Raw genomic sequence first — 111,685 nt, 5'->3', positions numbered from 1 at the left:
GCGCCATCTCGGCGATCGTCAACGACCTCGCCGAGCGGTACCCCAAGGTGCAGGTTGCTGCAGCTCTCGACAACATCAAGGACGCCGGCTTCCGCTGGGCGACTCGTTCCGGTGTCACCGTCGCACTCAGCGACATCCTGACCCCGCCGAACAAGCCGCAGATCGTCGCCGGTTACGAGAAGCAGGCCGCCAAGGTCACGGCGCAGTTCGAGAAGGGTCTCATCACCGACCTCGAGCGTCGCCAGGAGCTCATCCAGATCTGGACCAAGGCCACCGACGAGGTCGCTGTCGCCATGCGCGCCAACTTCCCCGAGGACAACACCATCAACCGCATGGTCACGTCCGGTGCTCGTGGTAACTGGCTGCAGGTGCGCAACATCGCCGGTATGCGAGGCCTCGTGAACAACCCGAAGGGTGAGATCATCCCTCGCCCGATCATCTCGAGCTATCGCGAAGGACTCTCGGTCGCCGAGTACTTCATCGCGACGCACGGTGCCCGCAAGGGTCTGGCCGACACGGCCCTCCGTACGGCCGACTCGGGATACCTCACGCGTCGACTCGTCGACGTCTCGCAGGATGTCATCATCCGCGAAGAGGACTGCGGCACGGGCAAGGGCCTCGATCTCGCGATCGTCACCCACGACGCCGACGGCAACGTCGTTCTCGTCGACGGCAAGCCGACTCGCGACGACAACGTCGAGAACTCGGTCTACTCGCGCAACCTCGCAGCCGACGCGGTCAACGCCGCCGGTGAGGTCGTCGCGGCTGCCGGCTCCGACGTCGGAGACGTGCTCATCAACGAGCTCGTCGCCGCTGGGGTCGAGTCGATCAAGGTGCGCTCCGTGCTCACCTGCGAGTCCGCCGTCGGTGTCTGCGCGAAGTGCTACGGCCGTTCGCTCGCGACCGGCAAGCTCGTCGACATCGGTGAGGCCGCAGGCATCATCGCGGCCCAGTCGATCGGTGAGCCCGGAACGCAGCTCACGATGCGTACCTTCCACACCGGTGGATCCGCATCCGCAGCCGACATCACGCAGGGTCTTCCCCGCGTGCAGGAGCTCTTCGAGGCTCGTACCCCCAAGGGTGCGTCGCCCATCGTCGAGGCCGCCGGTCGCATCACGATCGAGGACACCGACCGTGCCCGCAAGGTGATCCTCACGCCCGACAACGGCGACGAGGCCATCGCGTACCCCGTGCTGAAGCGTTCCACGCTTCTTGTGGAGGACGGCCAGCACGTCGAGCTCGGACAGCAGCTCATCGTCGGAACGCTCGACCCGAAGGAAGTTCTTCGCGTCAAGGGTGTCCGTGAGGTGCAGAAGCAGCTCGTCAACGGTGTGCAGGACGTCTACCGTTCGCAGGGTGTCCCGATCCACGACAAGCACATCGAGGTCATCGTTCGTCAGATGCTCCGCAAGGTGACTGTCGTCGATCACGGTGACACCGACCTGCTCCCCGGTGAGCTGGTCGACCGTTCGAAGTACAACGAGATCAACCGCGCGGCTCTGGCCGAGGGCAAGAAGACGGCTTCGGCTCGTCAGGAGGTCATGGGTATCACCAAGGCTTCGCTCGCGACCGAGTCGTGGCTCTCGGCCGCTTCGTTCCAGGAGACCACGCGTGTTCTCACGCAGGCCGCCATGGAAGGCAAGCGCGACCCGCTGGTCGGCCTCAAGGAGAACGTGATCATCGGAAAGCTGATCCCCGCCGGAACCGGACTTGCGAAGTACCGCAACGTCACGGTCGAGGCGACGGAAGAGGCCAAGGCCGAGCGTTACCCGAACCGGATCTTCGCGGATGACGCGTCGTTCACCGAGGGTGACCTGAGCTTCGTCGACTTCGACAGCTTCTCGTCCGACGACTTCACGCCTGGCAACTACAGCTAGGCACGAGTCACACCAGGAAGGGCCCCGCATCCACTCGGATGCGGGGCCCTTCCTCGTTTATCACCGCTCGGTCGATCGTCCGCGCGGTAGTTTTGCCGTCGCGCGCCTGAAATAACGATAGCGATCGCGAGGAACGGGCGCGTACCGACTACACCCGTTGCCGGGGACGTGGACAGTTCGCGAAGTCAGCGCTCCCGCCGTGGCAGCCACTCCAGCACGCGCTGGATCTGCTCGTCCCAGCGCGCCCAATCGTGCCCGCCGGGGCCCTCGCTGTAGGTGAGCGGCAGGCCGGCGCCATCCGCGGCATCGCGGAACCGGCGGTTCTCCTCGATGAGGTGGTCCTCGGTCCCGCACCACGCGAAGAGCGATGGCAGGGATGCCGGGTCGAGCGATGCCACCAGAGCGAACAGGTCGTCACCCTTGGCCTGCGCCTGTTCGAGGCTGCCGTGGTTCGCCAGCCATTCGCCTTCCCGCTCCCGGACGACGATGTCGAGGGCGCCCGACAGGCTCGCCGCCGCTGCTATGGAGTCCGGCTTGTTCAGCGCCCATTTGAGCGCACCGTAGCCGCCCATCGAGAGCCCGGCCACGAAGGTGTCCGCCGGCTCGCTCGAGAGGGGGAAGAAGCCCTGCATCACGCGGGGCAGTTCTTCCGAGATGAAGCTGAAGTAGTCGTAACCCACGACCTGGTCGGTGTAGAAGCTGCGCCCCGCATTCGGCATCACGACGGCGATGCCGTGCTCGGTGGCGTGGCGCTCGATGGCGCTCCAGCGCAGCCAGGCAGTCTCGTCGTCGGACCGCCCATGCAACAGGTAGAGCACGGGCAACCGCCCGCCTGCCAAGGTCGCCTCCTGCGGGAGGATCACGTTCGCGTGGGTCGTCACGCCGAGCACGTCCGAGAAGAAGCTGCACTGCATCAGGGCCATGGGCCCACTCTACGAGCGCGGGATCGCTCGGCGCGAGAAGCTGCTCAGCGATCGCCCGCCACCGCGATGTGCGGGCCGAACGGGCCGTCGAGGGAGACCGACGGCAGGAGCGCGACGCCGTCGAGCGGATGCGCGGAGCCGGTCCGGATGTCGGCATCCGGCAGAACCTCGCGAACGGATGCCCCGAAGGCGTCGGCCAGCTCGGGGGAGCGGAACACTCCGCCGATGCCGCGCACGCTCGCGGTGGGGTTGGCGTCTTCGCCGACGCGGCGGAGCGCCGTGAGGGCCGAGAGCGCCAGGTCGCGACCGGCGGACGTCATGATGCCTGCCGCCACGGCATCCGACGCCGCCAGCTCGCCGACCACGGCGGCGTAGGCGGCGATTCGTCGCACCCGGCCGTCGTCGGACTGCAGGTCGATGTAGGCCTCTTCGAGCTCGGGGAACTCGCGCTGCACCACCGCGGTGAGGGCGGTCTCCGCGCCGCGACCGTCGTAGGCGCGCATCACGGCGTCGAGGGCGGCCCGGCCGATGGAGTAGCCGCTGCCGGCGTCGCCGATGAGGTACCCCCACCCGTCGACGCGTGCCACGGTCGTCGCTCCCACTCCGAGCGTGACGACGCCGGTTCCGGATGCCACGACGGCACCGCGCGACGCTCCGAGGGCCCCGAGGTAGGCGCCGATGGAGTCGTGCGTCAGGCGCACCTCGCGCACGCGGAACGGCTTCAGCGCCGAGAGCAGCTCTTCGGGTCGGGTCTGGTCGGGAGTGAGTCCCGAGACGCCGAAGCTCACGACATCGACATCGCTGCCGGTCTCCTCGGCCACGGCGACCACGATGCCGGCGAGCTGGGGGATGAGCGGACGGTCGGTGCGGATGCCGGTGAACTCGAAGTCCTGCTGCGTGCGGTCAGCTCCGTCCAGGCGCACCTTGATGCCGGTCTGACCGGCGTCGATGGCGAGAGCGGAATGCGAGGCTGGCGCGGGAGAAGTCACCCGTCGATCGTAGTCGGCAGGCACCGGGCCGCTGCCCTCCGACCCTCAGGCTGACGTCGCCCCGATCGTGGAGAGCCGATCGGCCAGCCACGCCGCCTGCCTCACCCACTGGTGGCCCTGGCCGCCCTCGTGCTCGTTGAACGGGTACACCTCGATGGCGGCATCCGTCGCCCAATGATTGCGGGTGGCGTAGACCGTCGACGGCGGGCAGGTCTGATCGTGCAGGGCGGTCGAGAACAGTGCCGGCGCCGACGCCCGCCGGGCGAAGTTGACCCCGTCGAAGTACGACAGCGTGCGGTAGGTCTGCTCGACCACGTCGCGGTGCACCGAGAGGTAGGTCACGATCTCCTGGTACGGGAAGGCATCCGTCAGTCCCACCGCGCGTTCGAAGTGCTGCAGGAACGGCACGTCGGGCAGCACGCCGAGGAGGCCGTCGACCAGTCCGGCGACGGCGACGGCGATGCCGCCGCCCTGGCTGACGCCGGTGACGATGATTCGAGCGGGGTCGATCTGCGGCAGCGTGCGTGCGGCATCGACGAGCCGTACGGCGTCGGTGTAGACGCGACGGTAGTAGTAGTCGTCGGGGCTCTGGATGCCTCGGGTCATGAAACCGGGGGAGGACGGACCGGTTCCGGCAGGGTCGGGGGTGTCTCCGCCGGTTCCCCAGCCGCTGCCCTGGCCGCGGGTGTCCATGATGAGATGCGCGTAGCCGGATGCCGCCCACTCGAGCTTCTCGTGCGGCAGGCCGCGCCCGCCGCCGTACCCGAGGTACTCGATGACGGCGGGCAGGGGCGACGTGCTGCCGCTCGGCAGCAGCAGCCACGCCCGGACGGGTTGGCCGGCGAATCCGGTGAAGGTCACGTCGTGCACCTCGACCTGCGTCAGCGGCGAGGACACCCGCTCGACCACCGGTTCGGCCGGAAACGCCCGCGCCTCGTCGAGGGTGCGCTCCCAGAAGGCGTCGAAGTCCTCGGGCTCGGCCACCTCGGGCCGGTAGAGCTCGAGCTCGGGCAGGGTGAGGTCGAACCGGGTCATGCGTCATCCGTTCGCGTCGGTGGAGGTGAGACCTGACGAGCGTATCGGCGTCGGGGTGGGCATCCGTTGTGCGCGGATTCGCGGGGTCGACGGGGTACGTGCCGGGTGGGCGCAACGGTGGACACGCAGCGTGCCCCGATTGCGGGACTGGTGTGACTCGTGGGAACCCCGTTAGCTTGCCCTGTTACCTGAACAATTCACCCGAGCTCCCCTTCTTGCCCCTACACAAACTGCGGCCGCTCGGGCCATAGCCGCAGCTTTGGTGTCCCCATGGGAGGTCGATGTGGCTGCGCTCGCTGAGATCCTCATTCTGCACGGGCACCTTCCCATCGAGCATCTCGACGAGATCATGGCGATGGACGAAACGGATGAGTCCGCCGTTCGGGGCCTCGTCGTGCGCGGTGTGATCAGCGATCTCCAACTCGCCAAGGCGAGGGCTGCGCAAGCGGGAGTTCCGTTCATTGAACTCGCGGACTACCCGGTCGATCGGGCAGCGGTGGCGATGGTGAGCTCCGCGACCTGCCGTCGGTACGAGGCCATGCCCATCGCACTGGCCCCGGGGAGAATCGTCGTGGCGATGACGAACCCCGGCGATGTCTTCGCCATCGACGACATTCGAGAGGCATCCGGCCTGCAGGTCATCGCCGTCGTGGCAGAGCGCGGCGATCTCATGAACGCCATTACGCGCTATCACCGAGCGGATGGTGAACTCTCCGATCTGACGACCACGCTCGAGGAAGAGAATGTCGCACAGGTCGCCGAGGCCTTCAGTGTCGGCGATGCTCAGGATGACGACGCACCAATCGTTCGCTTCGTCAACCTGTTGGTCAGCCAGGCGATCGAAGACCACGCATCCGACATCCACATCGAGCCCGCCGAGAAGAACGTGCGCGTGCGGTACCGCATCGACGGCGTGCTGCACGAGATGCAGAGTGCCCCGAAGAGCATCCAGAACGGCGTGATCTCGCGGCTCAAAATCATGAGCGACATCGACATCGCGGAGCGCCGCAAGCCGCAGGATGGCCGCATGTCGGTCAATTCCGCCGGCCGCAAGATCGATCTGCGCGTGGCGACGCTGCCCACGGTGTGGGGCGAGAAGGTCGTCATGCGAATCCTCGACAACACCAACACCAGCCTCGACCTCCGGGACCTCGGCCTGAGCGAGGCGAACGGCGCCATCTACAAGGCCTCGTACTCCAAGCCCTATGGCATGATCCTCGTGACGGGGCCGACGGGTTCCGGCAAGTCCACGACCCTGTACTCCACCCTCAACCAGGTGGCCAGAACCGAGGTCAACGTCATCACGGTCGAGGACCCGGTCGAGTACCGCATGGCCGGCATCAACCAGGTTCAGGTGAACCCGAAGGCGGGTCTCACCTTCGCCAGCGCGCTCCGCAGCATCCTGCGATCCGACCCCGACGTCGTGCTGCTCGGTGAGATCCGCGACCATGAGACTGCGCAGATCGCCATCGAGGCGTCGCTCACTGGACACCTGGTGCTCTCGACCCTCCACACGAATGATGCGCCGAGCGCCGTCACCCGACTGATCGAGATGGGAATCGAACCATTCCTCGTCGGGTCGGCCCTCGACAGCGTCGTTGCCCAGCGGCTGGCCCGTCGGCTGTGCGAGCGGTGCAAGCATCCGATCTATACGGAGGCCAAGCAACTCGCAGCGCTGCGCTTCCCCGTCGACCCGGCCGGGGAGGCTGTCCCGACCTTCGCCCCCACCGGGTGCTCGAGCTGCTCGAACACCGGATATCGCGGGCGTCTCGCGCTGCACGAGATCATGGCGGTCAACGAGGAGATCGAGCGCCTCGCCGTCGCCCATGCATCCAGCTCCGACATCGCCGCAGCCGCGCGCGCCAATGGAATGACATCGCTCCGCGATGACGGCTGGCTCAAGGTCCAGGCCGGTCTCACGAGTGTCGAAGAGATCATGCGAGTCGTCGTCTGATGTTCACAAGAGGAGAAAGAATGAGCAACCCCCACAACGACGACCTGCCGGTCACCCCGGCCGGAATCTCGTTCGAGGATTGGACCGCGTTGCTCACGAACGGCACCTTGCCGAACGGAAGCGGTCTGCCCGCTCCCCGCCCAGCGCCCAGCATCCCCGAAACATCCCTCGCGGCCGCAACGCCCCCTCCCGCGCAGCCGTCCGAGACGAAGGACCTCGCATCCTCCGCTCTGGCCGCGCGTGCGGCAGAGCCTGATACTGACGTCTCGCCGGGGCGAGATTCGGAATCGGCATTCTCCGCACTCGGCCTCTCGGTCGACCCTGATCCCTGGACTCCGGTGCAGTCGGAGCCAGAACTCCCCGTGCCCGTCTTCAGCGTCACGACGCCCGAGGTGGCGCCGGCGGAATCCACTCCCGTCGACGCCATGACGCCAGAAGCGATGGCCGAGGCGCTCGAGGCGAGCTGGAGGGCCAGCCTGAAGGCTGACGCGACGCCGATCCCCGCCTACGTCTCCGATTTCGGGCAGGACTCGTGGAGTCCCGAAACAGACCTCCACACCCCTGCCGCGACAGAAGCCCGAACAGGCGACGCACTCGACGCCGAGCCCGACCTGCACCAGCCGATCACAGAGAGTCCCGACACGACCGCGAGGTCACGAGAGGAACGCGACATGAACGCACCGCAGAGCTCCTCCGACGGTATCGACGTCGGGGCGCCGAACTGGGCCGCCGACGAGAACCCCCCGGCTTTTCCGCTGCCCGCCCCGACGCCGAGCCTGGTACCGGAGCTCGCCGAAACGGCTCCAGCCACGACTTTGATCCCGATCCAGCACACCGCGACTTCAGTGCCAGACGAGGCCGCCCCGTTGCCTCGACGAAGCGTTGTCTCGCGCGCGGCAGCCCCCGAATCCGACGGCCCCAGCGGGAACGCCGCGCGCGACACAGCGGATCCCGAACTCGTCGCCGCTCTTACGGAGGTCGTGCTCCAAGGCGCTTCCGACCTCCACGTCACCGCGAACTCGGCCCCCACCATCCGCATCCACGGCGGGCTCGTCCAGCTACCCGGCGAGGCGTGGTCGAGCGACAAGGTGCGGGCAGCGCTCAACACATTGCTCTCGCCCGCGCAGAAGCAGAAGTTCGAGCGCGAACTCGAGTTGGACTTCGCCTACTCGATCTCTGCGAATGCCCGCTTCCGCGTGAACATCTACCAGCAGCGAGCGTCGATCGGAGCGGCGTTCAGACTCATCCCTACCGAGATCAAGCAGCTCGGCGATCTCGGGGTACCTGAGTCGGTCGGGCGATTCGCAACGCTTCCCCGCGGCCTCGTGCTCGTCACAGGCCCAACTGGTTCCGGAAAGTCGACGACGCTTGCAGCGCTCATCGACCTGGTCAACTCGACGCGCGCCGACCACATCGTCACGGTCGAGGACCCCATCGAGTTCATGCACAACCACAAGAAATCGCTGATCAACCAGCGCGAGGTGGGCCACGACACGCACAGCTTCGCCGCGGCACTCAAGCACGTGCTGCGCCAAGACCCCGACGTCATCCTGGTGGGCGAGCTCCGCGATCTCGAGACCATCTCGGTTGCCCTCACCGCGGCCGAGACCGGTCACCTCGTGTTCGCGACCCTCCACACGCAGAGCGCGTCGCAGACCATCGACCGCATCATCGACGTCTACCCGCCGCACCAGCAGAACCAGGTGCGAGCGCAGCTCGCCGCTACCCTGCAGGGTGTCGTCTGTCAGACACTCGTGAAGCGTGCAACCGGCAAGGGTCGCGTGGTGGCGACCGAGGTGCTCATCACCACGCCCGCCGTGTCGAACCTCATCCGCGAGGGGCAGACGCACCAGGTGCCCACGGCCATGCAGGCCGGGGCCTCGTTCGGCATGCACACGCTCGACCAGCACTTGGCCGAGCTGGTGAACCGCGGCCTCGTCACTCAGCAGGCCGCGCTCGACAAGGCGCACGACCCGGAGGGCATGCTCAGCCTGGTGAACCGGGTCGAGACCCGCTCGAGCTCGATGTCGCAGTCCGGCGTCGACTTCGGAGACGCCTACTCCGCGAGAGGTCGTCACTGATGAGCATGACCTCGACGGCCGCGACCAACGGCACCAAGACCTTCGACTACAAGGGGCGCAACCCCGAGGGCAAGGTCGTCAAGGGTCAGGTGGATGCCGGAAGCTCGAGCGGCGCCATCGCGCGTATGCGCTCGATGGGCCTCTCGCCGATCTCTGTGGAGGAGTCGAAGGGAGGATCGGGGCTTCAGACCGAGATCAAGATTCCCGGCCTGTCCAAGGGCGTCTCCATGAAGGACCTCTCGGTGATGAGTCGGCAGATGGCCACCATGATCTCCGCTGGTCTCTCCCTGCTGAAGACGCTGACCATCCTGAGCGAGCAGACCGAGAACAAGACACTGGCGAAGGCATTGGCGGAGGTGCGCACCGATATCGAGAGCGGCGGATCGCTCTCAGCGTCGTTCGCGAAGCATTCCCGCATCTTCCCGCCGCTCATGATCCACCTCATCCGTGCGGGTGAGACCGGCGGCTTCCTCGAGAACTCGCTCGAGTCCGTTGCGACGAACTACGAGAAGGAGGTCAAGCTGCGGGCGACCATCAAGTCCGCTATGACCTATCCCGTCGTCGTCGTGATCATTGCTATCGTCGCCGTCATCGCGATGCTCGTGTTCATCGTGCCGATCTTCGAGGCGATGTTCAAGAGTATGGGAAGCGAGTTGCCTGTCCCGACGCAGGTGCTCGTTGTGCTCTCCCACAACATGGTGTGGGCTGGCCCGGTCATCGCCGTTACGGCCATCGTTTTCGCCATCTGGTGGGGACGCAACAAGAACACCGAACGTGTGCGCCAGTTCGTCGACCCGCTGAAGCTCAAGATCCCCGTCTTCGGCCCGCTGCTCAAGAAGGTGGCGATCGCCCGATTCACCCGCAACTTCTCCACCATGCTGGGTGCCGGCGTGCCCATCCTGCAGGCGCTCAGCATCGTCGGCGAGACCTCGGGCAACTACGTCATCGAGGAGGCCCTGCACAAGGTGGCGGATTCGGTCAAGATCGGGCGCTCCATCGCCGAGCCCCTGGCGGAGGAGGACGTCTTCCCGTCGATGGTGGTGCAGATGGTCGCCGTCGGTGAGGACTCCGGATCGCTGGAGCCGATGCTGGCCAAGATCTCCGACTTCTACGACGACGAAGTAGAAGCCACCACCGAGCAGCTCACGGCCCTCATCGAGCCCCTGATGATCACCTTCATGGGTGCCCTCATCGGTGGCATGATCGTGGCTCTCTACATGCCGATCTTCTCGATTTTCGACGAGATAAAGTAGCCCCCCTTCAAATGTCGCAGGCCTGGGCGGGCATGGTCTGTCGCCATGCAATCGAACGCGTGCGCGGAACCCCCTTCACTGGGGTCGCTTTTGTCGCGAATTGCCCCCGACCGGGGGATTCTAACTGCGATTCGCCGGCATCTAACATCAGAACTGGCCGAGGCACACGCGGTCGAAATGTCACCCTACGGACACAGAATGGAACACATATGAACAGCATGCTGAAGGCCATGGGCGACCGCCGCCTGGCCCTCCAGGACGGCGAGCAGAAGCAGAAGGGCTTCACGCTCATCGAGCTTCTCGTCGTCGTCATCATCATCGGCATCCTCGCCGCGATCGCCATCCCGGTCTTCCTCAGCCAGCGTGAGGGTGCTTGGCGTTCATCGGTCGAGTCCGATGTCAAGAACGCTGTACTTGCCGTTGAGACGTATGCGACGACCAACAACGGATCTCCCGCGAGCGCGACCGGTGCTACCCCGAAGGGTGGCAAGTTCGTTCAGACGACGGTTCCTGCCGGCACGACTGCAATCAACTTCACCGCGAGCGACAACAACGTCATCACCGTGACGGCCACTGGAACTAGCTACGTCATCGAGGGTACGAACTCTGATCTCGGCGCCGACGCGGCACACACGCTGAAGTACGACAGCGCCACGGGTAAGCAGGTCTGGCCCTAATCTCAGGTCTGATGCGGGGCGCTGGTACCTTCGGCGCCCCGCATTCCACACCCCGCCGGCCAACGACCCGGCTTCTTGCAGTGCTGCGTCGCCCCACTCACCGGGAGAGGAGGGGATCATGCTCATCGGCGCTCTCCGCCGTCGCCTTCGCCTTGGCGAAGACGATGGCTTCACGCTCATCGAGGTCATCACGGCCATCTTCGTGATCTCTATCCTCGCCACCAGTGGGTTGTATTTCTACATGAACGGCATGCAGATCTCGAGCGCCCAAGAGCGTCGCCAGCTCGCCGTGACCGTGGCCAACGAAGCCATGGAGCAGATACGCGGGGCGTCGCTGTCTCTCACGCCGACGTCGGGTATGGCCCCGGTGGTCGCTGGCCGCACGTCGGCATCCGTCAATGCTGCATGGTCGGCGAATCCGACAATCCCGGGCGTCGCCCAGACCTACCCGCAGTCGGATGCCGCAGCCACATTGACTTCGGTACCGGTTTTTCCGGTGACCCGGACCGTCTCCCGCAGCGGCACCGACTTCGCCGTCACCACCCTGGTCGGCGACTGCTATCAGCCCGCTCTCGGAGGGGATTGCTCCAAGGTTGCCGGCTATGCGGTCACCGCCCCTGCAACCACGCCGGCCAACACCACCAAGTCGATCCGCATCATCGTCATCGTTCGCTGGACTGCGGGCAATCAGTGCACGTCGGGCTGCAACTACACCGTGAGCGCACTGCTCGACAACAACCTCGACTTGACCTGGGTGAGCCCGTGATGCGCGGAAGATTCATCCCTGGTTCTCGGGAACGTGGATTCACGCTCATCGAGATGATCATCTCGATCGGCATCTTCTCGGTTTTCGCGGTGATCTTCATCACCTCGGTCGTGAGTCTGGCACGAGGTACGACCCAGGCACGAGTCACGTCGGACTCATCATCGGGGGTGCTGAACGTCTTCCAGAACATCGACCGTCAGGTTCGCTGGAGCGACTCGATCAACTTCGCCGGCAACGGTGCGAGCGGCAAGCGCTACATCGAGTTCCGCTTGCCCGCAGCGAGCAGCTCCGACAACGTCACACGCTGCGTGCAGTGGCGCTTTGACCCGGTTGGGGGCACCCTTGCCACCCGCACGTGGAAGACGAGTGTGGCAACCCTGCCGGGCTGGACGGTCAAGCTCTCCGGCGTCATTCCGAAATCCGGTACGAGCTACCCCTTCCAATTGGTGCCAGCAACCGCGACGGTCGGCGGCTCCCCGCGGCAGGCGTTGGCCCTCGACCTGACCGCAGGTGCGGTCGGCCTGGCTGAGGTGCACATGACCAGCACGTATGTGGCACGCAACAGCAGCATCAGTTCGCCGAGCAACATCGCGAACGTGAGCACCGGTCAAAGCACCACTCCGGTCTGCAACCCGACGGGATACCGGCCATGAGAGGCACAGTGATGTCACATCTACGGTGGCGAGTGCAGGCTGACCCCGAACGAGGTTCGGCACTCATCTCCGCGCTCATCTTCATGCTCCTGCTGGCCTCGCTCTCGCTCGTGCTGGCCTCGGTCCTGCTCGCCCAGGCAGTTCCCGAGAAGCTCGCCTTCAAGGGCACCCGCACCGTCTATGCGGCTGAGTCCGGAATGCAGAGCACGCTCGGTGTGCTGCGCTCGATTCCCGCCTTGCCCGACGCCTCGGGCAAGATCTACGGCAATAAGGCCAAGCTGCCGTGCGCGGTGTCGGGCACGGTCGATGGCGTGGCGACAGGCGCTCGCTATGCCGCGACCATTCGCTACTACGCGACTGATCCGGGCGCTCAGACCGATGCCTGGCGCAACAGCACCACTAACCAGATCCTGTGCACCGTGGGTGCCGGCACTGCGATCCAGCCCAAGTACGCTCTCATCGTCTCGGTCGGCCAAGACGCTGCTGTGGCAGGACAGTCCGCCACCTTCGGCAACCGTTCACTCGCCGCCGTATACGAATTCCCGCTAACGAACGTCAATATCCCGGGTGGATACATCTATGCCTTCGGCACAACGGTCTGCCTGCAGGCGGAAGGGCTGACTGCGGGATCGCTGGTCCGCTACCAGACAGCCGCAAACTGCAACAACCCCACCACGCAGTACTGGGTCTACGACACCAACTACACCCTGCGATTGGCCAGCAGCACGCTGACGGCAACCCCGCTCTGCATCACCGGACCCACGACCACGGGTTCGACGGCCACCGAGAAGGTCAAGCTGCAGGCGTGCAAGTCCAGTTCAGACACCACACGCTCGACGCAGTTGTGGTCGTACGAGGGTGGGGACCGCTGGCGCGGGCAGAACACCACAATCTCGACCGGGTACAACACCCTCTGCCTGTCGTCCGGACAGAACACCACAACGCCGACCGGGGGAGTCACCGGTACCCCGCCCGTGCCGCTGCTCTACCTGTCAGTCGGCACTCTCTGCGCCGACAAGGTCGCGTGGGGCTCCTTCACTCCTCAGGCTGCAGTCGGCCCCGGAAACGCGAGCTACGCCACCAAGGAGGTCACGAACTACAAGGAGTTCGGCCGCTGCCTCGATGTGACGGCGGGCAGCATCACCTCGACGTACATGATCACCTACCCCTGCAAGCAGGACCCGTCCGGCACGGGAACCCCGCCGGGAACCGGCTTCTTGTACTGGAACCACAAGTGGTTCTACAACGAGCCTGCCGCGGGCGCCTCCTCAGCGCCCGATCAGGACTTTTACGTGTACGACGGTTCCGGCACGAAGAAATGCCTACAGACGCCGCTCGACACCGCGTCGAGCAAGTACGTGATCTTCACGGGGTGCAGTAGTTCCGAGGTCAGGCAGGACTGGACCAGAGTCGGATCGACAGGCGACTACGCCACGAGCTATCTCTTCCTCGACACCTACGGCCGGTGCCTGGCGATCAACCCCGCGGACCTTCATGACTCGGCCTACTCCAAGGTCGTCGTGGCGACCTGCAACGGCAGCACCCTGCAGAAGTGGAACGCTCCGCCCAACTCGACAAGCTCGAGTTTCGGCAGCTACCGGGAGCTCGGCGGATGATCCTCATCTCCGCTCTCCAGCGCAGCCAGGAACTCGTTCCCCCAGCATCCGGGCTCGATGTGCTCACCGTGCCCTTCATCGTCATCGCGGGCGTTCTCGGCCTCGTCATCGGCTCCTTCCTCAACGTCGTCATCTGGCGGGTTCCTCGGGGCGAGAGCATCGTGCATCCGCCCAGCGCATGTCCCCGATGCGGAACACCCATCTCGGCTCGGGACAACATTCCGGTCGTCTCCTGGCTCATCCTTCGAGGGCGCTGCCGGCACTGCAGCGAGCCCATCTCGCCGCGCTACCCTCTTGTCGAGGCGGGGACGGCACTGGCATTCGTGGCCGTGGCCGTGGGCGCAGCGTTCGGGTTGTACTCCTGGGTGGTGGTTCCCGCGTCCCTCTACCTCGCGGCCATCAGCATCGCCCTCGGGCTGATCGACATCGACACACACCTGCTGCCGAATCGCATCGTCCTGCCTAGCTACCTCGTCGTGGCGGCGCTGCTCGTGGTCGCCGCGGTGATCACGGGAGAATGGGATGCTCTGCTGAGGGTCGCAATAGGCTGCGCCGCCCTGTTCCTGTTCTACTTCGTCCTCTTGTTGATCTATCCAGCAGGGATGGGTTTCGGCGACGTCAAGCTCGCCGGCGTACTCGGGCTGGCACTCGGATGGATGGGCTGGCCCGCCCTCATCGTCGGCGGTTTCGCCGCCTTCCTGCTCGGCGGGATCTTCTCGATCGCACTTCTCGCGACGCGCAAGGCCGGGCGCAAGTCCGGCATCCCCTTCGGCCCCTGGATGCTCCTCGGAGCCTGGGTCGGCATCTTCTTCGGTGACGCGATCGCCACCGGCTACCTGTCCCTCGTCGGACTCATCTAGGAGGAACCATGGCCAAGAACGTGATCGGCCTCGACATCGGTACGGCAGGACTGCGTGCAGTCGAGCTGTCCGATGTCGGGCGTGCGAAGCCGACCCTCGTGCGGTATCACGAGCTCGAGCTGCCGCCGGGCGTCATCAGCAAGGGCGAGGTGGTCGAGCCGAACACCGTGGCCCATGCCATCAAGCGGTTGTGGTCGGCTGGCGGCTTCTCAAGCAAGAACGTCGTACTCGGCGTCGGCAATCACCGTGTACTCGCCCGCGACCTGAGCGTTCCGCGCGCCTCGCAGCGCGGCATCCGCGAGTCGCTGCCATTCCAGGTGCAGGACATGATCCCGGTGCCTGTCTCCGAGGCACTGCTCGACTTCTATCCGCACTCGGAGAGTATCGGCGAGGGCGGTATTCCCCAGGTGAACGGCCTGCTGATCGCGGCCGTCAAGGACGCCGTGATGACGAACGTCAAGGCGGCGCAACTGGGAGGTCTCAACCCCGTGGGTGTCGAGCTGATCCCATTCGCCCTCAGTCGTCTGCACCTGCGCGGCGAGTCAGGAGCTGGCACCTCAGCAGTGCTCGACCTCGGCGCTCACACCACGACTGTCGTGATCTCCACGAACGGCATCCCGCAGTTCGTGCGCATCATCCCGACCGGCAGCGACGACCTCACGCAGACGCTCAAGGCTCAGCTGGAGATCGATGCGGTCACCGCGGAGTCGATGAAACGACGCGTGGGACTGGCGCCAGGTGGATACCAGCCTGACGACGAGCAGGCTGTCACCGTCATCTACGAGGTCACGAACGAGTTGTTGACCAGCATCCGAAACACGATCATGTACTTCAGCAATACGAGGCCGAACCAACCTGTGCATCAGGTGATCTTGTCGGGTGGTGGCGGCGGCCTTCCCGGATTCGCCAATGCGCTGTCGGAGACACTCCGCCTTCCGGTGGTCGAGGGCGATCCTTTTGGCAGCTTCACCGTCGCGCGCAAGGGGCGCGCCGGCACCGCGGCGGCCGGGTCGGCCGCGGTTGCCGCTGGACTCGCCATGGGAAGTGCTGCATGAGTGCGGTGACGGTCGGCACCGGTGGCAAGGGCGGTCTGACAATCGGCGGCATGCCGACGGTCGATCTCCTGCCCCTGGAGGTGCGTGCCGGGCGCAAGAGCAGAACTCTGAGGCGGTGGCTCATCATCGGCGTGATCGTAATTTTCGCCGTCGTCGCACTAGCGATCGCGGCGGCCTTCGCGCGCAACCTCACCGCCCAGCTGAGTTATGCGGTCGCCCAGGAACGCACGATCGAGCTCACCAAAGACGAGGCAGAGTTCGCGGATGTCTTCGCGGTGAAGCAGTTGATCAGCACCGGACAGGAAGCGCAGCACGTCGTGGGAGCTTCCGAGATCGATTGGCAGGCACAGCTTGCCAGCATCGTGGCGAACCTGCCGGCGAACTCGGCGATCTCGACCGTGGCCATCGAGCAGGGGACGCCGATGGCACAGTACGCGCAGGCACCGATACCCATGCAGAATCCGCGCATCGCCACAATCAGTTTCACCGTGGACAATCCCGGATACGTGCCGTCAGCCGACATGCTCGACGGCATGACCCGGGTCGTCGGCTACGCGGATGCGCAGGCCGTGTCGGTGTCCCGGGCTGACGAGACGAGTGGCTACAAGACGCAGATCGTTCTGCACCTCGATACGCCCGCCCTCACCAACCGCTTCACCCCGAAGGAGGGTTAGAGATGAACTCGAGAGACCGTCTCTGGATCATCGGTGCGGTGCTCATGGCAGTTGTCATCCTCGCTGGTGGCTATTTCCTCGGAGTATCGCCGCAGCTGGCTGCAGCATCCGTAGCCGACTCATCGCTACAGGACGTCGAACTGCAGAACGCCAAGCTGCAGGCGGAGCTGACGTCCCTCGCCGCCGACAAGGCGCAGATCGATCAGCTCAATGCGCAGGCCGCAACGGTCTCGCAGGGGCTTCCAGCCTCAGCCGATTACCCGACCTTCATTCGCCAGATCGACGCTATCGCTGCTGCCGCTGGAGTGACTGTCGAATCGTATGACGCCCTGGATGCCGTCGCCTACGCTCCCGCCGCTGCCCCCGCCGCTGCGACGCCAGACGCCGACGGAGGCGATGCAGCCGCCGCGGCGCCCGCCGAGGATCCGGCCGCTGCTCCCGTAGTGGCAGCTCCTGCGACATACGCGAGTGGAGCGGTGACATCGAGCAACCTGATGACCCTGCCGATCACGATCACGGTCTCGGCCGACAACAGCGACAAGCTGTTCTCCTTCCTGCATGGAGTGCAGTTCGGTGCGAGGCAGTTCTCAGTAACCACCGTGGATCGGACAGAAGACAACACCCTCACCGTCGACGGCTTCATCTACGTGCTACTCCCAGCCGGAGCTGGCGGCGCACCAGCGGCTGCGAGTGCTCCTGCGGGTTGAGCGCCGTCCGGCACGCCCTAACGCTCCACCAGGCGCCCCGTTGCTAGTCTGAGCAACGAATGGGCGCCCGCTGGGCGCGGGAGGAGTACGACAGATGAGCACGACGGAGCCGAACGGGGCCGCAGAGCCCACGAACGAGCCCACGCCGACCACGGGCCCGACGCAGGTCGCGGGTGCTCCCGTCGACGCGTCCACGGGCGCGACCACGGTCATCGACACCCCCGCAGAGCCCGTAGCCGAGCCTGCCGCGCCGGTTGCGGAACCCGAGCCGCTCATCGAGCCGCCGGCACCGGAGCCTGCTGGACCGTATGTCGCACCGGCCGTCGACACGACTCCGGATGCCGCTCCCGTCGCCGAGCCCATCGACTACGACTACGCGGCCGAGCCAGAACCCTACGTCTCGCCCTCCACGATCGCGGCTCCGGCCGCGGCGGCGGCCACGACCGCACCCGCCCAGCCCGTCGTCGACGAGGCTCCCACGGTGAGCTACCCCAACGACGCCTACCCGGCCCAAGCCACTCCCATCTACGTGCAGGCTCCGACGCCGCCCGTCGACAAGGGCAACCGCGGCTTCGGAATCCTGGTCGGCCTCATCGCGACAGCGGTGTTCGCCATCCTGTACTCGATCGTCGCGCTCATCACCGCGGGCGTCTTCACCGGCGACGGTGCGGCAGACGCGTTCATGGACTTCGCGATCCGCCCGGTCTTCTACGTTCCGATCATCGCCTTCTTCGGCGCCTTCGCCCTGCTCGCCGCCATCATCAACCGGGCCGGGTGGTGGTCGTGGGTCGTCGGTGCCTTCTTCGGCGCCGTACTCGTCTACTTCTCCTACATCGGGGCTTCGCTGCTGACGGTCGGCGCCTGGAACCTCACCTACGACGAGTCCGTCGCCTTCCTCGCCAACCGCTGGTTCGACCCGCTCGCGATCGGTGCAGCCGTCATCGCCCGCGAGGTGCCGATCTGGTTCGGCGCCTGGATCGCCTCCCGCGGACGCAAGGTCACCGAGCGCAACGCCGCAGCACGCGTCGAGTACGAGCGCGTGCTCGCCGAGGGGCCGACGCTCAGTCGCTGACAGCCGGGCAGCAGCCCGCCGAAACCGCAGAGACCGCGGGTGCCGATCCACGGGCACCCGCGGTCTCTGCGTTCTCGGCGGCATCCGCAGCGCGCCGTGACTCGCGGATGCCGCTCCCATCCCGCGTAGCCTGAGAGCATGTCCGTCCCCGCATCCGAGCAGGCTCCGCGCCGGGTCGTGCTCACGCTCGCGGTGTTCGCGCTCGTCGCCTTCGTCGCCGCCGTCGTCTGCGCGTTCGGATTCGCCAGCCTCATCACCGACGTGAGTGTCATCGACGAGGCGGATGCCGGTCCCCTCGTCGGCCCGCTCATGGTCGCCGCTGCCGCCTTCGTGCTGTTCAGCGCCCTCATCGTCGTCGGCATCCGCGTCGATGCCACCTCGCGCTTCATCTCCCTCTGGGCCATCGCCGCCACGGGGGTCGCGACGACGGCCGCCTACCTCCTGGCCGGGGCCGTCGTCTACTCGGCGACGACGGGCGACCTGCTCGACGCCGTGCTGTTCCTCGGGCATCACGTCCTGCGCCTGTTCACTCTCGTCGTCTTCCTGCTCGCCGTCATCACGGCGGTGCTCTACCTGCTCGTGCTGCTGCGCCAGCTGCACGGGGGTCTCAGGCCTCTCTGGCCGTGGGAGAAGTCGGGCAGGGACTGACAGCGCTCCCGCCAGCGAGTTCCGCCCGATTCGCCCCGGAATCACGCGGCGGACTGTACGGTGAGAATCGTGGAAGGCTCGATCGAAGCCCGTGTGAGCCACGAAGTCGACAACTGGCTGCGGTGGCTGCCTAAATGGCGCCCCGGCACCCATCGTTCGCGAACGAGGCTGTGCCGTCGGTGCTTCGGTTCGCCGATCATCGCCGCAGCCGGCCTCTCCACCGATGTCCCGCACGCCGTGCAGCACGCGCTCTCGATGCGCATGAAGCTCATCATCGACTCGGCGGTCGACGATTACACCGACCGTAATCTCCCGTTGCTGCGCCGCGAGATCCGACTCAGCGAGGAGCGCAAGGCGCACCGGCCGTACCGACCGGGGGAGGGGCTGCCTCCCGAGGTGACGGGCCTCGAACTCGATCCGGAGCCGGAACCCGGCCAGCCGTACCTCTTCACCCTGGGTGAGCTCGCCAGCGAGACGGCTGCCGAGCTGGCACCGCCGCCGCCCGAACCTCTGTCGGAGCCCGAGAAGGAGGCCATCCGCGCCGAGGTCAAGCTCGCCGACCAGTACGCCAAGCAGATCGGGCGCCGGGTGTGCGTCGAACTGGTGCAGCACCGCGACCGCATCGAGAAGGCCGTGGGCGACATCGTCGAGCCGCAGATCGCCCAGCTCCTCGCCGACCTCGACCGAGAACTCGACTCCCCGCTCTGGCCCGGCTTCTGAGGGAATGCGGATGCCGACATCCGCGTTGCAGTGCACCTGAACCCTGCCTGTGCACGGGCCGTGAGACACGCGCCCGCGTTTGACCGCCTGTGTGGCGGGCGGTAGAGTAGGGCGGGTGTGCGCTCCTGTGCGCGCTTGCTTCATGCCCCGGCTCCGGCCGGGAGATGAGCTGGCGACCGAGGGCCACAAGGAAGGGAGCCCTGAACGGGCTGCCCCCACGGCATACCCACCATACAAAAGGCTTCGCTCGTCTGCGATGCCGGTGGGTCGTGATGTGAAACAAATCATCAAGCTGTCACCGTGCAGCACAACAAGGAGAAATAGTGCCAACCATTCAGCAGTTGGTCCGTAAGGGGCGCACGCCGAAGGTCTCGAAGACCAAGGCTCCCGCTCTGAAGGCCAACCCCCAGCAGCGCGGCGTCTGCACGCGCGTCTACACGACGACGCCGAAGAAGCCGAACTCGGCTCTCCGCAAGGTCGCCCGTGTGAAGCTCTCCAACGGAACCGAGGTCACGGCCTACATTCCCGGTGAGGGCCACAACCTGCAGGAGCACTCGATGGTGCTCGTGCGCGGCGGTCGTGTGAAGGACCTCCCCGGTGTGCGCTACAAGATCGTTCGCGGCGCACTCGACACCCAGGCGGTCAAGAACCGTAAGCAAGCGCGTAGCCGCTACGGAGCGAAGATGGACAAGAAGTAATGCCTCGTAAAGGACCCGCGCCCAAGCGCCCCGTCGTCGCAGACCCCGTCTACGGCGCACCGATCGTCAGCCAGCTCGTCAACAAGATCCTCAAGGATGGCAAGAAGGCCATCGCCGAGCGCATCGTGTACGACGCACTCGAGGGTGTCTCGGCTAAGAATGGCCAGGACGCCGTCGTCACCCTGAAGAAGGCACTCGACAACGTGCGCCCGACCCTCGAGGTCCGGTCGCGTCGCGTCGGTGGCTCCACCTACCAGGTTCCGGTCGAGGTCAAGCCTCACCGCGCGAACACCCTGGCGCTGCGCTGGCTCACCAGCTACGCCAAGGCTCGTCGCGAGAAGACCATGACCGAGCGCCTCACCAACGAGATCCTCGACGCGTCCAACGGCCTCGGTGCCGCTGTGAAGCGTCGTGAGGACACTCACAAGATGGCCGAGTCGAACAAGGCATTCGCCCACTACCGCTGGTAGTCGGCAGGCGGATGCCGCGACTCGCGTCGCGGCATCCGCCCCATCTTCACCCCAACAACTTTTCGGAGGACACCCCGTGGCACAAGACGTGCTCACCGACCTGAGCAAGGTCCGCAACATCGGCATCATGGCCCACATCGATGCTGGCAAGACGACGACAACTGAGCGCATCCTGTTCTACACGGGCGTCAACCACAAGATCGGCGAGACCCACGACGGCGCCTCGACGACCGACTGGATGGAGCAGGAGAAGGAGCGCGGCATCACGATCACGTCTGCCGCCGTGACCTGCTACTGGAACAAGAACCAGATCAACATCATCGACACCCCCGGTCACGTCGACTTCACTGTCGAGGTGGAGCGTTCGCTCCGCGTGCTCGATGGCGCCGTCGCCGTCTTCGACGGCAAGGAGGGCGTCGAGCCCCAGTCCGAGACCGTCTGGCGTCAGGCCGACAAGTACAACGTCCCGCGCATCTGCTTCGTCAACAAGATGGACAAGCTCGGCGCCGACTTCTACTTCACCGTCGAGACCATCGTGAAGCGCCTCGGCGCCAAGCCGCTGGTCCTGCAGCTCCCGATCGGCTCCGAGTCGAACTTCGAGGGCGTCGTCGACCTCATCGAGATGCGTGCACTCACCTGGCGTGGAGACGCCAAGGGTGACGTCCAGATGGGCGCCAAGTACGCCATCGAGGAGATCCCCGCCGACCTCGTCGAGAAGGCTGCGGAGTACCGCACCCTCCTCCTCGAGACCGTCGCCGAGACCAGCGACGACCTCATGGAGAAGTACTTCGGTGGCGACGAGCTGACCGTGGCCGAGATCAAGGCCGCGATCCGCAAGCTCACCGTCAACTCGGAGATCTACCCCGTTCTCTGCGGTTCCGCGTTCAAGAACCGCGGCGTGCAGCCGATGCTCGACGCCGTCATCGACTTCCTCCCCTCCCCGCTCGACGTCCCCGCCATCGAGGCGCACGACGCTCGCGACGAGGAGAAGGTCGTCATGCGTCACGCCGACTCCACCGAGCCCTTCACGGCTCTGGCGTTCAAGGTCGCCGTGCACCCGTTCTTCGGTCGCCTCACCTACGTGCGCGTCTACTCGGGTCGTCTCGACTCGGGTGCCCAGGTCATCAACTCGACCAAGGGCAAGAAGGAGCGCATCGGCAAGATCTTCCAGATGCACGCCAACAAGGAGATCCCCGTCGACTCGGTGACCGCCGGCAACATCTACGCCGTCATCGGCCTCAAGGACACGACCACGGGTGACACCCTGTGCGACCCCGACAACCAGGTCGTGCTCGAGTCGATGACCTTCCCGGAGCCCGTCATCGAGGTCGCCATCGAGCCGAAGACCAAGGCCGACCAGGAGAAGCTCGGTACCGCGATCCAGAAGCTCGCCGAGGAGGACCCGACCTTCCGCACCGAGCAGAACCAGGAGACCGGTCAGACGGTCATCAAGGGAATGGGCGAGCTGCACCTCGACATCCTGGTCGACCGCATGAAGCGCGAGTTCAACGTCGAGGCCAACGTGGGCAAGCCCCAGGTCGCCTACCGCGAGACGATCAAGAAGGCCGTCGAGCGTCACGACTTCACCCACAAGAAGCAGACGGGTGGATCGGGCCAGTTCGCCAAGATCCAGTTCGCGCTGGAGCCCCTCGAGGTCACGGCCGATCAGACCTACCTCTTCGAGAACAAGACCACCGGTGGTCGCGTTCCCCGTGAGTACATTCCTTCGGTCGATGCCGGATTCCAGGACGCCATGCAGTACGGCATCCTGGCCGGATACCCGATGGTCGGCGTCAAGGCAAGTCTTCTTGACGGCGCCGCACACGACGTCGACTCCTCGGAGATGGCGTTCAAGATCGCCGGATCGATGGGCTTCAAGGAAGCCGCTCGCAAGGCGAACCCGGTTCTGCTCGAGCCGCTGATGGCCGTCGAGGTGCGCACCCCTGAGGAATACATGGGTGACGTCATCGGCGACCTGAACTCGCGCCGCGGGCAGATCCAGTCCATGGAGGACGCCAGTGGTGTGAAGGTCATTCGCGCCAACGTCCCCCTGTCGGAGATGTTCGGATACATCGGCGACCTGCGCTCGAAGACCTCGGGCCGCGCCGTGTACTCGATGACGTTCGACAGCTACTCGGAGGTCCCGAAGGCAGTCGCCGACGAGATCGTCCAGAAGAACAAGGGCGAGTAACACCACCTGCGTTCACCGCGCTGGAGCACTGACAGCAATGTCGGCGCCGGGGGAGCCCAGCTCCCCCGGTTCACGCCCCGGTTGATGAAGTAACATGACAACACAAACCCCCGTAGAAACCGAGTGCAATCCAGCGCCCGGCGCTTCTACACGAGTCCTGAGGAGGACCCACAGTGGCTAAGGCCAAGTTCGAGCGGACCAAGCCGCACGTCAACATCGGAACGATCGGTCACGTCGACCACGGCAAGACCACGCTCACCGCCGCTATCTCGAAGGTGCTCGCGGACAAGTTCCCGTCTGCCACCAACGTGCAGCGCGACTTCGCGTCGATCGACTCCGCTCCCGAGGAGCGCCAGCGCGGCATCACGATCAACATCTCGCACGTCGAGTACGAGACGCCGAAGCGCCACTACGCGCACGTCGACGCTCCTGGTCACGCTGACTACATCAAGAACATGATCACCGGTGCTGCCCAGATGGACGGCGCGATCCTCGTGGTCGCCGCCACCGACGGCCCGATGGCTCAGACGCGTGAGCACGTGCTGCTCGCCAAGCAGGTCGGCGTTCCCTACCTGCTCGTCGCGCTGAACAAGTCCGACATGGTCGACGACGAGGAGATCCTGGAGCTCGTCGAGCTCGAGGTTCGCGAGCTGCTCTCCAGCCAGGGCTTCGATGGCGACAACGCCCCCGTCGTTCAGGTCTCGGGCCTCAAGGCTCTCGAGGGTGACGAGAAGTGGGTCCAGTCGATCCTCACGCTCATGGACGCCGTCGACGAGTCCGTTCCGGACCCGATCCGCGACAAGGACAAGCCGTTCCTCATGCCCGTCGAGGACGTCTTCACGATCACCGGTCGTGGAACCGTCGTCACCGGCCGCGCCGAGCGTGGAACCCTCAAGATCAACTCCGAGGTCGAGATCGTCGGCATCCGCCCGACGCAGAAGACCACGGTCACTGGTATCGAGATGTTCCACAAGCAGCTCGACGAGGCATGGGCCGGCGAGAACTGTGGTCTGCTCCTCCGCGGCACCAAGCGCGAGGATGTCGAGCGCGGCCAGGTCGTCGTCAAGCCGGGTTCGGTCACGCCGCACACCGACTTCGAGGGCACCGCGTACATCCTGTCCAAGGATGAGGGTGGGCGTCACAACCCGTTCTACGCGAACTACCGTCCGCAGTTCTACTTCCGCACCACCGACGTCACCGGCGTCATCACGCTGCCCGAGGGCACCGAGATGGTCATGCCCGGCGACACCACCGACATGACCGTCGCGCTGATCCAGCCGATCGCCATGGAAGAGGGCCTCGGCTTCGCCATCCGTGAGGGTGGACGCACCGTGGGTGCCGGTACGGTCACCAGCATCATCAAGTAACACCGCTCATCGAGTAGCGACGCGCGAAGCGCGACGCGTATCGAGATGCACGGAACAGGGTCGGGCCTTCGGGTCCGGCCCTTTTTCGTGTTTTTCGGGCAGATTCCGTTTGCGTGAGAGTCCCCTGCAACCCCTTGCGTTCGCATGGAGGCCGTGTTTGCGTGGGATCGTGCACAGCGAGAACGCGGTCAGGCCCGACCAGGTTCCGGCGCGCCCCGAGATCCAGGCTCTGCGTGCCCTCGCCGTCGGCGTCGTGGTCCTGTACCACTTCTGGCCCGCCCTCTCCCCGGCGGGTTACGTGGGCGTCGACGTCTTCTTCGTCGTCTCGGGGTTCCTGATCACGGGCATCCTGCTGCGGGATGCCGCCCAGACCGGCCGCATCCGGTTCGGCCGCTTCTACGGACGCCGCGTACGCCGCATCCTGCCGTCGGCGTTGCTGGTGCTCGCCGTCACATCGGTCGTGACGGCCATCGTCGTTCCCCCGGCCGAGGCCGCGCGCTGGTTCCGCGAGATCCTGGCGAGCACGCTCTTCATCGAGAACTGGACGCAGTCGATCGAGTCCCAGCAGGGGGCGCCAGGCCTCGAGTCCACTCCGGTGCAGCACTACTGGTCGCTCTCGGTCGAGGAGCAGTTCTACCTCGTCTGGCCGCTGGTCATCCTCACCGGCGTCTGGATCGCCTCGCGCTTCATCCGGCCCAGGATGCGGGTCGTCGTCGCGCTCCTCGCAGTGGTCACGGCGCTCTCCTTCATCTCCTCGCTCGTGCTCGTCGGCATCGACAACAACCTGGCGTACTTCTCCACCCTCAGCCGTGCGTGGGAGTTCGGCATCGGCGGGCTGCTCGCCTGCGTTCCGGTCGCCCTGGGCCACGAGCGGTTGCGCGCGGCCACGTCGTGGGTCGGGCTCGCCCTGATCGTCGCATCCGTCTACATCGCCACCGACGTCGATGCCTTCCCCGGCCTGCTCGTGCTGATGCCGGTGCTCGGCGCGGCCGCCGTCATCTGGGCGGGAACGCCCGCAGTCGCGTGGTCGACCGGCCGTCTGATCGCCTTCGGGCCGGTGCTCTGGATCGGTGGGATCTCCTACGCGCTCTACCTGTGGCATTGGCCCGTCGTCATGCTGACGCCGTACATCACGGGGCGGCCGAGCGAGACCCCGGTGATGCTCCTCCTCCTCGCGATCTCGCTGCTGCTGGCGTGGGGGACCACCCGCCTCATCGAGGACCCGATCCGTTTCGGCGTCGCCAGCCACCGCCTGCGCACGCGCACCATCATCGTGGGAGCGGCGGCGATGGGAGTCGCCATCATCGGGACGTCCGCCGTGGCGGCGAACGCGCTCAGCGAAGAGGCCGAGAACCTCGCCTGCCGCAGCAGTTCCCCATGATGGGCATCGCCTGATCAGTGGCAGTCGCCGAGGTCAGACCTCGGTGCCGTTGATCGTGGTCGACAGGTCGATGGCGCTCCCGACACTCCTGGCGACGGTGCACGACTTCTCGATCGACCGCTCGATGAGGTTGATCAGCTTCGCCCGATCCTCGACGCTCATCTCGTCGAGGCCGTCGATCACGATCTCCTCGTCGATCGCCTTGTAGCGGTTCTCGGCCTCGTCCGAGGTGCCGTGAGCCCAGTACGTCGCTGTGAAGTCGTCGCCGAGTCTGCGTGCGATCACCGAGTCGGCGCTCATGCCGGCGCATCCGGCCAGCGCGGCCTTCAGCAGTTCACCCGGCGTGAACGCACCGTCGACCGACGTCGGACCTATCAGCACCGTCGAACCGCGATCGTTCCTCCCCTCGAACGTCCGCTCGCCCACCCTGGTGGCCGAGACACTGCCCGGTGCCACGCGCACACCCGTCGGAATCCTGTCGTTCGTCATGCAACCGTCCCCACGTCGTTCTGTCTGTACCGTTGAGCGTATGACGGATGCCGTGACCGAGCGACGCTTCGACGTCGCGTTCCTGCCGGCACTCCAGCTCCTCACCTTCTCGACGGGGGTCGTCGACGCCGTCAGCTACCTAGCCCTCGACAGGGTCTTCACCGGCAACATGACCGGCAACGTGCTGTTCATCGGCTTCGCCCTCGCCGGCACCGGAACGACCCCCCTGCTCAACAACGTGGTCGCGCTGGTCGGCTTCCTGATCGGTGCGCTGGTGTGCGCGCGCATCGTGCGCGGCCGGGTGCATGCCAGTCGCCTCCCGACAGCCAACCTCGCCGTGCTGCTCGGTTCCGCCGCGCTGGCGCTGGCGCTCGGCATCATCTGGCTCGCCGTGAGCACCCTCGAGGGGGTGCTCCTGCTCGCCGTGACCGGGCTTCTGGCCATCGTCATGGGGGCACAGGCGGCGAGCGTGCGCGCCACCGGCATCACCGACGTGACGACGATCGTGGTCACCTCGACTCTCGCCAACCTCGCGATCGACAGCCGACTGGCCGGGGGCACGGGAGACAAGTGGCGGCGGCGCCTCGGTGCCGTGCTGGCCATGGGGCTCGGCGGCGCCGGGGGAGCGCTGCTCGTGCGCTTCACGGGAGGAGCCTCGGCACTCGTCGTCGCGGCGCTGCTGATGCTCGTCGCCGTGGCCCTGCTGCACGTCGCCCGCAGGCGGGAAGAAGCCGCACTCGGGTGACGGGCGTGCCCCGGAATGACGCTGAAGCTGGGAGTCGCCGGGGCGCGACACGCCCGGGCTTGCAGCATGGCTCCCAGTGTGGCAAACTCGACTAGTTCAGCATTTCGGATGACTGTGTGTTCGCGCGTCTTCGAATCACTGCCAGGCAGTGCATAACCTCCCTCCGGGATCAGGTTAGGCCGCGGGCAGCAGGACGGACTTAATCGACAATCACAGCGCAGGGTCTATCTCTGTGCCTCTTCCGGTCCAGGCCGGAGGCGTGAGGGTCGGTGACAGGCTCGCAGGGCGGGTCTGTCGACATCATCGGATGCACGTGTCCGGTTGTGTGGACAGGCCCGGCCGGCGGCCAATTGACAGATAAACAGTGGTGCGACATACGTAGTGCTACGACGGCGTCCAATGCAGCCGGCTCGAGAGAGTCGGGATGTAAGACGCCTTGACAGAGAGAGAGTTCGACATGGCGGGACAGAAGATCCGCATTCGACTGAAGTCATACGACCACGAGGTCATCGACACCTCGGCGCGCAAGATCGTCGACACGGTCACCCGTGCTGGTGCAACCGTCGTCGGCCCCGTGCCGCTTCCGACGGAGAAGAACGTGATCTGCGTGATCCGTTCCCCCCACAAGTACAAGGACAGCCGCGAGCACTTCGAGATGCGCACCCACAAGCGCCTCATCGACATCATCGACCCGACGCCCAAGGCTGTCGACTCGCTGATGCGCCTCGACCTTCCGGCCGATGTCAACATCGAGATCAAGCTCTAAGGGAACGACCATGTCTACTGCTAACAAGACCAGCAAGGGTCTGCTCGGCACGAAGCTTGGCATGACCCAGGTGTGGGACGAGAACAACAAGCTCATCCCCGTCACCGTCATCGAGATCACGCCCAACGTGGTCACCCAGATTCGTACCGCAGAGGTCGACGGCTACAGCGCCGTGCAGATCGCCGCAGGCCAGATCGACCCGCGCAAGGTGACCAAGCCTGCCGCCGGTCACTTCGACAAGGCCGGAGTCACCCCGCGTCGTCACCTCACCGAGGTGCGCACGGCTGACGCCGCCGACTACACCCTCGGCCAGGAGCTCACCGCTGAAGGTGTGTTCGAGGCCGGACAGCTCGTCGACGTCGTCGGCACGAGCAAGGGTAAGGGCACCGCCGGTGTCATGAAGCGCCACAACTTCAAGGGTGTCTCCGCTTCGCACGGTTCGCACCGCAACCACCGCAAGCCGGGCTCCATCGGCGCCTCCTCGACCCCCAGCCGTGTCTTCAAGGGCATGCGCATGGCCGGTCGCATGGGTGCTGAGCGCGTCACCGTCATGAACCTCAAGGTTCAGGCGATCGACGCCGAGAAGGGCCTCATCCTGGTCAAGGGTGCCGTTCCCGGCGCTCGTGGCCGCCTCGTTTTCGTCCGCACCGCAGTGAAGGGGGCGTAACCACATGGCTACCGCTACCAACACCGTCGACGTCGTCGACGTGACTGGAAAGAAGTCCGGCACCGTCGAGCTCCCCGCTGAGCTCTTCGACGTGCAGACCAACGTCCCGCTCATCCACCAGGTCGTCGTGGCACAGCTTGCAGCTGCTCGCCAGGGCACGCACAAGGTGAAGAGCCGTGGCGAGGTCTCCGGCGCCGGCCGCAAGCCGTTCAAGCAGAAGGGAACCGGTCGCGCTCGTCAGGGCTCGATCCGCGCCCCTCAGATGACCGGTGGTGGAATCGTCCACGGACCCACCCCCCGCGACTACTCGCAGCGCACCCCCAAGAAGATGATCGCCGCAGCCCTGCTCGGTGCTCTCTCGGACCGCGCTCGTGGTGCCCGCGTGCACGTCGTCGAGTCGCTCACCCTCGGTGAGACCCCGAAGACCAAGGCCGTCATCGCCCTGCTCGACCAGATCGCCACGTCGAAGCACGTTCTCATCGTGCTCTCGCGCGGTGACGAGCAGGCTCTCAAGGCCGTGCGCAACATCCCGACCGTGCACACCCTCACGGCCGACCAGCTGAACGCCTACGACGTCCTCGTCTCCGACGACATCGTCTTCACCAAGGCTGCTCTGGACACGTTCATCGCAGCCAAGACCAAGAAGGTTGAGGTCTCCGCATGAGCGCCGCCCACAACAAGGACCCGCGCGATGTCATCATCTCGCCGGTCGTCTCGGAGAAGAGCTACGGCCTGATCGACGAGGGCAAGTACACGTTCATCGTGGACCCGCGTTCGAACAAGACCGAGATCAAGCTCGCCATCGAGAAGATCTTCAACGTCCAGGTCGCTTCGATCAACACGCTCAACCGTGTTGGCAAGACCCGCCGCACCAAGTTCGGTATGGGCAAGCGCAAGGACACCAAGCGTGCCATCGTCACGCTCAAGTCCGGTTCCATCGACATCTTCACGGCTGTCGGCTAGGGAGCAGAGGAATAACTATGGCTATTCGTAAGTACAAGCCCACGACGCCGGGTCGCCGCGGTTCGTCTGTTGCGGACTTCGCAGAGATCACCCGCTCGACCCCCGAGAAGTCGCTGCTTCGTCCGCTGCCCAAGACCGGTGGACGTAACAACCAGGGTCGCATCACGACCCGTCACATCGGTGGTGGCCACAAGCGCCAGTACCGCGTGATCGACTTCAAGCGCAACGACAAGGACGGCGTGCCGGCCAAGGTCGCTCACATCGAGTACGACCCCAACCGCACCGCCCGTATCGCGCTGCTGCACTTCGCAGACGGCACCAAGCGCTACATCCTGGCTCCGAACAAGCTCGCCCAGGGCGACATGATCGAGTCGGGCGCCAGCGCTGACATCAAGCCGGGCAACAACCTCCCGCTGAAGAACATCCCCACGGGTACCGTCATCCACGCCATCGAGCTCCGTCCCGGTGGCGGCGCGAAGATGGCCCGTTCGGCCGGCGCATCCGTGCGTCTCGTCGCCAAGGATGGCCCCTACGCCCAGCTGCGTCTCCCCTCGGGCGAGATCCGCAATGTTGATGCGCGCTGCCGCGCCACGATCGGCGAGGTCGGCAACGCCGAGCAGTCGAACATCAACTGGGGCAAGGCCGGCCGCATGCGCTGGAAGGGCGTCCGCCCGACCGTGCGTGGTGTCGCCATGAACCCGGTCGACCACCCCCACGGTGGTGGTGAGGGTAAGACCTCCGGTGGACGTCACCCGGTCAGCCCCTGGGGACAGAAGGAAGGCCGCACACGCAAGCGCAACCTTCCCAGCGACCAGCTCATTGTCCGTCGACGCAACGTCGGCAAGAAGCGTAAGTAGGAGTTGTAGAAGATGCCACGCAGTCTCAAGAAGGGCCCCTTCGTCGATGACCACCTGCTTCGCAAGGTGATCTCGGCCAACGAGGCCAACAGCAAGAACGTGATCAAGACCTGGTCGCGCCGCTCGATGATCATCCCGGCCATGCTGGGTCACACGATCGCGGTGCACGACGGTCGCAAGCACATCCCGGTGTTCGTCACCGAGACCATGGTCGGGCACAAGCTCGGCGAGTTCGCGCCCACCCGCACCTTCCGTGGACACGTGAAGGACGACAAGAAGGGCCGTCGCCGCTAACGCGGTGACGTGAAGGAGGAGAAGAAATGGTGGAGTCGATCGCACGCGTGCGACACATCCGCGTCACCCCCCAGAAGGCTCGTCGCGTCGTCAACCTCATCCGCGGAAAGCAGGCTCAGGAGGCACTCGCCATCCTGAAGTTCGCCCCGCAGGGTGCAAGTGAGCCCGTGTACAAGCTGGTTGCCTCGGCAATCGCGAATGCGCGAGTCAAGGCCGACGCCTCGAACACCTACCTGGACGAGCAGGACCTGTACATCGCCAAGGCATTCGTCGACGAGGGTGCAACCCTCAAGCGTTTCCAGCCGCGTGCCCAGGGCCGTGCATTCCAGATTTTGAAGCGCACCAGCCACATCACTGTTGTGCTCGCCACTCCTGAGGAGGGTACGAAGTAATGGGTCAGAAGGTAAACCCCTACGGTTTCCGTCTGGGAATCACGACCGACCACGTGTCGCGTTGGTTCTCCGACTCGACCAAGCCGGGTCAGCGCTACAGCGACTACATCGCTGAGGACATCAAGATCCGTCGTCTGCTGCAGACCTCGCTCGACCGCGCGGGAGTCTCGCGCATCGAGATCGAGCGCACCCGCGACCGAGTGCGTGTGGACATCCACACCGCTCGCCCGGGCATCGTCATCGGCCGGCGTGGAGCAGAGGCCGAGCGCATCCGCGCCGACCTCGAGAAGCTCACCGCCAAGCAGATCCAGCTGAACATCCTCGAGGTCAAGAACCCCGAGTCCGATGCTCAGCTGGTCGCGCAGGGCATCGCCGAGCAGCTCTCCGCACGTGTGGCCTTCCGCCGCGCGATGCGCAAGGGTCTGCAGGGCGCCCAGCGCACCCCGTCCGTCAAGGGTGTCCGCATCCAGGTCTCCGGCCGCCTCGGCGGCGCCGAGATGAGCCGTTCGGAGTTCTACCGCGAAGGCCGTGTGCCGCTGCACACGCTCCGCGCGAACATCGACTACGGCTTCTACGAGGCGAAGACCACCTTCGGCCGCATCGGCGTGAAGGTCTGGATCTACAAGGGCGACATCACCAACAAGGAACTCGCTCGCGAGCAGGCGAACCAGAAGTCGTCGCGCCCCGAGCGTCGTGACGACCGCCCCCGCCGCGCACCGCGCGCTGAGGCTCCGGTCGCGGAAGGAGCGTCGGCATAATGTTGATTCCCCGTCGAGTCAAGCACCGTAAGCAGCACCACCCCGGCCGTTCAGGCCAGGCCACCGGTGGTACCAAGGTCACCTTCGGTGAGTTCGGTATCCAGGCCATGACCTCCGCCTACGTGACCAACCGTCAGATCGAGTCCGCTCGTATCGCGATGACGCGTCACATCAAGCGCGGTGGAAAGGTGTGGATCAACATCTACCCCGACCGCCCGCTCACCAAGAAGCCTGCCGAGACCCGCATGGGTTCCGGTAAGGGTTCGCCCGAGTGGTGGGTCGCGAACGTCAAGCCGGGTCGAGTCCTCTTCGAGGTCTCCGGCGTCTCCGAGGAACTCGCTCGTGAGGCCATGACCCGTGCAATCCACAAGCTGCCTCTCAAGGCACGCATCATCAAGCGCGAGGAGGGCGACGCATAATGGCGATCGGATCCAAGGAGCTCGCCTCAGTCGAGCTCGACACCTACGACGACGAGCGTCTCGTAGAAGAGCTGAAGAAGAGCAAGGAAGAGCTGTTCAACCTGCGCTTCCAGTCGGCCACCGGCCAGCTCGAGAGCCACGGCCGCCTGCGTGCGGTCAAGCGCGACATTGCTCGCATCTACACGGTCATCCGTGAGCGGGAGCTCGGCATTCGTGCCACTCCCGCACCGGTCGAGGTTCCCGCCAAGGCTGAGAAGAAGAGCGCCAAGAAGGCCAAGGCGACCGACGAGGTCACCGAGGCTGCAGAGACGAAGGAGGCCTAGTCATGGCTGAGACCAAGAAGGCCGCAGCTGCGGTCGAGGTCGCCGAGACGGCTGAGCTCGTTCGCGGCTACCGCAAGACCCGTCGTGGCTACGTCACGAGCGACAAGATGGAGAAGACCATCGTCGTCGAGGTCGAGGACCGCGTGAAGCACCCGCTGTACGGCAAGGTCATCCGCCGCACCTCCAAGGTGAAGGCGCACGACGAGCTCAACACGGCCGGCATCGGCGACCTCGTCCTCATCAGCGAGACCCGTCCCCTCAGCGCCTCCAAGCGCTGGCGCCTGGTCGAGATCCTCGAGAAGGCCAAGTAAGCCTCCGGCTTGCTTGATAGAAGGAGTTAGAAGTGCTTCAGCAGGAATCACGCCTCAAGGTCGCCGACAACACCGGCGCCAAGGAGCTGCTCACCATCCGCGTTCTCGGTGGATCCAAGCGGCGCTACGCCGGCCTGGGTGACACCATCGTTGCGACGGTGAAGGATGCAATCCCCGGCGGAAACGTCAAGAAGGGCGATGTGGTCAAGGCCGTCATCGTCCGCACCAAGAAGAACACCCGTCGTGCCGACGGGTCGTACATCAAGTTCGATGAGAACGCTGCAGTGATCTTGAAGAACGACGGTGACCCCCGCGGCACCCGTATCTTCGGACCGGTCGGTCGCGAGCTTCGCGACAAGAAGTTCATGAAGATCATCTCGCTGGCGCCGGAGGTCATCTAAATCATGGCGAACATCAAGAAGGGTGACCTCGTCCAGGTCATCTCGGGACGCAGCCAGGCTCGCGGCGGAGATCGCGGCAAGCAGGGCAAGGTCATCGAGGTGCAGGTCGAGAAGAACCGCGTCATCGTCGAGGGCGTCAACTTCGTGACCAAGCACGTGCGCGTCGGACAGACGCAGCGTGGCACGAAGACCGGCGGCATCGAGACGCACGAGGCTCCGATCCACGTGTCGAACGTCGCGATCGTCGACCCCGAGACCAAGAAGCCGACCCGCGTCGGCTTCCGTACGGAAGAAGTAACGAAGGACGGCGTCACCAAGACGGTCCGCATCCGTTACGCCAAGAAGTCAGGTAAGGACCTGTAATGACTGAAACTGCCGTGGGAACTGGCAAAATCCAGCCCCGCCTCAAGCAGCGCTACCGCACCGAGATCGCGGCCGAGCTCACCAAGGAGAACGGGTACACGAACGTGCACCAGGTTCCCGGACTGGTGAAGATCGTCGTGAACATGGGTGTCGGAGAGGCCGCTCGTGATGGCAAGGTCATCGACGGTGCGGTTGCAGACCTCACCAAGATCACCGGCCAGAAGCCGCAGGTCACGAAGGCCCGCAAGTCGATCGCCCAGTTCAAGCTTCGCGAGGGTCAGCCCATCGGCGCCCACGTCACGCTTCGCGGCGACCGCATGTGGGAGTTCCTCGACCGCCTGCTCTCGCTCGCACTGCCCCGTATCCGCGACTTCCGCGGCCTCTCGGACAAGCAGTTCGACGGAACCGGCAACTACACCTTCGGTCTCCAGGAGCAGAGCGTCTTCCACGAGATCGACCAGGACAAGATCGACCGCGTTCGCGGCATGGACATCACGATCGTGACGACTGCCAAGAACGACGACGAGGGCCGCGCGCTGCTCAAGCAGCTCGGCTTCCCGTTCAAGACGGCCGACAACCAGCAGTAGACTGTTCGGTTGGTTCGCCTTCCGCCTTCGGGCGGGAGGCGGGCCGATCGGAATACCGGGGTCAGGCAGTCGCCGGGCCCCCAACACCACAGGTCGACTTCCGTGTAACGGATGCTCGAAACCTGGTGAATAGAAGGAAAAACATCACATGACGATGACAGATCCGGTCGCAGACATGCTGACCAGACTGCGCAACGCGAACTCGGCACACCACGACACCGTGTCGATGCCGCACTCCAAGCTCAAGTCGCACATTGCCGAGATCCTCCAGCGCGAGGGTTACATCGCCGGCTTCGACGTCGCCGACGCACGCGTCGGTCAGACGCTCACCCTGAACCTCAAGTTCGGCCCCAACCGCGAGCGGTCCATCGCAGGCATCAAGCGCGTCTCGAAGCCCGGCCTCCGCGTGTACGCGAAGTCCACCGAGATCCCCAAGGTGCTCGGCGGCCTCGGCGTTGCCATCCTGTCCACCTCCAGCGGTCTGCTCACCGACCGCCAGGCCGAGAAGAAGGGCGTAGGCGGAGAAGTCCTCGCCTACGTGTGGTAATCCGACATGTCACGTATCGGTCGACTTCCCATTGACATCCCCGCCGGCGTCACCGTGACGATCGACGGCCAGGACGTCTCGGTCAAGGGCCCGAAGGGCGAGCTCGCGCTCACCATCGCCGCCCCGATCGAGGCCACGGTCGAGGAGAACCAGGTTCTCGTCACCCGTCCCGACGACGAGCGCGCATCGCGTTCGCTCCACGGACTCACTCGTACCCTCATCAACAACCAGATCATCGGCGTCACCACGGGCTACTCCAAGGGACTCGAGATCGTCGGTACCGGTTACCGCGTCGCCCAGAAGGGTGCCTCTCTCGAGCTGGCGCTCGGCTTCTCGCACCCCGTCACCGTCGAGGCCCCTGCCGGCATCACGTTGACCGTCGAGGGCAACAACAAGATCACCGTCGCGGGTATCGACAAGCAGGCCGTCGGTGAGACCGCCGCGAACATCCGCAAGATCAAGAAGCCGGAGCCCTACAAGGGCAAGGGCATCCGCTATGCCGGTGAGGTCGTTCGCCGTAAGGCCGGAAAGGCTGGTAAGTAATCATGGCTCTTGGAACAAGAGGCAAGAGCAAGTCGGCTGCGCGTTCGCGCCGCCACACCCGTCTGCGCAAGAAGGTCGTCGGCTCCGAGCTGCGTCCGCGTCTCGTCGTGACCCGCTCCGCGCGTCACGTCTTCGTCCAGGTCGTCGACGACAGCAAGGGCTTCACCCTCGCGTCGGCATCGACCATGGAGGCGGACCTCCGTACGTTCGACGGTGACAAGACCGCCAAGGCCCGCAAGGTCGGCGAGCTCGTCGCCGAGCGTGCCAAGGCTGCCGGTGTCGAGGCCGTCGTATTCGACCGTGGTGGAAGCAAGTACGCGGGTCGCGTCGCTGCTATCGCCGATGGAGCGCGAGAGGCAGGGCTCAACCTGTGAGCGAGAACACCCCCAACAAGGAGCAAGAAGTGACCGCAGAGGCACCGGTGGAAACCGCTGCATCGACGGAGACCGCACAGGCAGAGCCTCGTGAGGCTCGCCGTGGTGGCCGTGAGCGCAACCCGAACCGTGACCGCGGAAGCCGCGACGCCGAGAAGAGCCAGTTCCTCGAGCGCGTCGTGACCATCAACCGTGTGTCCAAGGTCGTCAAGGGTGGACGTCGCTTCAGCTTCACCGCCCTCGTCGTCGTCGGTGACGGCAACGGACTCGTCGGCGTCGGCTACGGCAAGGCCCGCGAGGTCCCGACCGCCATCTCGAAGGGCGTCGAGGAGGCGAAGAAGAACTTCTTCCGCGTCCCCCGCGTCGGCAGCACCATCCCGCACCCCGTGCAGGGTGAGGCAGCCGCCGGTGTCGTCCTCCTGCGTCCGGCCGGTGCCGGTACCGGTGTTATCGCCGGTGGCCCCGTCCGCGCCGTTCTCGAGTGCGCCGGTATCCACGACGTGCTGAGCAAGTCGCTCGGTTCGTCGAACACGATCAACATCGTGCACGCCACCGTCGAGGCCCTCAAGCAGCTCGAAGAGCCGCGTGCGGTCGCCGCTCGTCGTGGCCTCGACTACGACCAGGTCGCTCCGGCCCGTCTGCTCCGTGCAGAGGCGCAGGCTGCCGAGGCTGCCGCAGCAGTGAAGGCAGGTGCCTGATGGCCCAGCTCAAGGTCACGCAGATCAAGTCCAAAGTTAGTGAAAAGCAGTACCAGCGCGACACGCTTCGCAGCCTGGGACTCAAGCGCATCGGTCAGTCCGTCGTTCGTGAGGACACTCCTCAGAACCGTGGCTACGTCAAGACCGTCGCTCACCTGGTGAAGGTTGAGGAGATCGACTAATGGCTGAGGCCAAGGAAACCGAGAAGGACGCCGTCAAGGCTCCTGCCAAGAAGGCTGCAGCCCCCAAGGCTGCTGCTGAGAAGGCACCCGCCAAGAAGGCTGCTGCTCCCAAGGCTGCTGCTGCCGACAAGGCTCCGGCCAAGAAGGCTGCTGCACCGAAGGCTGCTGCTGCCGACAAGGCTCCGGCCAAGAAGGCGGCCCCCAAGGCCGCCGCCGCCGACAAGGCTGCTGCAGACAAGGCTCCGGCCACTGCTGCCAAGCCCAAGGCCAAGGCCGAGCCGACCGAGGCTCGCGAGCAGGTCCTCAAGGTGCACCACCTGCGCCCTGCTCCCGGTGCCAAGAAGGCCAAGACCCGCGTGGGTCGCGGTGAGGGCTCCAAGGGTAAGACCGCTGGTCGCGGTACCAAGGGTACGAAGGCGCGCTACACCGTGCGCATCGGATTCGAGGGTGGCCAGATGCCCCTCCACATGCGCACTCCCAAGCTGCGCGGCTTCAAGAACCCCTTCCGCGTCGAGTACCAGGTCGTCAACCTGGAGAAGCTCGCCGAGCTCTACCCGAAGGGCGGCGACGTCACCGTCACCGACCTCGTGGCCAAGGGCGCCGTTCGCAAGAACGAGAAGGTCAAGGTTCTCGGCAGCGGTGACATCGCTGTCAAGCTGAACGTCACGGTCGACAAGGTCTCCGGCTCCGCTGAGCAGAAGATCGTCGCCGCCGGCGGGTCGGTCAAGTAGTACCTGCATCTGTCTGAATCGAGCCTGTCGAGATCAGCCCTCATCACGAGGCGGTCTCGGCAGGCTCGATTCGCAGGTAGGCTGACTTCACACCACACCAGGAGGCTTTGTGTTTAGCGCCATCGCGCGGATCTTCCGCACGCCCGACCTTCGTCGCAAGATCGGGTTCACTCTGGGCATCGTCGCCCTCTTCCGCCTGGGATCGTTCATTCCGGCTCCGTTCGTCGACTTCGGGAACGTCCAGGCCTGCCTCGCGGCCAACCAGGGCACCAGCGGCCTCTACGAGCTGGTGAACCTGTTCAGCGGTGGCGCGCTCCTGCAGCTCTCCGTCTTCGCGCTGGGCATCATGCCTTACATCACGGCCTCGATCATCGTGCAGCTGCTGCGCGTGGTCATCCCTCACTTCGAGACCCTCTACAAGGAGGGCCAGTCCGGCCAGGCGAAGCTGACGCAGTACACGCGTTACCTCACCATCGCCCTCGGCGTGCTGCAGTCCACGACGCTCATCACCGTGGCCCGCTCCGGCGCGCTGTTCGGCACCTCGGCCAGCCCCGAGTGCACGCAGCTCATCACCAACGACGCCTGGTACGCGATCATGCTCATGGTCATCACCATGACGGCCGGTACCGGCCTCATCATGTGGATGGGTGAGCTCATCACCGAGCGCGGCATCGGCAACGGCATGTCGCTGCTCATCTTCACCTCGATCGCAGCCCGCTTCCCGGGCTCGCTCGGCTCGATCCTCCAGGCCAAGGGCTTCAACGTGTTCGCCCTGGTGCTGGCGGTCAGTCTGCTCGTCGTGCTGGCGGTGGTGTTCGTCGAACAGTCGCAGCGACGCGTCCCGGTGCAATACGCCAAGCGGATGGTCGGCAGGCGCACGTACGGCGGAAACAACACGTACATCCCGATCAAGGTCAACATGGCCGGCGTCGTGCCCGTGATCTTCGCCTCGTCGCTGCTGTACCTGCCCGCGTTGATCGCGCAGTTCAACCAGCCTGCCGCCGGAGAGACGGCCCAGCCGTGGGTGCTCTGGATCACGAACTACCTCACCAAGGGCGATCACCCGCTCTACATGCTGCTGTACTTCCTCCTCATCGTCGGGTTCACGTACTTCTACGTCGCGATCACCTTCAACCCTGAAGAGGTCGCCGACAACATGAAGAAGTACGGCGGGTTCATCCCCGGCATCCGTGCCGGTCGCCCGACGGCCGAGTACCTCGACTTCGTGCTGACCCGCATCACTCTCCCCGGTGCGTTCTACCTCGGTGCGATCGCCCTGCTGCCACTGATCGCATTCAGCGCGTTCGGTGCCGATCAGAACTTCCCGTTCGGTGGCGCATCCGTGCTCATCATCGTCGGTGTCGGTCTCGAGACGGTCAAGCAGATCGACTCGCAGCTGCAGCAGCGTCACTACGAGGGTCTGCTCCGATGACCGGGGCCACGGCCAACCAGGTCCGCGGCGCTCGACTTCTGATCGTCGGTCCCCCCGGGGCCGGCAAGGGCACCCAGGCCAAGCGCATCGGTGAGACCTTCGGCATCCCCGATGTGTCGACGGGAGACATCTTCCGCTACCACATCAAGAACCAGACGCCCCTGGGTGTTCGGGTCAAGGAGATCGTGGACGCGGGCGACTACGTTCCCGACGAGCTCACCAACGAGATCGTCACGGCACGGCTCGCCGAGGACGACGCCCGCAACGGCTTCCTGCTCGACGGCTACCCGCGGACGGTCGATCAGGTCGGCTACCTCGACAACCTGCTCGCCGAGCAGGGTCGTCCGCTCGAGGCCGTCATCCGTCTCGTGGCCGACCAGGACGAGATCGTGGCCCGCCTCACCAAGCGCGCCGCCGAGCAGGGCCGGGTCGACGACTCCGAGGCTGCCATCAGGCACCGCCAGGAGGTCTACACCCGCGAGACTGCTCCGCTCGTCGACATCTACCGCGACCGCGGCCTGCTGATCGACGTCGACGGACTCGGGTCTCCTGACGAGGTCGGCGACCGAGTCGCCCTCGCCCTCGCGGCCTTCGGCATCGGCGAGCTCGACTCAGCGGTGGCGAACTGACCCGCATGGCCTTCCGCCGTTCGATCTACAAGTCGCCGGCCGAGTTGCGGTCGATGCAGGCCCCAGGCCTGCTCACCGCCTCGGCTCTGGAGGCTGTCCGTCGGGCGATCCGTCCGGGCATCACTCCGCTCGAGCTCGATGCCATCGCCGAGAAGACGATCCGCGACGGCGGCGGCATCCCGAACTTCCAGCTCGTGCCCGGGTACTCCCACACGCTCTGCGTCTCGGTGAACGCCGACGTCGTCCACGGCATCCCGAGCACCGTCCCCCTCGCGCCGGGAGACATCGTCTCGGTCGACGCGGGCGCCGAGATCTCGGGGTGGAACGGCGATTCCGCCTTCACCGTCGTGGTTCCGGATGCCGCCAACGCCGAGCTCGTCGCCTCCAGGACCCGACTCTCCGACGTGACGGAGCAGTCGCTCTGGCATGGCATCGCGGCCCTGGCTCGCGCGAAGCACCTCAACGAGGTCGGCGACGCCGTGCAGCGCTACGTCGAATCGCAGGGCGACTACGGCATCCTGACCGACTACGTCGGGCACGGCATCGGACGCACCATGCACGAGGACCCGCCGGTGTTCAACTACAGGGTGCGCCAGAAGGGTCCCGACGTGAAGCCGGGGCTCGTCGTCGCCATCGAGCCGATGATCGTCGAGGGCTCCATCGACACCATCGTGCAGGATGACGACTGGACCGTCACGACGGAGGACGGCCTCGACGCCGCGCACTGGGAGCACAGCGTCGCCGTTCACGCCGGCGGCATCTGGGTGCTCACGGCCGAGGACGGCGGGGCAGCAGGTCTCGCTCCGCTCGGCGTGGTGCCGGTTCCCATCCCGTAGGGCGAGGCTGCTCACGCCAGCGCGTGCACCAGTTCCTCGATGAACGACGGATAGTCGCGCGCGTTGCGCAGCAGCCTGTGCACGGAATCGTGCTCGGAGAACACCTCGACGAACTGGTCGAACACGTCCTGGAAGCTCGACCTGTCGCTCTCGCTGAACGCGATGAAGGCGACCACGTTCACGCGGGCGCCGTTCCAGTCGATGGGGGAGTCGCTGAGTACGATCGCGATCGACGTGCGCCGGGCGGTCATCGCCAGCGCGTGCGGCACGGCGAGAGTGTCGGTGAAGGCCGTCGATGAGAGGCGCTCGCGCTCGATCGCCCCGGTGATGTACGCGTCGTCGATGATGCCGAGGTCGCGCATCCGCTCGCCCAGAAGTCGGATCATCGCCTCCTCGTCCGCCACCACGACGTCGCGCAGGAACAGCTCGGGCTGGAAATAGCGCTCGAGTTCGACGGCGAGCCGGGCCCGACGACGGTGCCGACGGATGCGGCTCACGGCCGCGCGCACGCGCTCGATGTCGCCGTTGGTCAGGAACGGCGCGATGACGATCACCCGTTCGTCGGGCACCGGCGGCTCGACCGTCGAGATGACGATGTCGCCCGGGAGCGCTCTCCAGTCGACGTCGGTGCGCGTCACGACGCTCTGCACGTCGAGGTCGCTGCCGACGGCCGACTCGATCCGCGCGAGCACGGTGAGATGCAGCTCGTAGTACGAGGGTGAGACGATGGAGCAGGTGACCAGGTCGTCATCCACCCGTCGGCGCTGCTCGACCAGCGCCCCCACGTGCATGGCGATGTAAGCGATCTCGTCCTCGTTGATGCTGATGCCGCGACTCGTCTGCAACTCGTTCGCGATGTAGACCGCCAGTTCGTAGGTGAGCGGATAGCCCGCCTTGATCGACCGGGTCAGGGGGTTACGCGAATAGGACAGGTCGTTCGCGCGCGCCACCAGGTTGCGCACGTGCAACGCGAGCCTCGTGAGGAACTCGTCGTCGTCGAGGTCGATGAGGAACTCGCGGCCGGCCTGCACGGCGATCCGGCGCAGCTCGGCGAGGTCGTCGGCGTCGAGCAGGTCGTCGCGGCGCGCGTCGGGTCCGGCCTGGGCGGGGGTGGCGACCCTGGTCTCGACGAGATAGCCGAGGTAGGCGACGTCCTCGGCGCCGAGTCGCACGTCGAAATGCCGCGCGACGAGGCCGTCGACCACTGAGGCGAGACCGACGTTCGCGGCATCCGTCGCCGTCTCGCCGTCGGACTGCAGTGTGTGGTGCCGACGCACCCGGTCGACGGTGATCGCTATGTGCAGCAGCACGTTGCTCAGTCCGTACTCGTTCACGGCGGCGCCCCTCCGGGTGAGCTCGGCGATGAGATCGGTCTTGAACTCGGCGAGGCCCTCCGTGGGGAACTCGCGCTGGATGGCCGCGAGTTCGAGCATGCCGCGAGCCGACTCCTCGCGGAAGAGCGTGCCGAGCAGACGCCGTCTGGCCGACTCGGTTCCATCGAGCACGAGCGTCCCGCCACTCCGACGCAGCGACAGTCCGGTGCCGTCGAGACGGGCGCGAACCCGCGTGAGGTCGCCCTCGAGCGTCGACTCGCTCACGTGCAGTTCTGCCGCGGTCGCGAAGGCGTCCAGGCCGGCCGGGGCATCGACGAGGCGTCGCAGCAGACGCGTGGCGCGCGCTGTGGGACCGCCCGATTCCTCCGAGGTCGCTTCCGTGGCTCCGGATGCCGCCCGCCAGCGCGCGTACTCCGCACGGTCGAGCCGGTAACCGGCGGAGCCCGACCGCACGGGTTCGAACGGTGCGGCCTCGGTCTTCACGGCGGTGACGTAGCTGCGCACGCTGCGCGGCGTGACGCCGAGCTGATCGCCCAGCTCCGCGGCCGTGAACCAGCGGTCGGCGCGCGCGAGCAGGTCGAGCAGCTGCTCCCGTCTGTCGCTCACGCCGTGGGTCCCTTCGCGTGCCCTCAACTCCGAGGGCACTGTGCTTCACGACGAGTCAAGCATCTCCCATGATGGGCGCGGGCCGATCCGGACAGATTTCCGCCAGGGCGGAAGAAATCGTGTTGGCCGATGCGCACGAGCGGAGGCCACACTGAGGGGACGTCGAGCGAAGGAGCCGGATCAGTGAAGATCCTCGTGGTGTGTGGAGCAGGGGCATCGAGCACCTTCGTGGCCCACCGCATCCGTCGTCTCGCTCGCGAACGGGGCCTCGAGATCGTCGTCTCTCCCACGAGCGACTCCGCCCTCGAGGATTCGGCCCAGGATGCCGCCGTCGTCCTGCTCGGCGCCCACCTCGCCGCCCAGGCCGATGCCATACGCGCCCGTCTCGCCGAGCTCGGCGACGCGAGCGTCGTCGTCCTTCCCGAGGCCGCCTTCACAGACCAGTCGGGGGCCATCGCCCTCGACAGTGCACTCGACGCGGTCGGAATCCGTCCGTGACCGGCCGCGTCGATCCCCTCTGCGTGGTGCCCGTGCACCCCGGACAGTATGGTGGGGTTGAGAACGGACGCCAGCGACGGAGGCCGGACACATGGAAGACACCGACACCACTGCGACTCGCAGCGTGCGAATCGGATCGGAGCACGGGCTGCACGCGCGGCCCGCGAAACTCTTCACTCAGGCCGTCGGGGGATCCGGGGCGAAGGTCACGATCGCCAAGGGCGACGGAAAGCCCGTCAACGCGGCGAGCATCCTCGCCGTCATCGCCCTGGGAATCGATCACGGCGACGAGGTCACCGTCTCGGTCGACGGAGACGATGCCGCAGCGGTCCTCGACCGCCTCGTCGATCTTCTCCTCACCGATCACGACAGCTGATCGCCCCGCGCGGGCGTCCTCCCGGCACACGACGGAGGGCGACTGATGGAACTGAACGGCACCGGAATCGGCGAGGGGATCGCTCTGGGACCCGTGGCCCGCATGGCGGAGCCACTGCCGGAACCCGTCGACCGCCCGACCCACCTCGACGCCGAGCGCGAGGGTCAGAGGGCGACGGCCTCGCTGTCCGTGGTGGCGGCCGAACTCAACCGCCGCGGCACCCAGGCAGGCGGGGCAGCGCGCGACATCCTCGAGGCCCAGGCGATGATGGCGGAGGACGTCACCCTCGCCGATGACATCACGGCGCGGCTCGCCGAGGGCAAGACCGCGGAGCGTGCGGTGTTCGAGGCTTTCGCCGCCTTCCGCGACCTGCTCGCAGGCATGGGCGGCTACATGGGGGAGCGCGCCGCCGACCTCGACGACGTCTCCCAGCGCGTCATCGCGCACCTGCTCAAGCTTCCGGCCCCCGGCATCCCGAACCCCGGGCATCCCTTCGTGCTCGTCGCCCGTGATCTCGCGCCGGCCGACACGGCCCTGCTCGATCTCGACCAGGTGCTGGCTCTCATCACGACGGACGGCGGCCCCACGTCGCACACGGCCATCCTGGCGCGCGAGAAGTCCATCGTCGCTGTCGTCGGAGCAGCCGGCGCCGCCACTCTCGCCGACGGCGACCAGGTGATCGTCGATGCTGCGGCGGATGCCGTGATCACGAGTCCGACCGACGAGCAACTCAGCGCCGCCAAGACGCGCATCGACGAGCGCGCCCAGCGATCCCAGGAGCCGACCGGCCCCGGCGCCCTGTTCGATGGAACCGCCGTGCCACTGCTGGCGAACCTGGGATCCGCCGCCGGCGCAGCCGACGCGCTCGCCGCCGGTGCCGAGGGCGTCGGACTGTTCCGCACGGAGTTCCTGTTCCTCGACTCCCAGTCGGCGCCCACCGTGCGCGAGCAGCAGGAGCAGTACACGAAATTGCTCACTGCCTTCGCCGGCAAGAAGGTGGTGGCCCGGGTGCTCGACGCCGGAGCCGACAAGCCCCTCGCCTTCCTCAACGACGCTCCGGAGGAGAACCCGGCACTCGGGCTCCGCGGCATCCGCTCGCTCCGCCACAGCGAGACCATCCTGCGCGAGCAGCTCACGGCTCTCGCGGCGGCGGATGCGGCGACGGATGCCGACCTCTGGGTGATGGCTCCCATGGTCGCCACCGTCGAGGAGGCCCGGTACTTCACCTCCCTCGCCAAGGAGCTCGGCATCAGGACGGCCGGGGTCATGGTCGAGGTGCCGGCGACGGCGCTGCTCGCCGATCGCGTGCTCGCGGTGACCGACTTCGCCTCCATCGGCACCAACGACCTGACGCAGTACACGATGGCTGCCGACAGGCTGCTCGGCACCGTCGCGAACTTCCAGGACCCCTGGCACCCGGCGGTCCTCAGACTCGTCGCCGAAGTGGGCGCGGCCGGACTGGCGGCCGGCAAGCCCGTCGGCATCTGCGGCGAGGCCGCGGCCGATCCGCTGCTGGCCGTCGTGCTCGTCGGTCTCGGCGCGACGACGCTCTCCATGTCCCCGTCGGCCCTCGCCGACGTACGCGCGTCCCTCGCGCGGTTCACCCTCGACGACGCACGCGCGTTGGCCGAGGTCGCCCTGGCCGCCGACGGGGCGGCCGAGGCCAAGGCGGCCGCGAAGTCCTGCGCGGCCGAGCGCACAGCAGGGCGCGTCCCCGCGCCCGCCACCTGATCACAGAGAGGCACCATCATGACAACGACGTCGGAGAAGAAGTCCGGAGGCGGCAGGGTCGTCATCCAGAAGTTCGGCACGTTCCTCAGTGGAATGATCATGCCCAACATCGCAGCGTTCATCGCCTGGGGCTTCATCACTGCCTTCTTCATCAAGACGGGCTGGACCCCCGTGCCCGAGCTCGGAGGATTCCCGAGCGCTGACGGAACCGAGCACACCGGTCTCGTCGGTCCGATGATCACCTATCTGCTTCCGCTCCTCATCGCCAACATGGGTGGTCGTCTCGTGTACGACACCCGAGGCGGCGTCGTCGCCTCGATCGCCACCGTCGGCGTGATCGTCGGCACTGACATCCCGATGTTCCTCGGTGCGATGATCATGGGCCCGCTCGCGGCCTGGGTCATGAAGAAGGTCGACAGCATCTGGGACGGCAAGATCAAGGCCGGCTTCGAGATGCTGGTGAACAACTTCTCGGCCGGCATCGTCGGCATGATCCTGGCGATATTCGGATTCTTCGCGTTCGGGCCGGCAGTGCAATGGCTGAGCGGCCTGCTGGAGACCGCCGTCAACTGGCTGACGTCGATGAACCTGCTGCCCCTGCTGTCGCTGCTGGTCGAGCCGGGCAAGATCCTGTTCCTCAACAATGCCATCAACCAGGGCGTGTTCACGCCTCTCGGCACCCAGCAGTCGGTCGAGACCGGCAAGAGCATCCTGTTCCTCATCGAGGCGAACCCCGGCCCCGGCCTCGGCCTGCTGCTGGCCTTCACCTTCTTCGGTGTCGGCATGGCGAAGGCGAGCGCCCCCGGCGCCATCATCATCCAGTTCCTCGGAGGCATCCACGAGATCTACTTCCCGTACGTGCTGATGAAGCCGCTCACGGTGATCGCCGTGATCGCCGGCGGCATGACCGGTGTCGCGACGAACGTCATCTTCCAGACCGGCCTTCGAGCACCGGCATCCCCGGGCAGCATCTTCGCGATCATCCTGCAGACGGCATCGGACAGCTACGTCGGCGTGATCCTCTCGGTCATCCTCTCGGCCGCGGTCTCGTTCCTCATCGCCTCGATCATCCTGAGGGCCAGTCGCAAGCGCGACCTCGCCACAGAGGGTGCCGGGGACCTGGGCATGGCCATCGCCATGACCGAGTCGAACAAGGGCAAGTCGAGCGACGTGCTCAGCGGCCTCGCGGGTGCTGGCGTCGCCGCCGGTGGCGGGCTGATCGGCGAGGGTGAGGCAGCTGCCTTCGAGCACAAGCCGATCCACACGATCATCTTCGCCTGCGACGCAGGCATGGGATCGAGTGCCATGGGAGCGACGGTGCTGCGCAACAAGATCAAGAAGGCGGGAATCGACAGCGTCGACGTGACGAACAAGTCGATCGCCAACCTCACCGACGACGTCGACCTCGTCGTCACCCACAAGGACCTCACCGAGCGCGCGAAGCAGCAGTCGCCGAGTGCCCTGCACATCTCGGTGGAGAACTTCATGAACAGCCCGAAGTACGAGGAGATCGTGAATCTCCTGCAGAGCGAGGGCGTGCGCTGACGACGGGCGGATGCCGCGTGCTGGTGTCGCGGCATCCGCCCCTCGTCCACCGACGACGATGACCGAAGAGAAAGTAGGGGGAGACCGATGACCGAGCAGATCCTGTCCAGTGGAGCAGTGCGCATCGCGGATGCCGCGGTGGGGCGAGACGAGGCGATTCGCGCGGCGGGCGCGATCCTGGTCGAGGTGGGCGCCGTCGACGCGGCCTACGTCGACGCGATGCTCGAGCGGGAGGGTTCGGTGTCGACCTACATGGGCAACTTCCTCGCCATCCCGCACGGCACCAACGAGGCGAAGGACACCATCAGGAAGTCCGGCCTGTCGTTCACCCGCTACGACGAGCCGATCGACTGGAACGGCGACGAGGTGCGCTTCGTCGTCGGCATCGCCGGCATCGACAACGAGCACCTGGAGATCCTGTCCAAGATCGCCATCATCTTCTCCGACGAGGACGAGGTCGAGAAGTTGCTCGCCCTCGGCACCGCAGCGGAGCTCTATGCCGCCCTCTCCGAGGTCAACGAGTCGTGAACATGAAGAAGGCCGTGCACTTCGGTGCAGGCAACATCGGGCGCGGCTTCGTGGGGCTCATCCTGCACGACGCCGGGTACGAGGTGGTGTTCGCCGATGTGAACGCCGAGCTCATCGAAGCCCTCGACGCAGCATCCAGCTACGAGGTGCACGAGGTGGGGGACGACCCGGCGACCCGCACGGTCGACCACTTCCGCGCGTTCAACAGTGCGACCCAGGAGGAGGAGCTCCGCGCCGAGCTCACGACGGCGCACATCGTGACGACGGCCGTCGGCCCCACGATCCTGCGCTTCATCGCCCCGCACATCGCCGCGGCGATGCGGGAGCGCCCGGCCGAGCTGCCACCGCTGCAGGTCATGGCCTGCGAGAACGCGATCAACGCCACCGACCTGCTGCGCGACGAAGTGGCGTCGTTCATGGGACAGGACGAATGGCGCCGCTGCCTCCACCGCGCCGTGTTCGCCAACACCGCCGTCGATCGCATCGTTCCCGGACAGGATCCGGATGCCGGCCTCGACGTGACCGTGGAGAGCTTCTTCGAGTGGGTCATCGAGGAGGGCCCCTTCGAGGGCGACGTTCCCGACATCCCCGACGCCACCTTCGTGGCCGACCTGCTGCCCTTCATCGAGCGGAAGCTCTTCACGGTGAACACCGGGCACGCCACGGTGGCCTATCTGGGCGCGGCCGCGGGATACACGAAGCTGTCCGACGCGCTCAGCGATCCGAGCGTCGCCGAGATCGCCACTCGGGTGCTGCAGGAGACCTCGACACTGCTGGTGGCGAAGCACCAGGCCGATCCCGAGGTGCAGCGGGACTACCGCGAGAAGATCCTGCGCCGATTCGCGAACCCGTATCTCCCCGACACGGTTCAGCGGGTCGGCCGCCAGCCTCTCCGCAAGCTCAGCAGGCACGAGCGGTTCGTCGGACCGGCTGCCGAACTGGCCGAACGCGGCCTGCCCACGAGTGCGCTGGTCGAGGCGATCGGTGCCGTGCTGGCGTTCGACGACCCCGATGACGAGCAGAGCGTGCAGATGCACGAGCTCCTCGCCGCAGCGAAGAGCCCGGGGGAGTTCGTCGAGTCGGTCATGGGAATCGAACCGGAGCATCCGTTGTTCCAAGACCTGAGGGAGATCGTCGCCGCGCGACGCTGAGCCCGACCAGACGTCTGAGGGACGGCATCCGTCATCGTCTGGATCCGAGCTGGGAGGTGTAGCCGCTGATTGGCCAAAAGCCCGTCAATGCCATACGATTGATCTTTGGTGTCCTGCGTCCGTTGACGCATGCCCTCCGGACGTCTGAGTTCGAGGGTGGGCACCGTCCGCACGACCAGCATCCAATACTTTTAGCGACGAAGAGGCTATGGCCAAAAAAGACGGCGTCATCGAGATCGAAGGCTCGGTTGTCGAAGCTCTCCCGAACGCAATGTTCCGGGTTGAGCTCACCAACGGGCACAAGGTTCTGGCTCACATCTCAGGCAAGATGCGTCAGCACTACATCCGCATCCTCCCCGAGGACCGCGTGATCGTGGAGCTGAGCCCCTACGACCTGACGCGTGGCCGGATCGTCTACCGCTACAAGTAAAGGCTGCTGTAAGTAACGGCCCGTCCGATTCGCCTGCGTGAGCAGGTGGACGGGTACGAAGACAGCGAAAAGGAAAACAATGAAGGTCAACCCCAGCGTCAAGCCCATCTGCGACCACTGCAAGGTGATCCGCCGTAACGGCCGCGTCATGGTCATCTGCAAGTCCAACCCGCGCCACAAGCAGCGCCAGGGTTAGTCGGTCGGCGCTCCGGCGCCGCCGATCACTCGCAGAGACAACTCGATAAGAGAACAGCACTCCCAAGAACCTGATCCGTCAGGGGACACCCACGGTTGGAGGCCGCGGCACCGGGATTGCTCCACACCTCCACTCATCAACAGGAGAAGCCACACATGGCACGTCTAGCCGGCGTCGACATCCCGCGCGAGAAGCGCGTGGAGGTCGCACTGACCTACATCTACGGAGTTGGCCGCACCCGCGCCCTCCAGACCCTCGCCGAGACCAAGATCGACGGAAACATCCGCGTCAAGGACCTCAGCGACGAGCAGCTCGTCGCACTGCGCGACTTCATCGAAGGCACGTTCAAGGTGGAGGGTGACCTCCGTCGCGAGGTTGCCGCCGACATCCGCCGCAAGGTCGAGATCGGCTCCTACGAGGGCATCCGCCACCGTCGTGGCCTGCCTGTCCGCGGACAGCGCACCAAGACCAACGCTCGTACCCGCAAGGGCCCGAAGCGCACCGTGGCCGGCAAGAAGAAGGCTCGCTAGGCCTCGGCCAGCGAACTTTCGCGCCTCATAGGATTCAGGAGAAATCATGGCAGCACCCAAGTCGGCCGTTCGCAAGCCGCGCAAGAAGGAAAAGAAGAACATCGCCGTGGGCCAGGCCCACATCAAGTCGACGTTCAACAACACGATCGTCTCGATCACCGACACCACCGGTGCGGTCATCAGCTGGGCCTCGTCCGGTGGAGTCGGCTTCAAGGGTTCGCGCAAGTCGACCCCGTTCGCCGCTCAGCTCGCCGCCGAGTCGGCTGCGCGTCAGGCGCAGGAGCACGGCATGAAGAAGGTCGACGTGTTCGTCAAGGGACCCGGTTCGGGTCGCGAGACGGCCATCCGTTCGCTCCAGGCCGCTGGCCTCGAGGTCGGATCGATCAACGATGTCACCCCGCAGGCGCACAACGGATGCCGCCCGCCGAAGCGTCGCCGCGTCTAATCAACTGACTGGTCGGCCGGGTATCGCTAGCGCGACCCGGCCGGCCGTTCAGCCGTTCCTTCCATAACTCAACACCCGCCGGGCCCGCCCACCCGGTCGCCATCGCAGGTGTCATATAGCGGACACCTCGCCGAAAGGAATAACAGTGCTCATTGCACAGCGCCCCACGCTCACCGAGGAGAACATCTCCGAGTTCCGCTCGCGGTTCGTGATCGAGCCCCTCGAGCCCGGCTTCGGCTACACGCTCGGCAACTCGCTCCGCCGCACCCTCCTCTCGTCGATCCCCGGCGCTGCTGTGACCAGCATCCGCATCGACGGCGTCCTCCACGAGTTCAGCACCGTTCCCGGTGTCAAGGAGGATGTGACCGAGATCATCCTGAACATCAAGGGTCTGGTCGTCTCCAGCGAGCACGACGAGCCGATCACCGCCTACCTGCGCAAGCAGGGCGCGGGCCAGGTCACCGCTGCTGACATCTCGGCTCCCGCCGGTGTCGAGGTGCACAACCCCGACCTCGTGATCGCCACGATCAACGAGTCGGCCAAGTTCGAGCTCGAGCTCACGATCGAGCGCGGCCGCGGCTACGTCTCGGCCACGCAGAACCGCAACGAGTACAGCGAAGCCGGTCAGATCCCGATCGACTCGATCTACTCGCCCGTTCTCAAGGTGACCTACCGCGTCGAGGCGACTCGTGCCGGTGAGCGCACCGACTTCGATCGCCTCGTGGTCGACGTCGAGTCGAAGCCGGCCATCACGCCGCGCGACGCCATCGCATCCGCCGGTCGTACGCTCACCGAGCTGTTCGGTCTGGCCCGCGAGCTCAACACCGCGGCCGAGGGCATCGAGATCGGCCCCGCGCCGGTCGACGCCGTGCTCTCGAGCGAGCTCTCGATCCCGATCGAGGACCTCGACCTGTCGGTGCGTTCGTACAACTGCCTGAAGCGTGAGGGCATCAACAACGTCAGCGAGCTCGTCGCCCTCTCGGAGACGCAGCTCATGAACATCCGCAACTTCGGTCAGAAGTCGGTGGATGAGGTCAAGGACAAGCTCGTGGAGCTCGGCCTGTCGCTCAAGGACTCGGTTCCCGGATTCGACGGCGCCCACTTCTACAGCGGCTACGACGACGAGAACATCTAAAGCTCGTAGCTGAGCTTTTCGACCTTTCACATACTGGAGAAATAAATGCCTAAGCCCACCAAGGGCCCCCGCCTCGGAGGCGGACCCGCACACGAGCGTCTGATGCTGGCCAACCTGGCTTCGCAGCTGTTCGAGCACAAGTCGATCAAGACGACCGAGACCAAGGCCAAGCGCCTGCGTCCGTACGCCGAGCGTCTCATCACGTTCGCGAAGCGTGGAGACCTCCACGCCCGTCGTCGCGTTCTGGCTGTCATCGGTGACAAGTCGATCGTGCACGAGCTCTTCACCGAGATCGCTCCGCTCGTCGCCGAGCGCGACGGTGGCTACACCCGCATCACGAAGATCGGCTACCGCAAGGGCGACAACGCCCCCATGGCGCAGATCGAGCTCGTCCTCGAGCCCGTCGTGAAGAAGGCCAAGCCGGCCAAGGCCGCCGCGAAGACCGCGCCGGTCGTCGAGGCAGAGCCCGAGGCCGAGGTTGCCGACGAGACCGTCACCCCGGCCGAGGCCGAGGTCGACGAGGCCGTCGCCACCGACGCTAAGGTTGAGACCCCGGCCGACGAGGCCGAGGCCAAGTAGTCCCAGCACCACCCTGACAGGGCCCCGGTGATCCGTTCGGATCGCCGGGGCCCTGTCTCGTCCCCCGTGTGCGTCGGTGGATGATGGACGGATGCAGGAGGATCTCCCACCGCTCAATCGACGTGTTCAGGCGCCGAGCATGGTCGACGCACCGACCCATCCGTCCGTGCATGAGTGGCGGCCCGCCCGGGCCGAGGACGTCGAGGCCATCCTGGCGTTCGAACGTGTCGTCGCCGCATCCGATCACCCGAACTGGGTGACCAGTCGTGACGAGGTGATGGAGCTGTTCTCGGTCCCCCACATCGATCCCTCGGCCGATTCGATGCTCGCTCTGGACGATGACGGCTCCGTCCTGGCTTTCGGCACCGTCGTCGTCCCGCCCGGGCAGGAGACGCTGGTGCGGTGCTTCGTCCTCGGGAATGTGCTGCCGACCGCCCGCGAGCGTGGCATCGGGAGCGCTCTCGTGGGGTGGCAGCAAGAGAGGGCCGAGCAGCACCTGGCCTCGTCGGACAAGCGCCTGCCCGGCTGGATCATCAGCTTCGCCGAGGAGCGTGCCTCCGGAGCTGCGGACCTGCTCGAGCAGCACGGGCTCGCACTCACCCGGCATTTCCTCTCGGTGGAGCGGGTCGTCGCCGATCCCATCCGCGAGGTCGAGGTCGACGACGCCATCGAGATCGTGCAGTACACGTCCGAGATGGCCGAGGCCACCCGGCTGGCCCGTAACGACGCCTTCCAGGACCATTGGAGCAGCCAGTCGACGAGCGTCGAGAGCTGGGCGCACTTCGTGGACGGCGAGGCCTTCGATGCCGAGCTCTCCTTCCTCGCGCTGACCCGGTCGGAGGCCGGGCGTGAGGTCGTCGGTTTCCTCCTCACGCTCGTCAACCGCGACGACTGGGAGGGGCAGGGGTTCACGGGCTGCTATGTCGATCTCGTGGGCGTCGTCAGGGGATGGCGGGGCCGGCGGATCGCCCAGGCGCTGCTCGCCCGTCACCTCCATGCCGCCCGGGCAGCAGGTCTGCAGCGCTCGACGCTCGACGTGGACTCCGAGAACCCATCGGGCGCTCTCGGGCTGTACACGGGCATGGGCTTCACCGTCGCCTACAGGCACATGAGTTTCGTCAGGGTCGTCTGACTCCCGCGGGCTGCTCGATGCCCGGCCGATTCTCCGACGTCCCGCGCGACTCGTACACTGATCAGCGTGGATGGCATGGCTGACGAGGAGGACGAGACCTCCTCGACCCTTCATCCGCCGCTCGAGGGCACACGGCGCATCCGTCTCGACATCGCGTACGACGGAACCGATTTCAACGGCTGGGGACGCCAGCCGAACCTGCGCACCGTGCAGGGCGATATCGAACTGGCCCTCTCCTCGATCCTGCGTCGCTACGGCCCGCCTCCCACGCTGGTCGTCGCGGGGCGAACGGATGCCGGAGTGCATGCGACAGGTCAGGTCGCCCATCTCGACCTCACCGATGCGCAGGCCGGCAGCCTGCTGCGCCCCGACCGCGGCCGCAACCGCGGCGGGGAACGCGACGCCGGCACTGCGCTCGCGCGTCGACTGAACGGCATCCTGAGCCAGAAGGGCGACATCGTGATCTCGCGCGGGTCGCTGGCCCCCGTGGGGTTCGACGCTCGATTCGGCGCCCTCTGGCGGCGCTACAGCTACCGCCTGGCCGATCAGACCGCCGTGCGCAATCCGTTGCATCGGGTCAACACCACGTGGCATCACTCCAGGCTCGACGGTGATGCCATGGAGGCCGCAGCCGCCAGTCTCTGCGGGCTCCATGACTTCGCCGCCTACTGCAAACCGCGCGACGGGGCCACGACGATCCGCACGTTGCAGGCCTTCACGTGGGAGCGGGCCGTCGACGGCGTGCTGACCGCGCGCCTGCAGGCCGACGCCTTCTGCCACAGCATGGTGCGCGCCCTCGTGGGGGCCTGCGTCTTGGTGGGCGCCGGCAAGTTGGCGCCGGGTGACCCCGTCGCCCTCCGCGAGGCGGCGGAGCGCACGAACGCCTTCATGGTGATGCCGGCGCGCGGACTCACGCTCACCCAGGTGGGCTATCCGGATGACCTGAGGCTCGCGGCACGCGCCGCCGAGACACGGCAGCGCAGGGGACCAGCGCACCGCGCGTTCGTTCCCCCCGAGGCCTCCGTTCCGCCTCGAATTGCCAACGGCACACAAGTCTCCTAGGATAGACCGTTGGTGCCCGTGCCTTGGCGGCCGGGTACACGAACGTGAGCCCTCCATCGACTGTGTTCTCCTCGAGAACCGCCCGGAGTGGGATTCACGAACACCTCCGTTCGAACAGAAAGCAGCCACTACAGTGACGCGCACCTACACCCCGAAAGCCAGTGAGATCACCCACGACTGGTACGTCATCGACGCAGCCGATGTCGTTCTCGGTCGCCTGGCGACCCACGCAGCAGTCCTGCTGCGCGGCAAGCACAAGCCGACCTTCGCCAACCACATGGACACCGGCGACTTCGTCATCATCATCAACGCCGACAAGGTCGCCCTGACCGGCGCCAAGGCCGAGCAGAAGAAGGCCTACCGCCACTCGGGTTACCCGGGCGGCCTCACGGCAGTCACCTACTCGGAGCTGCTCGAGAAGAACCCCACGCGCGCCGTCGAGAAGGCGATCCGCGGAATGCTCCCGAAGAACTCGCTCGGACGCGCCCAGCTGAAGAAGCTCAAGGTCTACACCGGCCCGGAGCACCCTCACGCTGCACAGCAGCCGAAGCAGTTCGTCTTCAACCAGGTCGCCCAGTAGCGCCCGGCCCCCGACTTCTCGATTCACAGACAAAGGATTCCAATCACCGTGGCGAAGATCGCAGACCAGATCGACGTGGCTCCCGAGAGCTTCTCGACCGAAACCCCCGCTGAAGAAACCCCCCGTGCACCCCGCGCCGTCCTGAACGTCTCGGGTTCGGCTGTCGGCCGTCGCAAGCAGGCCATCGCCCGCGCGCGCCTCGTGCCCGGCTCCGGCAGCCTGATCGTGAACGGCCGCGAGCTCGCGGACTACTTCCCGAACAAGCTCCACCAGCAGCTCATCAACGACCCGTTCAAGGTGCTCGACCTCCTCGGCAGCTACGACGTCGTCGCGAAGGTCACGGGCGGTGGCCCCTCCGGCCAGGCCGGTGCCCTCCGCCTCGCGATCGCTCGTGCTCTCAACGAGATCGACCGCGAGAACAACCGTGCAGCACTCAAGAAGGCCGGCTTCCTCACCCGTGACGCTCGCGTCATCGAGCGCAAGAAGGCCGGTCTCAAGAAGGCCCGTAAGGCATCGCAGTTCTCGAAGCGCTAAAGCGCTTCGACACTGGCAGACATGCCTCGTCTCTTCGGAACCGACGGGGTCCGGGGCCTGGCCAACCGTGAACTCACGGCTGACCTGGCCCTGGGCCTCGCTCAGGCAAGCGCCGTCGTCCTGACTTCAGGACGGCGAGCGGAAGATCGCCGCGCGCAGGGCCGACGGCCCGTCGCGGTGCTGGCGCGCGATGGCCGCGTCTCCGGCGAGTTCCTCGGAGCCGCCGTCGCAGCAGGCCTCGCGAGCTCGGGCGTCGACGTGCTCGACGCCGGAGTCGTGCCGACCCCGGCGACGGCGTTCCTCATCGCCGACAGTGGCGCCGACTTCGGCGTGATGATCTCGGCGTCGCACAATCCAGCCCCCGACAACGGCATCAAGCTGTTCGCCGTCGGCGGCACCAAGCTTCCCGATGAGGTCGAGGACCGCATCGAAGCGCACCTCGGCATCGAGAAGCTGCTCCCCACGGGGGGTGAAGTCGGCCGCATCCGTCGATTCGCGGATGGCGAAGACCGCTACATCCTCCACCTCATGGGCACCCTCCCGCACCGTCTCGACGGTGTGCACGTCGTGCTCGACTGCGCCAACGGCGCTGCCGCCGGCATCTCGCCCGAGGTGTTCGCACTCGCCGGCGCGAAGATCACCGTCATCGGCGCCGACCCTGACGGCACGAACATCAACGAGGGTGTCGGTTCGACCCACCTCGACCACCTCGCGACCAAGGTCCTCGAGGCCGGAGCAGACATCGGGATCGCCCACGACGGCGACGCCGACCGCTGCCTCGCCGTGGACGCCGCCGGAAACGTCATCGACGGCGACCAGATCATGGCGATCCTGGCCGTGGCGATGAAGGAACGCGGCCACCTCACCAACGACACCCTCGTGGTCACGGTGATGAGCAACCTCGGTCTGCACAGGGCGATGGAGGCCAACGGCATCCGCGTCATCCAGACCGCCGTCGGAGACCGTTACGTTCTCGAAGAGCTCAACGCCGACTCCCTCGCCCTGGGTGGCGAGCAGTCCGGCCACGTGATCATGACCGAGTACGCCACAACGGGCGACGGCATCCTCACCGGCCTGCACCTGGTGGCCGAGATGGCCCGCACCGGGAAGTCGATCGCCGAGCTCGCCAGCGTCATGACGGTCTTCCCGCAGATCCTCGTGAACGTGCGAGGCGTAGACCACCACGCGCTCGACTCCGATGAGGTCATCGCGGCCGCAGTGCGCGACGCGGAGGCCGAGCTCGGGGATTCGGGCCGCGTGCTCATGCGCCGCTCGGGCACGGAGCCGATGGTGCGCGTCATGGTGGAGGCGGCCGACCAGGCCACAGCCGATCGCCTTGCCCACGGCCTCGCCGATGTCGTGCGGGAGCGTCTGGCTCTCTAGAGCTTCCGCAGCAGCACCGAGTTCACGGTGTGATTCTCGTCCTTGCGCAGGACGAGGGTCGCACGCGACCGTGTCGGCCGGATGTTCTGGAGCAGGTTCGGCTCGTTGATCGACCGCCAGATCTCGCCTGAGCGCGCCAGAGCCTCGCTCTCGGTGAGAGACGCGTAGCGGTGGAAATACGACAGCGGGTTGCTGAACGCGCCACGCTGCAGCTTGAGGAAGCGCTCGTCGTACCAGCGCGCGATGTCGCGGGTGCGGGCGTCGACGTAGATGGTGAAGTCGAACAGGTCGCTCACGGCGAGGCGATGCCCCGGACCGGGCGGCTGCAGCACGTTGAGTCCCTCGACGATGAGCACATCGGGGCGGCGAACCGTGATCTGGGCGTCGGGAACGATGTCGTAGCTCAGGTGCGAGTAGAACGGAGCGCGCACCTCGGCGGTCCCGGCCTTGACCTCGCTGACGAACCGCAGGAGCGCCCGCCGATCGTACGACTCCGGGAAGCCCTTGCGCGCCATCAGGCCGCGGCGCTCGAGCTCGGCGTTGGGCAGGAGGAAGCCATCCGTCGTCACGAGTTCCACGCGCGGAGTGTCCTCCCAGCGGGCGAGGAGCTCGCGCAGCAGTCGCGCGATCGTCGACTTGCCGACGGCCACCGACCCGGCCACTCCGATGACGAACGGGGTGCTCTCGGCTCGATCGCCGAGGAAGTCGCTCGTGGCGCGGTGGAGGCTGCGTGCGCCGGCCACGTACAGGTTGAGCAGCCGGCTCAGCGGCAGGTAGACGTCGGTGACCTCCGAGAGGTCGAGCGGCTCGCCCAGGCCGCGCAGCTGCACGAGTTCGGTCTCGCTCAGGGGCAGCGGGGTCGACCGAGCGAGGGCGGCCCAGTCGGCGCGATCCAGCTCGACGAACGGGGAGCTGTGGCCGTGGACACCGTTGGTTCTCGCCGGATCGGACATCGCTATGAGCTTAGCGTCAGCCAGTTCAGGCTAAAATCGGGCCCATGTGTGGAATCGTTGGATATGTAGGCGAGAACAAGAGTCTCGAAGTGCTCATCGGAGGGCTTCGTCGCCTGGAATACCGGGGCTACGACTCCGCGGGCGTCGCCGTCATCGATGAAGACGGTGGACTCGGCGTCGCCAAGAAGGCGGGCAAGCTCGTCAAGTTGACCGACGAGCTCGAGGCTCACCCCATCAACGACGGCCGTACCGGCATCGGCCACACGCGGTGGGCGACGCACGGCGGACCCACCGATCGCAACGCGCACCCGCACCTCGGTGACGACGGGCGTCTCGCGCTCATCCACAACGGCATCATCGAGAACTTCTCCGAGCTGAAGAACGAACTGCTCGCCGAGGGCCACACCTTCGAGTCCGAGACCGACACCGAGGTCGCAGCGGTGCTCCTCGGCCGCGAGTACCGTGCCGCCGGCGATCTGCGCCTGGCGTTCCAGCGCACGGTCTCCCGCCTCGAGGGTGCGTTCACGCTGCTCGCCCTGCACCAGGACCAGCCCGGCCTCGTCATCGGTGCCCGCCGCAACTCCCCGCTCGTGATCGGCCTGGGTGACGGCGAGAACTTCCTGGGTTCGGATGTCGCAGCCTTCGTCGAGCACACCCGCCGCGCCGTCGCCATCGGCCAGGACCAGATCGTCGCCATCACGGCAGACAGCGTCACCGTCACCGACTTCGACGGCGCAGTCGTCGAGGCCGAGGAGTTCGACGTGGCCTGGGACGCCTCCGCCAGCGAGAAGGGCGGCTGGTCCAGCTTCATGGCCAAGGAGGTCTCGGAGCAGCCTGATGCCGTGGCCAACACCATCCGCGGTCGCATCCACGACGGTGCCGTCGCCGTGCCCGAACTCACCGCCTTCGGCGACGACGCACTCGCCGCCATCCGTCGCATCACGATCATCGGCTGCGGCACGGCCGCCTACGCCGGCATCGTCGCCAAGTATGCGATCGAGAAGTGGGCGGGCATCCCCGTCGAGGTCGAGCTCAGCCACGAGTTCCGCTACCGCGATCCCGTGATCACCGACGACACCCTCGTCATCTCCATCTCGCAGTCCGGCGAGACCATGGACACGCTCATGGCCGTGAAGTTCGCCGGTGAGCGCGGCGCCAAGACCCTCTCGATCTGCAATACCCAGGGTGCGACGATCCCGCGGGAGTCGGATGCCGTCATCTACACGCACGCCGGACCCGAGGTCGCCGTCGCGTCGACCAAGGCCTTCGTCGCCCAGATCACCGCGCTCTACCTCTTCGGTCTGCACCTCGCCCGCGTGCGCGCCTCGCTCAGCGCCGAAGAGATCGCCGTCGAGCTCCACGAGCTCGAGGGCATCCCCGAGAAGCTGGCGACGGTGCTCCGCACCGGTGAGATCATCCGCCAGCTCGCCCACTGGATGAGCGACACCCGCGCCGTGCTGTTCCTGGGCCGCCACGTCGGCTTCCCGGTCGCCCTCGAGGGCGCGCTGAAGCTCAAGGAGCTCGCCTACATCCACGCCGAGGGATTCGCGGCCGGTGAGCTCAAGCACGGCCCGATCGCGCTCATCGAGCCCGGCCAGCCGGTCTTCGTGATCGTGCCGAGCCCGCGCCACTCGGCTCTGCTGCACGCGAAGGTCGTGTCGAACATCCAGGAGATCCGCGCTCGCGGTGCCCGCATCATCGCGATCGCCGAGCAGGGCGACGCCGCAGTGCTGCCCTTCGCCGACGAGGTCATCCCGATCCCGCTGGCGGCCCCGCTGTTCGAGCCGATCCTCGCCGTCGTCCCGCTGCAGATCTTCGCGATGGAACTGGCCACGGCCAAGGGCCTCGACGTCGACCAGCCGCGCAACCTGGCGAAGTCCGTCACGGTCGAGTGAGTCGTGATCGCCGGCATCGGAGTCGACGTCGTCGATCTGGCCCGGTTCGAGCGGGCGATCGCACGGACGCCGCGCCTCGTCGAGCGACTGTTCGCTGAGAGCGAACGCGCTCGGCATCCCCGCTCACTGGCCGCGCGGTTCGCGGCGAAGGAGGCGCTCATCAAGGCGCTCGGGGGGCCCGGCGGCCTGCGCTGGCACGACATGGTGATCGAGGCGAACGAGCACGGCGACCCGGAATTCACCCTGTCGGGCACTGTCGCGGCCGCCGCAGAGGCCCAGGGCGTCACCAGCGTCCACGTGTCGATGAGCCACGACGCCGGCATCGCCACGGCCTTCGTCGTCATGGAGCGTGACGGCTCATGAGCGAGCAGCTCGTCTTCCGTGAGGCATCCGTCGACCTCCGTGCCGTCAGAGCCAACGTCGCAGCCCTCGCGGCTCACGTGGGCACGCCGCACGTCATGGCCGTCGTCAAGGCGAACGCCTACGGCCACGGCGCCGTGCCCGTCGCACGCGCCGCGCTCGCCGGCGGCGCCGACTGGCTGGGCGTCGCCGACATCGCCGAGGCCATCGCGCTGCGAGACGCCGGAATCGACGCTCCGGTGCTGGCGTGGCTGCACGACCCCGACGTGATCTTCGATGAGGCGATAGCCCGCGGCATCTCGATCGGGATCTCGACCCTCGGCCAGCTTGATGCGGTGACGGATGCCTCCCGCCGCGTGGGCGCACCGGCACGACTGCACCTCAAGGTCGACACCGGGCTCAGCCGCAACGGCATCCCCGAGGAGGACTGGGCCACGGCGGTCGAATCGGCGGGCTCCCTGCAGGAGTCGGGCGACATCGTCGTGGAAGGGCTCTTCAGCCACCTGTCGAACGCCTCGCCCGAGGAGGATGCGGCCCAGCGCGAACGGTTCGAGGCGGCGATCGCGACCGCGGAGGCCCACGGAGTCGCTCCCGAGCTGCTGCACCTCGCCTCGACGGCCGCAGCAATCACCCGGCCGGAGTGCCGCTTCACCATGGTGCGGCTGGGCATCGGCATCTACGGACTCTCGCCGTGGAGCGACAGCACGCCCGACGTGCCTCTGGTCCCGGCGATGACGCTCAGAGGCCGGGTCGCGAACGTGCGCCGGGTCGCGGCCGGCACCGGAGCCTCCTACGACTACCAGTGGCGGGCGCCGCGCGACACGACTCTCGTGCTCGTGCCGCTCGGCTACGCGGAGGGCATCCCGCGGCAGGCATCGGGCCGAGCCGAGGTCTGGATCGCGGGGAAGCGGCATCCGGTCGTCGGACGCATCGCGATGGACCAGTTCATCGTCGACGTCGGCGACCTGTCCGTGGCGGTCGGGGATCCCGTCGTCGTGTTCGGAGATCCGGCCACCGGTGCGCCGTCGGCCGACGACTGGGCAGTGGCCGCCGGAACCATCAACTACGAGATCGTGACGCGCATCGGGCACCGCGTGCAGCGCCACTACGTGGAGTAGAGCCGTGCAGAGACTCACCATCGCGGAGGCCGACGGCATGACGGCCCTCGGCGAGACGCTGGCGGCCGAGCTGCGGGCCGGCGACCTTCTCGTGCTCAGCGGGCCCCTCGGCGCGGGCAAGACGACGCTCACGCGCGGGATCGGCGCCGGGCTCGGAGTGCGTGGCCGGGTGGCGAGCCCCACCTTCGTGCTGGCACGCACCCATCCCAGCCTCGGCGACGGGCCGCCGCTCGTGCACGTCGACGCCTACAGGCTGCAGAGCGCGATGGAGCTCGACGACCTCGACATCGACTACGCCCGCTCCGTCGTCGTCGTGGAGTGGGGCGCCGGACTCCTCGACGGCGTCGCCGAGTCGTGGCTGGAACTCGACATCGTGCGGCCGACCGGCGCCGGGACGGATGCCGCAGGCGGCGAGGCCACCGGTCCCGACGACACGGGCGACGACGATACCGACGACACGGGCGACGACGACACCGACCCGACCGACGCATCCGATCTGGGCGCCGACGAACCGCGCACCATCACCATCCGAGGCTTCGGCCCGCGGTGGGCGGGCACGCCCTACGCCTGAGGGTCACCGGCCGCGGCGAAGTAGGCTGGACGGGTGCTGCTCGCCATCGATACCTCCGCCGGCACGAGCGTCGCCGTGGTCGACCGCGACGGCGGCATCCTGAGCCAGGTCGACGTCGCCGACACCATGCGTCATGCCGAGGTGATCGGCTCGCTCATCACGGCTGCCCTCGCCGAGGCCGGCATCCGACCCCCCGAGCTGTCCGGGGTCGTCAGCGGCATGGGACCGGGCCCGTTCACCGGGCTGCGCGTCGGCATCAGCGCCGCGCGGACGTTCGCCTTCGCGTTGGGGCGGCCGCTCGTGCCCATCGCCAGCCACGACGCCGTCGCCTGGCAGCACTACGCCTCGGGCGCGACCGGCGGGCTGCTCGTGGTGACGGATGCCCGTCGCCGTGAGGTGTTCTGGTCGGCCTACTCCGGCGTCGACGCCGAAGGACTCCCGCAGCGCACCGATGGCCCCGCCCTCGCCAAGCCCGACGCCGTTCCCTTTCCGGAGCTGACGCGCATCGACGCCGCCGCCATCCCCGCCGGGGGCCTCGGCATGGTCGCCGAGCTCGCCTTCGCGGCCGGACATCCGTTCGCCGCCGATGAGCCGCTCTACCTGCGCTCGCCCGACGTCACCCCGTCGAATGGCCCGAAGCGAGTGACCCGATGATCTTCCAGCTCCGCCGGGCGGGCGTCGCAGACGTCGACGCCATCATGGCCATCGAGACCAGCACGTTCACGACGGATGCCTGGTCTCCGGCGACCATGCTGGCCGACCTCGCCAGCGAGCACACCTACTACCTCGTCGCATTCCCGCCCGACGAGCGCGAGAACATCGTCGGCTACGCGGGGCTGCTGGCACCCCGCGGGGGAACGGATGCGGACATCCAGACGATCGCCGTCACCGAGGCCTCCCGCGGACACGGCCTCGGGCGCGCACTCATGGAACGGCTCATCGACGAGGCGCGCGGACGAGGAGTGACCGAGGTCTTCCTGGAGGTGCGCGCAGACAACCCCGTCGCCCAGAAGCTCTACGGACGGCTCGGCTTCGCCGAGATCGCCGTGCGGCCGAACTACTACCAGCCCGACGGCGTGGATGCTCTCGTGATGCGCCTGAGCGTCCGGCCGGCCAGGACGACGCTGGCTGTCGGCGTGGAGAGCATCTCGACGGAGGAGAGCCGATGAATCGCGAGGATCCGCTGGTGCTCGGAATCGAGACCTCCTGCGACGAGACCGGTGTCGGAATCGTGCGCGGACGCACCCTGCTCGCCAACGCGATCGCCTCGTCGATGGACGAGCACGCGCGCTACGGCGGGGTCGTTCCCGAGGTCGCTGCCCGGGCGCATCTCGAATCGATGACCCCCATGATCGGCGCGGCCCTCGCCGAGGCGGGAGTGAGCCTCGAAGACCTCGACGCGATCGCCGTCACGAGCGGCCCCGGCCTGTCCGGGGCGCTCATGGTCGGCGTGGGTTCGGCCAAGGCGCTCGCTCTCGCGCTCGACAAGCCGCTCTACGCGGTCAACCATCTCGTCGGTCACGTCGGTGTCGACGTTCTCGGCGAGGAGGGGCACCTCGAGTACCCCACGATCGCCCTCCTCGTCTCGGGCGGTCACACCTCGCTGCTGCTCGTCCGAGACCTGGTCTCCGACGTCGAACTCCTCGGCGAGACCATCGACGATGCCGCGGGGGAGGCGTTCGACAAGGTCGCCCGCATCCTCGGCCTGCCCTACCCGGGTGGCCCGCACATCGACAGGCTGGCCGCCCTGGGAGATCCGAAGGCGATCCGGTTCCCGCGCGGCCTCACCCTGCCGAAGGACATGGCCGCGCATCGGTACGACTTCAGCTTCTCGGGCCTCAAGACCTCCGTCGCACGCTGGGTCGAGAAGAAGCAGGACGCCGGCGAGGAGGTCCCGATCAACGACGTCGCGGCCAGCTTCCGGGAGGCGGTCGCCGACGTCCTCATCGGCAAGGCGATCGCGGCGTGCACCGATCTGGGCGTGCCCAGGCTCCTGCTCGGCGGCGGCGTCGTCGCGAACGCCAGGGTGCGCTCCCTCGCCGAGGAACGCACCGCCGCAGCAGGCATATCCCTGCGCATCCCACCGCTCGACCTCTGCACGGACAACGGCGCCATGATCGCAGCCCTCGGAGCCCAGCTCGTGATGCACGGGCACGATCCGTCCGGTCCCGATTTCGGGGCCGACTCCACGCTGCCGGTCACCGACATCCAGGTGCACTGAGCCGCCGAACCACTCCGACGTCATAGTCGCGCGTCGCCCTTTCAGCCCCTGATCAGGCGGAGTAGGGTGGGCAGACGTGCGAATCCACGGCCGGAAGGGGACCGATGACCGACGTCAACCAGCCACCTGCAGATGCGGCCGGGGGTCCGACGATTCCGCCGGCCGCACAGCCTGAGGCTGCGCCCGCCTACAGCCCGCCGCCGCCGCCCGCTCAGGCGCCCACGTACGCACAGCAGCCTGCCTACGGCCAGCCGTACCCCGCTCAGCCCAAGTGGAACGTGCTGTCGATCCTCTCGTTCATCCTGTCCATCGTCGGCATCAGCCTCGTGGGCATCGTCCTCGGCCACATCGGCCTGAGCCAGGTCAAGAAGACCGGTGAGCAGGGCCGCGGCTTCGCCATCGCCGGCCTCATCCTCGGCTACCTCGGCATCCTCGCCGGCATCATCCTCTTCTTCGCCGTCCTCGTTCCGCTGTTCTTCTTCGCCGCGGCAAACGGCGACCAGTACTGAACCGAAAGCAGGCCACCGCCATGAGCGATCCCACGACCCCAGCACGACCCGACGAGCCGGAGCAGCCGGTCGACGGTGTCGAACCCACGGTCCCGTCCACCGATATCCCCGAGGCTGCAGAGACTCCTGCGGTGACGGATGCCGCTGCCACTGCGGCTCCCGCGGACGAGCCGACGATTCCCGACGCAGACGCGCCTCCGGCACCGCCCGCCGCGCCTCCGGCACCCCCCGCAGCGCCCCCGGTGCCGCCCGTCGAGTCGACCGCTCCCGTGGCGCCTCCGGTTCCGCCCGCTGCGCCGTCGGCTCCCCCCGCACCGCCCGCTCCTCCCGCCTACGGAGCTCCCCAGACACCGCCTCCTGCGTACGGATCCCCGCCCGCCTACGGCGCTCCGGCAGCGCCGGCGTACGGAGCCTCGGCATACGCCCCGGGCCCGGCGTCGCCCACTCCGACACTCAGCCTCATCTCGCTCATCGCCGGCATCATCGGCGTCGCAGGATCGCTGGTCGTCGTGTGGATCCCCATCGCCGGCGGCATCCTGCAGATGCTCATCCCTGCCGCGGCCATCGTGCTGGGTTTCCTCGGCAAGAAGAAGGAGCCGGGAGCCAAGGGCATGTGGTTGACCGGAATCATCCTGGGCTTCCTCGGCGTCGTCATCGGACTGATCTCGCTCATCTTCTGGATCGCGGTCTTCGCATCCATCGGCGACTCGGGCTACACGACGTACTAGGAACACCGTCGATGTGAGGCGGATGGCCGTGACCGGCCATCCGCCTCACGTCTCCACCGGCGGCGCAGGGAGGATCGATGAGCCAGTCCGAGGCGGCGTTGATGCCGGAACCGCCCAGTGCCGCGGCCAGCCTGTCGAGCTGGCTGGGTGTGGGCGGCCTGGTCGTCTGCCTGTTCCTGCCGTGGGGAGCTATCGCCTGCGCGATCGCCGTGATCGCGGGCATCGCCGCGCGGCCGACCGACTCCTACAGCCGCACCAATCGGACCGTCGGAATCGTCACGGGCGTGGCCGGCATCGTGATCGCCGCGATCTGGGTACTGGTCGTCATGAGGGTCGCCCCCGGGTCCTGAGCGGCGCGCATTCCGAGTGGTCCTGTCGTCGGGCCGTCACTCCGTCACGCCGTATCACTGTCGAGCCGGTCAGACCCGCTCGACGAGGAGTGTCACGTGCTTGCCCGACTGCCGGGCGAGCACGATGGTGGCTGATGCCGTCCCCTTCAGCTGCAGACGCTTCCGCAGCTGGGCCGGATCGACGTCGATGCCGCGCTTCTTGATCTCGAGCGTCCCGATCCCGCGCTCGCGCAGGGCCGCCTTCAGCTTCTTCTCGTCGGTGGGCAACACCTCGAGCACGCGGAACGCCGTCGCGAACGGGGTCGCATGTGCGGCATCCGACGTGAGATAGGCGATTCCCTCGCTGAGCATCCCGGCGTCGAGCTCTCGGGCAAGATCGCCGATGAGCCTGGCGCGGATGACGGCGCCGTCGGGCTCGTAGAGGTACTCGCCGAGTCCACGGACCTCGGCATCGGGGCTGTCGGCGTCGGCGCTGAGCTCGGCCGTGCCCGCCCGCCCCAGCAGCAACGCCGAGCGGCGGATGCCGGGACGAGCCAGGGCGCCGAACCAGAGCCCCATCTCCACCAGCTGCCCGTCGACCGACACCCACTGGGCCTCGGCCTGCGCGGGGATGAGCGAGCGGTCGAAGCCGGGTCCGAGCTTCACTCCCGTCGGCATCCGCTCGCCCAGCCCGAAGGCGAAATCGAGGGAGGGGGAGTAGTCGCTCGCCTTGGTCAGCCGCTCGGTCTCGGAGTGGCCGGCCGTGCGTCGGGCCGGGTCCAGGTACACGCCGTCGACGTCGGCGAGATCGACCTCCTCGGCGCGGGCGTTCACCACTGTGGCCGACGTGAACGGGGCGAGGTTGTAGCTGGCGATGGCCGCCGTGACCTCGTCGGTGTCGGCGGCAGTCACCTCGAGCTCGAGGGCGGCCATCGCCAGGGCGTCGCCCCCGATTCCACAGCCGAGGTCGGCTACACGGCTGATGCCCGCCGCCGAATACCGCCCGGCGTGCAGTGCTGCCACCGAGAGTCTCGTCGCCTGCTCGAGACCGGCGTCGGTGAACAGCATGCGTGAGGCGAATTCGCCGAACTTGCTCTCGGCCTTCGCCCGAAGCCGCGACTGGCTGAGCACGCTCGCGACGAGACCGGCCGGGTGGCCCTGAGCGCGCAGGCCGCTGACCAGACGTACGACGTCGGCCTGGGCGTCCCACGGCGGGAGGGAGTCGAGGAGACGGAATCCCTCGGGCGTCAGAAGGTCGACGAGCTCGGAGCGATCCATGCCCCAACGCTAACCCACAGCCCGCCGCGCCGGCCGTCATGGTTGGCACTCACGTTGCATGAGTGCCAATCGCGCCCTAAACTCGTCTTAGCACTCTCATATCGAGTGTGCTAACCCAGTCTTCGTTACAGAAAGAGGTCAACCGTGTCGGTCTCCATCAAGCCGCTCGAGGATCGCATCGTCATCAAGCAGGTCGAGGCAGAGCAGACCACGGCGTCGGGTCTCGTCATCCCCGACACCGCCAAGGAGAAGCCCCAGGAGGGCGAGGTCGTGGCCGTGGGCCCCGGTCGCATCGACGACAACGGCAACCGCGTGCCCCTCGACATCGCCGTCGGCGACAAGGTCATCTACTCCAAGTACGGCGGAACCGAGGTCAAGTTCTCGGGCGAAGACCTGCTGGTCCTCTCCGCTCGCGACGTTCTCGCGGTGGTCGTGCGTTAGTCGCACCCCACACGAGTGAGGGGCCCGGATGCTGAGCGCATCCGGGCCCCTTCGTCATTCCCCGGCGGATCGAACTCCTGCGACCTCGTGGCCTGAGAAGGAACGGATGCCCCTCCTCGGCAGGATGTCGCGTCGCGTTGGCAGTCGGGCCGAGGCGGCACCGGCCTCACGCCGCGTAAGCTCGGACGAGTGGCTGTGACGCAGGAATCCCCGAAGACCGACCTCGCGTCGCCGACCGACAAGGTCGGCCGCACGGGCCTGATCTACGCGATCTCCGCCTACGTGCTCTGGGGCTTCCTCCCGATCTACTTCATCGCGCTGGCCCCGGCCGGAGCTCCCGAGATCGTCTCCTGGCGCATCCTCTTCTCGCTGGTGTTCTGCGCGATCCTCCTGAGCATCACGAAGGCGTGGCGCGGGTTCTTCGCACTGGCCCGGCAGCCGCGCATCTCGTTGACCATGGCGCTCGCCGGAGTGCTCATCCTCGTGAACTGGACCGTCTACGTCTACGCCGCCATGACGGGGCAGGTCGTCGAGGCGGCGCTCGGCTACTTCATCAACCCGATCGTCACGGTGTTCCTCGGAGTCATCGTGCTGCGGGAGCGGCTGCGCCCGTTGCAGTGGGCGGCTGTGGGCATCAGCATCGTCGCCGTGCTCGTTCTCGCCTTCGGCCACGGCAGCTTCCCGTGGATCGCCCTGGCGCTCGCGTTCTCCTTCGGCTTCTACGGGCTGATCAAGAAGAGGGTCGGCGGCCAGGTCGACGCCGTGTCCGGGCTCACGCTCGAGACGGCGTGGCTCACCCCCGTCGCCGTCGTCGCCCTCATCGTCGTGAGTGCGACCGGCGGCATCACGCTCGGGACCGTCAGCGTCTGGCACACCGTGCTGCTCGCGGCTGCCGGAGTCATCACGGCCGTGCCGCTCCTGTTCTTCGCCGCAGCGTCGCGACGCCTTCCGCTCATCTACATGGGCTTCATCCAGTACTTCGCGCCGTTCATCCAGTTCCTCGTCGGCGTTGTGCTGCTGCACGAGGCGATGCCGCCTGAGCGCTGGGTCGGATTCAGCCTCGTCTGGGTCGCGCTGGCGGTGCTCACGATCGACATGGCGCGCTCGGCGCGCAGTGCACGGCGCGCATCCGTCGAATCAGCCTGACCCGCCGCTAGGCTTGCGCCCGGCAGAAGGGGAGGACCGCCAGTGATGAGGATCCACCGATCGGTTGCGCTCGCAGCCCTCGTGGCAGGCGCGCTCCTGCTCACGGGCTGCACGGCCCAGGATCAGGGCGAGGAGCGATCGACGCCGACGGCGACCCCGACTCCTGTGCCGATCGTCGCCGGCGACGGGTCGCTGCACCTCATGACGGTTCTCGACATGGCAGGCAAGACGGCGGACGTCTCCCAGGCTCGGGTCGCCGGAGTCGAGCTGGCCGTGCGCGAACTCAACGAGCAGGGCGGCGTTCTCGGTGCTCCGGTCGTCGTCGTGCACCGATCGACGACGGCGGATGCCGCTGCCATCGTGAAGGAACTCACCGACCGCAGCATCGACGTGGTGCTCTGGGCGGCGAAGGGCGACATCCCCGAGGAGATCGCCGCCGTCGGCGGCGCCACGACTGTCGTGCGCATCGGCCAGGCCGACTGGAAGCCCGACGAGGCCTTCTCGGCTCGCCTGCAGTCCGCCGACCCCGGGGCGAAGCCGCTCATCGGCGGCGGCGAGGCTTACGACACCACCATGCGCGTCGCGCTCGCCGCGACCGTGGCGGACAACGACTCCGGAAGTGCTGTCGCCGACGCGATCACGGCGGTCTCGAGCGGCACCTTCTCCTGCGTGAGTTTCGGTGAATGCGCCGCAGCTCTCGCCGATGACGCCACCATCGTGTACGCCGGCGTGACCGGTACCGGCGGCCTCGCCCAGGCGACGCCGGAGCCGGAACCGAGCCCGACGAAGTCCAAGAAGAAGTAGCTCTCCGCGCCCCGCTCGGACGCGTGAAAACGTCGCAGGATTGGCCGCGTAGTACAGATTCCGTTGTTTTGCGCCCCCCAGTTTGCCGGGATGTAACAATTTGGACGGTTTTACCGCACTGTGACCTAGTTGGCTTGTCCGGTCAATGATCGCCCAATACTGTGGCAGCACGGCAGTCTTCCGGACTGTCATCTGTGTACACATTCCTAAGTCCCAAGGAGCAACATGAGCGTATTCGCGAAGGCCAAGGCCTCGCGCTCTGCCCGGGCAGTATTGAGCGGAGCCGCCCTCGTCGGCGTCAGCGCTCTCCTACTGACCGCGTGCAGCAGTGGTGGCGGCGAGGCGGCCAGCCCGTCCGCTTCCGAGACGGCCGCGGCCGGCGACGCCCTGCCCATCAAGGCCGGCGACCGTGCCCTCGATCTGAAGATCGGCACGATCCTGCCGCAGTCCGGCACCCTCGCCTTCCTCGGCCCGCCCGAGGAGGCCGGCGTCGCGCTCGGCGCCACCGAGGTCAACGACGCAGCATCGGGCCTCAACCTCGAGGTCATCTACCGCGACTCGGGTGACACCACGACCGACACCGCCACCGTCTCGGTGACCGACCTCCTCTCGCAGGATGTCTCGGCCATCGTCGGTGCGGCATCCTCGGGTGTCTCCTTCACGGTCATCGACCAGATCACCGGCGCCGGTGTCGTGCAGTTCTCGCCGGCGAACACGTCGCCCGACTTCACGACCTACGAGGACAAGGGCCTGTACTTCCGTACGGCTCCCTCCGACCTGCTCCAGGGAGAGGTTCTCGGCACGCAGATCGCCGAGGACGGCAACTCCACCCTCGGTCTCCTCGTGCTGAACGACCCCTACGGCACCGGACTGGCCGCGGCCACGAAGGAGGCCTTCGAGGCCGCCGGCGGCGAGGTCGTCGTCGAGCAGCAGTTCAACACCGGTGACTCCAACTTCGACGCTCAGCTCTCGGCGATCTCCGCCGCGAAGCCCGACGCCGTTGCCGTCATCACGTTCGACGAGGCCAAGGTCGTCGTGCCTGCTCTCGTCGGATCCGGCTACCCCGGTGACAAGCTGTACTTCGTCGATGGAAACCTCGCCGACTACAGCGCCGACTTCGCTCCCGGCCTCATCGCCGGATCGAAGGGTACGCTCCCCGGCCCCAAGCTCGAGGACGACTTCAGGGAGCGCCTGCTCACCGCAGACCCGGCCCTGACCGACTTCAGCTACGGACCCGAGTCGTACGACGCCGCCGTCCTCATCGCTCTGGCTGCCTACGCGGCCAACAGCACCGACGGCACCGAGATCGCCAAGTACCTCCAGCAGGTGTCGGGCGGCACGGGTGACGGCACCAAGGTCACCACCTTCGAAGAGGGCGCCAAGCTCCTCGCCGAGGGCAAGCAGATCGACTACGACGGAGCTTCCGGCCCCGTCACGTTCGACGAGAACGGCGACCCGACCGAAGCCACCATCGGTGTCTACGAGTACGGAGCCGACAACAAGTACACGCGCATCAACTAAGCGCATCTGCTGACGGGAAGGGCCTCGGCTTCGGCCGGGGCCCTTTCTCGTGTCCGCGAGCCGGGCTCCGCCGGGGTCGACGCCCTCATGCCCATGGGAGGGCGCTGAGCGACCGTACACAGGCACCCAGGGGCCGTGGTCGGCGCGAGGGATCGCGGCGGTGTCGATGACCAGCGCCGTGGCACCCACGATGCCGACCGGGCGAACCCGAGAACGAGAAGAGGGGCGGATGCCGCAGCATCCGCCCCTCTTCTCGTGTTGTTCCGAGCGCTACTCTCCGAGCGTGCCGAGGTAGAGCCCGATGACCTTGGGGTCGTTCAGCAGCTCGCGGCCCGTACCGGTGTACGCGTCCTTGCCCTGGTCGAGCACGTAGCCGCGGTCGCAGATCTGCAGACAGCGTCGAGCGTTCTGCTCGACCATGATGGTCGTCACGCCGGCCTTGTTGATCTCCTTGACGCGCAGGAACGCCTCGTCCTGGCGCACGGGGGAGAGGCCGGCGCTGGGCTCGTCGAGGAGCAGGATGTGCGGGCCCATCATGAGTGCACGCGACATGGCCACCATCTGGCGTTCACCGCCCGAGAGCGAGCCGGCGCGCTGCGTGAGGCGGCGTCCGAGTTCTGGGAAGATCTCGGTCACGAACTCGAGGCGTTCCTTGAGGCCCTTGGGCTTCTGGTACATGCCCATCTCCAGGTTCTCCTGGATGGTGAGCGACGGGAACACGTTGTTCGTCTGCGGAACGAAGCCGACGCCCTTGGCGACGAGCTTGTTCGCCTTGAGGTTGGTGATCTCCTCGCCCTGCAGGAAGATTCCGCCCTCACGCACCTTCACGAGGCCGAAGATCGACTTCAGCAGGGTCGACTTGCCGGCGCCGTTCGGGCCGATGATGCCGATGAGCTCGCCCTGACGTGCCTGCAGCGAGCAGTCGTTCAGGATGTTCACCCCGGGCAGGTACCCGGCGGTGACGCTCCGCACATCGACGACGAGCTCGCCGACGGGTGCGGGGGCGGCGGGGGCTGCTGGACTACTGTTCGTCATCGATGAGCTCCTTCAGGACTTCGACGTGCTCTGTGTCGGTCTCGCCCAGGTCGGAGTCGTGGTGCGACCCGAGGTAGGCGTCGATGACGGCAGGGTTGGCCATGACGGTGTGCGGATCGCCTTCCGCGACGACCTTGCCCTCGGCCATCACGATCACCCAATCGGCGATGTGGCGGACCATGTGCATGTCGTGCTCGACGAAGAGCACCGTCATTCCCTGGTCCTTGAGGCCCAGGATGTGGTCGAGCAGCGACTGCGTGAGCGCCGGGTTCACTCCGGCCATCGGCTCGTCGAGCATGACCAGCGTCGGATCGCTCATGAGGGCTCGAGCCATCTCGAGGAGCTTGCGCTGGCCACCGGAGAGGCTGGCGGCGTAGTCCTCGCGCTTGGCGTCGAGCTTGAAGCGGGCGAGCAGCTCATCGGCCTTGACCGTGATCTCGTCCTCCTGCTTGCGCCAGAGGAACGGCAGGACGGAGCGGAACAGGTTCTCGCCGGTCTGTCCCTTCGCACCGAGCTTCATGTTGTCGAGCACCGTGAGGAGCCCGAGCGACTTCGTCAGCTGGAAGGTGCGGATGAGTCCCATGCGGGCCACGCGGTAGGCGGGCACGCGCTGCAGCGGCTTGCCGTCGAACTCCCACACACCCGCATCCGGCTTGTCGAAGCCCGTCAGCAGGTTGAAGAAGGTCGTCTTGCCGGCGCCATTGGGTCCGATGAGGGCCGTGATGGCACCGCGGGGGATCTCGACGTGCTCGACGTCGACGGCTGTCAGGCCGCCGAAGGTGCGTCGCACTCCGTCGGCGATGATGATCGGGTCGACCTTGCGGACTCCCGGGACGGCATCGCCGATGTGCAGGCCGGTCGTCTTGACCGGCGTGACTGTTGGGGTCGTGTCACTTGACAAAGGCCAACTCCTTCTTGTTTCCGAAGATGCCCTGTGGTCTGAAGATCACGATCAGCATGATCGCGACTCCGACGAGGATGAAGCGCAGCTGACCAGCCTGCACCTGGGTCATGAAGGGCAGCCAGCCGGCCTCCACGGCTCGGGCGATGAAGCCCGAGAAGAACGACAGCAGCACCCAGAAGATCATCGAGCCGATGATCGGCCCGAGGATGGTGGCGGCGCCACCGAGCAGCAGGATCGCGTAGATGAAGAACGTGAGCGAGGTCTGGTAGTTCGCCGGGACCACCGCACGCGGGAGCACGAAGATCATGCCGGCGAGGGTTCCGAAGACGCCACCGAGAACGAGGCTCTGCATCTTGTAGGAGTACACGTTCTTGCCGAGAGCCCGCACAGCGTCCTCGTCCTCACGGATGCCCTTGATGACACGGCCCCAGGGGCTGCGCATGATGAGCCAGGTGAGGATGCCCGCGATGATCACGACCGTCCAGCCGACGAGGCGGATCCACCAGTCGTAGGCGTTGTACTGGAACGGCCCGAAGCCGACAGTGCCCTCGAAGGTGAACGGGTTCAGAGCGCCGAAGCTGCCCTTGTACCCCTGCAGGCCGCTGGCGGAACCCGTGACGGACTCCCACGTTCCCGTGGTGAAGAGCAGTCGCAGGATCTCGGCTGCCGCGATCGTGACGATGGCGAGGTAGTCGGCCCGCAGTCGCAGAGTCGGAATACCGAGGATGAGCGCGAAGATCACCGAGGCCCCGACTCCCACCAGCACGGCGGCCCACACGGGGAAGCCGAAGGTGAGGATCGAGATGGCGTAGCCGTACGCGCCGAGGGCCATGAAGCCCGCCTGCCCGAAGTTCAGCAGGCCCGTGTATCCGAAGTGGATGGCGAGGCCGAGCGCAGCGAGTGCGTAGGCGGCCGTCGTCGGGCTGATGAGCTCCTGCGAGGCATTGGAGAAGATCTGAATCCAGTCGATCATGTGCCTGCCCCCTAACCGATTCTCTCTTTGCGACCCAGGATGCCCTGCGGTCGGAACAGCAGGATGAGGATCAGGATGATGAGTGCTCCCACGTACTTGAGGTCGGACGGGAGCCACAGGGTCGTGAGCTCAGTGAAGAGCCCGACGATGAGCGATCCGACCAGGGCACCGAACGCCGTGCCGAGACCACCGAGGGTCACGGCGGCGAAGACGAGCAGCAGGATCTGGAAGCCCATGTCCCAGCTCACACCCGGACGGGCGTAGGCGTAGAGGATGCCGGAGAGGCCGGCGAGCAGTCCACCGAGCACCCACACGATGCGGATGACCCCGTCGACGTCGATGCCGCTGGCCGAGGCGAGGCTCGGGTTGTCGGACACGGCGCGCGTGGCCTTGCCGATGCGCGTGCGGAGCAGGAAGTACGCGACCCCGAGCAGCACCACGACGCTGATGACCATGCTGACCACGTCGACCCACGAGAGGGCTACTGCGCCGAAGCGGATGTCGCTAGACAGGGTCGCGCCGGGCAGCTGCTGCGTGGCTCCTCCGTAGAAGAACTGGTAGACGTAGCGCAGTGCCAGGGACAGGCCGATACTCACGATCATGAGCTGGATGATGCCGACGCCCTTCTTGCGCAGCGGTTTCCAGATCATCGCGTCGAGCGTCCAGCCGAGTCCTGCGCTCAGAACCAGCGCGATGATGATCGCGATCCAGAGCGGCCAGGCCAGGTCGACGCCGAAGGTGAGCGTCATGAGGGCACCGAAGGTGATCATCTCAGCGTGGGCGAAGTTCGACAGCCCCGTCGTGCCGAAGATCAGCGAGACGCCGATCGCGGCCAACGCCAGGAGGAGACCGAAATTGAGGCCGTTGACGACGCGCTGCACGAACTGGTCGAAGAAGCTCGTCGTGACGCGCTGCCCCTCACCCAGGAAGAAGTTGACGGCCTTCGTCGCGGTGAGGGCGAACTCGGCCTCGATCGTCGAACCGCCCTTCGCGACGACGACGCCCTTGGGAAGGGTGTCCTCGTCGAGGGTGATCTTGTACGCGGCCTTCTCGGGAACTCCGATCTTCCACTTGCCGTCGGCATCAGTCGCCACCGTCGCCGTGTAGCCGTTGCCGGAGACCGTGATCTCCACGCCCTCCAACGGCTCCTGGTCGAACTGGACGTTGCCGACGAACGTGTAGTCGTACTCGGTGCCCACCTCGTCCGCTTGGGCTGGTGAGGCGTTGAATGCGCTCAATGTGAGAAATGCGAACAAGAGACCGACGAGGATCACGAGAGTTCTCGGTGATCGCCGACGAGCCGTATCAGTGGAATTCACTGAACCTCCATGGGGGGTGCCGCACCGGTCGTGCCGGTGGTGGCTCCTAGGTCAATCCTGACAACAACTTTGTCGACAGTACGTGCTGATTATGTCCTATGTGTTTCGCGAATGTGGTTGTCGACGCTGAGTGATTGTGTCGGGTGGAATGCCTGAGGCGCAAACTCGCTTAACATTGAGCAACTGGTCGGATCATCGTGGATTGCGGCTTCATAACGATCTGAACTCTGCAAAGGAATTTCGAGATGGGCGAGCACGATCCCTTCGGCTTCATCGGTCTGACTTACGACGACGTGCTGCTCCTGCCCGGACACACCGACGTGATCCCGAGCGACGCGGACACGCGCTCGCAGTTGACCCGGCGCATCGACGTCGCGACACCGCTGCTCTCTGCCGCGATGGACACCGTCACCGAGGCGCGCATGGCCATCGCCATGGCCCGTCAGGGTGGCATCGGCATCCTGCATCGCAATCTCTCGATCGCCGACCAGGCCGAGATGGTCGACCGGGTCAAGCGCAGTGAGTCCGGCATGGTCTCGAACCCTGTGACGACGACTCCGGATGCCTCCGTCGCGGATGTCGACGCCCTCTGCGCGACGTACCGGGTGAGCGGCCTGCCCGTGGTGGACGAGGCCGGCAAGCTCGTCGGCATCATCTCGAACCGCGACATCAGGTTCGTCGCCGACTTCGAGAAGTCCTCGACGAAGGTGAGCGAGGTCATGACGAACATGCCGCTCATCACCGGCCGCGTCGGCATGAACCCCGACGAGGCTCTGGCCATCTTCGCCAAGCACAAGGTCGAGAAGCTCCCCCTCGTCGACGAGGACGGCTACCTGACCGGCCTCATCACGGTGAAGGACTTCGACAAGAGCGAGCAGTACCCCAACGCCACCAAGGACTCCGAGGGGCGCCTGCGCGTCGGGGCGGCCATGGGCTTCTTCGGTGACGCGTGGGAGCGCGCCGAGGCCCTGCGTGACGCCGGCGTCGACGTGCTCGTGGTCGACACGGCCAACGGCGAGAGCGCCGGTGTGCTCGACATCATCCGCCGCATCAAGAACGACCCCACGTTCGCCCACATCGACGTGATCGGCGGCAACGTCGCGACGCGCGAGGGCGCCCAGGCCCTGGTGGACGCCGGAGCCGATGCCGTGAAGGTCGGCGTCGGGCCGGGTTCCATCTGCACCACCCGCGTCGTCGCCGGTGTGGGCGTGCCGCAGATCACGGCCATCTACGAGGCGTCGAAGGCCACGCGCCCCGCCGGTGTTCCGCTCATCGCCGACGGCGGGCTGCAGTACTCGGGCGACATCGCCAAGGCACTCGTGGCCGGCGCAGACACGGTGATGCTGGGATCCCTCCTCGCCGGTACGGCCGAGAGCCCCGGTGAGCTCATCTTCCAGAACGGCAAGCAGTTCAAGACCTACCGTGGCATGGGCTCGCTGGGAGCTCTGCAGACGCGGGGCAAGAAGACCTCGTACTCGAAGGACCGCTACTTCCAGGCCGACGTGCCGAGCGACGACAAGCTCATCCCCGAGGGCATCGAAGGTCAGGTCCCGTTCCGCGGTCCGCTCTCCGCCGTGGCCTACCAGCTCATCGGCGGGCTCCGTCAGTCGATGTTCTACGTCGGCGCTCGCACCGTCGAGGAGCTGAAGGCCAAGGGCAAGTTCGTGCGCATCACGCCGGCCGGCCTCAAGGAATCGCACCCGCACGACGTGCAGATCGTGGTCGAGGCCCCGAACTACACCAGGTAGCCGCTCGCTGAGGCCCACGCGTAGCGCGCGGCCGAAGTGCTTCGGCCATTCGGCTGAGCTCAGGGCCGCCCCCGACGCAGGCCCCACCCGCGCCTGCCTAGGCTCGCCGGATGGGGTCACGATGGGGGTTGATCGCTGCGGTCGCGGCGATGGTGGTGGTGGCGTCGACGGGGTGCACGCGGCTCGGCGGCGACGCCTTCGCCGAGGACGAGGCCTGGGCCGTCGCACAGCGGATCGGCGCCGACATGACGCCGCCGGGCATCAGTCCGCGCACTGCTGAGTGGCTCGTGGCCTGGCACGTGCCCGACGAGAACGTCGATCTCCCCGACGGGTCGTCGCGTCGGGTCGAGGCCCTGTCCTGGGGCGGCGACACCTCGGACCCCGATGGCGCCCGGATCGTTCTCCGCATCAGCGTCGACATCGCACCGCACAGTCCCGACACTGTCGGCGACCGGGGCCGGAAGGCCGGCTCCGCAACGCTGTGCGCCCACTATGAGATCGTCGGCGACAGCTACGACGACACCCTCGACCTCGATCGGATCGCGTGTCCGGACAGCGATGCGCCTCCACTGCCGTCTCCCACGGCCCCGCCCAGCCTCGACCCCTCCGCCGCGGACGTCCTCGAGGCCGTGCTGCGGTCGACGGATGCCGCCGGCCTCGAGGCGGCCGTGGGAGCGGCGTTCCCGCAGGACTACGTCACCATCGAGACGACCGCCCAAGACGGTCGGCTCATCGCGGCCGTCGGGGTGTCGGCGGAGGGCGACTGCGTCGTCGGCGTGCGTGAGCCCGACGGCAGCGTTCAGGCCGGAGGCGGCTACCCAGCCGAGTGGCTGATGCCCGGCGAGATCGGTTGTTCGACCCGACTCGTGACGGCGCCTCCGCTCTAGAGCAGCCCTGGACTCGCGGCCTACTCGACCAGCGCTGAGCCCGCGGCCAGCGCCGCCAGCCGGTCGATCGCCTCGCGGATGATCTCGGGGGAGGTGCCGAAGTTCAGTCGCGCATGACCGCGGCCCTGCTCGGCACCGAACTCCGGGCCGTTCGCGAGCGCCACCTTCGCGTGCTCGAGAGCGTGCGCGGCGGGGTCGTCGCCCCAGCCGAGCGCCGACAGGTCGAGCCAGGCCAGGTAGGTGGCGTCGGGAATGCGATAGCGCACGCCGGGAAGCTTCTGCGCGAGCAGCTCGCCGAGCAGTGCGGCGTTGGCGTCGAGGGTCTCACGCACCCCGTCGAGCCAGGCGCCGCCGGCCGAGAAGGCCGCGATGCTCGCGATCTCCCCGAACAGCCCCGTTCGCCACTGCACCTCGACGGGGAAGGCCGCGCGAACGGCATCGCCGCGGTCGCTCGCCGTGATGACGAGAGCGCACTTGAGCCCTGCGACGTTGAACGCCTTGCTCGCCGAGGTGACGGCGACGCCCACCTCGCGGGCGGCATCCGACACCGACAGGAACGGCGAGTATGCGGCACCCTCCCGCAGCAGGGCGTTGTGGATCTCGTCGCTGACGATGGTGGCCCCGTGCCGCTGCGCGATGTCGGCGAGGGTGCGCAGATCGTCGGCGGCGTGGCAGAGCCCGACCGGATTGTGCGGGTTGCAGAGAACCATCGCCCGCGCGCCGGCTGCGAACGCTGCATCGATGCCGTCGAGGTCGAGCCGCCAGCCGTCGTCGATCCCGCCGAGGAGGGGGACCTCGACGATGCGAGCGGACGCCTCGGGCGCCAGCTCGAAGAACGGCGGATAGACCGGGGGAGTGATGATCACGCCGTCGCCGGGCCGGGTGACCTGGCGCAGCACCTCGACGATGCCGAGACTGACGTCGGCCGTGCTGGTGACCCTGTTCGGGTCGACCTCCCACCCCCAGCGGTCGCGGGCGAATCCGGCGAAGGCCGTCGCCACGGCGAGGCTCGTGTAGACGTAACCGGTGTCGGAGCGTTCGACGGCGGCGTGCAGGGCCGCGCTGATGGGCGGCGCCAACGGGAAGTCCATCTCGGCGACGGTCAGCGGCAGCACGTCGTCGGGGTGCGTGCGCCACTTCTCGCTGGTGCGCTCGCGGAGGCTGTGGAGGGGTTCGGCGTCGATCCTCGTCATGGCTCCAGCTTGCCGCATCCGTGCGACAGCCCGGAGGATCCTGCCGCCGCGACCTGCTTCGAGGGTGCGATCTCGGTGTATCCTGATCGGCTGCCCACCCGCGGCGCCCGCTCAGTCGGGCTCAGGCGATCACGAGGAACTCGAAACTCATGGGCTACATCGACGTCAGCGACGTCTCCTTCACCCTCCCCGACGGCAGGCCCCTGCTCGATGCGGTCTCCTTCCGGGTCGGCGAGGGCGTCACGGGTGCTCTCATCGGCGCGAACGGTGCCGGCAAGTCGACGCTGCTGCGGATCATCCGTCGAGAGCTGGCTCCGGATGCGGGAGTCGTGTCGCTCGCCGGCGGGCTCGGCGTGATGGACCAGTTCGTCGGGCACGCGGCATCCGGAACCGTGCACGACCTGCTGGTCTCCGTCGCTCCGCAGCGGGTCCGCGGCGCCGCACTCGAGCTCGAGGCCAGCGAGAACGCGCTCATCGAGAACGACGACACCGCGACCCAGATGCGCTACGCCACGGCTCTCGCGGATTACGCGGATGCCGGCGGCTACGACCAGGAGACCGTGTGGGACACCTGCACCGTGGCAGCCCTCGGCATCCCCTGGGACCGAGCCCGCTACCGCGACGTCACCTCGCTCTCGGGCGGCGAGCAGAAGCGACTCGCCCTCGAGGCGCTCTTCCGCGGCCCCGAGGAGGTGCTGCTGCTCGACGAGCCGGACAACTACCTCGACGTGCCGGGCAAGCGCTGGCTCGAGGAGCAGCTGAGGGCGACCCGCAAGACCGTGCTGCTCGTCTCGCACGATCGGGAGCTGCTCGCGCGCGCGGCCGACCGCATCCTGACCGTCGAGCTCGGCGCCGCCGGTAACACGGTGTGGGTGCACGGCGGCGGCTTCGGCGACTACCACGAGGCGCGCGACGCCCGCATGGACCGGCTCGACGAGCTGCGACGGCGCTGGGACGAGGAGCACGCGAAGCTCCGCACTCTCGTGCAGACCCTCAAGACCAAGGCGACGTACAACGACGGCATGGCGTCCCGCTACCAGGCCGCCCAGACCCGGCTGCGCAGGTTCGAGGAGGCAGGGCCCCCCGAGGAACGACCGCCCGCCCAGGACGTCTCGATGCGCCTCCGCGGGGCGCGCACCGGCAAGCGCGCGGTGGTCTGCGAGCGGCTCGAGCTCACCGGGCTCATGCGGCCGTTCGACCTGGAGGTCTGGTACGGCGAGAGGGTGGCCGTGCTCGGATCGAACGGATCGGGCAAGTCTCACTTCCTGCGCGCGCTCGCCCGCGGCGGAACCGAACCCGACCGGATGCTCGGCCACGTCACCAGCATCGGGCAGGAGCTCGCGCCGGTGCCCCATACCGGCCGCGCCGTGCTCGGGGCCCGGGTCGTGCCCGGCTGGTTCGCCCAGACCCACCATCACCCCGAGCTGGCAGGCCGCACGCTGCTCGACATCCTGCACCGCGGAGACGAGGGCCGCACCGGCCTGCCGCGCGAGGCCGCGAGCTCTGCACTCGACCGCTACGGACTGGTGCGCTCGGCGCAGCAGAACTTCGAGTCGCTCTCGGGTGGCCAGCAGGCGCGGATGCAGATCCTGCTGCTCGAGCTCTCGGGCGCGACCCTGCTGCTGCTCGACGAGCCGACCGACAACCTCGACCTGGTCTCGGCCGAGGCGCTCGAGGAGGGGCTGGCCGCCTTCGACGGCACGGTGCTCGCCGTCACCCACGACCGGTGGTTCGCCCGCGGCTTCGACCGCTACCTCGTCTTCGGCGGCGACGGCGAGGTCTACGAGTCCGATCAGCCCGTGTGGGACGAGGCCCGGGTGGCGCGGGCTCGCTGAGCCTGCGGCATCCGGAAGCCCCCCGCGGGCTCGGCAGTAGGCTGGAGCACGTGAGTATGGAAATCGAGATCGGCCGCGCCAAGCGCGGTCGCCGTGTGTATGCGTTCGACGACGTCGCCATCGTGCCGAGCCGGCGCACGCGCGACCCTGAAGACGTGTCGGTGACCTGGTCGATCGACGCGTACCAGTTCGACATCCCGTTCCTCGCGGCTCCGATGGACTCCGTCGTCTCGCCGACGACGGCCATCATGATGGGTCAGCTCGGCGGCCTCGGCGTGCTCGACCTCGAGGGCGTCTGGACGCGCTACGAGGACCCAGAGCCTCTGCTCGCCGAGATCCGCACCCTCCCGCAGGACCAGGCCACTCGCCGCATGCAGGAGATCTACTCGGCACCGATCAAGCCGGAGCTCGTGACCGAACGCCTCGCCGAGATCCGCTCCGCCGGCGTCACCGTGGCTGGCGCCCTGTCGCCGCAGCGCACGCAGGAGCTCTACGAGACCGTCGTCGCCGCCGGGGTCGACCTGTTCGTCATCCGCGGCACCACGGTCTCGGCCGAGCACGTCTCGAAGAGCACCGAGCCGCTCAACCTCAAGAAGTTCATCTACGAACTCGACGTTCCCGTCATCGTGGGCGGTGCAGCCACCTACACGGCGGCCCTGCACCTCATGCGCACCGGCGCGGCCGGCGTGCTCGTCGGCTTCGGCGGGGGAGCCGCATCCACCACTCGCGCAGCGCTCGGCATCCACGCCCCGATGGCCACGGCCGTCGCCGATGTCGCCGGCGCTCGCCGTGACTACCTCGACGAGTCGGGCGGACGCTACGTGCACGTCATCGCAGACGGTGGCCTCGGAACCAGTGGCGACATCGTCAAGGCGATCGCCTGCGGTGCCGACGCCGTGATGCTCGGGTCGACCCTGGCACGGGCGACGGATGCCCCCGGTGGCGGTTACCACTGGGGTGCCGAGTCGCACCACTCCAAGCTTCCGCGCGGCAATCGCGTGCAGGTCGGCACCATCGCCCCGCTCGAGGAGATCCTCTACGGCCCGGCTCCGGTCGCCGAGGGCACGGCCAACCTCGTCGGTGCGCTGCGTCGCTCGATGGCCACGACCGGTTACTCGGACCTCAAGGAGTTCCAGCGGGTCGAAGTTGTTGTCGCGCCGTATCAGGGCAACTAACGTCGAAGTAACGACTCGCCTCAGGGAGGCCAATGATGGCATCTACGAACAACGTCAGCCGATCGTCCAAGCTCGGCCCTGAGGAACGCGCGGCTGCGCTGACGAGGATGAAGGAGCGGGAGCTCGACATCCTCGTGGTCGGAGGCGGGATCGTGGGGGCCGGAGCGGCGCTCGACGCCGTGACCCGTGGGCTCAGCGTCGGGCTGCTCGAGCAGCGCGACTGGGCGTCGGGAACGTCGAGTCGGTCGTCGAAGCTCGTGCACGGCGGCATCCGCTACCTGGAACAGCTCGACTTCAGGCTCGTGCGTGAGGCGCTCATCGAGCGCGGTCTGCTGCTGCAGCGCATCGCGCCTCACCTGGTGAAGCCGGTTCGCTTCCTGTACCCGCTCAAGAAGCGCGTGATCGAGCGCTGCTATATCGGCGCCGGCATGCTGCTGTACGACATCTTCAGCTACAGCGGCGGACGCCCGCCCGGTGTCCCGCACCACCGTCACCTCACGAAGAGCCAGGTGATGCGCGCCATCCCATCGCTCTCGAATGACGCCCTCGTCGGCGGCATCACCTACTACGACGCCCAGGTCGACGACGCTCGCTACGTGTCGTCGCTCGGGCGCACCGCTTCCTTCTACGGGGCTCACGTGGCCACCCGCGTCAAGGTCGAGGGCTTCATCAAGGTCGGCCAGCGCGTCGTCGGCGTGCACGCCCACGACCTGCAGACCGGGGAGCGCTTCGAGGTGCGGGCCAAGCAGGTGGTGAACGCGACGGGCGTGTGGACCGACGACACCCAGCGCATGGTGGGCGAGCGCGGAACCTTCAAGGTGCGAGCTTCCAAGGGCATCCACCTCGTCGTGCCCCGCGACCGCTTCCAGTCCTCGATGGGACTGCTGCTGCGCACCGAGAAGAGCGTGCTGTTCGTCATCCCGTGGGGCCGGCACTGGCTCATCGGCACGACGGACACCGACTGGAACCTCGACAAGGCGCATCCGGCAGCCACCGCGGCCGACATCGACTACCTGCTCGAGCACGTCAACAGCGTGCTGGCGACGCAGCTCACCCGGGAGGATGTCGAAGGCGTCTACGCGGGCCTGCGCCCCCTTCTCGCCGGAGAGAGCGAGCAGACCTCGAAGCTCTCCCGCGAGCACCTGGTCGGCCACAGTGTTCCCGGTCTCGTCGTGATCGCGGGAGGCAAGTGGACGACGTACCGCATCATGGCGAAGGACGCGATCGATGCGGCCGCGGATGCCCTCGACGGACGCGTACCGCCGTCGACCACCCAGGAGATCCCGCTGCTCGGAGCCGAGGGCTACTGGGCGGCCTGGAACAAGCGTCGCAAGATCGCCAAGGCGTTCGGCGTGCACACCGTGCGCATCGAGCACCTGCTGAACCGGTACGGCACTCTGACCGACGAACTGCTCGACCTGATCCGCGACGATGCCTCCCTGGGGGAGCCGCTGCCGGGTGCGGACGACTACCTCGGAGCCGAGGTGGTCTACGCCGCATCCCACGAGGGCGCCCTGCACCTCGAGGACGTGCTCGCTCGACGCACCCGCATCTCGATCGAGGCCTGGGACCGGGGAGTCTCAGCGGCCCCTGTGGCGGCCAAGCTCATGGGCGGCGTGCTCGGCTGGGACAAGGAGCGTCAGGAGCGCGAGGTGGCGAACTACCTCAAGCGCGTGGCCGCCGAGCGCCAGTCGCAGGAGCAGCCCGACGACGAGTCGGCCGACCGCGTGAGGCTCGAGGCGCCCGACATCATGACGCCGTAGCGCGAACCCACGTCTCCGGGCTGGATTCGCCCCTGATTCCCAGCCGATTCGGGCCCGCAGGGCGCTCTTGTTAGGGTGGAAGGACTGCCCCCGAGACGTACGGAGTTCCAGCCATGGTCGATGTTCGGCGCGTCAAGCTCCCCGGGGTCGGGGTGCTGCACACCTTCATAACCGACGACGGCGGCAAGGTCGGCGTCATCGCCCACCGCTCCGGCCACAGCGACCTCGTCACGTTCTCCGATGAGGAGAACGACGCCGAGAAGGTGTCGCTGCGCCTGAGCGAGGACGAGGCTCACACCCTCGCCGAACTGCTCGGTGGAACACAGATCACCGAGACCCTCACGGCACTCGACCAGATCCCCGGACTCTCGATCGACTGGTTCACCGTCGACTACGACGATCACATCGCCGGGCAGCCGCTGGGTGACCCTGCCGATGCCGGCGTCGCCGGTCTCACCGTCGTCGCCGTCGTGCGCGGGGAATCCGCGAACCCGGCTCCGGCTCCCGACTTCAAGGTCTTCCCCGGTGACACCCTCGTGGTGGCCGGTGCGCCGGACAAGGTCCTCAAGGCCTTCGCCTACTTCCGCACCGGGAGCCGCGCCGCCACGTCGGCCACCGACGCGCCGCCCGGAGGCTGAGCCATGCACTTCGGCCCAGAACTCATCACGCTCGGCATCCTGCTGATCGTCGCGTACGCGCTCGGACGCCTGGGGAAGATGGTCGGACTGCCGACCATCCCGATCTACATGATCGTCGGGCTCCTCGCCAGTCCGCACACCGGGTGGTTCCCGCTCAACTTCGAGAACCACTACATCGAGCTCATCGCCGTCTTCGGGCTCATCATGCTGCTGTTCAACCTCGGCCTCGAGTTCGACCAGGACGAGTTCTTCGGCAATGCGGGCAAGCTGCTGATCTCGGGCGGCTCGTACATCGTGCTCAACATGGGTGCCGGTCTCCTGTTCGGCTTCATGGTCGGGTGGGGGCCGCGCGAGGCCCTGGTGATCGCCGGGATGACGGCCACGTCGTCGAGCGCCATCGTCACGAAACTGCTGATCGAGCTCAAGCGCCTGCCCAACCGCGAGACGCCGATGATCCTCGGCGTGACCGTCGTCGAGGACATCTTCATCGCCATCTACCTGGCGATCGTCTCCGTCGTGCTGAGTGGTGAGACCGACATCGGTCCCATCCTCATGAAGCTCGGCATCGCCTTCACGTTCCTCGTGATCATGTTCAGCGTCGCGCGGTGGGGAGGCAAGTTCGTCGGCCGCATCTTCCGCACCAAGGACGACGAGCTCTTCACCATCCTGTTCTTCGGCCTGGCCGTCATGTTCGGCGGCATCGGCGAGGTTCTCGGGGTGACGGATGCGATCGGCGCCTTCCTCATCGGCCTCGTGCTCGGTGCAACGCGCTACCGCAACAAGATCGAGCACATCGCCCTGCCACTGCGCGACGTCTTCGGCGCTTTCTTCTTCCTGAACTTCGGCCTCGCGATGGACGTCGGCGCCTTCCCGTCGGTGCTGCTGCCCGTCGTCATCGCCATCGTGATGACCATCATCCTGAACGTGGCCGCCGGGCAGTTCGTGGCGCGCATCAACGGCCTCGGGGTACAGGCCGGCATCAATGCGGCGGTGATCCTGCAGAACCGCGGCGAGTTCGCCCTCATCCTGGCGACCCTGTCCGTCGGCGCCGGGCTCGACGAGCGCATCACCCCCTTCGCCGGCCTCTACGTGCTGGTCATGTCGATCATCGGGCCGCTGCTGGCGGCGAACTCCGAGAAGATCGGGGCGAGGATCATCCGGAAGAAGCCCGAGAAGCAGCGGCGGGAACGCGATCCGATGCTCGACGAGGAGATCGCGCTGATGGAGGCCGCGACGAGCGGTCTCAGCACCAGTCACACGGACGAGACGGCCGAAGCGGTCGAACGTCTCATCGACGTGAAGGACAATGGATCAGACACACCCCGCTCGAAGGACGACGACTAGATCCATGCTCCGGATGATGGTGCGCCCCCGGTGGGTGCTCGCACTGCTCGCTGCCCTCGCGATCGCGGCCGCATTCGCCGTGCTCGGCCAGTGGCAGCTGAGTCGGGCCGTCGAGTCGTCGCGTGTGGAGACGCATCCGACCGAGACCATCGTTCCGCTCGCCGAGAAGGCCGAACCGTCGAAGCCCATCCGGCAGACCTCCACGGGCCAGATGGTGTCGGTCACGGGTCGCTGGGTTCCCGGCGATGAACAGATCGTCGGCAACCGCGTGAACGGCGAGGCCACCGGGTACTGGGTGGTGAGTCACCTGGCGGTGGACGCCGACGGTGAACCCGGCCTCCCGGTCGCCCGCGGCTGGGCCGCCGACGAGAAGACCGCCCGTGCCGTCGCAGCCGGCCTCGCCGACGAGGGCACCGAGGCCGTGACGGTCATCGGCCGTCTGCTGCCGACCGAGGCACCCGAGGCTCCGGACGACGGTGCCGATCCGCACTCGATGACGACGGTCTCGACGGCTGCGCTCATCAACCTGTGGGCCGACTTCGACAACCGCGACGTCTACACGGCCTACGTCGTCGAGATCGAGCCTCCGACGGGGCTGACCCCCATCGACTCGCCGCCCCCGTCACAGGAGGTGGAGCTCAACTGGCTCAACGTCTTCTACGCCGTGGAGTGGGTCGTCTTCGCCGGCTTCGCCATCTTCCTCTGGTACCGGCTGGTGCGCGACGCGTACGAGCGGGAGCAGGAGGAGGCGGCGGATGCGGCAGCGCAGGCCCCGGCCGAGACGACCTCCAGCGCGCCGTAGAATGGTGGGCATGCCGCTCGCACCCAAACCCGCTGATTTTCCGCGCATCCGGGGGGCGGTGAAGTTCTACCAGGTGGCCTCGGTCATCACCGGAACCCTCCTGCTCGCCCTGTGCGCCGAGATGCTCCTCAAGTACCTCGGAGGCCTCGAGATCGAGCTCGCCGGGCCCTCCGGCTTCCTCGCCCTCGTTCCTGCAGGCACCACCACCGCGGTGAACCTCTCGACCGGCATCCTGATCGTGCACGGCTGGTTCTACGTCGTCTACCTGTTCAGCGACTTCCGCCTGTGGAGCCTCATGCGCTGGCCGTTCACCAGGTTCATCGTCATCGCGCTCGGCGGTGTCATCCCGTTCCTGTCGTTCTTCCTCGAGGGCCGCATCGCCCGTGAGGTGAAGGCGTACCTCGCGTCACGGGAAGCCGAAGCCGCGCCCGTCGTCGCCCCGACCACCCCCACCGTGGAGGCCACCCCGTGAGCGAGACCTCGCAGCGCCCAGTCCTCGTCGTCGATTTCGGTGCGCAGTACGCGCAGCTGATCGCCCGACGCGTCCGTGAGGCATCCGTCTACTCCGAGATCGTGCCGCACACGATCACCGCAGCCGAAGTCGCTGCGAAGAACCCCATCGGCATCGTCCTCTCCGGCGGGCCGTCCTCGGTCTACGAGGAGGGCGCCCCTGCGCTCGACACGGGCATCCTGGAGCTCGGGGTTCCGACCCTGGGCATCTGCTACGGCTTCCAGGTGATGGCGACCCAGCTCGGCGGCGAGGTCGCCCACACGGGCCAGCGCGAGTACGGGTCCACCGCCGTGACCGCCCGCACCGACGACAACCAGCTGCTCCGCGGCCAGCCCACCGCGCAGACGGTCTGGATGAGCCACGGCGACTCCGTCGCCATCGCACCGGACGGCTTCGAGGTGCTCGCATCGACGGCCTCGACCCCCGTCGCGGCCTTCGCCAACGACGAGAAGCGCTTCTACGGAGTGCAGTGGCACCCCGAGGTCAAGCACTCGCAGTACGGCCAGGACGTCATCGTCAACTTCCTGCACAAGGCTGCCGGCATCCCCGCCGACTGGAACAGCGGCAACGTCATCGCCGAGCAGGTCGAGAAGATCCGCGCCCAGGTCGGGTCCGCCCGTGTCATCGCCGGGCTCTCCGGCGGCGTCGACTCCGCGGTGGCCGCGGCCATCGTGCACGAAGCCGTCGGCGACCAGCTGGTCTGCGTCTTCGTCGACCACGGCCTGCTGCGCCAGGACGAGCGTCGCCAGGTCGAGGTGGACTACGTGGCCGCGACCGGCATCCGCCTGGTCACGATCGACGCCCGCGAGCAGTTCCTCACGGCCCTCGCCGGCGTCTCGGACCCCGAGACCAAGCGCAAGATCATCGGCCGCGAGTTCATCCGCTCCTTCGAGCAGGCGGAGCGCGACCTCATCGCCGAGGCCGACGCCGACGGCGAGCCCATCCGCTTCCTCGTTCAGGGCACCCTGTATCCGGATGTCGTCGAGTCCGGCGGAGGGTCGGGAACGGCGAACATCAAGAGCCACCACAACGTGGGCGGGCTGCCTGAAGACCTGCAGTTCGAGCTCGTCGAGCCGCTGCGCGCCCTCTTCAAGGACGAGGTGCGCGCGATCGGCCGCGAGCTGGGACTGCCCGAGGAGATCGTGGGACGCCAGCCGTTCCCCGGCCCAGGCCTCGGCATCCGCATCGTCGGCGAGGTCACCGAGGCGCGCCTCGAACTGCTGCGGCACGCGGATGCGATCGTGCGGGCCGAGCTCTCGGCCGCCGGTCTCGACGGCGAGATCTGGCAGTGCCCCGTCGTGCTGCTGGCCGACGTGCGCTCGGTGGGCGTGCAGGGCGACGGCCGCACCTACGGACACCCGATCGTTCTGCGTCCGGTCTCCTCCGAGGACGCGATGACAGCCGACTGGACGCGCCTGCCGTACGACGTGCTGGCGCGCATCTCGAACCGGATCACCAACGAGGTGGCCGATGTGAACCGCGTGGTGCTCGACGTCACGTCGAAGCCGCCGGGGACGATTGAGTGGGAGTAGGGGCGTAGGTCGCTGTCGCGGCCCGGCATCTCGCTCCTCAGCTCAGACATTGACATGTTCGGGGCACCCCGTAGTGCGTGGGGTGCCCCGAACATGTCAAAACTCGCACCCCGCGAAATACCGCGCCGCGACAGCTTCGGCGTGGGGGAGTGGCTGGCTGGTGCCCACTCGAGGCGCGGCTGGCTCAGACGCTGGCTACCCGCTGGGTCGAGTAGCGACCGAGCGCAGCGAGGACGCGTATCGAGACCACTCCCGGCGCGAACTCCGCTGACTCGTACACGTGACGGTCATCGGCGGGTGCTGGCGAGGGCGGCGCCGCGCACGGGAGGATGGACCCATGGCTGAGATCGAGAACTCGAAACTGACCGTCGTCGGCGCTGGAAGCGTGGGGGCCAGTCTCGCGTACGCCGCGCTCATCCGCGGGTCGGCTCGGCATGTGGCGCTGTACGACATCAACACGGCCAAGGCCGAGGCCGAGGTGCTCGACCTCGCACATGGCACCCAGTTCACCGGCTCGAGCACCATCACGGGCGGCGGCGACGTCGGGGTGGTCGAGGGCTCGAACGTCGTCGTCATCACCGCCGGAGCCAAGCAGGAGCCCGGCCAGACGCGGCTCGACCTCGCCGGCACGAACGTGCGCATCCTGGAGAAGCTGTTGCCGTCGCTGCTCGAGCAGGCACCCGATGCCACCTACGTGCTCGTCACCAACCCCTGCGACGTGCTCACCGTCGTGGCGCAGAGGATCAGCGGACTCCCCTCTCATCGCGTCTTCTCCTCGGGCACCGTGCTCGACACCTCGCGGCTCAGGGTTCTGCTCGCCCGGCGCGCGGGCGTCGCGACCTCGAGCGTTCACGCCTACATCGTGGGCGAGCATGGCGACACGGAGTTCCCGCTGTGGTCGAACGCCTCCATCGGAACAGTGCCGCTGCTCGCCTGGGGTGGCGGCTCGGTGTTCGCGGCCGAGGAACTCGACGACATCGCCGCGGAGGTGCGCGACGCCGCCTATGCGGTCATCCGCGGCAAGGGCGCCACGAACTACGCCATCGGACTCTCGGGCGCCCGCATCGTGGAGGCGCTGCTGCAGGACGAGCACGCCGTCATGCCCGTCAGCACGGTGCTGAGCGACTACCACGGCATCGACGGCATCGCCCTGTCGGTGCCGAGCATCGTCAGCGCGTCAGGCGTGCGGCCGATCCGCGAGACACCGTTCTCGCCTCAGGAGGAGGCTCGGTTGCAGGCCTCGGGTGACGCCCTGCGAGCCTCGCTGGCGTCGCTCGGCTATTGATTCGAGACATTTTCGGCGACGCTGTCGATCGGGACGGCATCCGTTCGACGTCTGAGTGAAGGCCCACGACGGGCCACCATCACCAAGGAGGAACACCATGAAGTACATGCTGATCATGCGCGGCACCGACGAGGCCTACGACGCATACAAGGCGATGCCGTTCGAGGAGGTCATCGCGGCGATGGGCCGCTACAACGAGGAGCTCATCAAGGCCGGCGTGCTGCTGGCGGGCGAGGGCCTCACCGACGCGAGCGAGGGCTTCGTCGTCGACTTCGCCTCGGAGACACCGCTCGTGACCGACGGCCCCTACGGCGAGACGAAGGAGCTGTTCAACGGCTTCTGGATCCTCGAGGTCTCGTCGAAGGAGGAGGCCGCGGAATGGGCGAAGAAGGTGCCTCTCGGCCCCGGCAGCTTCATCGAGGTGCGTCGCGTGACCGAGATGAGCGACTTTCCGCAGGACAACGAGTTCGTCCAGCGCGAGGCCGAGTTCCGCGCGGCGAACGACCCGACGTTCAAGCTCTGAGCCTGGCGCCCGACCGTCGCCGCACCCGCGCTGATGACGACTGAGACAGGGGCGACGGATGCCGCCGGCATCCGTCGCTCCGTCGCGGCCGTGTGGCGCATGGAGTCCGCCCGGATCGTCGCGACGCTCACCCGGGTGACCGGCGACTTCTCGCTGGCCGAGGACCTGGCCCAGGAGGCCCTCGCCGACGCCCTCGAGCAGTGGCCGCGCGATGGCATACCCCGCAACGCCGGCGCCTGGCTGACTGCAGTCGCCAAGCGCAAGGCCATCGACGGCTGGCGGCGGCGGGAACGCCTCGACGACCGCTACAGCGCCATCGCCCACGACCTCGAATCCCGGATCGATCCGGATGCCGCCCCCTGGGACCCCGACGACATCGACGACGACGTGCTCCGTCTCGTCTTCATCGCGTGCCACCCCGTGCTGGCCCGCGAGGCCCGCGTCGCGCTGACCCTGCGGGTGGTCGGCGGCCTCTCGAGCGAGGAGATCGCCCGGGCGTTCCTCGTGCCGACGGCGACAGTGCAGCAGCGCATCGTGCGGGCGAAGAAGAGTCTCGCCGCCGCGAAGGTTCAGTTCGAGGTGCCGTCGCGCGACGAATACGCCGCGCGGCTGGGCTCGGTGCTCGGCGTCATCTACCTCGTCTTCAACGAGGGCTACGCGGCCTCGAGCGGCACCGAGTGGATGCGCCCCGAGCTCAGCCAGGAGGCGCTGCGGCTCGGTCGCGTGCTCGCAGAGCTCGCTCCGCGTGAGCCCGAGGTGCACGGGCTGGTCGCGCTGATGGAGTTCCAGACGTCGCGGTTCCGGGCGCGGGTGACGGCGGAGGGCGAGCCGATCCTGCTGGGCGACCAGGATCGCAGTCGCTGGGATCGGGCGCAGATCATTCGCGGACGCACCGCTCTGGCGCGAGCGGATGCCGTCGGCAGGGGTCGTGGGGCCTACGCGCTGCAGGCGGCCATCGCCGAGTGCCACTCGGTCGCGCCGTCGACCGACGAGACCGACTGGGACCGCATCGTCGTGCTCTACGAGGTGCTCGGTCGGCTGGCTCCGTCGCCCATCGTCGACCTCAACCGCGCCGTCGCGGTGGCCATGGCCACGGGGCCGGCGACAGGCCTGCGCCTGGTCGACGAGATCGCGGCATCCGGAGCCCTGTCGGGAACCCATCTGCTGCCGAGCGTGCGCGGCGAACTGCTGGCGCGTCTCGGGCGCCTCGATGAGGCCCGCGTCGAGCTCAGCGAGGCCGCGCGGCTGACAGGCAACGAGCGGGAGCGCGGCGTTCTGCTCGGCAAGGTCGCGGCGCTCGGGCCCCCCGACGCCTGAGCGGGCCCGGTGAACGCAGAACGGGCCGCCCCGAAGGGCGACCCGTTCTGCTGTGTTCGAGTGCGAGAGCTAGTTGCGCGCGATCGCGAACATGCGCAGCAGCTCGGTGTACAGCCAGATGACCGTGACCATGATGCCGAAGGCGCCCGACCAGCCGTACTTGCGCGGTGCGCGGTTGCGCACGCCCTGCTGGATGGCGTCGAAGTCGAGCACCAGGGAGTACGCGGCCATGATGACGACGAGGATGCCGATGACGATGCCCCACGGGATGCTGGTTCCGGGGATGTCCTCGCCGCGCAGGCCGAACGGGTTTCCGTTGGCTCCGCCGAACATCATGATGAACAGATTGACCAGCGAGAACACCAGGTAGCCGACCATGGCGACGAGGAAGACCTTGGTGGCCTTCTTCGACGCGCGGATCTTGCCGCTGGCGAAGAGGGCGAGGGTCACGCCGACGACCACGAGGGTGGCGACGACGGCCTGCACGACGATGCCGGGGTAGATGGTCTCGAAGAGCAGCGAGAAGCCACCGATGAAGACACCCTGAGCAGCCGCGTACGCGAGGATCAGCGGAGCGGAGGGCTCGCGCTTGAAGATGTTGACCAGCGCCAGCACGAAGCCGACGAGGGCGGCGACGCCCCAGAGCCAGGGGATGGTGGGGTAGGTCATCCAGCCGATGGCAGCACCGGCGAGCAGGATGACGAAGCTCACGACGGACTTGACGATCGTGTCCTCGACGGTCATGCGGTCGGTCTCGACGGCATTGGCCGACGGCTGGTTGTAGTGTGCGGCCAGCTCTTCGGCGGTGGGGGTGGCGACGGCGACGCCGCCCTTCTCGCTGAACGCGGCGTTGCGACTGAATGCGGGGTTTGCCATGGTGGTCCTTCGCTCGAGGCGGGGGAAGTGGGGCGACTGGTGGTGTCGCTTCGTAGTCAAATCTACCGGGAAGATGCGCGGAATTCATGGGAATCCGCCCGGAGCGGAACTGTGGCGGCAGACCCGGCCTTCACGCTCGTTAGCCTGATGACATGACCGACCGTCCGCATCCGCTCGTCATCGGCCATCGCGGGGCCAGCGGCTACCGCCCCGAGCACACGGCATCGGCCTACCAGCTGGCCTTCGCCCTGGGAGCCGACGCCGTCGAGCCCGACATCGTCGCGACCCGCGACGGCGTGCTGGTGCTCCGCCATGAGAACGAGATCTCGGGCACGACCGACGTCGCGGCGCATCCGGAGTTCCACGCCAGGCGCACCACGAAGGAGATCGACGGGAAGAAGCTCACCGGCTGGTTCACCGAGGACTTCACGTGGGCGGAACTGGCCACCCTGCACGCGCGCGAGCGCATCCCGAAGGTGCGTCCGGGCAACGCCAGCTTCGACGACCGCTTCCCCCTGCTGCGTCTCACCGACCTCTTCACGCTGATCGAGGAGACGGATGCCGCAGACGGCCGCCTGCTCGGCATGGTCGCGGAGATCAAGCACGCGAGCTACTTCGCCGGTATCGGCCTGCCGCTGGACGAGTTGTTCGCGGCGGACCTCGCCGCAGCCGGCTGGGCCAGGAACGACGAGCGGCTCACCGTCGAGGCCTTCGAGATCACCGTGCTCGAGGAGTTGGCGCTCCGCGGGATCACGGCGCCTCGGATCTACCTGCTGGAGAAGGCCGGAGTCCCCTGGGACCTGCACCTCGGGGCCGGCGTCGATGCCCCCGGCTACGCCGACTTCATGACCGACACCGGGCTCCGCGAGCTGGAGGGGCGGGTCGACGGGATCAGCGTCGACAAGACCGTGCTGGTGGCGGAGCTCGCGGCATCCGACGTCCGTGCCGCACAGCAGGAGGCTCTCGAGGGTCACCTGCGGGGCGAACTGCGAGGGCGCGCACTCGTCGACGCAGCCCACGACCACGGCCTCACCGTGTTCACCTGGACGCTGCGGCCCGAGAACCGCTTCCTCTCCTCGACCTTCCAGCAGGGTCACGGCAAGGCCACTCACGGCGACTGGCTCGGGGAGTTCACCCTGGTGCTCGGCACCGGCGTCGACGGGATCTTCGTCGACCACCCGGACCTCGGGGTGGAGGCACGGGAGCGGTTCGCGCGCTGAGGGCTGTGCGCTTCGGCCGCGGCCTCCGTCCGGGCCTCTGCGAACGGGAGGGGCAGGGCTGCGCTGTCGGCGGCCGCGCCTACAATTGAGGTAGCCATGAGCACTCTCTTCGAACCCGACGCGCCCACCCCGATCATCGTCCACGACGCGCCGGGCGGGTCCGGCGGGGGCTCCAACCGCGGTGGCGGGCACGGTGTCGGCTCATCGGGACCGTCGAGTCGACTCACCGACGGACTGAACCCGCCGCAGCGCGAGGCCGTCGAGTACCGCGGGCCGGCCCTGCTCATCGTCGCCGGCGCCGGCTCCGGCAAGACCCGCGTGCTCACCCACCGCATCGCGGGCCTGATCGAGACGCGCGAGGCCTGGCCGAGCCAGATCCTCGCCATCACCTTCACCAACAAGGCCGCCGCCGAGATGCGCGAGCGCGTGTCGGCACTCCTCGGGCAGGCATCCGAGGGCATGTGGATCTCGACCTTCCACTCGGCCTGCGTGCGCATCCTCCGTCGCGAGTCCGAGAAGGCCGGCCTCACGTCGACCTTCACCATCTACGACTCGGCCGACAGCCGTACCGTGCTGAAGCGCATCATCAAGGCCCTCGACGCCGACACCCTCGGCTTCACTCCGGGCAACGCCGGCGCCCAGATCTCCAAGCTCAAGAACGAGCTGACGGATGTCGACGCCTACGCGCGCAACGCGAACATGAGCGACCCGAAGGAAGCGGTCTTCCTCGAGATCTTCCGGCAGTACACCCGCACGCTGCGTTCGGCGGGCGCCCTCGACTTCGACGACCTCATCGGCGAGACCGTCTACCTGTTCCGCGCCTTCCCCGAGACCGCTGCACTGTACCGCCGCCGGTTCCGCCACATCCTGGTCGACGAGTACCAGGACACCAACCACGCGCAGTACTCGCTCATCCGAGAGCTCACCCGGCCGGTCTCGCGCGAGCTCGTCGTCGAGATGGAGAACAAGGGCGTCCTGGTGCGCGGCCTGGAGGACGAGACCGGCATCATTCCCGGTGCATCGCTCACCGTCGTCGGCGACTCCGACCAGTCGATCTACGCGTTCCGCGGCGCCGACATCCGCAACATCACCGAGTTCGAGCGCGACTTCCCGGGCGCCCGAGTGGTTCTGCTCGAACAGAACTACAGGTCGACCCAGAACATCCTGAGCGCGGCGAACGCGGTCATCTCGAACAACTTCGACCGCAAAGCGAAGAACCTGTTCACGACCGTGGGCGACGGCGACAAGATCACCGGCTACACCGGCTATTCGGGGCACGACGAGGCGCAGTTCGTCGCCGATGAGATCGAGGCGCTGCACCGCAAGGGCATGGCCTACCGCGACATCGCGGTGTTCTACCGCACCAACGCCCAGACCCGTGCGCTGGAGGAGATCTTCGTGCGCTCGGCGCTGCCGTACAGGGTGGTCGGCGGCACCAAGTTCTACGAGCGCGCCGAGATCAAGGATGCGATGGCCTACCTCATCGCCGTCGCCAACCCGCTCGACGAACTCGCCATCCGCCGCATCCTGAACACGCCGAAGCGCGGCATCGGACCTGCGACCGAGACGCAGCTCGCCCAGTTCGCCGAGACCAATGAGCTGAGCTTCCGCGCCGCGATGCGCGAGGCCGGGTCGCTCGGACTCGGCCCGAAGGTCACCAACGCCATCCTGCAGCTCGCTGCGGTTCTCGACCAAGCCGCAGCCATGCTCGTGCCCGTGCAGGTCGACGGCGCAGACCAGACTCCGAGCGACGACCCGAATGCCGAGACGGATGCCCGTGGCGGCGTCGGCGCAGCCAAGGTGTCCGAGGTGCTCACCTTCCTCATGACCGAGAGCGGGCTGCTCGAGGCCCTGCGTCGCAGCCGCGACCCGCAGGACGAGACCCGCGCCGAGAACGTCGAGGAGCTCGTCGCCCAGACCAAGGACTTCGAGAAGGAGAACCCGGGCTCCGGCCTGGTCGACTTCCTGACGCAGGTGTCGCTGGTCGCGGCCGCCGACGACCTCGACGACTCGTCGGGAACCGTCTCGCTCATGACGCTGCACACCGCGAAGGGCCTCGAGTACGACGCAGTCTTCCTCACCGGCATCGAGGAGGACCTGCTGCCGCACAAGATGAGCGCCAACGAGCCGGGCGGTCCGGCGGAGGAGCGCCGCCTGTTCTACGTCGGCATCACCCGTGCACGCCAGCGCCTCTACCTCTCGCTCGCGATGACGCGCTCGCAGTTCGGTGACACCTCCGTGGCCATGCCGAGCCGCTACCTGCAGGAGATCCCGGCCGACCTCATCGACTGGCGCCAGTCGCCGGGCATGGCGAACTCGCGCGGGGGAACCCAACCTCGGGCGCTCAACGCCCGTCGCGACGGACGCGGCCCCGGGCAGTACGGCTACAGCTCCGACCCGACGTTGCCCCCTGCTCCGCGGCCGAAGACCGAGTGGCCGAACGCCATCGGAGCGCAGGTGCGCGACAACGGCGACCTCGAACTCGCGGCCGGCGACCGCATCCGCCACACCAACTTCGGCGAGGGCCGGGTGTCTCAGGTGACGGGCGAGGGCACCAAGCGCGTCGCTCACGTGCAGTTCGACACCGCAGGAGCGAAGAAGCTGCTGATCAAGATCGCGCCCATCGAGAAGCTGTAAGGGTGTCCGGGGCAGTGCTGCCGCCGTCCGGCGACGGTGACCGAGCCGGTGATCCGGGTCGGCCCGTCGGGCTGATCGAGCGGCTCAAGGGGCTGCGGTCCCTCGACATCGAGGTGGCCACGCGTGCCGCGATCGCTGCGGCGGTGCCGCTCCTGATCCTGGTGGCGCTCGGCCGCGTCGACTGGGCGCCCTATGCCTCGTTCGGAGCGATGGCCGCCCTCTACGGACGCAGCGAACCCTACGAGACGCGCTGGCGCAGCGTCTCGACGGCTGCTGTCGGCATGGTCGTCAGCGTCGGGCTCGGCATCCTCGTCGCAGTCGCGGGGGCGCCGCTCGGCCTCGTGGCAGCCGTTCTCGGTCTCGTCATCGTCGGCGGGGTGCTGCTGACGGTGACTCTCGGCCTGTTCCCGCCGACACCGCTGTTCTTCGTCTTCGGCTTCCTCATCTGCGCCGAGATACCGACGACGGCCGACGAGATCGGCATCCGGATGGTCATCACCATCGCCGCTGCCGGCTTCGCCGTGCTGCTGAGCCTGTCCGGCTGGGTGCTGCGCCGCGCGGCGGGCGGCAGGGAGGGACGGTACTTCAGCTCGCTCGGCCGGCTGCCGACGCCCAGGCCACGCGCCTATCGGGACGCGGCCGTGTGGATCAACATCGCTCAACTGGTTCTCGGCTCGGCCGTCGCCGGGAGCATCGCCCTGCTAGCCGGCGTCGGCCACCCCACCTGGGCCGTCGTCAGCGTCGTCGCCGTGGTGCCGCCGCCGCGTGCGCCGCACTCGGCCTCCAGGTCGGTCCACCGCATCATCGGAACGGTGATCGGCGTCGGTGTCTCGGCCGCTGTGCTGCTGCCCGACCCTCCGGCCGTGGTCATCGTGCTCGTCATCGCTGTCTGCCAGTTCGCCGCGGAGATCCTGGTCGGCCGCAACTACGGTGCGGCCCTCGTGTTCGTCACACCCCTCGCCCTGTCGATCTCGCACCTCGCGTCCACGGCACCGGTGCCCGGGCTGCTGCTCGATCGCGTCATCGCCACGACGCTCGGTGCGACTGTCGGTCTGCTCGCCGTGCTCACCGCGCGCTTCGCCACCCGCCGTTCGGACCCCGCCGCGGGCTGAGGCCGCTCTCCCGCGCCCGCTCTCCCGCGCTACGGGCGCCCGGGCTGCCGCTCGGGCAGGCCCGCGAGCCTGCCGAGCGCTCGGCGATAGGACGGCGTGCGTGGATACCAGCTGTGGGCATCGACCGCGCCGACGTAGCCGCTGGCGTCGACCTCCTCCGCGTACACGTCGCGGTCGTTCGGAGTGGTCGACCAGGACGGGAAGCCGAGGAAGTCCGTGGCCCGCCAGAGGCTGATCCAGTCTGCGGCCGGCACCACCCCGGGCGACGGTCGGTCGGAGACGTTCGCCGCAGCCGCGGCCTTCTGCTCGGCGATGACGTGCTCCCGATCGGCGGCCCAGGGATCTCGTGCGCGCAGCCGGGGCGCCCGGCACGGCTCGCCGCCGATGACCTCGGGTCCCAGGATCTCCGGCCAGAACCGCCCGAAGTACGGGCGCAGCTGTATGCCGAAGGTGAGCAGGGACACCCGACCCTGGTAGTCGCTCAGCCACTTCGGATGCGTCGCGAGCGCGAACAGCGACGAGACGGCGACGACGCCGCCCATGCTGTGCGCCGTCACGATCGCCGTGCGTTCCTGGCCCTTCACCCGCGGCAGGTCGAGCCACCAGCTGAGTCGGCGTGCCACCTCCGGAACCGCGCGCTCGGTGTAGCAGGGCGCGCCGAGGGGGTGCCCTGCCCGGGGCAGGAAGCAGGCGAGGTCCCAGACGAGCCCGAGTGGCCGCACCACCTTCGAGCCGCCGAAGACCAGTCCGCCGACGACGGCGAGCCCGACCGCGCCCCAGACGATGAGCGAGAAGTCCATCCATCGTGCTGCGAGAACGGATGCCGTCGCGAAGGGTTCCGGCGCCAGCAACTGCGTCACGAAGCGCTGGTCGAGCGAGGAGAACGCCGTGATCACGGTGACGACCGTCGCGGCCATGCCGGCCAGGCAGAGCGCACCGAGGATGGGTTCGACGAGGTGGTAGCGAGCCGCTGACGCGCGCTTGCGGCTGACCTCTCGGGCCAACAGCGCGCGCAGGTCGCCGCGCGGGCTGCCATCGGCCACCGGCGGCTCCTTCGAGGCGTCGTCCCAGAACGCGTCGATACGCGGCAGCACGTCGCGCCGACGGATGAGTTGGATCGCCACGATGAGCAGGGCCACGATGAGGAAGGCGAGGAGTACGCCCAGGTACCAGGGATAGAAGGCGCCGAGACGGAGCGACGGATCGCCGGGCACGCAGCCGGTCCCCGTGCAGGAGGCGTACGCCGTGGCGAGCTTGCGACCGCCGCCGAGGGCGCTGGCCGGCTTGTCGCCGTTCAGCCAGTCGCCCATCACCACGTTGACGATGCAGGAGAGGGCCAGGCCGATGACCAGGCCCATCGTCATGAAGACGGCCGGTGCCATCCCGCCCCACGCCCGGTGGATGCGGTCGGGCGCCGGGAAGAAGAGGGTGGCCGTCACCAGAAGCACCGCCAGGAGCACCGTCGAGACCAGCACCCAGTTGAAGGCTATGCGCATGGCGTAGCCGTTGATGTCGAGACCGGGGAACAGCGATAGTGCTCCCGTCGCCACGGCCAGCACGAGAAAAGCGGCCGTGAGCGTGAGCGTCGGCAGGGGAGTGCGCTCCTCGAGCCGCTCGAACGGCATGGTGTCGGTTCGGTAGGCGAGCACGACGGCCGTCACCATCACGACGGTGGCGGCGATGCAGACGCCGACGCCCCACCCCGGGCGGCTGCTGCTCGCGAGTGCGAGTCCGCACAACAGCGCGGTCATGGCGATGCCCGTCGCGAGGTGCATGGAGGTGAGGCGGGAGATCTCGGTGCGCGACTGCCAGAACTGCGGCTGGGCGAGCAGCACCGGTTCCTCGGTCGCCGGCGTGCCCTTGATGATGCGTCCTGCCACGTTGTAGCGCAGGCGCGCCAGCGTCGAGGTGGCGAAGATGGCGAACAGGACCGCCACCGGCACGATCGAGAAGAATGCGATCCTCCGCCCGGTCGACCAGCGTGCGAAGCCCTCGAAAGCCTCGGGGAGCGCCGTGCAGGTGAGACGGCGCCCGCCGTAGCACTGCACGGCGATGAGGTCGAGGGCGATCGACGCGAACGAGAGGATCAGCAGGGTCGTGAGCACGACGCAGAACACCCGGATGAGCCCGGACTGGAAACGGATGCGGGTACCGGATCGCGGCAGGTTCCAGCTCCAGATCGCGGCATTGGCGATGCTGAACGGCAGTACGGCCGTCCAGCAGGCGCGGCCGATGGCGGCGACGATCGCGCCGCCGACGCCGGTCTCCGGCGACACCGTGCGCACCATGCCGCCCCACGAGTACGCCTCGCGATGGATGCCTTCCGGGACGCTGCCGCGGGGTGACTCCACGGCATCGACGACCCCTCGACTGCCCTCACCGAGCTCCTGCTGGGCCCGGCCCTTGTCGAGTGATTCGGCCGTCGGATGCCAGAAGCTGCCGAGCTTGTCTCCCATGGCGAACTCGACCTCGTCGGGCGGCAGGTCGAGGAGTTCGTGGGGCGGCATGTTGTTCACCCCGTGGATGCGCAGTTCGAGGACCGGTTCGCCGCCGCTCGCGTTCGTCGCCATGATGAGCCGCCTTTCGCACGTGGATGCTCGTGACGGTACTGCGCGGCAGCGCCACGCGACAGAGGGTCAGCCCCGAAGCCGCGCGATCAGCGCCATGGCGTCGAACGGCGCCCGCACCTTGATGTCGTTGTCGAAGTAGAGGTGCACGTCGCGTCCGGCCGAGAGGTGGGCACGACACCACGCCTCCCACGTGTCGAGCGCGGCCTCGTCGTATCCGCTCTCGTAGAGCACCTCGTCACCGTGCAGCCTGGCGTAGGCGAAGTCGGCCGTGACCTCGTCGATGACCGGCCACTTCCCGGCGGTGTCCGCCGTGACGGATGCCACGCCGTGACGTCGCAGGAGGGTGGGCCACGCATCCGTCTCGAAGGAGGGATGGCGTACCTCGACGGCGTGGCGCACCGCCCGGTGCTCAGCGACCTCGAAGGCGCTGCGTCCGTCGAGCCGCTCGTCATGAGCTGCGGCCAGTCTCGCCGTATCGGTCGTCGTGTGCGGCAGGAGCCGGAGGAAGGCGTCCAGGAGGCCCTCGTCGAACTCGAGGGTGGGCGGCAGCTGCCAGAGCACGGGACCCAACTTCCGGCCGAGGGTGAGCAGGCCCGAGGCGAAGAAGTTGGCGAGCGGCGTCTCCACGTCGTTCAGACGCCGGATGTGGGTGACGAAACGTGGGCCCTTCACCGCGAACAGGAAGTCATCGGGTGTCTCGTCGCGCCACCGCGCCCAACTCGACGGCCGCTGCAGCGAGTAGAAGGATCCGTTGATCTCGATCGACGTCACCCGGCGGGACGCGTAGGCGAGCTCCGCCCTCTGGATGGTGCCCTTGGGGTAGAACACGCCGCGCCAGGGCGAGTACACCCAGCCGGAGATCCCGATGCGCGCCGTGGCCGAGTCCATGCCTGCCATGGAAGCATCGCGACGGCGGGGAAGCCAGCCCGGTCTGGAGCGTTCTGGCCACCCGATCAGGAGGGGTAGGCTTTCAGATGGCCCGAAACTGTCTTGATGTCGAGGTAATCGCGCGGACTCGGGTCACGGAACACATCCCCTGAAAAGCCAGCGCCGCGCGCTCAATGCGGATTGGAAGTCACGCACGTGGATCTTTACGAGTACCAGGCCAGAGACCTGTTCGAACAGTACGGTGTCCCGGTTCTTCCGGGCATCGTCGCGGACACCGCCGACGAGGTGCGGGCCGCGGCCGAGAAGCTGGGCGGCGTCGTCGTCGTCAAGGCGCAGGTCAAGGTCGGAGGCCGCGGCAAGGCCGGCGGCGTCAAGGTCGCCAAGAACCCCGATGAGGCCTACGAGGCCGCTCAGGCCATCCTCGGCCTCGACATCAAGGGCCACGTCGTCAATCGCGTCATGGTCGCCGGTGGTGCACGCATCGCTCAGGAGTACTACTTCTCCGTGCTGCTCGACCGGGCCAACCGCTCCTACCTCTCGCTCACGAGCTTCGAGGGCGGCATGGAGATCGAGATCCTCGCCGTCGAGAAGCCCGAGGCGCTCGCACGCATCGAGGTGAACCCCGGAACGGGCCTCGACCTCGAGACCGCCAAGGAGATCGCCGTCGCCGCGAAGTTCCCGGCCGAGCTGGTCGACAAGGTCGCACCCGTCTTCGTGAAGCTCTACGAGGTGTACACCGGCGAGGACGCCACCCTCGTCGAGGTGAACCCGCTCGTGCTCACCGAGGACGGCGACATCATCGCGCTCGACGGCAAGGTCACGCTCGACGAGAACGCCGACTTCCGTCACCCGAACCACGCCGAGCTCGAGGATGCCGCTGCCGCTGACCCGCTCGAAGCGAAGGCCAAGGAGTCCGACCTCAACTACGTCAAGCTCGACGGCCAGGTCGGAGTCATCGGAAACGGTGCCGGGCTCGTCATGTCGACGCTCGACGTCGTCGCCTACGCCGGCGAGAACCACGGCGGAGTGAAGCCCGCCAACTTCCTCGACATCGGTGGTGGAGCATCCGCCGCCGTCATGGCAGCCGGTCTCGACGTCATCCTCGGCGACGAGCAGGTCAAGAGCGTCTTCGTGAACGTCTTCGGCGGCATCACCGCCTGCGACGCGGTGGCCAACGGCATCGTCGGAGCCCTCGAGACCCTCGGCGAGCACGCCAACAAGCCGCTCGTCGTGCGCCTCGACGGCAACAACGTCGAAGAGGGTCGCCGCATCCTCACCGACTACAACCACCCGCTCGTCACCCTCGCCGCCACCATGGACGAGGGCGCCGACAAGGCCGCCGAGCTCGCGAACGCCGCCGCGTAGGCCACGGACAAGGACAGGATTCAAAGACATGTCGATCTTCCTCAACAAGGACTCCAAGGTCATCGTCCAGGGCATCACCGGCGGTGAGGGCACCAAGCACACCGCCCTCATGCTGAAGGCCGGTACCCAGGTCGTCGGCGGCGTGAACGCCCGCAAGGCCGGAACCACCGTCACGCACGGCGACGTCGAGCTGCCCGTGTTCGGAACAGTCGCCGAGGCCGTCGCCACCACGGGTGCCGACGTCTCGATCGCCTTCGTTCCTCCGGCGTTCACCAAGGACGCCGTGATCGAGGCCATCGACGCCGAGATCCCCCTGCTGGTCATCATCACCGAGGGCGTTCCCGTGCAGGACTCGGCCGAGTTCTGGGCCTACGCCCAGGCCAAGGGCAACAAGACCCGCATCATCGGCCCGAACTGCCCCGGCATCATCACGCCGGGTGAGTCGCTCGTCGGCATCACGCCCGCGACGATCACCGGCAAGGGCCCCATCGGCCTCGTGTCCAAGTCGGGCACGCTGACCTACCAGATGATGTACGAGCTGCGCGATCTCGGCTTCTCGACCGCCATCGGCATCGGCGGAGACCCGATCATCGGAACGACGCACATCGACGCTCTCGCGGCGTTCGAGGCCGACCCCGAGACCAAGGCCATCGTCATGATCGGCGAGATCGGCGGCGACGCCGAGGAGCGGGCAGCCGACTTCATCAAGGCCAACGTCACGAAGCCCGTCGTGGGCTACGTCGCCGGCTTCACGGCTCCGGAGGGCAAGACCATGGGCCACGCCGGCGCCATCGTGTCGGGCTCGGCGGGAACCGCGCAGGCGAAGCAGGAGGCCCTCGAGGCCGCCGGCGTCAAGGTCGGCAAGACGCCCAGCGAGACTGCCCGCCTCATGCGCGAGGTGCTCGCCGCACTGTAGGACGACCAGGACGAAAAGCGGGGCTCACCGGGACGGTGGGCCCCGCTGTCGTTGCGGCAGCATCATTCGGAGCCGTTTGCACCACAACCCTGTGCCGCGGCGTGCCATGGCGATACTGTGGCCCCAACACGTGAAGAGAGGTTGGGCTCATGGCGCGGTTGTCGAATGCAGAGCTGCAGCGGCAGCTCGAACTGCTCGCAGCGGAGAACGCGGAGCTTCGTCTGAAGCAGGGCGAGGCGGATGGCGCTCTCGACGTCGAGTCGGAGGAGCTCAGGCTGCAGCAGGAGGAGACCGCGTCGGCCCTGGCCCTGGAGGCCGAGGAGCAGCGACGGGAGCAGGCCGAGGCTGCAGCGGCACTCGCTGCCGAGAACGCCGCGCTGCGTGCCGAGCTCGAGGCCGCCCGGAGCGCAGCCGAGACCGTGCCGATCACCCCGCTGGACGACACGTCCCCGCCGCCCGCGCGCACTCGGCGTCCGCGCACGAGCCGTTGGTGGGCGGTGCTGTCGGCGTTCCTCATCGTGATCGGGCTGATCCTCGCCCCGACCGCTGTCATCGCGAGCTGGGCGAAGAACCAGCTCTCGAGCACGGAGACCTTCGTGGCCACGTTCGCCCCGCTCGCGGACGACCCGGCCGTCCAGGAACTGGTCACGGACCAGGTCGTACTCGCCATCAACGAGAAGGTCGACGTCGAAGGGCTCACCGATTCGCTTTTCGATGGCGTACAGGAGCTCGGCCTGGGCCCGAAGGCCTCCGCCGCGCTCGATCTCCTGCGGGCTCCGGCCGCCGCCGGCGTCCAGTCGCTCATCCAGGACGCCGTGACGAGGTTCGTCGAATCCGATGCCTTCTCCGCCATCTGGACCCAGGCCCTGACCGTCACTCACACTCAGGTGCTCGCCACCCTGAACGGCGACGAGAACGCAGCCATCGGCATCGACGCCCAAGGCCAGATCGGCGTGCAACTGGCCCCGATCATCGAGGAGGTCAAGAAGGTCCTGGTGAACAAGGGCATCGGGTTCGCCGCGCAGATCCCGACGATCGACAAGACCATCGTGATCGCCCAGTCGGATCAGGCCGTCCTCGCTCAGTCGCTCTACGGCGTCGCCGTGGGCGTCGGGATCTGGCTGCCCTGGGTCGCGATCGCCTTCCTGATCGCCGGCGTCATCGTCGCGCGTCGTCGCATCGTCGCCCTGCTCGGCGCCAGCATCGGCCTGGCCGTGGTGATGATCCTGCTCGCCGCCGGCCTCGGCGTCGGGCGCATCGTCACCATCGCCAACCTCGCGCCTGCGATCATGTCCGCCTCCGCCGCCGGCGTCATCTACGACCAGGTGCTGACGTTCATCTCGGCGACGATCACAGCGGTGACGGTGCTCGCGGTGACCGTGGCCGTTGTCGGCTGGCTGGCGTCCTCCTACCGCCCTGCGGTGAAGCTGCGCGCGCTCTTCCTGGGTTGGGTCGCCTGGGTGCGCACCGCCGGAGAGGAACGCGGGGTGACCACCGGTCGCTTCGGCCAGTGGCTCTACCGGCAGCGCGTCGTCGTCCGAGTGCTGATCGCCGTGATCGCGGCCGCCGTCGTGCTGTTCGTGCGGCCGCTCTCGCCGGCACTGATCATCTGGACGGCCGTCATCGCCATCGTCCTGCTCGGCATCAGCGAGCTTCTCCAGCGCCCTGTCGTGACAGTGCCCGAGGAGGCTGACGAAGACACCCCGGTCGTCGTCGCCTGAGGGCGGGCATCCGGCAGGTAGAGTCCCTGACGGATGAACCGCATAACGACTGCTCTGATCGCCGCTCTCGAGGCGCTCGTCGTCGTCGCCGTCGGGATCGGCATTCCGCTCGTCCCGCTCACGATCCTGTGGGCCACGACCCTCCGCATGGCGTCGGACTGGCTTCCGTTCTGGCGTGGCTCGGTCGATCTCTGGCTCGTCGGGCACGGGGTCGACCTCACAGTCCGTCTGCCCGAGGCCGTGGCCGTGACCACAGGGCTGCCGGATGCCGCCCAGCCGTTCACGATCTCCATCGCCCTGCTCGGCTTCGCCCTCATCACGGTGCTGAGCGGGCTCCGTGTCGGTCGGCGCGCCGTGATCAGCGGGGACCGGATGCTCGGGGTCGTCGTCGCCGCCGTCACCTTCGCCGTGCTCACTGCCCTCCTGGTCCTCACCGCCACCGCAGCCGTCGCGAGGCCCGCGCCCGTTCAGGCCTTCGTGCTCCCGACCCTGATCTACGTCACCGCGATGCTGGCTGCGTCCGAGTGGGAGTCGCAGCGCGGCCCCGTCGGGCGGCGTGATGCCACGGCGGTCCGGCTGCGGGCGGCGGTCATGCAGTGGCCGACGATGGTGCGTACCGGCATCGACGCAGCGGTCCGTGGAGCAACCGTCGCCGTCGCCGGCATCATCGGTATCTCCGCCGTCGTCGTCGCCGTGATGCTCGTGACCCACTACGCCACGATCACGGCGCTCTACGAGAGCCTGCAGGCCGGCATCCTGGGCGGCGTCGCCATCACGCTGCTGCAGCTGGCGCTCCTTCCCAACCTGGTGATCTGGGCCGCCGCGTGGCTGATCGGTCCCGGCTTCCTCATCGGCACCGGCACGAGCGTCGCCCCGGGCGGGACCGTGCTCGGTGCCGTGCCCGGGCTTCCGGTGCTCGGCGCGCTCCCGCAGGGCGAGCCCGCGATCGGCGTGCTCGGTGTGCTCGTGCCGATCGCCTTCGGAGTGCTGGCCGGGTGGCTCGCCCACCGGCGGCTGCCGTCCTCGGCGACGAGTCTCCACCTGGCGGGCGTCGGAGCGGGCATCGGCATCCTGGCCGGGCTCGCCCTCGGGCTGCTCGCCTGGTGGTCGGGTGGGGCGATCGGGCCAGGTCGACTCGCCGCTGTCGGCCCCGACCCGTGGCTGGTCGGCCTTCTCGCTGCCGCCGAGATCGCGGTTCCCGCCGTGCTCGCCATGCTGGCTGCCGGCTGGCGGGGCTCCGCCGACGAGCGGGCCGTCGCCGAGCTGCGTTCGGACGAGCCGGTGCGCGACTGAGTCGTGCGCCATTGAGCCGCACCTGAGCAGGGCCCGGGCGGTGCGCGCTTGAGCATGGCCGCCCGCGTCGGGGGCGCATCCGCTGCTCCGATCGTGGACACGTCTCGGTGCGCGGTTGAGCATGGCCGCCCGCGTCGGGGGCGCATCCGCTGCTCCGGTAGGCTCGTGGACGTGCTTTCGCTCGTGGTCCTGATCTCCGGAGGGGGGTCGAACCTCCGCGCCCTGCTCGAGGCGTCGCAGGATGCCGAGTTCCCCGCCCGGGTGGTGGCGATCGGCGCCGACCGCGATGCCGTCGGGCTCTCGCTGGGCGAGGAGTACGGCATCCCGACCTTCACGGTCGCCTACCCCGCCTACCCCGATCGCGAGACCTGGGGTGATGCCCTGCTCGAGCAGATCCGGGCCTGGGGCCCCGACCTCGTCGTCCTGAGCGGCATGATGCGGCTGCTGCCACCGCGCGTCGTCGCCGCGCTCTCGCCGAACCTCATCAACACGCACCCCGCCTACCTGCCGGAGTTCCCGGGCGCGCACGGAGTGCGTGACGCGCTCGCCGCCGGCGCCTCCGAGACCGGAGCCAGTCTCATCGTCGTCGACAACAGCGTCGACGGCGGACCGATCATCGCGCAGGAGCGGGTGCCGATCCACGTCGGCGACACCGAGTCGTCGCTGCACGATCGCATCAAGCCCGTCGAGCGCCGCCTCCTCATCGAGGCCGTTCTCGACATCGCCAACGGACACGTCGATTTGAAGGAACTCTCCCGATCATGAGCGGCCCCAGCCACGACCCCAGCCTCTACCGCGACCGCGATGTCGTTCCCATCCGTCGCGCCCTCATCTCCGTGAGCGACAAGACCGGGCTCCTCGAGCTCGCGGGCGCCCTCTCGGCATCCGGGGTCGAGATCGTCTCCACCGGGTCGACGGCGTCGACCATCCGGGATGCCGGCTTCGCGGTGACGGATGTCGCCAGTGTGACGGGTTTCGCCGAGGCCCTCGACGGCCGCGTCAAGACTCTGCACCCCGCCGTGCACGCCGGCCTCCTCGCCGACCTCCGGCTGGAGTCGCACGAGGCGCAGCTGCTCGAGCTCGGCATCGCGCCGTTCGAGCTGGTCGTGGTGAACCTGTACCCGTTCGTGCAGACCGTTGCATCGGGTGCCCCGGCGTCCGACATCGTCGAGCAGATCGACATCGGCGGGCCCGCCATGGTGCGTGCCTCGGCGAAGAACCACGCGAACGTCGCGATCGTCGTCGACCCGGCACGCTACCCGCAGGTCGTCGCCGCCCTCGAGGCCGGGGGAACCACCCTCGCCCAGCGTCAGGCTCTCGGAGCAGAGGCCTTCCGCCACACGGCGAGCTACGACGTCAACGTCGCCTCCTGGATCGGCAACGTCGTCGCGCCCGACGACGACGGCACGGGTTTCCCGGGCTGGCTCGGCGGCACCTGGACGCGTCAGCAGTCGCTGCGCTACGGCGAGAACTCGCACCAGTCGGCGGCGCTGTACGCCAACCGCGAGGGCGGCGGCATCGCCCAGTCGCGCCAGCTGCACGGCAAGGAGATGTCGTACAACAACTACGTCGACGCCGACGCCGCGCTGCGAGCGGCCTTCGACTTCACCGAGCCTGCCGTGGCCATCATCAAGCACGCGAACCCCTGCGGCATCGCCGTGGCTGCTCCGGATGCCGCTGACGCCATCGCCTCGGCCCACGAACGCGCCCACGCCTGCGACCCCGTGTCGGCCTTCGGCGGCGTGATCGCCGCCAACCGCGTCGTGACCCGGGCCATGGCCGAGACCGTAGCCGGCATCTTCACCGAGGTGCTCATCGCGCCGGGCTTCGAGCCGGAGGCGCTCGAACTGCTGACGGCGAAGAAGAACATCCGCCTGCTCGAGCTCCCCGCCGACTACACGCGCAGCGGGATCGAGCTGCGCCAGATCTCGGGAGGACTGCTGCTGCAGCAGGCCGACACGCACTTCGCCCCGTTCGAGGAGTGGACCCTCGCCGCCGGTGAGCCCGTCGACGACGCCACCCGCGCCGACCTCGAGTTCGCGTGGCGTGCCTGCCGGGCCGTCAAGTCGAACGCCATCCTGCTCGCAGCGGGAGGGGCATCCGTCGGCGTCGGCATGGGGCAGGTCAACCGCGTCGACTCCTGCCAGCTCGCCGTGACCCGTGCCGGTGACCGCGCAGCCGGATCCGTGGCTGCCTCCGACGCGTTCTTCCCGTTCGCCGACGGCGCCCAGATCCTGATCGACGCCGGTGTCACGGCCATCGTGCAGCCCGGGGGCAGCATCCGCGACGACGAGGTCATCGCCGCGGCGACGGCCGCCGGCGTCACCATGTACTTCACCGGAGAGCGCCACTTCTTCCACTGACGGACTCGTCGTCCTCCTCGCCCGAGGGCGGCCCCGCGCGTATCCTTGAGAGCGGCACACACCCCGTGCCGCTCACCCTGCCCACGAAGCAGATCCTCAAGGAGAATCAACGATGACTCTCATCGACACAGCACCAGCATCCCTTCCCGACGTTGCAGCATCGGTCCCCGATTTCGACCACGAGCGAGTGCTCGTCGTCACCGGTCGCCGCTCCGGGCTCACGATCATCGTGGCGGTGCATTCCACCCGCCTCGGCCAGGCGCTCGGCGGGTGCCGCGTCTGGCAGTACGACGACTGGCAGGACGCCCTGGCCGACGCACTCCGGCTCTCGGCCGCCATGACCCTGAAGAACGCGGCCGCCGGCCTCGCGCGCGGCGGTGGCAAGGCCGTCATCCACGTTCCGCGCGGCACCGTGCTCACCGAGGAGGGCCGGCACGCGGCCATGCTCGACCTCGGCGACGCCGTCGAAAGTCTCGACGGTGCGTACATGACCGCCGAGGACGTGGGAACGAGCGCCGAGCTGATGGCCATCGTCGCCCTGCGCACAGCGCACGTCTGCGGCCTTCCGCCCGAGCAGGGCGGGGTGGGGGAGCCTGCCGACGCCACGGCATCCGGAGTCTTCGCCGCGATCGGCTCCACCCTCGACGCCCTCGACGGGTCCCGCGACGTCGCGGGACGCCACATCGTGATCTCGGGCCTCGGCCAGGTCGGCGGTCGGCTCGCTCGGGCGCTGACGGCCGGTGGCGCCCGTCTGACTGTGACGGATGTCGACACCTCGAAGAAGGCTCTCGCCGCAGAGCTGGGCGCGCACTGGGTCGAGCCGGCTGACGCCCACACCGTGAACGCGGACCTCTTCGTGCCGTGCGGTCTGGGCGGAGCGCTGTCGAGCCGCGTGATCGACGAGCTGCGGGTTCGAGGAGTCGTCGGTGCCGCGAACAACCAGCTGGCGTCGCGCGACGGCGCCAGGCGCCTCGCCGACCGCGGCATCCTCTGGGCTCCGGACTTCGTCGTCAACGGCGGCGGCGTGATCTACCTGGACGGCGCGTCGACGGGAGATGCGGACCTCGACGCGATCGAGCTGCGCGTGCTGGCCATCGGCGACACCGTCACCGAGATCTTCCGCGAGTCCGCGGCCGACGGCACGACGACGTTGGAGGCGGCGGAACGCATCGCGGAGGCACGGTTGCACGCCGCCTGAGCGCCGCGAGGGTGGCCGGTAGTGTCGCAGTCATGACTTTCTCGAGTGCTGCCACCCGACCACCCGTTCCGGCCGTCGACCTCGGACGCCGCATCACGGCGGGCGTGCTCTCGGCGCTCGTCGTGGTCGTCGTGGCCCTCGCCGTCACGAGCCTGGCGTTCTTCATCGGCGGCCAGCAGGCGACGGCGGCCCTCACCGGGGCAGCGAACTTCTTCCTGGTGCCCACTATCGTCGCCGGCGTCCTGCTGGCCATCTTCAACGCCCTCGGCGCCACCCGCTGGTGGCTCCCCGCCCTCGCCGGAGGTCTGGGCGCCGGTCTCATCGGAGCCGTGCTCGGCTCCATCCTCACCGTGGCCGGTGGCGGAACCGCCATCGACGGCGCCGTGCTCGGCCAGATCTTCGCGAGCCTCATCGGCTTCAACCTGTTGTTCGTGCTCGCGGTGACGCTCGGCGAGGTCACCCTCGGGCGCAGCATCACCGCTCTCGTGCTCGGCTACGGCGTCGGCTCGTCGGGCCAGAGTCGCCGGATCGCCCTCGTGCGCATTCCCGCCGAGAACCTCGCCGAGGGCATCGTGACCCACATCGAGCGCGAGGGCATCGACCCGGATGTCGCCGACGAGCAGTGGGACAACTACTGCGCGGCCCTGACCGCGGAGGGCTGGGAGGTCGTGGAGGTTCCGGCCGAGCCTCAGCTGGCCGACTCCGTGTTCGTCGAGGACGCCGTGGTGATGTTCGGCGACGTGGCCGTGATCGCGAGCCCCGGGTCCGAGACCCGCCGTGGCGAGATCGCCGGCGCCGAGGAGTCGGTGCGCTCGATCCCGGGCGTCCAGGTCGAGCGCATCGAGCTGCCGGGAACCCTGGACGGCGGCGACGTGCTCAAGGTCGGTTCGACGGTCTACGTCGGCCGGTCGACACGCACCAATGCCGAGGGCATCCGCCAGCTCCGCGTGCTGCTCGCGCCTCTCGGCTACACGGTCGTCGCCGTGCCGCTCACGAAGGCCCTGCACCTGAAGAGCGCTGCGACGGCCCTGCCGGACGGCACCGTGATCGGCTACCCGCCGCTGCTCGACGACATCACGGTCTTCGACCGCTTCGTGGCCGTGCCCGAGGCCGGAGGAGCCCACGTCGTCGAACTCGCACCCGACACCGTGCTCATGGCCGGCTCCGCCCCGGTCAGCGCCGCGCTCATCTCCGACCTGGGCTACAGGGTGGTGACCGTCGACATCTCCGAGTTCGAGAAGCTCGAGGGCTGCGTCACCTGCCTCAGCGTGCGGGTGCGCTGAGGTCGCCTGCCGCGCGCAGTCGCCCGTCGTGCATCTCGAGCACGCGATCCGCGCGCTGCACCAGGAGCGGGTCGTGGGTGGAGACGATGGCCGCGATGCCGCGGTCGTGCACGAGCCCTGAGATCAGGTCCATGACCGTCGCGGCGGTACCGCTGTCGAGCTGACCGGTGGGCTCATCGGCGAGCAGGATGCCGGGACGCGACACCAGTGCCCGGGCAATGCCCACGCGCTGCTGCTGCCCGCCCGACAGCTCGGCCGGCCGCTGGGCCGCGTGGTCGGAGAGCCCGACGAGGGCGAGCGCCTCGGCGACGCGGGCATCGCGTTCGGCTGCCTCGGTCCTGGCGAGACGCAGAGGCACCTCGACGTTCTCGGCGGCCGACAGCACCGGGATGAGCCCGAAGCCCTGGAAGATGTAGCCGAGACCGGTGCGGCGCAGTTCCGCGAGTTCGTTCTCGCTGAGGCTCGTGAGTTCCCGGTCGCCCACCCAGACCTGACCGGCCGTCGGGCTCTCGAGACCGCCCAGCAGGTTGAGCAGCGTGGTCTTGCCGGCGCCCGACGATCCGCGGACGACGAGCAGCTCACCCGGCGAGACGCTCAGTGAGACCTCGTCGACGGCGCGCACCGTGGCCTCGCCGACCGTGTAGTGGCGGCTGAGGCCCTCGGCCCGCAGTGCGATGCTCATGAGGCGTCCTCCTGGGTGGGGGCGGCGTGACGGCCGCGCGGGGGTGCGGCGGGCGTTCCTGCAGCTGGGGCGGCGGAGGGGGCGGCATCCTGAACCGTCGACGGCTCAGGATGCGGCACAGCCGTCGGGATCGGCGGAGCTGCGGTCGGGCGCTGCTCCTGACCCGGGCGCACGGCCACGTGGTTGGGTTCGAGCGAGAGACGCACCCTGTCGTGCAGGCCGAGGGCGCCGACGAAGTCGTGCGGCAACTGCAGGCGACCGACGCGGTCGAGCACGGCGAACTCCTCGGCGACGGCCTGCTCGGCGCCGTGCTCATCGGTGCGGGTGCTCCGCAGCACCTCGGTGGAGGTGCGCCCGTCGCGGATCTGCACGGTGCGTGCCACGTGCTCCGACACGGTGGGGTCGTGGGTGACGATGAGCGTCGTCACGCCCAAGCGTTCGTTCACCGAGCGCATGGCCTCGAGGACCGATGCCGAGGTCGCCTCGTCGAGCTCGCCGGTCGGCTCGTCGGCCAGCAGGACACGCGGCTCGTTCGCGATGGCGACCGCGATCGCGACGCGCTGCTGCTGACCGCCCGACATCTGCGCCGGCCGTCGATCGGCGACCCCGGCGACGTCGAGCACCTCGAGCACCTCCCGGACGCGCGCCTCCCGGTCGCCGCGGGCGCCGGCGACGGCGAGGGCCGCGGCGACGTTCTCTGCGGCCGTCAGGTAGGGGAGGAGGTTCCGTCCCGTCTGCTGCCAGACGAAGCCGACGCTGCGGCGACGGAATGCCACCCTCTCACGTCGACCGAGGGCGAGCAGGTCGTGGCCCGCGACCCGAGCGACGCCGGCCGTGGGGACATCGAGCCCCGAGAGGATGCCGAGCAGGGTCGACTTCCCCGAGCCGGATGCGCCGATGAGGGCCACCAGCTCGCCGCGATCGAGGCGCAGATTGAGTCCCTGCAGTGCCTGGACCTCCACTCCCTGCGCCGTGAAGATGCGGACGAGGTCGGAGCAGACCACATCGGGCTCGCCGGTCTCTGTCGTCTCGATCACGCGGGTCTCCGTCTTCTCCATGGTCGTCAGGCCTCCACTGTCCTCAGGATCGAACTGGCGCGTGCCCGCCCGGAGGCGAACAGCGCGATGAACGTGCACAGGGCCGTCACCAGGGCG

At 67.6% G+C, this 111,685-nt stretch carries 117 protein-coding genes (2 of these 117 running past the window's edge); 99 read left to right on the top strand and 18 right to left on the bottom strand.

The window, feature by feature from the left end:
- On the top strand, window positions 1-1,877 hold the final stretch of the coding sequence (locus E4M00_RS02780) for a DNA-directed RNA polymerase subunit beta' (protein WP_056165669.1). The gene continues 2,041 nt to the left of window position 1, outside the view; the window shows 1,877 of its 3,918 coding nt (coding positions 2,042-3,918); the start codon falls outside the window, past its left edge; its stop codon occupies window positions 1,875-1,877.
- A gap of 185 nt (window positions 1,878-2,062) precedes the next feature.
- Here the strand turns inward: E4M00_RS02780 and E4M00_RS02775 are convergent, their stop codons facing one another.
- The 3 genes from E4M00_RS02775 to E4M00_RS02765 are packed head-to-tail and all read right to left on the bottom strand — an operon-like array spanning window position 2,063 to window position 4,824.
- Entirely contained in the window at window positions 2,063-2,800 is a 738-nt protein-coding gene (locus E4M00_RS02775) for an alpha/beta hydrolase (protein ID WP_135118968.1), read from the bottom strand.
- Window positions 2,801-2,844: 44 nt separating this feature from the next.
- Entirely contained in the window at window positions 2,845-3,789 is a 945-nt protein-coding gene (locus E4M00_RS02770) for an N-acetylglucosamine kinase (RefSeq protein WP_135118967.1), read from the bottom strand.
- Window positions 3,790-3,834: 45 nt separating this feature from the next.
- Window positions 3,835-4,824 carry an acetylxylan esterase gene (locus E4M00_RS02765; RefSeq protein WP_135118966.1) on the bottom strand — a complete coding sequence of 330 codons (990 nt, stop codon included), beginning with the start codon at window positions 4,822-4,824 and terminating at the stop codon, window positions 3,835-3,837.
- Window positions 4,825-5,107: 283 nt separating this feature from the next.
- Here E4M00_RS02765 and E4M00_RS02760 point away from each other — a divergent pair, with 283 nt between their 5' ends.
- From E4M00_RS02760 to E4M00_RS02670, 19 genes are all read left to right on the top strand, one after another.
- Window positions 5,108-6,778 (top strand): GspE/PulE family protein, encoded by a 1,671-nt coding sequence (locus E4M00_RS02760; RefSeq protein WP_135118965.1) that lies wholly within the window; start codon window positions 5,108-5,110, stop codon window positions 6,776-6,778.
- Between the two features lie 20 nt (window positions 6,779-6,798).
- Complete coding sequence (locus E4M00_RS18155) at window positions 6,799-8,859, top strand: type IV pilus twitching motility protein PilT (protein WP_275668143.1); 2,061 nt, start codon at window positions 6,799-6,801, stop codon at window positions 8,857-8,859.
- Entirely contained in the window at window positions 8,859-10,112 is a 1,254-nt protein-coding gene (locus E4M00_RS02750; RefSeq protein WP_240036795.1) for a type II secretion system F family protein, read from the top strand. The genes E4M00_RS18155 and E4M00_RS02750 overlap by 1 nt, the downstream gene beginning before the upstream one ends.
- A 230-nt stretch (window positions 10,113-10,342) precedes the next feature.
- Window positions 10,343-10,789: a type II secretion system protein gene (locus E4M00_RS18150; RefSeq protein ID WP_135119206.1), complete on the top strand. Its 447-nt coding sequence runs from the start codon at window positions 10,343-10,345 to the stop codon at window positions 10,787-10,789.
- A 118-nt stretch (window positions 10,790-10,907) separates the two neighbouring features.
- Entirely contained in the window at window positions 10,908-11,555 is a 648-nt protein-coding gene (locus E4M00_RS02740) for a type IV pilus modification PilV family protein (RefSeq protein WP_135118964.1), read from the top strand.
- The gene (locus tag E4M00_RS17770) at window positions 11,555-12,208 is read left to right on the top strand and encodes a type II secretion system protein (protein WP_275668149.1); all 654 of its coding nucleotides are present in this window, start codon (window positions 11,555-11,557) and stop codon (window positions 12,206-12,208) included. Before E4M00_RS02740 ends, E4M00_RS17770 begins: the two co-directional genes overlap by 1 nt.
- An 11-nt stretch (window positions 12,209-12,219) precedes the next feature.
- The gene (locus E4M00_RS02730; protein WP_135118963.1) at window positions 12,220-13,824 is read left to right on the top strand and encodes an RICIN domain-containing protein; all 1,605 of its coding nucleotides are present in this window, start codon (window positions 12,220-12,222) and stop codon (window positions 13,822-13,824) included.
- Window positions 13,821-14,684 (top strand): prepilin peptidase, encoded by an 864-nt coding sequence (locus E4M00_RS02725; RefSeq protein WP_135118962.1) that lies wholly within the window; start codon window positions 13,821-13,823, stop codon window positions 14,682-14,684. Before E4M00_RS02730 ends, E4M00_RS02725 begins: the two co-directional genes overlap by 4 nt.
- A gap of 8 nt (window positions 14,685-14,692) precedes the next feature.
- Window positions 14,693-15,739, top strand: coding sequence for a type IV pilus assembly protein PilM (gene pilM / locus E4M00_RS02720; protein WP_135118961.1), 1,047 nt, complete (start codon window positions 14,693-14,695; stop codon window positions 15,737-15,739).
- Window positions 15,736-16,413: a hypothetical protein gene (locus E4M00_RS02715; RefSeq protein WP_135118960.1), complete on the top strand. Its 678-nt coding sequence runs from the start codon at window positions 15,736-15,738 to the stop codon at window positions 16,411-16,413. The genes pilM and E4M00_RS02715 overlap by 4 nt, the downstream gene beginning before the upstream one ends.
- A gap of 2 nt (window positions 16,414-16,415) precedes the next feature.
- Window positions 16,416-17,120, top strand: coding sequence for a type 4a pilus biogenesis protein PilO (locus E4M00_RS02710; RefSeq protein WP_135118959.1), 705 nt, complete (start codon window positions 16,416-16,418; stop codon window positions 17,118-17,120).
- A 94-nt stretch (window positions 17,121-17,214) separates the two neighbouring features.
- A complete protein-coding gene (locus E4M00_RS02705; RefSeq protein ID WP_135118958.1) occupies window positions 17,215-18,192 on the top strand; it encodes a hypothetical protein in 978 nt (325 codons plus the stop codon).
- Window positions 18,193-18,330: 138 nt separating this feature from the next.
- Window positions 18,331-18,840: a DUF6121 family protein gene (locus E4M00_RS02700; protein ID WP_135118957.1), complete on the top strand. Its 510-nt coding sequence runs from the start codon at window positions 18,331-18,333 to the stop codon at window positions 18,838-18,840.
- A gap of 93 nt (window positions 18,841-18,933) precedes the next feature.
- Window positions 18,934-19,560, top strand: a complete 627-nt coding sequence (locus E4M00_RS02695; RefSeq protein WP_327063203.1) for a spermidine/putrescine ABC transporter substrate-binding protein — start codon at window positions 18,934-18,936, stop codon at window positions 19,558-19,560.
- A 323-nt stretch (window positions 19,561-19,883) separates the two neighbouring features.
- Window positions 19,884-20,258, top strand: a complete 375-nt coding sequence (gene rpsL / locus E4M00_RS02690; protein WP_055821401.1) for a 30S ribosomal protein S12 — start codon at window positions 19,884-19,886, stop codon at window positions 20,256-20,258.
- Window positions 20,258-20,728 carry a 30S ribosomal protein S7 gene (gene rpsG / locus E4M00_RS02685; protein WP_055821398.1) on the top strand — a complete coding sequence of 157 codons (471 nt, stop codon included), beginning with the start codon at window positions 20,258-20,260 and terminating at the stop codon, window positions 20,726-20,728. Before rpsL ends, rpsG begins: the two co-directional genes overlap by 1 nt.
- Window positions 20,729-20,804: 76 nt before the next feature.
- Window positions 20,805-22,919, top strand: coding sequence for an elongation factor G (gene fusA, locus E4M00_RS02680; RefSeq protein ID WP_056165718.1), 2,115 nt, complete (start codon window positions 20,805-20,807; stop codon window positions 22,917-22,919).
- A 173-nt stretch (window positions 22,920-23,092) separates the two neighbouring features.
- A complete protein-coding gene (tuf, locus tag E4M00_RS02675) occupies window positions 23,093-24,286 on the top strand; it encodes an elongation factor Tu (RefSeq protein ID WP_056165721.1) in 1,194 nt (397 codons plus the stop codon).
- A 169-nt stretch (window positions 24,287-24,455) separates the two neighbouring features.
- Entirely contained in the window at window positions 24,456-25,667 is a 1,212-nt protein-coding gene (locus E4M00_RS02670) for an acyltransferase family protein (RefSeq protein WP_167756793.1), read from the top strand.
- Between the two features lie 33 nt (window positions 25,668-25,700).
- On the opposite strand, the gene E4M00_RS02665 is transcribed toward E4M00_RS02670, so the two are convergent.
- Entirely contained in the window at window positions 25,701-26,156 is a 456-nt protein-coding gene (locus E4M00_RS02665) for an OsmC family protein (RefSeq protein WP_135118955.1), read from the bottom strand.
- Window positions 26,157-26,196: 40 nt separating this feature from the next.
- Here E4M00_RS02665 and E4M00_RS02660 point away from each other — a divergent pair, with 40 nt between their 5' ends.
- The 24 genes from E4M00_RS02660 to map all read left to right on the top strand — a co-directional run bounded on the left by E4M00_RS02660 (window position 26,197) and on the right by map (window position 39,974).
- Window positions 26,197-26,901: a YoaK family protein gene (locus E4M00_RS02660; RefSeq protein WP_135118954.1), complete on the top strand. Its 705-nt coding sequence runs from the start codon at window positions 26,197-26,199 to the stop codon at window positions 26,899-26,901.
- 457 nt (window positions 26,902-27,358) lie between these two features.
- Complete coding sequence (rpsJ, locus tag E4M00_RS02655) at window positions 27,359-27,667, top strand: 30S ribosomal protein S10 (RefSeq protein WP_055821380.1); 309 nt, start codon at window positions 27,359-27,361, stop codon at window positions 27,665-27,667.
- 10 nt (window positions 27,668-27,677) lie between these two features.
- The gene (gene rplC / locus E4M00_RS02650; protein WP_055821377.1) at window positions 27,678-28,334 is read left to right on the top strand and encodes a 50S ribosomal protein L3; all 657 of its coding nucleotides are present in this window, start codon (window positions 27,678-27,680) and stop codon (window positions 28,332-28,334) included.
- A gap of 4 nt (window positions 28,335-28,338) precedes the next feature.
- Window positions 28,339-28,998: a 50S ribosomal protein L4 gene (gene rplD / locus E4M00_RS02645; protein WP_056165734.1), complete on the top strand. Its 660-nt coding sequence runs from the start codon at window positions 28,339-28,341 to the stop codon at window positions 28,996-28,998.
- Complete coding sequence (gene rplW / locus E4M00_RS02640) at window positions 28,995-29,297, top strand: 50S ribosomal protein L23 (RefSeq protein WP_055821369.1); 303 nt, start codon at window positions 28,995-28,997, stop codon at window positions 29,295-29,297. Before rplD ends, rplW begins: the two co-directional genes overlap by 4 nt.
- 17 nt (window positions 29,298-29,314) lie before the next feature.
- Entirely contained in the window at window positions 29,315-30,154 is an 840-nt protein-coding gene (rplB, locus tag E4M00_RS02635; protein WP_055907448.1) for a 50S ribosomal protein L2, read from the top strand.
- Window positions 30,155-30,166: 12 nt separating this feature from the next.
- A complete protein-coding gene (rpsS, locus tag E4M00_RS02630; protein ID WP_055821365.1) occupies window positions 30,167-30,448 on the top strand; it encodes a 30S ribosomal protein S19 in 282 nt (93 codons plus the stop codon).
- A 26-nt stretch (window positions 30,449-30,474) separates the two neighbouring features.
- Window positions 30,475-30,840 carry a 50S ribosomal protein L22 gene (gene rplV, locus E4M00_RS02625; RefSeq protein WP_082467805.1) on the top strand — a complete coding sequence of 122 codons (366 nt, stop codon included), beginning with the start codon at window positions 30,475-30,477 and terminating at the stop codon, window positions 30,838-30,840.
- A complete protein-coding gene (gene rpsC / locus E4M00_RS02620) occupies window positions 30,840-31,598 on the top strand; it encodes a 30S ribosomal protein S3 (protein ID WP_055907445.1) in 759 nt (252 codons plus the stop codon). Before rplV ends, rpsC begins: the two co-directional genes overlap by 1 nt.
- Window positions 31,598-32,017, top strand: coding sequence for a 50S ribosomal protein L16 (gene rplP / locus E4M00_RS02615; RefSeq protein ID WP_055821359.1), 420 nt, complete (start codon window positions 31,598-31,600; stop codon window positions 32,015-32,017). The genes rpsC and rplP overlap by 1 nt, the downstream gene beginning before the upstream one ends.
- Window positions 32,017-32,340, top strand: coding sequence for a 50S ribosomal protein L29 (rpmC, locus tag E4M00_RS18145; RefSeq protein WP_055821355.1), 324 nt, complete (start codon window positions 32,017-32,019; stop codon window positions 32,338-32,340). The genes rplP and rpmC overlap by 1 nt, the downstream gene beginning before the upstream one ends.
- Before the next feature lie 2 nt (window positions 32,341-32,342).
- The gene (gene rpsQ, locus E4M00_RS02605; protein ID WP_055907435.1) at window positions 32,343-32,651 is read left to right on the top strand and encodes a 30S ribosomal protein S17; all 309 of its coding nucleotides are present in this window, start codon (window positions 32,343-32,345) and stop codon (window positions 32,649-32,651) included.
- Between the two features lie 32 nt (window positions 32,652-32,683).
- A complete protein-coding gene (gene rplN / locus E4M00_RS02600) occupies window positions 32,684-33,052 on the top strand; it encodes a 50S ribosomal protein L14 (protein ID WP_056165742.1) in 369 nt (122 codons plus the stop codon).
- A gap of 3 nt (window positions 33,053-33,055) precedes the next feature.
- The gene (gene rplX / locus E4M00_RS02595) at window positions 33,056-33,415 is read left to right on the top strand and encodes a 50S ribosomal protein L24 (protein ID WP_055821346.1); all 360 of its coding nucleotides are present in this window, start codon (window positions 33,056-33,058) and stop codon (window positions 33,413-33,415) included.
- Window positions 33,415-34,002 (top strand): 50S ribosomal protein L5, encoded by a 588-nt coding sequence (gene rplE, locus E4M00_RS02590; protein ID WP_055821342.1) that lies wholly within the window; start codon window positions 33,415-33,417, stop codon window positions 34,000-34,002. The genes rplX and rplE overlap by 1 nt, the downstream gene beginning before the upstream one ends.
- 148 nt (window positions 34,003-34,150) lie before the next feature.
- Window positions 34,151-34,549 carry a 30S ribosomal protein S8 gene (gene rpsH / locus E4M00_RS02585; protein ID WP_055821339.1) on the top strand — a complete coding sequence of 133 codons (399 nt, stop codon included), beginning with the start codon at window positions 34,151-34,153 and terminating at the stop codon, window positions 34,547-34,549.
- Window positions 34,550-34,555: 6 nt separating this feature from the next.
- Window positions 34,556-35,092 carry a 50S ribosomal protein L6 gene (gene rplF, locus E4M00_RS02580; RefSeq protein WP_055821337.1) on the top strand — a complete coding sequence of 179 codons (537 nt, stop codon included), beginning with the start codon at window positions 34,556-34,558 and terminating at the stop codon, window positions 35,090-35,092.
- 2 nt (window positions 35,093-35,094) lie between these two features.
- Window positions 35,095-35,466, top strand: coding sequence for a 50S ribosomal protein L18 (rplR, locus tag E4M00_RS02575; RefSeq protein WP_055821334.1), 372 nt, complete (start codon window positions 35,095-35,097; stop codon window positions 35,464-35,466).
- Window positions 35,467-35,495: 29 nt separating this feature from the next.
- Window positions 35,496-36,164 carry a 30S ribosomal protein S5 gene (rpsE, locus tag E4M00_RS02570; RefSeq protein ID WP_268765481.1) on the top strand — a complete coding sequence of 223 codons (669 nt, stop codon included), beginning with the start codon at window positions 35,496-35,498 and terminating at the stop codon, window positions 36,162-36,164.
- The gene (rpmD, locus tag E4M00_RS02565; protein WP_183060650.1) at window positions 36,164-36,346 is read left to right on the top strand and encodes a 50S ribosomal protein L30; all 183 of its coding nucleotides are present in this window, start codon (window positions 36,164-36,166) and stop codon (window positions 36,344-36,346) included. The genes rpsE and rpmD overlap by 1 nt, the downstream gene beginning before the upstream one ends.
- Complete coding sequence (gene rplO / locus E4M00_RS02560) at window positions 36,346-37,077, top strand: 50S ribosomal protein L15 (protein WP_135118953.1); 732 nt, start codon at window positions 36,346-36,348, stop codon at window positions 37,075-37,077. The genes rpmD and rplO overlap by 1 nt, the downstream gene beginning before the upstream one ends.
- A gap of 109 nt (window positions 37,078-37,186) precedes the next feature.
- Window positions 37,187-38,509, top strand: a complete 1,323-nt coding sequence (gene secY / locus E4M00_RS02555; RefSeq protein ID WP_056165749.1) for a preprotein translocase subunit SecY — start codon at window positions 37,187-37,189, stop codon at window positions 38,507-38,509.
- Window positions 38,506-39,138, top strand: coding sequence for an adenylate kinase (locus tag E4M00_RS02550; RefSeq protein WP_135118952.1), 633 nt, complete (start codon window positions 38,506-38,508; stop codon window positions 39,136-39,138). Before secY ends, E4M00_RS02550 begins: the two co-directional genes overlap by 4 nt.
- 5 nt (window positions 39,139-39,143) lie before the next feature.
- Window positions 39,144-39,974 carry a type I methionyl aminopeptidase gene (gene map, locus E4M00_RS02545; RefSeq protein WP_135118951.1) on the top strand — a complete coding sequence of 277 codons (831 nt, stop codon included), beginning with the start codon at window positions 39,144-39,146 and terminating at the stop codon, window positions 39,972-39,974.
- An 11-nt stretch (window positions 39,975-39,985) separates the two neighbouring features.
- Here the strand turns inward: map and E4M00_RS02540 are convergent, their stop codons facing one another.
- Window positions 39,986-41,914, bottom strand: coding sequence for a BglG family transcription antiterminator (locus E4M00_RS02540; protein WP_135118950.1), 1,929 nt, complete (start codon window positions 41,912-41,914; stop codon window positions 39,986-39,988).
- Between the two features lie 183 nt (window positions 41,915-42,097).
- Here E4M00_RS02540 and E4M00_RS02535 point away from each other — a divergent pair, with 183 nt between their 5' ends.
- The 17 genes from E4M00_RS02535 (at window position 42,098) to glmM (ending at window position 55,749) form a co-directional block, all read left to right on the top strand.
- Entirely contained in the window at window positions 42,098-42,412 is a 315-nt protein-coding gene (locus tag E4M00_RS02535; protein ID WP_135118949.1) for a PTS sugar transporter subunit IIB, read from the top strand.
- A gap of 91 nt (window positions 42,413-42,503) precedes the next feature.
- Window positions 42,504-42,788 (top strand): HPr family phosphocarrier protein, encoded by a 285-nt coding sequence (locus tag E4M00_RS02530; RefSeq protein ID WP_135118948.1) that lies wholly within the window; start codon window positions 42,504-42,506, stop codon window positions 42,786-42,788.
- Window positions 42,789-42,833: 45 nt separating this feature from the next.
- Complete coding sequence (gene ptsP, locus E4M00_RS02525; RefSeq protein ID WP_135118947.1) at window positions 42,834-44,519, top strand: phosphoenolpyruvate--protein phosphotransferase; 1,686 nt, start codon at window positions 42,834-42,836, stop codon at window positions 44,517-44,519.
- Window positions 44,520-44,537: 18 nt separating this feature from the next.
- Complete coding sequence (locus tag E4M00_RS02520; RefSeq protein WP_193555536.1) at window positions 44,538-46,064, top strand: PTS mannitol transporter subunit IIBC; 1,527 nt, start codon at window positions 44,538-44,540, stop codon at window positions 46,062-46,064.
- An 87-nt stretch (window positions 46,065-46,151) separates the two neighbouring features.
- Window positions 46,152-46,592 (top strand): PTS mannitol transporter subunit IIA, encoded by a 441-nt coding sequence (locus tag E4M00_RS17940; RefSeq protein ID WP_193555535.1) that lies wholly within the window; start codon window positions 46,152-46,154, stop codon window positions 46,590-46,592.
- A 2-nt stretch (window positions 46,593-46,594) separates the two neighbouring features.
- A complete protein-coding gene (locus tag E4M00_RS02515; RefSeq protein WP_135118946.1) occupies window positions 46,595-47,743 on the top strand; it encodes a mannitol-1-phosphate 5-dehydrogenase in 1,149 nt (382 codons plus the stop codon).
- Between the two features lie 208 nt (window positions 47,744-47,951).
- Window positions 47,952-48,173: a translation initiation factor IF-1 gene (infA, locus tag E4M00_RS02510; RefSeq protein ID WP_021759551.1), complete on the top strand. Its 222-nt coding sequence runs from the start codon at window positions 47,952-47,954 to the stop codon at window positions 48,171-48,173.
- Between the two features lie 79 nt (window positions 48,174-48,252).
- Window positions 48,253-48,369, top strand: coding sequence for a 50S ribosomal protein L36 (rpmJ, locus tag E4M00_RS02505; protein WP_055821300.1), 117 nt, complete (start codon window positions 48,253-48,255; stop codon window positions 48,367-48,369).
- Between the two features lie 155 nt (window positions 48,370-48,524).
- Complete coding sequence (gene rpsM / locus E4M00_RS02500) at window positions 48,525-48,899, top strand: 30S ribosomal protein S13 (RefSeq protein WP_056165778.1); 375 nt, start codon at window positions 48,525-48,527, stop codon at window positions 48,897-48,899.
- Window positions 48,900-48,945: 46 nt separating this feature from the next.
- The gene (rpsK, locus tag E4M00_RS02495) at window positions 48,946-49,344 is read left to right on the top strand and encodes a 30S ribosomal protein S11 (RefSeq protein ID WP_055821293.1); all 399 of its coding nucleotides are present in this window, start codon (window positions 48,946-48,948) and stop codon (window positions 49,342-49,344) included.
- Between the two features lie 145 nt (window positions 49,345-49,489).
- Window positions 49,490-50,479 carry a DNA-directed RNA polymerase subunit alpha gene (locus E4M00_RS02490; RefSeq protein ID WP_056165781.1) on the top strand — a complete coding sequence of 330 codons (990 nt, stop codon included), beginning with the start codon at window positions 49,490-49,492 and terminating at the stop codon, window positions 50,477-50,479.
- Window positions 50,480-50,524: 45 nt separating this feature from the next.
- Window positions 50,525-51,058 carry a 50S ribosomal protein L17 gene (gene rplQ, locus E4M00_RS02485; RefSeq protein WP_135118945.1) on the top strand — a complete coding sequence of 178 codons (534 nt, stop codon included), beginning with the start codon at window positions 50,525-50,527 and terminating at the stop codon, window positions 51,056-51,058.
- Between the two features lie 139 nt (window positions 51,059-51,197).
- Complete coding sequence (locus E4M00_RS02480) at window positions 51,198-52,190, top strand: GNAT family N-acetyltransferase (protein ID WP_240036792.1); 993 nt, start codon at window positions 51,198-51,200, stop codon at window positions 52,188-52,190.
- A 75-nt stretch (window positions 52,191-52,265) separates the two neighbouring features.
- The gene (locus E4M00_RS02475) at window positions 52,266-53,252 is read left to right on the top strand and encodes a tRNA pseudouridine synthase A (protein ID WP_135118943.1); all 987 of its coding nucleotides are present in this window, start codon (window positions 52,266-52,268) and stop codon (window positions 53,250-53,252) included.
- 133 nt (window positions 53,253-53,385) lie between these two features.
- Complete coding sequence (rplM, locus tag E4M00_RS02470; protein ID WP_055821281.1) at window positions 53,386-53,832, top strand: 50S ribosomal protein L13; 447 nt, start codon at window positions 53,386-53,388, stop codon at window positions 53,830-53,832.
- Window positions 53,833-53,880: 48 nt separating this feature from the next.
- Window positions 53,881-54,366: a 30S ribosomal protein S9 gene (gene rpsI / locus E4M00_RS02465; RefSeq protein WP_135118942.1), complete on the top strand. Its 486-nt coding sequence runs from the start codon at window positions 53,881-53,883 to the stop codon at window positions 54,364-54,366.
- Between the two features lie 21 nt (window positions 54,367-54,387).
- The gene (gene glmM, locus E4M00_RS02460; protein ID WP_056165786.1) at window positions 54,388-55,749 is read left to right on the top strand and encodes a phosphoglucosamine mutase; all 1,362 of its coding nucleotides are present in this window, start codon (window positions 54,388-54,390) and stop codon (window positions 55,747-55,749) included.
- Here the strand turns inward: glmM and coaA are convergent.
- On the bottom strand, window positions 55,746-56,702 hold the full coding sequence (coaA, locus tag E4M00_RS02455) for a type I pantothenate kinase (RefSeq protein ID WP_056165789.1): 957 nt from the start codon (window positions 56,700-56,702) through the stop codon (window positions 55,746-55,748). The two genes, glmM and coaA, sit on opposite strands and share 4 nt — an antisense overlap.
- A 44-nt stretch (window positions 56,703-56,746) precedes the next feature.
- Here coaA and glmS point away from each other — a divergent pair, with 44 nt between their 5' ends.
- From glmS to E4M00_RS02405, 10 genes are all read left to right on the top strand, one after another.
- Window positions 56,747-58,597: a glutamine--fructose-6-phosphate transaminase (isomerizing) gene (gene glmS / locus E4M00_RS02450; protein ID WP_135118941.1), complete on the top strand. Its 1,851-nt coding sequence runs from the start codon at window positions 56,747-56,749 to the stop codon at window positions 58,595-58,597.
- A gap of 3 nt (window positions 58,598-58,600) precedes the next feature.
- Entirely contained in the window at window positions 58,601-58,960 is a 360-nt protein-coding gene (locus tag E4M00_RS02445; protein WP_135118940.1) for a holo-ACP synthase, read from the top strand.
- Window positions 58,957-60,075, top strand: a complete 1,119-nt coding sequence (gene alr, locus E4M00_RS02440) for an alanine racemase (protein ID WP_135118939.1) — start codon at window positions 58,957-58,959, stop codon at window positions 60,073-60,075. Before E4M00_RS02445 ends, alr begins: the two co-directional genes overlap by 4 nt.
- Window positions 60,076-60,112: 37 nt before the next feature.
- A complete protein-coding gene (tsaE, locus tag E4M00_RS02435) occupies window positions 60,113-60,646 on the top strand; it encodes a tRNA (adenosine(37)-N6)-threonylcarbamoyltransferase complex ATPase subunit type 1 TsaE (protein ID WP_135119204.1) in 534 nt (177 codons plus the stop codon).
- 33 nt (window positions 60,647-60,679) lie between these two features.
- Window positions 60,680-61,300, top strand: coding sequence for a tRNA (adenosine(37)-N6)-threonylcarbamoyltransferase complex dimerization subunit type 1 TsaB (tsaB, locus tag E4M00_RS02430; RefSeq protein WP_135118938.1), 621 nt, complete (start codon window positions 60,680-60,682; stop codon window positions 61,298-61,300).
- Window positions 61,297-61,815, top strand: coding sequence for a ribosomal protein S18-alanine N-acetyltransferase (rimI, locus tag E4M00_RS02425; protein ID WP_135118937.1), 519 nt, complete (start codon window positions 61,297-61,299; stop codon window positions 61,813-61,815). The genes tsaB and rimI overlap by 4 nt, the downstream gene beginning before the upstream one ends.
- Window positions 61,812-62,867, top strand: coding sequence for a tRNA (adenosine(37)-N6)-threonylcarbamoyltransferase complex transferase subunit TsaD (gene tsaD, locus E4M00_RS02420; RefSeq protein ID WP_135118936.1), 1,056 nt, complete (start codon window positions 61,812-61,814; stop codon window positions 62,865-62,867). Before rimI ends, tsaD begins: the two co-directional genes overlap by 4 nt.
- A 104-nt stretch (window positions 62,868-62,971) precedes the next feature.
- A complete protein-coding gene (locus E4M00_RS02415) occupies window positions 62,972-63,376 on the top strand; it encodes a DUF4190 domain-containing protein (protein WP_135118935.1) in 405 nt (134 codons plus the stop codon).
- A 20-nt stretch (window positions 63,377-63,396) separates the two neighbouring features.
- Window positions 63,397-64,104 carry a DUF4190 domain-containing protein gene (locus E4M00_RS02410; RefSeq protein ID WP_135118934.1) on the top strand — a complete coding sequence of 236 codons (708 nt, stop codon included), beginning with the start codon at window positions 63,397-63,399 and terminating at the stop codon, window positions 64,102-64,104.
- A gap of 77 nt (window positions 64,105-64,181) precedes the next feature.
- Window positions 64,182-64,454, top strand: coding sequence for a hypothetical protein (locus tag E4M00_RS02405; protein WP_135118933.1), 273 nt, complete (start codon window positions 64,182-64,184; stop codon window positions 64,452-64,454).
- A gap of 69 nt (window positions 64,455-64,523) precedes the next feature.
- On the opposite strand, the gene E4M00_RS02400 is transcribed toward E4M00_RS02405, so the two are convergent.
- On the bottom strand, window positions 64,524-65,711 hold the full coding sequence (locus tag E4M00_RS02400) for a class I SAM-dependent methyltransferase (protein WP_135118932.1): 1,188 nt from the start codon (window positions 65,709-65,711) through the stop codon (window positions 64,524-64,526).
- Between the two features lie 144 nt (window positions 65,712-65,855).
- Here E4M00_RS02400 and groES point away from each other — a divergent pair, with 144 nt between their 5' ends.
- The 4 genes from groES (at window position 65,856) to E4M00_RS02380 (ending at window position 69,623) form a co-directional block, all read left to right on the top strand.
- Window positions 65,856-66,152, top strand: a complete 297-nt coding sequence (gene groES, locus E4M00_RS02395; RefSeq protein WP_056165818.1) for a co-chaperone GroES — start codon at window positions 65,856-65,858, stop codon at window positions 66,150-66,152.
- Between the two features lie 195 nt (window positions 66,153-66,347).
- Window positions 66,348-67,298: an EamA family transporter RarD gene (gene rarD / locus E4M00_RS02390; RefSeq protein WP_135119203.1), complete on the top strand. Its 951-nt coding sequence runs from the start codon at window positions 66,348-66,350 to the stop codon at window positions 67,296-67,298.
- A gap of 45 nt (window positions 67,299-67,343) precedes the next feature.
- Window positions 67,344-68,102, top strand: coding sequence for a hypothetical protein (locus tag E4M00_RS02385; RefSeq protein WP_135118931.1), 759 nt, complete (start codon window positions 67,344-67,346; stop codon window positions 68,100-68,102).
- A 225-nt stretch (window positions 68,103-68,327) separates the two neighbouring features.
- Window positions 68,328-69,623 (top strand): ABC transporter substrate-binding protein, encoded by a 1,296-nt coding sequence (locus tag E4M00_RS02380; protein ID WP_135118930.1) that lies wholly within the window; start codon window positions 68,328-68,330, stop codon window positions 69,621-69,623.
- Window positions 69,624-69,893: 270 nt separating this feature from the next.
- Here E4M00_RS02380 and E4M00_RS02375 read toward each other — a convergent pair whose 3' ends face one another.
- Genes E4M00_RS02375 through E4M00_RS02360 form a run of 4 tightly spaced genes read right to left on the bottom strand, consistent with a single transcriptional unit; the run spans window position 69,894 to window position 73,806 of the window.
- A complete protein-coding gene (locus tag E4M00_RS02375; RefSeq protein WP_055821236.1) occupies window positions 69,894-70,658 on the bottom strand; it encodes an ABC transporter ATP-binding protein in 765 nt (254 codons plus the stop codon).
- Window positions 70,645-71,559 carry an ABC transporter ATP-binding protein gene (locus E4M00_RS02370; protein WP_056165833.1) on the bottom strand — a complete coding sequence of 305 codons (915 nt, stop codon included), beginning with the start codon at window positions 71,557-71,559 and terminating at the stop codon, window positions 70,645-70,647. The genes E4M00_RS02375 and E4M00_RS02370 overlap by 14 nt, the downstream gene beginning before the upstream one ends.
- A complete protein-coding gene (locus E4M00_RS02365; protein ID WP_056167757.1) occupies window positions 71,549-72,532 on the bottom strand; it encodes a branched-chain amino acid ABC transporter permease in 984 nt (327 codons plus the stop codon). Before E4M00_RS02365 ends, E4M00_RS02370 begins: the two co-directional genes overlap by 11 nt.
- A 14-nt stretch (window positions 72,533-72,546) precedes the next feature.
- Window positions 72,547-73,806 carry a branched-chain amino acid ABC transporter permease gene (locus E4M00_RS02360; RefSeq protein ID WP_135119202.1) on the bottom strand — a complete coding sequence of 420 codons (1,260 nt, stop codon included), beginning with the start codon at window positions 73,804-73,806 and terminating at the stop codon, window positions 72,547-72,549.
- Window positions 73,807-74,099: 293 nt separating this feature from the next.
- Between E4M00_RS02360 and guaB the strand changes: the two genes are divergently transcribed.
- On the top strand, window positions 74,100-75,602 hold the full coding sequence (guaB, locus tag E4M00_RS02355; protein ID WP_135118929.1) for an IMP dehydrogenase: 1,503 nt from the start codon (window positions 74,100-74,102) through the stop codon (window positions 75,600-75,602).
- A gap of 110 nt (window positions 75,603-75,712) precedes the next feature.
- Complete coding sequence (locus E4M00_RS02350) at window positions 75,713-76,489, top strand: hypothetical protein (protein WP_135118928.1); 777 nt, start codon at window positions 75,713-75,715, stop codon at window positions 76,487-76,489.
- Window positions 76,490-76,509: 20 nt separating this feature from the next.
- Here the strand turns inward: E4M00_RS02350 and E4M00_RS02345 are convergent, their stop codons facing one another.
- Window positions 76,510-77,682: a MalY/PatB family protein gene (locus tag E4M00_RS02345; RefSeq protein ID WP_135118927.1), complete on the bottom strand. Its 1,173-nt coding sequence runs from the start codon at window positions 77,680-77,682 to the stop codon at window positions 76,510-76,512.
- Between the two features lie 149 nt (window positions 77,683-77,831).
- Here E4M00_RS02345 and E4M00_RS02340 point away from each other — a divergent pair, with 149 nt between their 5' ends.
- The 11 genes from E4M00_RS02340 (at window position 77,832) to E4M00_RS02290 (ending at window position 90,407) form a co-directional block, all read left to right on the top strand.
- Window positions 77,832-79,517, top strand: coding sequence for an ABC-F family ATP-binding cassette domain-containing protein (locus tag E4M00_RS02340; RefSeq protein ID WP_135118926.1), 1,686 nt, complete (start codon window positions 77,832-77,834; stop codon window positions 79,515-79,517).
- A gap of 56 nt (window positions 79,518-79,573) precedes the next feature.
- Window positions 79,574-80,692: a GuaB3 family IMP dehydrogenase-related protein gene (locus E4M00_RS02335; protein ID WP_056165852.1), complete on the top strand. Its 1,119-nt coding sequence runs from the start codon at window positions 79,574-79,576 to the stop codon at window positions 80,690-80,692.
- A gap of 35 nt (window positions 80,693-80,727) precedes the next feature.
- On the top strand, window positions 80,728-82,455 hold the full coding sequence (locus E4M00_RS02330; RefSeq protein WP_135118925.1) for a glycerol-3-phosphate dehydrogenase/oxidase: 1,728 nt from the start codon (window positions 80,728-80,730) through the stop codon (window positions 82,453-82,455).
- 113 nt (window positions 82,456-82,568) lie between these two features.
- The gene (locus E4M00_RS02325) at window positions 82,569-83,093 is read left to right on the top strand and encodes a cation:proton antiporter regulatory subunit (protein WP_056165858.1); all 525 of its coding nucleotides are present in this window, start codon (window positions 82,569-82,571) and stop codon (window positions 83,091-83,093) included.
- Between the two features lie 3 nt (window positions 83,094-83,096).
- Window positions 83,097-84,437: a cation:proton antiporter gene (locus tag E4M00_RS02320; protein ID WP_056165862.1), complete on the top strand. Its 1,341-nt coding sequence runs from the start codon at window positions 83,097-83,099 to the stop codon at window positions 84,435-84,437.
- Between the two features lie 16 nt (window positions 84,438-84,453).
- A complete protein-coding gene (locus E4M00_RS02315) occupies window positions 84,454-85,239 on the top strand; it encodes an SURF1 family protein (protein WP_204772951.1) in 786 nt (261 codons plus the stop codon).
- A gap of 10 nt (window positions 85,240-85,249) precedes the next feature.
- Window positions 85,250-85,711 (top strand): DUF3817 domain-containing protein, encoded by a 462-nt coding sequence (locus E4M00_RS02310; protein WP_135118923.1) that lies wholly within the window; start codon window positions 85,250-85,252, stop codon window positions 85,709-85,711.
- Window positions 85,708-87,282, top strand: coding sequence for a glutamine-hydrolyzing GMP synthase (guaA, locus tag E4M00_RS02305; protein WP_135118922.1), 1,575 nt, complete (start codon window positions 85,708-85,710; stop codon window positions 87,280-87,282). Before E4M00_RS02310 ends, guaA begins: the two co-directional genes overlap by 4 nt.
- Window positions 87,283-87,619: 337 nt before the next feature.
- On the top strand, window positions 87,620-88,567 hold the full coding sequence (locus E4M00_RS02300; RefSeq protein ID WP_135118921.1) for an L-lactate dehydrogenase: 948 nt from the start codon (window positions 87,620-87,622) through the stop codon (window positions 88,565-88,567).
- A gap of 97 nt (window positions 88,568-88,664) precedes the next feature.
- Complete coding sequence (locus E4M00_RS02295; RefSeq protein WP_135118920.1) at window positions 88,665-89,090, top strand: YciI family protein; 426 nt, start codon at window positions 88,665-88,667, stop codon at window positions 89,088-89,090.
- 33 nt (window positions 89,091-89,123) lie between these two features.
- Entirely contained in the window at window positions 89,124-90,407 is a 1,284-nt protein-coding gene (locus tag E4M00_RS02290; protein WP_135118919.1) for an RNA polymerase sigma factor, read from the top strand.
- A gap of 69 nt (window positions 90,408-90,476) precedes the next feature.
- On the opposite strand, the gene E4M00_RS02285 is transcribed toward E4M00_RS02290, so the two are convergent.
- Window positions 90,477-91,283: a Bax inhibitor-1/YccA family protein gene (locus tag E4M00_RS02285; RefSeq protein ID WP_135118918.1), complete on the bottom strand. Its 807-nt coding sequence runs from the start codon at window positions 91,281-91,283 to the stop codon at window positions 90,477-90,479.
- 152 nt (window positions 91,284-91,435) lie between these two features.
- Between E4M00_RS02285 and E4M00_RS02280 the strand changes: the two genes are divergently transcribed.
- From E4M00_RS02280 to E4M00_RS02270, 3 genes are all read left to right on the top strand, one after another.
- Complete coding sequence (locus E4M00_RS02280) at window positions 91,436-92,503, top strand: glycerophosphodiester phosphodiesterase family protein (RefSeq protein ID WP_135118917.1); 1,068 nt, start codon at window positions 91,436-91,438, stop codon at window positions 92,501-92,503.
- A gap of 96 nt (window positions 92,504-92,599) precedes the next feature.
- Window positions 92,600-95,140 (top strand): ATP-dependent helicase, encoded by a 2,541-nt coding sequence (locus E4M00_RS02275; protein WP_135118916.1) that lies wholly within the window; start codon window positions 92,600-92,602, stop codon window positions 95,138-95,140.
- Window positions 95,141-95,142: 2 nt separating this feature from the next.
- Complete coding sequence (locus tag E4M00_RS02270) at window positions 95,143-96,252, top strand: FUSC family protein (RefSeq protein WP_240036788.1); 1,110 nt, start codon at window positions 95,143-95,145, stop codon at window positions 96,250-96,252.
- A gap of 29 nt (window positions 96,253-96,281) precedes the next feature.
- Here E4M00_RS02270 and E4M00_RS02265 read toward each other — a convergent pair whose 3' ends face one another.
- Window positions 96,282-98,822, bottom strand: coding sequence for a large conductance mechanosensitive channel protein MscL (locus tag E4M00_RS02265; protein WP_135118915.1), 2,541 nt, complete (start codon window positions 98,820-98,822; stop codon window positions 96,282-96,284).
- Between the two features lie 66 nt (window positions 98,823-98,888).
- Window positions 98,889-99,719, bottom strand: coding sequence for a DUF72 domain-containing protein (locus E4M00_RS02260; protein ID WP_240036787.1), 831 nt, complete (start codon window positions 99,717-99,719; stop codon window positions 98,889-98,891).
- 186 nt (window positions 99,720-99,905) lie between these two features.
- Here E4M00_RS02260 and sucC point away from each other — a divergent pair, with 186 nt between their 5' ends.
- The 8 genes from sucC to ddaH all read left to right on the top strand — a co-directional run bounded on the left by sucC (window position 99,906) and on the right by ddaH (window position 109,849).
- Window positions 99,906-101,075, top strand: coding sequence for an ADP-forming succinate--CoA ligase subunit beta (gene sucC / locus E4M00_RS02255; RefSeq protein ID WP_135118914.1), 1,170 nt, complete (start codon window positions 99,906-99,908; stop codon window positions 101,073-101,075).
- A gap of 28 nt (window positions 101,076-101,103) precedes the next feature.
- Window positions 101,104-101,991 (top strand): succinate--CoA ligase subunit alpha, encoded by an 888-nt coding sequence (gene sucD, locus E4M00_RS02250; RefSeq protein ID WP_055911400.1) that lies wholly within the window; start codon window positions 101,104-101,106, stop codon window positions 101,989-101,991.
- Window positions 101,992-102,140: 149 nt separating this feature from the next.
- The gene (locus E4M00_RS02245) at window positions 102,141-103,712 is read left to right on the top strand and encodes a hypothetical protein (RefSeq protein ID WP_240036785.1); all 1,572 of its coding nucleotides are present in this window, start codon (window positions 102,141-102,143) and stop codon (window positions 103,710-103,712) included.
- Between the two features lie 33 nt (window positions 103,713-103,745).
- Complete coding sequence (locus E4M00_RS02240; RefSeq protein WP_135118913.1) at window positions 103,746-105,005, top strand: cell division protein PerM; 1,260 nt, start codon at window positions 103,746-103,748, stop codon at window positions 105,003-105,005.
- 171 nt (window positions 105,006-105,176) lie between these two features.
- Window positions 105,177-105,770 carry a phosphoribosylglycinamide formyltransferase gene (gene purN / locus E4M00_RS02235; RefSeq protein ID WP_056167776.1) on the top strand — a complete coding sequence of 198 codons (594 nt, stop codon included), beginning with the start codon at window positions 105,177-105,179 and terminating at the stop codon, window positions 105,768-105,770.
- Entirely contained in the window at window positions 105,767-107,368 is a 1,602-nt protein-coding gene (gene purH, locus E4M00_RS02230; protein WP_135118912.1) for a bifunctional phosphoribosylaminoimidazolecarboxamide formyltransferase/IMP cyclohydrolase, read from the top strand. The genes purN and purH overlap by 4 nt, the downstream gene beginning before the upstream one ends.
- A 112-nt stretch (window positions 107,369-107,480) precedes the next feature.
- Window positions 107,481-108,566 (top strand): Glu/Leu/Phe/Val dehydrogenase family protein, encoded by a 1,086-nt coding sequence (locus E4M00_RS02225; protein WP_135118911.1) that lies wholly within the window; start codon window positions 107,481-107,483, stop codon window positions 108,564-108,566.
- A 32-nt stretch (window positions 108,567-108,598) separates the two neighbouring features.
- A complete protein-coding gene (ddaH, locus tag E4M00_RS18140) occupies window positions 108,599-109,849 on the top strand; it encodes a dimethylargininase (RefSeq protein ID WP_135118910.1) in 1,251 nt (416 codons plus the stop codon).
- Here the strand turns inward: ddaH and E4M00_RS02215 are convergent.
- The 3 genes in view from E4M00_RS02215 to E4M00_RS02205 are tightly spaced (at most 5 nt apart) and all read right to left on the bottom strand, a layout consistent with a single transcriptional unit that may run on beyond the window.
- A complete protein-coding gene (locus E4M00_RS02215) occupies window positions 109,830-110,531 on the bottom strand; it encodes an ABC transporter ATP-binding protein (protein WP_135118909.1) in 702 nt (233 codons plus the stop codon). The genes ddaH and E4M00_RS02215 overlap by 20 nt on opposite strands.
- Entirely contained in the window at window positions 110,528-111,589 is a 1,062-nt protein-coding gene (locus E4M00_RS02210) for an ABC transporter ATP-binding protein (RefSeq protein ID WP_135118908.1), read from the bottom strand. The genes E4M00_RS02215 and E4M00_RS02210 overlap by 4 nt, the downstream gene beginning before the upstream one ends.
- Window positions 111,590-111,594: 5 nt before the next feature.
- A protein-coding gene (locus tag E4M00_RS02205; protein WP_135118907.1) for an FtsX-like permease family protein crosses the window boundary here: on the bottom strand, window positions 111,595-111,685 show its 3' end. Its footprint extends 2,627 nt past the window's final position; the window shows 91 of its 2,718 coding nt (coding positions 2,628-2,718); its start codon lies off the right edge, out of view; it ends in the stop codon at window positions 111,595-111,597.

Source organism: Orlajensenia leifsoniae, from assembly GCF_004570845.1.
Classification (GTDB): Bacteria; Actinomycetota; Actinomycetes; order Actinomycetales; family Microbacteriaceae; genus Orlajensenia; species Orlajensenia leifsoniae.
This window is presented reverse-complemented; position numbering and strand designations above follow the sequence as displayed.

What these genes read in the sequence shown, in the direction of transcription:
- E4M00_RS02320 (WP_056165862.1), top strand. Translation starts at nt 83,097, where the DNA reads ATGCACTTCGGCCCAGAACTCATCACGCTCGGCATCCTGCTGATCGTC.
- E4M00_RS02750 (WP_240036795.1), top strand. Translation starts at nt 8,859, where the DNA reads ATGAGCATGACCTCGACGGCCGCGACCAACGGCACCAAGACCTTCGAC.
- E4M00_RS02380 (WP_135118930.1), top strand. Translation starts at nt 68,328, where the DNA reads ATGAGCGTATTCGCGAAGGCCAAGGCCTCGCGCTCTGCCCGGGCAGTA.
- E4M00_RS02550 (WP_135118952.1), top strand. Translation starts at nt 38,506, where the DNA reads ATGACCGGGGCCACGGCCAACCAGGTCCGCGGCGCTCGACTTCTGATC.
- E4M00_RS02405 (WP_135118933.1), top strand. Translation starts at nt 64,182, where the DNA reads ATGAGCCAGTCCGAGGCGGCGTTGATGCCGGAACCGCCCAGTGCCGCG.
- rplP (WP_055821359.1), top strand. Translation starts at nt 31,598, where the DNA reads ATGTTGATTCCCCGTCGAGTCAAGCACCGTAAGCAGCACCACCCCGGC.
- E4M00_RS18150 (WP_135119206.1), top strand. Translation starts at nt 10,343, where the DNA reads ATGGGCGACCGCCGCCTGGCCCTCCAGGACGGCGAGCAGAAGCAGAAG.
- E4M00_RS02700 (WP_135118957.1), top strand. Translation starts at nt 18,331, where the DNA reads ATGTCCGTCCCCGCATCCGAGCAGGCTCCGCGCCGGGTCGTGCTCACG.
- rplD (WP_056165734.1), top strand. Translation starts at nt 28,339, where the DNA reads ATGGCTACCGCTACCAACACCGTCGACGTCGTCGACGTGACTGGAAAG.
- E4M00_RS02375 (WP_055821236.1), bottom strand. Translation starts at nt 70,658, where the DNA reads ATGACGAACAGTAGTCCAGCAGCCCCCGCCGCCCCCGCACCCGTCGGC.
- E4M00_RS02710 (WP_135118959.1), top strand. Translation starts at nt 16,416, where the DNA reads ATGAACTCGAGAGACCGTCTCTGGATCATCGGTGCGGTGCTCATGGCA.
- rplC (WP_055821377.1), top strand. Translation starts at nt 27,678, where the DNA reads ATGTCTACTGCTAACAAGACCAGCAAGGGTCTGCTCGGCACGAAGCTT.
- ptsP (WP_135118947.1), top strand. Translation starts at nt 42,834, where the DNA reads ATGGAACTGAACGGCACCGGAATCGGCGAGGGGATCGCTCTGGGACCC.
- rplX (WP_055821346.1), top strand. Translation starts at nt 33,056, where the DNA reads ATGGCGAACATCAAGAAGGGTGACCTCGTCCAGGTCATCTCGGGACGC.
- E4M00_RS02475 (WP_135118943.1), top strand. Translation starts at nt 52,266, where the DNA reads ATGGCTGACGAGGAGGACGAGACCTCCTCGACCCTTCATCCGCCGCTC.
- rplR (WP_055821334.1), top strand. Translation starts at nt 35,095, where the DNA reads ATGGCTCTTGGAACAAGAGGCAAGAGCAAGTCGGCTGCGCGTTCGCGC.
- E4M00_RS02210 (WP_135118908.1), bottom strand. Translation starts at nt 111,589, where the DNA reads ATGGAGAAGACGGAGACCCGCGTGATCGAGACGACAGAGACCGGCGAG.
- E4M00_RS17770 (WP_275668149.1), top strand. Translation starts at nt 11,555, where the DNA reads ATGCGCGGAAGATTCATCCCTGGTTCTCGGGAACGTGGATTCACGCTC.
- rplW (WP_055821369.1), top strand. Translation starts at nt 28,995, where the DNA reads ATGAGCGCCGCCCACAACAAGGACCCGCGCGATGTCATCATCTCGCCG.
- E4M00_RS02285 (WP_135118918.1), bottom strand. Translation starts at nt 91,283, where the DNA reads ATGGCAAACCCCGCATTCAGTCGCAACGCCGCGTTCAGCGAGAAGGGC.
- rplV (WP_082467805.1), top strand. Translation starts at nt 30,475, where the DNA reads ATGGTGGAGTCGATCGCACGCGTGCGACACATCCGCGTCACCCCCCAG.
- rpsK (WP_055821293.1), top strand. Translation starts at nt 48,946, where the DNA reads ATGGCAGCACCCAAGTCGGCCGTTCGCAAGCCGCGCAAGAAGGAAAAG.
- E4M00_RS02310 (WP_135118923.1), top strand. Translation starts at nt 85,250, where the DNA reads ATGCCGCTCGCACCCAAACCCGCTGATTTTCCGCGCATCCGGGGGGCG.
- guaB (WP_135118929.1), top strand. Translation starts at nt 74,100, where the DNA reads ATGGGCGAGCACGATCCCTTCGGCTTCATCGGTCTGACTTACGACGAC.
- E4M00_RS02520 (WP_193555536.1), top strand. Translation starts at nt 44,538, where the DNA reads ATGACAACGACGTCGGAGAAGAAGTCCGGAGGCGGCAGGGTCGTCATC.
- rpsS (WP_055821365.1), top strand. Translation starts at nt 30,167, where the DNA reads ATGCCACGCAGTCTCAAGAAGGGCCCCTTCGTCGATGACCACCTGCTT.
- E4M00_RS02725 (WP_135118962.1), top strand. Translation starts at nt 13,821, where the DNA reads ATGATCCTCATCTCCGCTCTCCAGCGCAGCCAGGAACTCGTTCCCCCA.
- E4M00_RS02350 (WP_135118928.1), top strand. Translation starts at nt 75,713, where the DNA reads ATGGGGTCACGATGGGGGTTGATCGCTGCGGTCGCGGCGATGGTGGTG.
- E4M00_RS02665 (WP_135118955.1), bottom strand. Translation starts at nt 26,156, where the DNA reads ATGACGAACGACAGGATTCCGACGGGTGTGCGCGTGGCACCGGGCAGT.
- sucD (WP_055911400.1), top strand. Translation starts at nt 101,104, where the DNA reads ATGTCGATCTTCCTCAACAAGGACTCCAAGGTCATCGTCCAGGGCATC.
- E4M00_RS02260 (WP_240036787.1), bottom strand. Translation starts at nt 99,719, where the DNA reads ATGGCAGGCATGGACTCGGCCACGGCGCGCATCGGGATCTCCGGCTGG.
- rpsJ (WP_055821380.1), top strand. Translation starts at nt 27,359, where the DNA reads ATGGCGGGACAGAAGATCCGCATTCGACTGAAGTCATACGACCACGAG.
- tsaD (WP_135118936.1), top strand. Translation starts at nt 61,812, where the DNA reads ATGAATCGCGAGGATCCGCTGGTGCTCGGAATCGAGACCTCCTGCGAC.
- rpmD (WP_183060650.1), top strand. Translation starts at nt 36,164, where the DNA reads ATGGCCCAGCTCAAGGTCACGCAGATCAAGTCCAAAGTTAGTGAAAAG.
- E4M00_RS02330 (WP_135118925.1), top strand. Translation starts at nt 80,728, where the DNA reads ATGGCATCTACGAACAACGTCAGCCGATCGTCCAAGCTCGGCCCTGAG.
- E4M00_RS02480 (WP_240036792.1), top strand. Translation starts at nt 51,198, where the DNA reads ATGGTCGACGCACCGACCCATCCGTCCGTGCATGAGTGGCGGCCCGCC.
- E4M00_RS02400 (WP_135118932.1), bottom strand. Translation starts at nt 65,711, where the DNA reads ATGGATCGCTCCGAGCTCGTCGACCTTCTGACGCCCGAGGGATTCCGT.
- E4M00_RS02715 (WP_135118960.1), top strand. Translation starts at nt 15,736, where the DNA reads ATGAGTGCGGTGACGGTCGGCACCGGTGGCAAGGGCGGTCTGACAATC.
- E4M00_RS02280 (WP_135118917.1), top strand. Translation starts at nt 91,436, where the DNA reads ATGACCGACCGTCCGCATCCGCTCGTCATCGGCCATCGCGGGGCCAGC.
- rplQ (WP_135118945.1), top strand. Translation starts at nt 50,525, where the DNA reads ATGCCTAAGCCCACCAAGGGCCCCCGCCTCGGAGGCGGACCCGCACAC.
- E4M00_RS02415 (WP_135118935.1), top strand. Translation starts at nt 62,972, where the DNA reads ATGACCGACGTCAACCAGCCACCTGCAGATGCGGCCGGGGGTCCGACG.
- E4M00_RS02660 (WP_135118954.1), top strand. Translation starts at nt 26,197, where the DNA reads ATGACGGATGCCGTGACCGAGCGACGCTTCGACGTCGCGTTCCTGCCG.
- E4M00_RS02385 (WP_135118931.1), top strand. Translation starts at nt 67,344, where the DNA reads ATGAGGATCCACCGATCGGTTGCGCTCGCAGCCCTCGTGGCAGGCGCG.
- E4M00_RS02225 (WP_135118911.1), top strand. Translation starts at nt 107,481, where the DNA reads ATGACTCTCATCGACACAGCACCAGCATCCCTTCCCGACGTTGCAGCA.
- rpsC (WP_055907445.1), top strand. Translation starts at nt 30,840, where the DNA reads ATGGGTCAGAAGGTAAACCCCTACGGTTTCCGTCTGGGAATCACGACC.
- map (WP_135118951.1), top strand. Translation starts at nt 39,144, where the DNA reads ATGGCCTTCCGCCGTTCGATCTACAAGTCGCCGGCCGAGTTGCGGTCG.
- E4M00_RS02275 (WP_135118916.1), top strand. Translation starts at nt 92,600, where the DNA reads ATGAGCACTCTCTTCGAACCCGACGCGCCCACCCCGATCATCGTCCAC.
- ddaH (WP_135118910.1), top strand. Translation starts at nt 108,599, where the DNA reads ATGACTTTCTCGAGTGCTGCCACCCGACCACCCGTTCCGGCCGTCGAC.
- E4M00_RS02765 (WP_135118966.1), bottom strand. Translation starts at nt 4,824, where the DNA reads ATGACCCGGTTCGACCTCACCCTGCCCGAGCTCGAGCTCTACCGGCCC.
- purH (WP_135118912.1), top strand. Translation starts at nt 105,767, where the DNA reads ATGAGCGGCCCCAGCCACGACCCCAGCCTCTACCGCGACCGCGATGTC.
- E4M00_RS02315 (WP_204772951.1), top strand. Translation starts at nt 84,454, where the DNA reads ATGGTGCGCCCCCGGTGGGTGCTCGCACTGCTCGCTGCCCTCGCGATC.
- rplO (WP_135118953.1), top strand. Translation starts at nt 36,346, where the DNA reads ATGGCTGAGGCCAAGGAAACCGAGAAGGACGCCGTCAAGGCTCCTGCC.
- E4M00_RS02325 (WP_056165858.1), top strand. Translation starts at nt 82,569, where the DNA reads ATGGTCGATGTTCGGCGCGTCAAGCTCCCCGGGGTCGGGGTGCTGCAC.
- E4M00_RS02705 (WP_135118958.1), top strand. Translation starts at nt 17,215, where the DNA reads ATGAGCACGACGGAGCCGAACGGGGCCGCAGAGCCCACGAACGAGCCC.
- E4M00_RS18155 (WP_275668143.1), top strand. Translation starts at nt 6,799, where the DNA reads ATGAGCAACCCCCACAACGACGACCTGCCGGTCACCCCGGCCGGAATC.
- rplB (WP_055907448.1), top strand. Translation starts at nt 29,315, where the DNA reads ATGGCTATTCGTAAGTACAAGCCCACGACGCCGGGTCGCCGCGGTTCG.
- E4M00_RS02740 (WP_135118964.1), top strand. Translation starts at nt 10,908, where the DNA reads ATGCTCATCGGCGCTCTCCGCCGTCGCCTTCGCCTTGGCGAAGACGAT.
- rplE (WP_055821342.1), top strand. Translation starts at nt 33,415, where the DNA reads ATGACTGAAACTGCCGTGGGAACTGGCAAAATCCAGCCCCGCCTCAAG.
- rplF (WP_055821337.1), top strand. Translation starts at nt 34,556, where the DNA reads ATGTCACGTATCGGTCGACTTCCCATTGACATCCCCGCCGGCGTCACC.
- E4M00_RS02265 (WP_135118915.1), bottom strand. Translation starts at nt 98,822, where the DNA reads ATGGCGACGAACGCGAGCGGCGGCGAACCGGTCCTCGAACTGCGCATC.
- E4M00_RS02345 (WP_135118927.1), bottom strand. Translation starts at nt 77,682, where the DNA reads ATGACGAGGATCGACGCCGAACCCCTCCACAGCCTCCGCGAGCGCACC.
- E4M00_RS02530 (WP_135118948.1), top strand. Translation starts at nt 42,504, where the DNA reads ATGGAAGACACCGACACCACTGCGACTCGCAGCGTGCGAATCGGATCG.
- E4M00_RS02295 (WP_135118920.1), top strand. Translation starts at nt 88,665, where the DNA reads ATGAAGTACATGCTGATCATGCGCGGCACCGACGAGGCCTACGACGCA.
- E4M00_RS17940 (WP_193555535.1), top strand. Translation starts at nt 46,152, where the DNA reads ATGACCGAGCAGATCCTGTCCAGTGGAGCAGTGCGCATCGCGGATGCC.
- rimI (WP_135118937.1), top strand. Translation starts at nt 61,297, where the DNA reads ATGATCTTCCAGCTCCGCCGGGCGGGCGTCGCAGACGTCGACGCCATC.
- E4M00_RS02300 (WP_135118921.1), top strand. Translation starts at nt 87,620, where the DNA reads ATGGCTGAGATCGAGAACTCGAAACTGACCGTCGTCGGCGCTGGAAGC.
- pilM (WP_135118961.1), top strand. Translation starts at nt 14,693, where the DNA reads ATGGCCAAGAACGTGATCGGCCTCGACATCGGTACGGCAGGACTGCGT.
- E4M00_RS02340 (WP_135118926.1), top strand. Translation starts at nt 77,832, where the DNA reads ATGGGCTACATCGACGTCAGCGACGTCTCCTTCACCCTCCCCGACGGC.
- rpsQ (WP_055907435.1), top strand. Translation starts at nt 32,343, where the DNA reads ATGGCTGAGACCAAGAAGGCCGCAGCTGCGGTCGAGGTCGCCGAGACG.
- E4M00_RS02410 (WP_135118934.1), top strand. Translation starts at nt 63,397, where the DNA reads ATGAGCGATCCCACGACCCCAGCACGACCCGACGAGCCGGAGCAGCCG.
- rpsM (WP_056165778.1), top strand. Translation starts at nt 48,525, where the DNA reads ATGGCACGTCTAGCCGGCGTCGACATCCCGCGCGAGAAGCGCGTGGAG.
- E4M00_RS02515 (WP_135118946.1), top strand. Translation starts at nt 46,595, where the DNA reads ATGAAGAAGGCCGTGCACTTCGGTGCAGGCAACATCGGGCGCGGCTTC.
- rpmJ (WP_055821300.1), top strand. Translation starts at nt 48,253, where the DNA reads ATGAAGGTCAACCCCAGCGTCAAGCCCATCTGCGACCACTGCAAGGTG.
- E4M00_RS02240 (WP_135118913.1), top strand. Translation starts at nt 103,746, where the DNA reads ATGAACCGCATAACGACTGCTCTGATCGCCGCTCTCGAGGCGCTCGTC.
- infA (WP_021759551.1), top strand. Translation starts at nt 47,952, where the DNA reads ATGGCCAAAAAAGACGGCGTCATCGAGATCGAAGGCTCGGTTGTCGAA.
- rpsH (WP_055821339.1), top strand. Translation starts at nt 34,151, where the DNA reads ATGACGATGACAGATCCGGTCGCAGACATGCTGACCAGACTGCGCAAC.
- E4M00_RS02245 (WP_240036785.1), top strand. Translation starts at nt 102,141, where the DNA reads ATGGCGCGGTTGTCGAATGCAGAGCTGCAGCGGCAGCTCGAACTGCTC.
- rpsG (WP_055821398.1), top strand. Translation starts at nt 20,258, where the DNA reads ATGCCTCGTAAAGGACCCGCGCCCAAGCGCCCCGTCGTCGCAGACCCC.
- E4M00_RS02215 (WP_135118909.1), bottom strand. Translation starts at nt 110,531, where the DNA reads ATGAGCATCGCACTGCGGGCCGAGGGCCTCAGCCGCCACTACACGGTC.
- E4M00_RS02335 (WP_056165852.1), top strand. Translation starts at nt 79,574, where the DNA reads ATGGAAATCGAGATCGGCCGCGCCAAGCGCGGTCGCCGTGTGTATGCG.
- glmS (WP_135118941.1), top strand. Translation starts at nt 56,747, where the DNA reads ATGTGTGGAATCGTTGGATATGTAGGCGAGAACAAGAGTCTCGAAGTG.
- tsaE (WP_135119204.1), top strand. Translation starts at nt 60,113, where the DNA reads ATGACGGCCCTCGGCGAGACGCTGGCGGCCGAGCTGCGGGCCGGCGAC.
- coaA (WP_056165789.1), bottom strand. Translation starts at nt 56,702, where the DNA reads ATGTCCGATCCGGCGAGAACCAACGGTGTCCACGGCCACAGCTCCCCG.
- E4M00_RS02775 (WP_135118968.1), bottom strand. Translation starts at nt 2,800, where the DNA reads ATGGCCCTGATGCAGTGCAGCTTCTTCTCGGACGTGCTCGGCGTGACG.
- alr (WP_135118939.1), top strand. Translation starts at nt 58,957, where the DNA reads ATGAGCGAGCAGCTCGTCTTCCGTGAGGCATCCGTCGACCTCCGTGCC.
- E4M00_RS02730 (WP_135118963.1), top strand. Translation starts at nt 12,220, where the DNA reads ATGTCACATCTACGGTGGCGAGTGCAGGCTGACCCCGAACGAGGTTCG.
- E4M00_RS02290 (WP_135118919.1), top strand. Translation starts at nt 89,124, where the DNA reads ATGACGACTGAGACAGGGGCGACGGATGCCGCCGGCATCCGTCGCTCC.
- rpmC (WP_055821355.1), top strand. Translation starts at nt 32,017, where the DNA reads ATGGCGATCGGATCCAAGGAGCTCGCCTCAGTCGAGCTCGACACCTAC.
- glmM (WP_056165786.1), top strand. Translation starts at nt 54,388, where the DNA reads ATGCCTCGTCTCTTCGGAACCGACGGGGTCCGGGGCCTGGCCAACCGT.